The organism is Phenylobacterium sp. LjRoot225 (assembly GCF_964252855.1).
In the GTDB taxonomy this organism is placed as follows: domain Bacteria; phylum Pseudomonadota; class Alphaproteobacteria; order Caulobacterales; family Caulobacteraceae; genus Phenylobacterium.
The window spans coordinates 108,922-221,841 of sequence record NZ_CAXUPL020000003.1 but is presented as its reverse complement, the minus strand read 5'-3'; the positions used below and the strand labels follow the sequence as shown (position 1 = coordinate 221,841).

102 protein-coding genes, 1 tRNA gene and 3 pseudogenes (2 of these 106 cut by a window edge) are annotated in these 112,920 nt (G+C 69.4%); 69 read left to right on the top strand and 37 right to left on the bottom strand.

The features are described from left to right. On the top strand, positions 1-281 hold the 3' end of the coding sequence (locus ACSQ2B_RS16160; RefSeq protein WP_436051399.1) for a methyl-accepting chemotaxis protein. Its footprint begins 1,531 nt before the window's first position; the window shows 281 of its 1,812 coding nt (coding positions 1,532-1,812); its start codon lies beyond the left edge, outside the window; the stop codon is at positions 279-281. Between the two features lie 85 nt (positions 282-366). Here the strand turns inward: ACSQ2B_RS16160 and ACSQ2B_RS16155 are convergent, their stop codons facing one another. Then, positions 367-618: a zinc-finger domain-containing protein gene (locus tag ACSQ2B_RS16155; RefSeq protein WP_436052583.1), complete on the bottom strand. Its 252-nt coding sequence runs from the start codon at positions 616-618 to the stop codon at positions 367-369. Between the two features lie 172 nt (positions 619-790). Here ACSQ2B_RS16155 and ACSQ2B_RS16150 point away from each other — a divergent pair, with 172 nt between their 5' ends. From ACSQ2B_RS16150 to ACSQ2B_RS16130, 5 genes are all read left to right on the top strand, one after another. Next, positions 791-1,738, top strand: coding sequence for an ABC transporter ATP-binding protein (locus tag ACSQ2B_RS16150; RefSeq protein ID WP_436051397.1), 948 nt, complete (start codon positions 791-793; stop codon positions 1,736-1,738). A gap of 67 nt (positions 1,739-1,805) precedes the next feature. Beyond that, on the top strand, positions 1,806-2,582 hold the full coding sequence (locus ACSQ2B_RS16145; RefSeq protein ID WP_436051395.1) for a hypothetical protein: 777 nt from the start codon (positions 1,806-1,808) through the stop codon (positions 2,580-2,582). Positions 2,583-2,813: 231 nt separating this feature from the next. Then, entirely contained in the window at positions 2,814-3,611 is a 798-nt protein-coding gene (locus tag ACSQ2B_RS16140) for a SirB1 family protein (protein ID WP_436051393.1), read from the top strand. A 145-nt stretch (positions 3,612-3,756) separates the two neighbouring features. Next, on the top strand, positions 3,757-4,236 hold the full coding sequence (locus tag ACSQ2B_RS16135) for a hypothetical protein (protein WP_436051391.1): 480 nt from the start codon (positions 3,757-3,759) through the stop codon (positions 4,234-4,236). Positions 4,237-4,288: 52 nt separating this feature from the next. Further along, entirely contained in the window at positions 4,289-4,786 is a 498-nt protein-coding gene (locus ACSQ2B_RS16130; protein WP_436051389.1) for a redoxin family protein, read from the top strand. 39 nt (positions 4,787-4,825) lie between these two features. Here the strand turns inward: ACSQ2B_RS16130 and ACSQ2B_RS16125 are convergent, their stop codons facing one another. Next, complete coding sequence (locus ACSQ2B_RS16125; RefSeq protein WP_436051387.1) at positions 4,826-5,323, bottom strand: (R)-mandelonitrile lyase; 498 nt, start codon at positions 5,321-5,323, stop codon at positions 4,826-4,828. A 171-nt stretch (positions 5,324-5,494) separates the two neighbouring features. Between ACSQ2B_RS16125 and ACSQ2B_RS16120 the strand changes: the two genes are divergently transcribed. The 6 genes from ACSQ2B_RS16120 (at position 5,495) to proB (ending at position 11,907) form a co-directional block, all read left to right on the top strand. Then, positions 5,495-6,463, top strand: a complete 969-nt coding sequence (locus tag ACSQ2B_RS16120; protein WP_436051386.1) for an SDR family NAD(P)-dependent oxidoreductase — start codon at positions 5,495-5,497, stop codon at positions 6,461-6,463. Between the two features lie 1,330 nt (positions 6,464-7,793). Next, a complete protein-coding gene (gene rplU, locus ACSQ2B_RS16115; protein ID WP_436051385.1) occupies positions 7,794-8,378 on the top strand; it encodes a 50S ribosomal protein L21 in 585 nt (194 codons plus the stop codon). 48 nt (positions 8,379-8,426) lie between these two features. Further along, the gene (gene rpmA, locus ACSQ2B_RS16110; protein ID WP_436051383.1) at positions 8,427-8,699 is read left to right on the top strand and encodes a 50S ribosomal protein L27; all 273 of its coding nucleotides are present in this window, start codon (positions 8,427-8,429) and stop codon (positions 8,697-8,699) included. A 135-nt stretch (positions 8,700-8,834) separates the two neighbouring features. After that, positions 8,835-9,371, top strand: coding sequence for a GNAT family N-acetyltransferase (locus tag ACSQ2B_RS16105; RefSeq protein WP_436051381.1), 537 nt, complete (start codon positions 8,835-8,837; stop codon positions 9,369-9,371). A 330-nt stretch (positions 9,372-9,701) separates the two neighbouring features. Then, on the top strand, positions 9,702-10,769 hold the full coding sequence (gene obgE / locus ACSQ2B_RS16100) for a GTPase ObgE (RefSeq protein WP_436051379.1): 1,068 nt from the start codon (positions 9,702-9,704) through the stop codon (positions 10,767-10,769). A 10-nt stretch (positions 10,770-10,779) separates the two neighbouring features. After that, positions 10,780-11,907, top strand: a complete 1,128-nt coding sequence (proB, locus tag ACSQ2B_RS16095; RefSeq protein ID WP_436051378.1) for a glutamate 5-kinase — start codon at positions 10,780-10,782, stop codon at positions 11,905-11,907. A 123-nt stretch (positions 11,908-12,030) separates the two neighbouring features. Here proB and ACSQ2B_RS16090 read toward each other — a convergent pair whose 3' ends face one another. Beyond that, the gene (locus ACSQ2B_RS16090) at positions 12,031-12,399 is read right to left on the bottom strand and encodes an endonuclease domain-containing protein (protein ID WP_436051377.1); all 369 of its coding nucleotides are present in this window, start codon (positions 12,397-12,399) and stop codon (positions 12,031-12,033) included. A 157-nt stretch (positions 12,400-12,556) separates the two neighbouring features. Here ACSQ2B_RS16090 and ACSQ2B_RS16085 point away from each other — a divergent pair, with 157 nt between their 5' ends. The 6 genes from ACSQ2B_RS16085 (at position 12,557) to ACSQ2B_RS16060 (ending at position 18,230) form a co-directional block, all read left to right on the top strand. After that, positions 12,557-14,110, top strand: coding sequence for an aldehyde dehydrogenase family protein (locus tag ACSQ2B_RS16085; RefSeq protein WP_436051375.1), 1,554 nt, complete (start codon positions 12,557-12,559; stop codon positions 14,108-14,110). Between the two features lie 11 nt (positions 14,111-14,121). Continuing rightward, on the top strand, positions 14,122-14,787 hold the full coding sequence (locus tag ACSQ2B_RS16080; RefSeq protein ID WP_436052582.1) for a nicotinate-nucleotide adenylyltransferase: 666 nt from the start codon (positions 14,122-14,124) through the stop codon (positions 14,785-14,787). Between the two features lie 69 nt (positions 14,788-14,856). Next, positions 14,857-15,285: a ribosome silencing factor gene (gene rsfS, locus ACSQ2B_RS16075; RefSeq protein WP_436052580.1), complete on the top strand. Its 429-nt coding sequence runs from the start codon at positions 14,857-14,859 to the stop codon at positions 15,283-15,285. 22 nt (positions 15,286-15,307) lie between these two features. Beyond that, positions 15,308-15,772, top strand: coding sequence for a 23S rRNA (pseudouridine(1915)-N(3))-methyltransferase RlmH (gene rlmH, locus ACSQ2B_RS16070; protein WP_436051373.1), 465 nt, complete (start codon positions 15,308-15,310; stop codon positions 15,770-15,772). Positions 15,773-15,933: 161 nt separating this feature from the next. Continuing rightward, positions 15,934-16,755 (top strand): murein hydrolase activator EnvC family protein, encoded by an 822-nt coding sequence (locus tag ACSQ2B_RS16065; protein ID WP_436051371.1) that lies wholly within the window; start codon positions 15,934-15,936, stop codon positions 16,753-16,755. An 80-nt stretch (positions 16,756-16,835) separates the two neighbouring features. Beyond that, entirely contained in the window at positions 16,836-18,230 is a 1,395-nt protein-coding gene (locus ACSQ2B_RS16060; protein WP_436051369.1) for a S41 family peptidase, read from the top strand. Between the two features lie 3 nt (positions 18,231-18,233). Here ACSQ2B_RS16060 and ACSQ2B_RS16055 read toward each other — a convergent pair whose 3' ends face one another. Next, positions 18,234-18,779: an N-acetyltransferase family protein gene (locus ACSQ2B_RS16055; RefSeq protein WP_436051367.1), complete on the bottom strand. Its 546-nt coding sequence runs from the start codon at positions 18,777-18,779 to the stop codon at positions 18,234-18,236. Positions 18,780-18,857: 78 nt separating this feature from the next. Here ACSQ2B_RS16055 and mutS point away from each other — a divergent pair, with 78 nt between their 5' ends. Beyond that, positions 18,858-21,563, top strand: coding sequence for a DNA mismatch repair protein MutS (mutS, locus tag ACSQ2B_RS16050; RefSeq protein ID WP_436051365.1), 2,706 nt, complete (start codon positions 18,858-18,860; stop codon positions 21,561-21,563). 128 nt (positions 21,564-21,691) lie between these two features. Here mutS and ACSQ2B_RS16045 read toward each other — a convergent pair whose 3' ends face one another. Continuing rightward, entirely contained in the window at positions 21,692-22,078 is a 387-nt protein-coding gene (locus ACSQ2B_RS16045; RefSeq protein ID WP_436051364.1) for a VOC family protein, read from the bottom strand. A gap of 28 nt (positions 22,079-22,106) precedes the next feature. Then, positions 22,107-24,422 (bottom strand): FdhF/YdeP family oxidoreductase, encoded by a 2,316-nt coding sequence (locus ACSQ2B_RS16040; protein ID WP_436051362.1) that lies wholly within the window; start codon positions 24,420-24,422, stop codon positions 22,107-22,109. Between the two features lie 113 nt (positions 24,423-24,535). Here ACSQ2B_RS16040 and fdhD point away from each other — a divergent pair, with 113 nt between their 5' ends. From fdhD to ACSQ2B_RS15960, 16 genes are all read left to right on the top strand, one after another. Further along, positions 24,536-25,372, top strand: coding sequence for a formate dehydrogenase accessory sulfurtransferase FdhD (fdhD, locus tag ACSQ2B_RS16035; protein ID WP_436051360.1), 837 nt, complete (start codon positions 24,536-24,538; stop codon positions 25,370-25,372). A 77-nt stretch (positions 25,373-25,449) separates the two neighbouring features. After that, positions 25,450-28,272, top strand: coding sequence for a [protein-PII] uridylyltransferase (locus ACSQ2B_RS16030; RefSeq protein WP_436051358.1), 2,823 nt, complete (start codon positions 25,450-25,452; stop codon positions 28,270-28,272). A gap of 32 nt (positions 28,273-28,304) precedes the next feature. Continuing rightward, positions 28,305-29,981 carry a murein biosynthesis integral membrane protein MurJ gene (gene murJ / locus ACSQ2B_RS16025; RefSeq protein WP_436051356.1) on the top strand — a complete coding sequence of 559 codons (1,677 nt, stop codon included), beginning with the start codon at positions 28,305-28,307 and terminating at the stop codon, positions 29,979-29,981. A gap of 154 nt (positions 29,982-30,135) precedes the next feature. Next, positions 30,136-31,170, top strand: coding sequence for a tryptophan--tRNA ligase (gene trpS / locus ACSQ2B_RS16020; RefSeq protein ID WP_436051354.1), 1,035 nt, complete (start codon positions 30,136-30,138; stop codon positions 31,168-31,170). Positions 31,171-31,234: 64 nt separating this feature from the next. Continuing rightward, complete coding sequence (locus tag ACSQ2B_RS16015) at positions 31,235-31,816, top strand: NifU family protein (RefSeq protein ID WP_436051352.1); 582 nt, start codon at positions 31,235-31,237, stop codon at positions 31,814-31,816. Between the two features lie 22 nt (positions 31,817-31,838). After that, entirely contained in the window at positions 31,839-32,465 is a 627-nt protein-coding gene (gene tsaB, locus ACSQ2B_RS16010; protein WP_436052578.1) for a tRNA (adenosine(37)-N6)-threonylcarbamoyltransferase complex dimerization subunit type 1 TsaB, read from the top strand. Further along, positions 32,462-32,911, top strand: coding sequence for a GNAT family N-acetyltransferase (locus ACSQ2B_RS16005; protein WP_436051350.1), 450 nt, complete (start codon positions 32,462-32,464; stop codon positions 32,909-32,911). Before tsaB ends, ACSQ2B_RS16005 begins: the two co-directional genes overlap by 4 nt. Positions 32,912-32,987: 76 nt before the next feature. Next, a complete protein-coding gene (locus ACSQ2B_RS16000; RefSeq protein WP_436052576.1) occupies positions 32,988-33,359 on the top strand; it encodes a Fur family transcriptional regulator in 372 nt (123 codons plus the stop codon). 53 nt (positions 33,360-33,412) lie between these two features. Further along, positions 33,413-34,765 carry a tRNA (N6-isopentenyl adenosine(37)-C2)-methylthiotransferase MiaB gene (gene miaB / locus ACSQ2B_RS15995; RefSeq protein ID WP_436051349.1) on the top strand — a complete coding sequence of 451 codons (1,353 nt, stop codon included), beginning with the start codon at positions 33,413-33,415 and terminating at the stop codon, positions 34,763-34,765. Then, entirely contained in the window at positions 34,762-35,712 is a 951-nt protein-coding gene (locus ACSQ2B_RS15990) for a PhoH family protein (RefSeq protein WP_436051347.1), read from the top strand. Before miaB ends, ACSQ2B_RS15990 begins: the two co-directional genes overlap by 4 nt. After that, positions 35,709-36,173 (top strand): rRNA maturation RNase YbeY, encoded by a 465-nt coding sequence (ybeY, locus tag ACSQ2B_RS15985; RefSeq protein WP_436051346.1) that lies wholly within the window; start codon positions 35,709-35,711, stop codon positions 36,171-36,173. Before ACSQ2B_RS15990 ends, ybeY begins: the two co-directional genes overlap by 4 nt. Beyond that, the gene (locus tag ACSQ2B_RS15980; protein WP_436051344.1) at positions 36,166-37,065 is read left to right on the top strand and encodes a hemolysin family protein; all 900 of its coding nucleotides are present in this window, start codon (positions 36,166-36,168) and stop codon (positions 37,063-37,065) included. Before ybeY ends, ACSQ2B_RS15980 begins: the two co-directional genes overlap by 8 nt. 7 nt (positions 37,066-37,072) lie before the next feature. Next, positions 37,073-38,677 carry an apolipoprotein N-acyltransferase gene (gene lnt / locus ACSQ2B_RS15975; RefSeq protein ID WP_436051342.1) on the top strand — a complete coding sequence of 535 codons (1,605 nt, stop codon included), beginning with the start codon at positions 37,073-37,075 and terminating at the stop codon, positions 38,675-38,677. 64 nt (positions 38,678-38,741) lie between these two features. Beyond that, complete coding sequence (locus ACSQ2B_RS15970) at positions 38,742-39,152, top strand: helix-turn-helix domain-containing protein (RefSeq protein ID WP_436051340.1); 411 nt, start codon at positions 38,742-38,744, stop codon at positions 39,150-39,152. Between the two features lie 103 nt (positions 39,153-39,255). Beyond that, on the top strand, positions 39,256-40,476 hold the full coding sequence (gene metK / locus ACSQ2B_RS15965; RefSeq protein ID WP_436051339.1) for a methionine adenosyltransferase: 1,221 nt from the start codon (positions 39,256-39,258) through the stop codon (positions 40,474-40,476). Between the two features lie 52 nt (positions 40,477-40,528). Next, positions 40,529-41,986, top strand: a complete 1,458-nt coding sequence (locus ACSQ2B_RS15960) for a hypothetical protein (RefSeq protein WP_436051337.1) — start codon at positions 40,529-40,531, stop codon at positions 41,984-41,986. Here ACSQ2B_RS15960 and xth read toward each other — a convergent pair. The 11 genes from xth to ACSQ2B_RS15905 form a co-directional block, all read right to left on the bottom strand. Next, entirely contained in the window at positions 41,983-42,768 is a 786-nt protein-coding gene (xth, locus tag ACSQ2B_RS15955) for an exodeoxyribonuclease III (RefSeq protein WP_436051335.1), read from the bottom strand. The two genes, ACSQ2B_RS15960 and xth, sit on opposite strands and share 4 nt — an antisense overlap. Positions 42,769-42,814: 46 nt before the next feature. Next, on the bottom strand, positions 42,815-43,060 hold the full coding sequence (locus ACSQ2B_RS15950) for a hypothetical protein (RefSeq protein ID WP_436051334.1): 246 nt from the start codon (positions 43,058-43,060) through the stop codon (positions 42,815-42,817). Between the two features lie 3 nt (positions 43,061-43,063). Beyond that, on the bottom strand, positions 43,064-45,337 hold the full coding sequence (locus tag ACSQ2B_RS15945; protein WP_436051332.1) for a xanthine dehydrogenase family protein molybdopterin-binding subunit: 2,274 nt from the start codon (positions 45,335-45,337) through the stop codon (positions 43,064-43,066). Next, on the bottom strand, positions 45,334-45,822 hold the full coding sequence (locus ACSQ2B_RS15940) for a (2Fe-2S)-binding protein (protein ID WP_436051330.1): 489 nt from the start codon (positions 45,820-45,822) through the stop codon (positions 45,334-45,336). Before ACSQ2B_RS15940 ends, ACSQ2B_RS15945 begins: the two co-directional genes overlap by 4 nt. A 10-nt stretch (positions 45,823-45,832) precedes the next feature. After that, positions 45,833-46,693, bottom strand: coding sequence for an FAD binding domain-containing protein (locus tag ACSQ2B_RS15935; RefSeq protein ID WP_436051328.1), 861 nt, complete (start codon positions 46,691-46,693; stop codon positions 45,833-45,835). Positions 46,694-46,703: 10 nt separating this feature from the next. Continuing rightward, entirely contained in the window at positions 46,704-46,973 is a 270-nt protein-coding gene (locus ACSQ2B_RS15930; RefSeq protein ID WP_436051326.1) for a hypothetical protein, read from the bottom strand. A gap of 154 nt (positions 46,974-47,127) precedes the next feature. Next, positions 47,128-47,766 (bottom strand): TetR/AcrR family transcriptional regulator, encoded by a 639-nt coding sequence (locus tag ACSQ2B_RS15925; protein ID WP_436051324.1) that lies wholly within the window; start codon positions 47,764-47,766, stop codon positions 47,128-47,130. 40 nt (positions 47,767-47,806) lie between these two features. Next, positions 47,807-48,241, bottom strand: coding sequence for a nuclear transport factor 2 family protein (locus ACSQ2B_RS15920; RefSeq protein ID WP_436051322.1), 435 nt, complete (start codon positions 48,239-48,241; stop codon positions 47,807-47,809). 32 nt (positions 48,242-48,273) lie between these two features. Beyond that, positions 48,274-49,044, bottom strand: a complete 771-nt coding sequence (locus ACSQ2B_RS15915) for an SDR family NAD(P)-dependent oxidoreductase (RefSeq protein WP_436051320.1) — start codon at positions 49,042-49,044, stop codon at positions 48,274-48,276. 74 nt (positions 49,045-49,118) lie between these two features. Continuing rightward, positions 49,119-50,270: a sulfotransferase family protein gene (locus tag ACSQ2B_RS15910; RefSeq protein WP_436051318.1), complete on the bottom strand. Its 1,152-nt coding sequence runs from the start codon at positions 50,268-50,270 to the stop codon at positions 49,119-49,121. Between the two features lie 161 nt (positions 50,271-50,431). Then, positions 50,432-51,295, bottom strand: a complete 864-nt coding sequence (locus ACSQ2B_RS15905) for a helix-turn-helix domain-containing protein (RefSeq protein ID WP_436051316.1) — start codon at positions 51,293-51,295, stop codon at positions 50,432-50,434. 229 nt (positions 51,296-51,524) lie between these two features. On the opposite strand from ACSQ2B_RS15905, the gene ACSQ2B_RS15900 reads away from it, so the two are divergent. The 11 genes from ACSQ2B_RS15900 to ACSQ2B_RS15850 all read left to right on the top strand — a co-directional run bounded on the left by ACSQ2B_RS15900 (position 51,525) and on the right by ACSQ2B_RS15850 (position 63,499). Further along, positions 51,525-52,592: a phosphotransferase family protein gene (locus tag ACSQ2B_RS15900; protein WP_436051314.1), complete on the top strand. Its 1,068-nt coding sequence runs from the start codon at positions 51,525-51,527 to the stop codon at positions 52,590-52,592. 59 nt (positions 52,593-52,651) lie between these two features. Beyond that, positions 52,652-53,956, top strand: a complete 1,305-nt coding sequence (locus ACSQ2B_RS15895) for an acyl-CoA dehydrogenase family protein (protein WP_436051312.1) — start codon at positions 52,652-52,654, stop codon at positions 53,954-53,956. 45 nt (positions 53,957-54,001) lie between these two features. Continuing rightward, complete coding sequence (locus ACSQ2B_RS15890) at positions 54,002-55,006, top strand: alpha/beta hydrolase (RefSeq protein WP_436051310.1); 1,005 nt, start codon at positions 54,002-54,004, stop codon at positions 55,004-55,006. A gap of 196 nt (positions 55,007-55,202) precedes the next feature. Then, positions 55,203-56,003, top strand: coding sequence for an SDR family NAD(P)-dependent oxidoreductase (locus ACSQ2B_RS15885; RefSeq protein ID WP_436051308.1), 801 nt, complete (start codon positions 55,203-55,205; stop codon positions 56,001-56,003). Between the two features lie 32 nt (positions 56,004-56,035). Next, positions 56,036-57,055, top strand: a complete 1,020-nt coding sequence (locus ACSQ2B_RS15880; RefSeq protein ID WP_436051306.1) for a zinc-dependent alcohol dehydrogenase — start codon at positions 56,036-56,038, stop codon at positions 57,053-57,055. Then, the gene (locus ACSQ2B_RS15875; protein ID WP_436051304.1) at positions 57,052-58,317 is read left to right on the top strand and encodes an MBL fold metallo-hydrolase; all 1,266 of its coding nucleotides are present in this window, start codon (positions 57,052-57,054) and stop codon (positions 58,315-58,317) included. Before ACSQ2B_RS15880 ends, ACSQ2B_RS15875 begins: the two co-directional genes overlap by 4 nt. 53 nt (positions 58,318-58,370) lie before the next feature. Next, complete coding sequence (gene cysD / locus ACSQ2B_RS15870) at positions 58,371-59,297, top strand: sulfate adenylyltransferase subunit CysD (RefSeq protein ID WP_436051302.1); 927 nt, start codon at positions 58,371-58,373, stop codon at positions 59,295-59,297. Beyond that, entirely contained in the window at positions 59,297-61,210 is a 1,914-nt protein-coding gene (gene cysN / locus ACSQ2B_RS15865; protein WP_436051301.1) for a sulfate adenylyltransferase subunit CysN, read from the top strand. The genes cysD and cysN overlap by 1 nt, the downstream gene beginning before the upstream one ends. Continuing rightward, complete coding sequence (locus ACSQ2B_RS15860; protein WP_436051299.1) at positions 61,207-61,959, top strand: 3'(2'),5'-bisphosphate nucleotidase CysQ; 753 nt, start codon at positions 61,207-61,209, stop codon at positions 61,957-61,959. The genes cysN and ACSQ2B_RS15860 overlap by 4 nt, the downstream gene beginning before the upstream one ends. Positions 61,960-62,002: 43 nt before the next feature. Next, complete coding sequence (locus ACSQ2B_RS15855) at positions 62,003-62,485, top strand: VOC family protein (protein ID WP_436051297.1); 483 nt, start codon at positions 62,003-62,005, stop codon at positions 62,483-62,485. Positions 62,486-63,085: 600 nt separating this feature from the next. Next, on the top strand, positions 63,086-63,499 hold the full coding sequence (locus tag ACSQ2B_RS15850) for a hypothetical protein (RefSeq protein WP_436051295.1): 414 nt from the start codon (positions 63,086-63,088) through the stop codon (positions 63,497-63,499). Between the two features lie 63 nt (positions 63,500-63,562). On the opposite strand, the gene ACSQ2B_RS15845 is transcribed toward ACSQ2B_RS15850, so the two are convergent. The 3 genes from ACSQ2B_RS15845 to hemC all read right to left on the bottom strand — a co-directional run bounded on the left by ACSQ2B_RS15845 (position 63,563) and on the right by hemC (position 65,533). After that, positions 63,563-63,638 (bottom strand) — tRNA-Thr (locus ACSQ2B_RS15845). Between the two features lie 134 nt (positions 63,639-63,772). Then, positions 63,773-64,477 (bottom strand): uroporphyrinogen-III synthase, encoded by a 705-nt coding sequence (locus tag ACSQ2B_RS15840; protein WP_436051293.1) that lies wholly within the window; start codon positions 64,475-64,477, stop codon positions 63,773-63,775. Positions 64,478-64,579: 102 nt separating this feature from the next. After that, entirely contained in the window at positions 64,580-65,533 is a 954-nt protein-coding gene (hemC, locus tag ACSQ2B_RS15835; protein WP_436051291.1) for a hydroxymethylbilane synthase, read from the bottom strand. Between the two features lie 69 nt (positions 65,534-65,602). On the opposite strand from hemC, the gene tsaD reads away from it, so the two are divergent. The 5 genes from tsaD to ACSQ2B_RS15810 all read left to right on the top strand — a co-directional run bounded on the left by tsaD (position 65,603) and on the right by ACSQ2B_RS15810 (position 69,553). Further along, complete coding sequence (gene tsaD / locus ACSQ2B_RS15830) at positions 65,603-66,703, top strand: tRNA (adenosine(37)-N6)-threonylcarbamoyltransferase complex transferase subunit TsaD (RefSeq protein WP_436051290.1); 1,101 nt, start codon at positions 65,603-65,605, stop codon at positions 66,701-66,703. Beyond that, complete coding sequence (locus ACSQ2B_RS15825) at positions 66,700-67,689, top strand: NAD(P)H-dependent glycerol-3-phosphate dehydrogenase (RefSeq protein WP_436051288.1); 990 nt, start codon at positions 66,700-66,702, stop codon at positions 67,687-67,689. The genes tsaD and ACSQ2B_RS15825 overlap by 4 nt, the downstream gene beginning before the upstream one ends. A gap of 8 nt (positions 67,690-67,697) precedes the next feature. Further along, on the top strand, positions 67,698-67,979 hold the full coding sequence (locus ACSQ2B_RS15820; protein ID WP_436051286.1) for a YciI family protein: 282 nt from the start codon (positions 67,698-67,700) through the stop codon (positions 67,977-67,979). After that, the gene (locus tag ACSQ2B_RS15815) at positions 67,966-68,325 is read left to right on the top strand and encodes a Rieske (2Fe-2S) protein (protein ID WP_436051285.1); all 360 of its coding nucleotides are present in this window, start codon (positions 67,966-67,968) and stop codon (positions 68,323-68,325) included. The genes ACSQ2B_RS15820 and ACSQ2B_RS15815 overlap by 14 nt, the downstream gene beginning before the upstream one ends. Positions 68,326-68,509: 184 nt before the next feature. Next, a complete protein-coding gene (locus ACSQ2B_RS15810; protein WP_436051283.1) occupies positions 68,510-69,553 on the top strand; it encodes a cell wall hydrolase in 1,044 nt (347 codons plus the stop codon). A gap of 75 nt (positions 69,554-69,628) precedes the next feature. On the opposite strand, the gene ACSQ2B_RS15805 is transcribed toward ACSQ2B_RS15810, so the two are convergent. Then, complete coding sequence (locus tag ACSQ2B_RS15805) at positions 69,629-70,387, bottom strand: creatininase family protein (protein WP_436051281.1); 759 nt, start codon at positions 70,385-70,387, stop codon at positions 69,629-69,631. Positions 70,388-70,845: 458 nt separating this feature from the next. On the opposite strand from ACSQ2B_RS15805, the gene ACSQ2B_RS15800 reads away from it, so the two are divergent. Genes ACSQ2B_RS15800 through ACSQ2B_RS15790 form a run of 3 tightly spaced genes read left to right on the top strand, consistent with a single transcriptional unit; the run spans position 70,846 to position 75,420 of the window. Further along, positions 70,846-71,397 carry a hypothetical protein gene (locus tag ACSQ2B_RS15800; RefSeq protein ID WP_436051279.1) on the top strand — a complete coding sequence of 184 codons (552 nt, stop codon included), beginning with the start codon at positions 70,846-70,848 and terminating at the stop codon, positions 71,395-71,397. A gap of 19 nt (positions 71,398-71,416) precedes the next feature. Next, a complete protein-coding gene (locus ACSQ2B_RS15795) occupies positions 71,417-73,408 on the top strand; it encodes a TonB-dependent receptor plug domain-containing protein (protein WP_436051277.1) in 1,992 nt (663 codons plus the stop codon). Positions 73,409-73,461: 53 nt separating this feature from the next. Further along, on the top strand, positions 73,462-75,420 hold the full coding sequence (locus ACSQ2B_RS15790; protein WP_436051276.1) for a methyl-accepting chemotaxis protein: 1,959 nt from the start codon (positions 73,462-73,464) through the stop codon (positions 75,418-75,420). An 85-nt stretch (positions 75,421-75,505) separates the two neighbouring features. On the opposite strand, the gene ACSQ2B_RS15785 is transcribed toward ACSQ2B_RS15790, so the two are convergent. Beyond that, positions 75,506-76,021, bottom strand: coding sequence for a hypothetical protein (locus tag ACSQ2B_RS15785; RefSeq protein WP_436051274.1), 516 nt, complete (start codon positions 76,019-76,021; stop codon positions 75,506-75,508). A 124-nt stretch (positions 76,022-76,145) separates the two neighbouring features. Here ACSQ2B_RS15785 and ACSQ2B_RS15780 point away from each other — a divergent pair, with 124 nt between their 5' ends. The 3 genes from ACSQ2B_RS15780 to ACSQ2B_RS15770 all read left to right on the top strand — a co-directional run bounded on the left by ACSQ2B_RS15780 (position 76,146) and on the right by ACSQ2B_RS15770 (position 79,893). Next, on the top strand, positions 76,146-76,910 hold the full coding sequence (locus ACSQ2B_RS15780; RefSeq protein ID WP_436051273.1) for a sulfotransferase family 2 domain-containing protein: 765 nt from the start codon (positions 76,146-76,148) through the stop codon (positions 76,908-76,910). A 68-nt stretch (positions 76,911-76,978) separates the two neighbouring features. Continuing rightward, positions 76,979-78,916, top strand: coding sequence for an acetate--CoA ligase (gene acs / locus ACSQ2B_RS15775; RefSeq protein ID WP_436051271.1), 1,938 nt, complete (start codon positions 76,979-76,981; stop codon positions 78,914-78,916). A gap of 2 nt (positions 78,917-78,918) precedes the next feature. Then, entirely contained in the window at positions 78,919-79,893 is a 975-nt protein-coding gene (locus ACSQ2B_RS15770; RefSeq protein WP_436051269.1) for a small ribosomal subunit Rsm22 family protein, read from the top strand. Positions 79,894-79,934: 41 nt separating this feature from the next. Here ACSQ2B_RS15770 and ACSQ2B_RS15765 read toward each other — a convergent pair whose 3' ends face one another. The 3 genes from ACSQ2B_RS15765 to ACSQ2B_RS15755 form a co-directional block, all read right to left on the bottom strand. Continuing rightward, a complete protein-coding gene (locus ACSQ2B_RS15765; protein WP_436051267.1) occupies positions 79,935-82,049 on the bottom strand; it encodes a TonB-dependent siderophore receptor in 2,115 nt (704 codons plus the stop codon). A gap of 109 nt (positions 82,050-82,158) precedes the next feature. Next, on the bottom strand, positions 82,159-83,265 hold the full coding sequence (locus ACSQ2B_RS15760; RefSeq protein ID WP_436051265.1) for a PepSY-associated TM helix domain-containing protein: 1,107 nt from the start codon (positions 83,263-83,265) through the stop codon (positions 82,159-82,161). 4 nt (positions 83,266-83,269) lie between these two features. Next, positions 83,270-85,378, bottom strand: a complete 2,109-nt coding sequence (locus tag ACSQ2B_RS15755) for a TonB-dependent receptor (protein WP_436051263.1) — start codon at positions 85,376-85,378, stop codon at positions 83,270-83,272. Positions 85,379-85,614: 236 nt separating this feature from the next. Between ACSQ2B_RS15755 and ACSQ2B_RS15750 the strand changes: the two genes are divergently transcribed. After that, complete coding sequence (locus ACSQ2B_RS15750) at positions 85,615-88,464, top strand: M16 family metallopeptidase (protein ID WP_436051261.1); 2,850 nt, start codon at positions 85,615-85,617, stop codon at positions 88,462-88,464. Between the two features lie 39 nt (positions 88,465-88,503). Next, positions 88,504-88,601: pseudogene (locus tag ACSQ2B_RS15745) on the top strand (hypothetical protein); the annotation flags it as partial. A gap of 43 nt (positions 88,602-88,644) precedes the next feature. Here ACSQ2B_RS15745 and ACSQ2B_RS15740 read toward each other — a convergent pair. Beyond that, entirely contained in the window at positions 88,645-89,943 is a 1,299-nt protein-coding gene (locus ACSQ2B_RS15740) for an Hsp70 family protein (protein WP_436051259.1), read from the bottom strand. 148 nt (positions 89,944-90,091) lie between these two features. Continuing rightward, positions 90,092-92,383 (bottom strand): NADP-dependent malic enzyme, encoded by a 2,292-nt coding sequence (locus ACSQ2B_RS15735; protein ID WP_436051257.1) that lies wholly within the window; start codon positions 92,381-92,383, stop codon positions 90,092-90,094. 283 nt (positions 92,384-92,666) lie between these two features. Here ACSQ2B_RS15735 and dapB point away from each other — a divergent pair, with 283 nt between their 5' ends. Then, positions 92,667-93,437 carry a 4-hydroxy-tetrahydrodipicolinate reductase gene (gene dapB / locus ACSQ2B_RS15730; RefSeq protein WP_436051255.1) on the top strand — a complete coding sequence of 257 codons (771 nt, stop codon included), beginning with the start codon at positions 92,667-92,669 and terminating at the stop codon, positions 93,435-93,437. 135 nt (positions 93,438-93,572) lie between these two features. Here the strand turns inward: dapB and ACSQ2B_RS15725 are convergent. The 5 genes and pseudogenes from ACSQ2B_RS15725 to ACSQ2B_RS15705 form a co-directional block, all read right to left on the bottom strand. Continuing rightward, positions 93,573-93,746, bottom strand: a pseudogene (locus ACSQ2B_RS15725) (dUTP diphosphatase); the annotation flags it as partial. A gap of 177 nt (positions 93,747-93,923) precedes the next feature. After that, positions 93,924-94,391 carry a dUTP diphosphatase gene (dut, locus tag ACSQ2B_RS15720; RefSeq protein ID WP_436051253.1) on the bottom strand — a complete coding sequence of 156 codons (468 nt, stop codon included), beginning with the start codon at positions 94,389-94,391 and terminating at the stop codon, positions 93,924-93,926. Positions 94,392-95,257: 866 nt separating this feature from the next. Beyond that, complete coding sequence (locus ACSQ2B_RS15715) at positions 95,258-96,799, bottom strand: indolepyruvate oxidoreductase subunit beta family protein (protein WP_436051251.1); 1,542 nt, start codon at positions 96,797-96,799, stop codon at positions 95,258-95,260. A gap of 8 nt (positions 96,800-96,807) precedes the next feature. Continuing rightward, positions 96,808-98,940, bottom strand: coding sequence for a thiamine pyrophosphate-dependent enzyme (locus tag ACSQ2B_RS15710; RefSeq protein ID WP_436051250.1), 2,133 nt, complete (start codon positions 98,938-98,940; stop codon positions 96,808-96,810). A 5-nt stretch (positions 98,941-98,945) separates the two neighbouring features. Then, positions 98,946-99,737 (bottom strand): cyclase family protein, encoded by a 792-nt coding sequence (locus ACSQ2B_RS15705; RefSeq protein WP_436051248.1) that lies wholly within the window; start codon positions 99,735-99,737, stop codon positions 98,946-98,948. 139 nt (positions 99,738-99,876) lie between these two features. Here ACSQ2B_RS15705 and ACSQ2B_RS15700 point away from each other — a divergent pair, with 139 nt between their 5' ends. The 4 genes and pseudogenes from ACSQ2B_RS15700 to ACSQ2B_RS15685 form a co-directional block, all read left to right on the top strand. Next, complete coding sequence (locus ACSQ2B_RS15700; protein ID WP_436051246.1) at positions 99,877-100,344, top strand: MarR family winged helix-turn-helix transcriptional regulator; 468 nt, start codon at positions 99,877-99,879, stop codon at positions 100,342-100,344. Positions 100,345-100,413: 69 nt separating this feature from the next. Then, complete coding sequence (locus ACSQ2B_RS15695; RefSeq protein ID WP_436051244.1) at positions 100,414-102,750, top strand: bifunctional salicylyl-CoA 5-hydroxylase/oxidoreductase; 2,337 nt, start codon at positions 100,414-100,416, stop codon at positions 102,748-102,750. Next, the gene (locus tag ACSQ2B_RS15690; RefSeq protein ID WP_436051243.1) at positions 102,747-103,238 is read left to right on the top strand and encodes a MarR family winged helix-turn-helix transcriptional regulator; all 492 of its coding nucleotides are present in this window, start codon (positions 102,747-102,749) and stop codon (positions 103,236-103,238) included. The genes ACSQ2B_RS15695 and ACSQ2B_RS15690 overlap by 4 nt, the downstream gene beginning before the upstream one ends. Before the next feature lie 59 nt (positions 103,239-103,297). Further along, a pseudogene (locus tag ACSQ2B_RS15685) lies at positions 103,298-103,403 on the top strand (hypothetical protein); the annotation flags it as partial. Between the two features lie 46 nt (positions 103,404-103,449). On the opposite strand, the gene ACSQ2B_RS15680 reads toward ACSQ2B_RS15685, so the two are convergent. Continuing rightward, positions 103,450-104,361, bottom strand: a complete 912-nt coding sequence (locus tag ACSQ2B_RS15680) for a fumarylacetoacetate hydrolase family protein (RefSeq protein WP_436051242.1) — start codon at positions 104,359-104,361, stop codon at positions 103,450-103,452. Between the two features lie 36 nt (positions 104,362-104,397). Then, complete coding sequence (locus tag ACSQ2B_RS15675; RefSeq protein ID WP_436051240.1) at positions 104,398-105,519, bottom strand: cupin domain-containing protein; 1,122 nt, start codon at positions 105,517-105,519, stop codon at positions 104,398-104,400. Positions 105,520-105,617: 98 nt separating this feature from the next. On the opposite strand from ACSQ2B_RS15675, the gene ACSQ2B_RS15670 reads away from it, so the two are divergent. The 4 genes from ACSQ2B_RS15670 to ACSQ2B_RS15655 all read left to right on the top strand — a co-directional run bounded on the left by ACSQ2B_RS15670 (position 105,618) and on the right by ACSQ2B_RS15655 (position 109,193). Further along, positions 105,618-106,547: a carbon-nitrogen hydrolase family protein gene (locus ACSQ2B_RS15670; RefSeq protein WP_436051239.1), complete on the top strand. Its 930-nt coding sequence runs from the start codon at positions 105,618-105,620 to the stop codon at positions 106,545-106,547. A gap of 5 nt (positions 106,548-106,552) precedes the next feature. Continuing rightward, positions 106,553-107,203 carry a flavin reductase family protein gene (locus ACSQ2B_RS15665; RefSeq protein ID WP_436051237.1) on the top strand — a complete coding sequence of 217 codons (651 nt, stop codon included), beginning with the start codon at positions 106,553-106,555 and terminating at the stop codon, positions 107,201-107,203. Continuing rightward, on the top strand, positions 107,200-108,534 hold the full coding sequence (locus ACSQ2B_RS15660) for an MFS transporter (RefSeq protein ID WP_436051235.1): 1,335 nt from the start codon (positions 107,200-107,202) through the stop codon (positions 108,532-108,534). The genes ACSQ2B_RS15665 and ACSQ2B_RS15660 overlap by 4 nt, the downstream gene beginning before the upstream one ends. Positions 108,535-108,782: 248 nt before the next feature. After that, positions 108,783-109,193 (top strand): acyl-CoA thioesterase, encoded by a 411-nt coding sequence (locus tag ACSQ2B_RS15655; RefSeq protein ID WP_436051234.1) that lies wholly within the window; start codon positions 108,783-108,785, stop codon positions 109,191-109,193. A gap of 9 nt (positions 109,194-109,202) precedes the next feature. On the opposite strand, the gene ACSQ2B_RS15650 is transcribed toward ACSQ2B_RS15655, so the two are convergent. From ACSQ2B_RS15650 to ACSQ2B_RS15640, 3 genes are read right to left on the bottom strand one after another with little or no spacing between them, the layout of a single operon-like run. Further along, on the bottom strand, positions 109,203-109,526 hold the full coding sequence (locus ACSQ2B_RS15650; RefSeq protein ID WP_436051233.1) for a Zn-ribbon domain-containing OB-fold protein: 324 nt from the start codon (positions 109,524-109,526) through the stop codon (positions 109,203-109,205). Then, the gene (locus ACSQ2B_RS15645; RefSeq protein ID WP_436051231.1) at positions 109,523-110,695 is read right to left on the bottom strand and encodes a thiolase family protein; all 1,173 of its coding nucleotides are present in this window, start codon (positions 110,693-110,695) and stop codon (positions 109,523-109,525) included. The genes ACSQ2B_RS15650 and ACSQ2B_RS15645 overlap by 4 nt, the downstream gene beginning before the upstream one ends. Further along, positions 110,692-112,344 (bottom strand): ATP-dependent acyl-CoA ligase, encoded by a 1,653-nt coding sequence (locus ACSQ2B_RS15640; protein ID WP_436051230.1) that lies wholly within the window; start codon positions 112,342-112,344, stop codon positions 110,692-110,694. Before ACSQ2B_RS15640 ends, ACSQ2B_RS15645 begins: the two co-directional genes overlap by 4 nt. A 296-nt stretch (positions 112,345-112,640) precedes the next feature. On the opposite strand from ACSQ2B_RS15640, the gene ACSQ2B_RS15635 reads away from it, so the two are divergent. Then, positions 112,641-112,920 carry the 5' portion of a TonB-dependent receptor gene (locus tag ACSQ2B_RS15635; protein WP_436051228.1) on the top strand. The gene runs 1,925 nt beyond the window's last position, so the window shows 280 of its 2,205 coding nt (coding positions 1-280); the start codon lies at positions 112,641-112,643; its stop codon lies off the right edge, out of view.

Here is a 112,920-nt window from a genome sequence, read left to right as displayed (position 1 = left end):
CGCTGCAGCGGATCGTCGCCCAGGTCGGCGAGATCGCCAGCGTGATCAGCGAGATCGCCAGCTCGACCCAGGAACAGTCCAACGGGCTTCAGCAGGTCAATGTGGCGGTCACGGAAATGGACCAGATGACCCAGCGCAATGCCGCCATGGTCGAAGAATCCGCCGCCGCCACCCAGCAGCTATCCGGCAAGAGCGAGGAGCTGGTCCGCATGGTCGGCCGCTTCCGCCTCGGCGAGGCCGGCGCGAGCGCTCGGACCGTGGCGGGCGCGCGGGCGGCCTAGGCTCCGGTCCTAGGCCTTAGACACCCAGAAACCCTGGGTCCCCGCTTTCGCGGGGATGACCGTTCGTTGAGGGTGTCGGCGACGCTTAGTGCCCGTGGGAGCCTTCGTAGACGCCCGGGGCCAGGCGCTCGTCCTCCTCGCCTTCGCCGGCGTCCGTGGCGAGGACAAAGCGGCGGTCGCAGTAGGGGCATTCGACGAAGGCGGCCTCGCCCATTTCCAGCCAGACCCGTGGGTGCCCCAGGGCCCCGCCGACGCCGTCGCAGGCGATCCGGCCCGAGCGCACGACGATGGTCTCCGGCGCCGGCAGGTCCGGCGTCAGCGCGGGACGCGCCGGCATGGGCTCAACCTTGACCTGGGCGGAAGCGCCCTTGTTGCGACTTTGGCGAGCCATGACGTGCCCCTCTGGAAATCGCGGCCCGGCTTGGCGTGGGCGCGATGCGCGCCTAGGTATGCGACCGCGCCTTTCCCAGTCAATCGAGACGCGGCGCCAACGAGGTCCCCAGCCTTCGATGACCCTTCCCGACTACGCCATCGAGGCCCGCAACCTCGTCAAGACCTACCCGGCGACCAAGACCACGCCGGAGATGCGCGCCCTTCGCGGCGTCGACCTGGCCATCCCGCGCGGCTCGATCTTCGGCCTGCTGGGTCCCAACGGGGCCGGCAAGTCGACCTTCATCAACATCCTCTCGGGGCTCTGCCGGAAGACCTCCGGCGAGGTGCGGATCTGGGGACGCGACATCGACGAGCGCCCGCGCGACGCGCGCGCCGCCATCGGCGTGGTGCCCCAGGAGATCGCCGTCGATCCCTTCTTCACCCCGCGCGAAGCCCTGGAGGTGGCCGCTGGCATGTACGCCGTTCCGCCCAAGGAGCGGCGGACCATGGAGCTGCTCACCGCCCTGGGTCTCGCCGACAAGGCCAACGCCTATGTCCGCCAGCTGTCGGGCGGGATGAAGCGCCGGGTGATGGTGGCCAAGGCCATGGTGCACAATCCGCCGGTGCTGATCCTCGACGAGCCGACCGCCGGCGTCGACGTCGAGCTGCGCCGCCAGCTCTGGGCCTATGTGCTGGAGCTGAACCGCAAGGGCGTGACCATCGTGCTCACCACCCACTACCTGGAAGAGGCCCAGGAGCTCTGCGATCAGATCGCCATCATCAACCGCGGCCAGGTGGTGGCCTGCGAGCCAACGACCACCCTGCTGCAGCGCATGGACACCCGCCACGTCCTGGTCACGCCGGAAGAGCCGGTGACCACGGTCCCGGTCCTGCCGGGCTTCGAGACCCGGCTGACCAAGGCCGGCGGCTTTTCGGTCAGCTATCGCACTGGCCTCTCCAGCGTCGAGCAGGTGCTGGCCGCCATCCGCGCCGCGGGCCTGCACATCAAGGACATCTCCACCGAGGACCCGGACCTGGAGGACGTCTTCGTCGCCCTGACCTCGGCGCCACCGGAAGCGGCTTGAGGCGCGCGCGATTGCCAAGCCTGCCGGGCTTGGCGATGCTGGTCCCGGACTTCATCGGGTGCGGACCATGGTCGAACGGCTCTTCGAGGAGGTTCCGCTCTGGATCGTCCTCATCCTGATCTTCGTCGGCATGGGGTTGGCGCGCGAGGTCGGGGCCTGGTCGCGCCGCCGGCTGATCCGCGCGTCCGAGGCTGGCGACCCGCCGGCGGACGAAACCGTCGTCCTCACCGCGGTCCTGGGCCTCCTGGCCCTGCTGATGGCCTTCAGCTTCGGCATGGCGCTGAACCGTCATGAGACCCGGCGCGAGCTGGTGGTGACCGAGGCCAACGCCCTGGGCACGGCCTATCTCAGGACCTCGGTGCTCGACGACCCGGGCCGGCTGCGCGCCCTGATGCGCAACTACGCCCAGACCCGGCTCACGTTTGGCCTGAACGGGGGCGAGACCCAGAGGGCGGCCGACCGGGAGACCGCCCGCCAGCAGCCGCCGATCTGGGACGAGGCCGTGCGGCTTGTCGGCCCCAGCCGCACGACGCCGCTGGCGGGCTTCGTGCTGGCGCCGCTCAACGACGCCTTCGACGCAGCCAGTGCGCGCAAGGCCGCGCTGGCCGCGCGCCTGCCGCCCAGCGTGCTGCTCACGCTCAGCCTCTACCTGATCGCCTCGGCCGTCGTGCTCGGCTACGGCATCTGCGGCGCGGGCCTGCGCCATCGCGCGGCCTCGCTCGCCCTCCTGGCCCTCTTCGCCCTCGCCTTCAGCGTCATCCTCGACCTCGACCGGCCGAGGAGCGGTCTGATCCGCGTGCCGCAAGGGACGATGGCCGACACCCTCCAGATGATGGGCGGCTAGTGTCCCGATTCCGAAGTTCGCAGGCGCCTCGTGGCAGGCTCGGACGAACTTCGGAATCGATCAGGACACTAGCAAGTGTAAGTTTCTAGTGCGCTTTTTTGGATCTGAAGCTCGCGCCGAGACATAACCCATGAGCTGGCGAACTTCAGATCCAGCGCACTAGACCCTTGGGGGAAGATCGCCGCCATCCCATCTGTCATGGTGCGCCGATCGCGCGAAAGGTATCGGGTCATGATCGAGCAGATCGCCAGTCTCGGCCTCATCGACGAAGCCGACCTCGAGCTGGACACGGCGGCGCTGGAGATCGCCGCCCTCGACCATCCCGAGGTGGAGCTTGCAGGCTATCTCGAACTGCTGGAGCGGATCACCGAGCGGCTCGCCGTCCGTGCGGCGGCGGCGCGCACGCCGCGGGAGCAGGCCGCCGAACTGGCCGACGTGTTGGCCGCCGAGTTCGGCTTCGAGGGTGACCGCAAGACCTATGACGACCCTGCCAACGCCGACCTGATCCGGGTCATCGACCGGCGGCGCGGACTGCCGGTCGCGCTGGCGATCCTCTATGTCGCGGCGGCCCGCCGGCTGGGCTGGGCGGCCCATGTGCTCAACACGCCCGGGCATGTCCTGGCGGCGATCGGCCAGCCGGCCCTGGTGATCGATCCGTTCAACCGCGGCGGCGTGGTCGGCGGCGCCCAGCTCGCCGCCCTGCTGCAGACGACCGAGGACAGCCTGGACGCCGTCGCCCCCGACCACCTAGCGCCAATGTCGAACCGGGCGGTGCTGGTGCGCCTGCTGATGAACCAGGCGACCCGGGCCGAGCGAGCGGGCGAGCTTCCCCGGGCGCTTGCCGTGCTGCAGCGGATCACCACCGTGGCGCCGGCCTATAGCGCGGGGTGGTGGGAGCGCGCCCGCCTGGAACGCGCGCTCGGAGACGCCGTCGCCGCCCGCGAGAGCCTCGCCGCCATGCTGGAGACCACGCGCGACCCCGGCCTTCGAAGCCATGTGACGAGCGCGCTGGACGCCCTGACCGACTAAGGCTGCTCCGTCCCGGAAAAAAGTGGTCCTGGGTGACGCTAGGGCGCCATTGCCTCGCCAATTCTCCGGCGCGAGACTTTCGTCAGACGCCGGTCGCAGCGCGCTGCGACGCACGAGAGCGTCCCGACATAGGGAGAGCGCCGACATGGACGCGCAGATCGAAACGAGCCGCCTGGACGATCGCAAGCCCCTGACCGATGGGCCGATGACGCGCGTCGTGCTGGAGTACGGCGCCCGCTTCAAACGGCTGGTCAACCAGTCCCGGGAGCCGGGTTTCCGCTTCGAGGACTGGGCCCCGCTGGCGGAGCTGGTGGCGGTGGACGACTTCGTCCGGGTCGGCTGCTTCAAGGAGGTGGTGAACTGGGACCAGTACATCGGCCTGATCCACCAGTGGGCCCCGACCCTGACCAACTGGGACTGCACGACAAAACACGTGACCGAGGTCGACGGCCGCGTCTTCCTCGAGCTCGAGGAGCGCGCCACCACCGGGGCGAACACCGACGTCGTCAACTCGATGTCGGTCTATGAGTTCAACGCGGCGGGCAAGCTGGTCCACCTCGACATCTACCTGCAGCGGGCGATGGACCAGGGCGCAATCAAGGGCTGGGACGTCAGCGAGGTCTAGCCCTGGCGCGGCAGGAAGGCGGTCGTTCACGATTTCCCGCGATCCTGCGCAAATGGGACACTCAGCTATTCCAAGCGGCCGGCTCTCCCGGGGCGATCGGCTGCCGGACACGCCGCTGGCCGCGCTCGACGGGGGCGAGCTGGTGGTGAAGCCCGCCTGGCAGGCGTTCGGCCGCGGGCGGTTCGTCATCATCGGCCTGCCGGGCGCCTTCACCCCGGTCTGCACCCGCGTCCACCTGCCGGGGTTCGTCGCCAAGGCGCCCGCCCTGATTGCCTCGGGCTTCGACGGCGTGGTCTGCATCGCGGCGAACGATCCCTGGACCCTGGCCGAGTGGTCGCAGCGCATCGACCCGGCCAAGACCCTGCGCTTCCTGTCGGACGGCAATCTGGAGTTCGGCCGCGCCGCCGGCCTGGCGACGCGCGCGCCGCAGCTGTTCCTGGGCGAGTGCCTGAGCCGCTTCCTGATCGTCGCCAAGGACGGCTTCGTCGAGAAGATCGCCGTCGAAAGCGTGGTCACCGAGGTGAGCTGTACGGCGGCGGTGCTGATCTGAGCCGCTGTCCTGCGGGTTCGCTGTCCGCAGGAGGCCTCGTTAGCAGCCCGCCTCGCCGGCCGGCGCCCCATACTGCTCGGCGGACACCTGCTCCATCCAGGTCGCGCGCGACCCGTCGACGGCCTCGACGATGGCGACGTGGGTGATCGGGGTCGTCGCGGCGGCGCCATGCCAATGCCGCACGCCGGGAGGGGTCCAGACCACGTCGCCGGGGCGGATCTGCGCCTTTCGACCGCCCTCGGCCTGCACCCAGCCGCAGCCCGACGTGACGATCAGCGTCTGCCCCAGCGGATGGGTGTGCCAGGCGGTGCGCGCGCCCGGCTCGAAGGTGACGATCGACCCGCTGACCCGCGACGGCGCGCGTCCGGCGAACGGGGTGTCGAGCCGCACCGCGCCGGTGAAGTTGGCGGCCGGGCCCTTGGCGGACGGCGGCGATCCGTTGCGCTGGATCTCCAGCTTCCCGATCTGCGGCGGCTCGGCGGCGTGGGCCGGCGCGGCCAAGGCGACGGCGAGAAGCCCGAAGGCGATCGATCTCATGGGTGGTCCTCCAGGCGGCCACCCTACGCATCTCACCGCCGGCGATTAGCGGGCTGGATCCGCATGAACCTATGATCTGACTTCATGGGTTCCGGTCTTTTCGCTCCGCGAAAAACCGGAATGACAGCTTGGGGGTTGGGAGTCTGCGACACAGGATGCGAGGCGCGAAACATGACGGGGTCTGAGGTCCGCTTCGACGGGCGGGCGGTTCTCATCACCGGCGCCGGCCGGGGCCTGGGACGGGCGCACGCCCGGCTGCTCGCCGCGCGCGGGGCCAAGGTGGTCGTCGCCGACAACGGCGCGGCGATGGACGGCGAGGCGCCCAGCGCCGCCCCGGCGCATTCGGTCGTCGATGAGATCACCGCGGCGGGCGGCGAGGCCGTCGCCTGCACAGCCGACATCGCCGCCGAGGCCGGCTCGAGCCTGGCGGTCGAGGCCTGCCTGACCGCGTTCGGCCGCATCGACGGGATCCTGCACAACGCCAGCACGGTCCCGGACAACGCCCCGGTCGAGCGCATGTCGAGCCCGGACCTCGACCTGGTGATGCGGGTCAACTGCTTCGCCGGCCTGTGGATGGCCCGCGCCGCCTGGCCGCACATGGTCCGGCAGGGCTACGGCCGCATCGTCTTCATGTCGTCCGCCGGCGTCTACGGCTCTGCCGGCAACGCCCCCTACGCCGCCGCCAAGGCGGCCGTCATCGGCGTGATGCGCTGCCTGGCGGTGGAGGGCGAAAAGCCGGGGATCCTGGTCAACGTCGTCGCCCCGGCGGCGATGACGCGGATGACCGAACGCCTGCCCGCCTCGGACTATGCGGCCTGGTTTTCGCAGACCATGCGGCCGGAGAAGGTCTCCCCGGGCGTCGCCTACCTGATGAGCGAGGACTCGCAGATCTCCGGCGAGATGTTCCACATCGGCGGCGGCCGCATCGCCCGCTTGCGGGTCGGCGAAGGCGAAGGGGTCCGGCCGGCCGGCGACGCCATCGAGGACGTCCGCGCGGCGATGCCGGCGGTCCTGGCCGACGAGCGCCTCTTCCACCCCAAGGACCTGACCGCCCGCTCGCTCGAGGTCGCCCGTCTGCTGGGCTACCAGGGCGGCATGCCGACCGACGCCTTCACCATCGCGCCGCTCGGCAAGGATTAGGGGGTGGGCAGTTGCTTCTGTCCCCGCATTTCCCCGCCCATAGCCCGTAATCAGCCTGTACGGGTTCTAAGAATCCGGTCTACCTTACGTGTATTGTTGCGGTGACGGTGCACTTTAGATTTAGACCTCCATTTTGCCGGAACAAATTTCATGCACTGTCACCGTAATTTCGGGCCGCTGTGACGGGAGCAAGACAGAGAATGGAACACCCTGGCTGCTATCTTCGCGGATATGGGGCTTGCTCTGAGAAGCTCTCGCGAGAGCATCATACACCGGGATCTATCCTTAAACTGCTGGGCGAGAGGATCCGTACGCGCGGGTATCCCTGGGCTCCGCCAGAGGGAGCTATAGTTGGCGCTGACGACCTTGCCTCCAAGATCTTATGTGAGCGGCACAATAACGGGCTGACAAGTTTGGACAGCGCCGGGCTTAGACTATTTAGTGCTGCAAGGGTATTTAGCCGAGAGGGTGGGCGCTTAGAGGTCAATCTGTCCGGTCATGAGATCGAACGGTACATTCTTAAATGTGCCGCTGCCTATATATACTCAGGAAACAGTACAAGTCGCGGCACGAAGTTGAGGGATGAGCAGCTGAATCGGGAAGTGGTTGGGCAAGCAGTCGTCAACAGTGCTTGGCCGCCAGGTACGGGTTTGTTCGTCGCTTCCCTGCCTGATGATCCCTCGATGTGGCATGGAACCGAGTTTGCGCCTCTCGTTGCGACGCGAGCCGATGGCGAAGAAGAAGTTTTCGGCGCGCGGTTTACGTTTGCGGGTCTGCCGCTGGTATCCACTTGGGGTCTCCAGGATGGCACGACGATATTATTGCCTGGCTTTGCCCAATACAGGCCCTCACAGATCAGATTGGACGATGGCGATAGCTCGCTGACGGTCAATCTGCAGTGGGGTTTGGGGAGCGGCTCCACAGGAGTTGCGGAGCTTGATCGGATCGAGCGTCGGGTCGATCAATGAGTCTCGACCGAACGCCGCGCAAACCTAAGGCTGGTTGGGAGCGGGTGTTTCGTCGCCGAGCAGAGGCAGTCGTCGGAGCGCTCGACTCAGCGCGTGGATCGATCGTCTTCATCGTAGTCTTTGGGATCGTCGAACAGGTCCAAGACGGCGCGCCTCTACCGGGGAGAGGATTTCCCGAACACACCGTGCCGCAGTCGCGACCGCTGTTGGCGCATTCCAGTCGAATCACGCCACGGCCAACCCCCACCTCCACGTTGACTCTCCGCCGTCCGTGCGTATAAGACCGCCCCTCTCGCCCTTGGGGGTTCCCCTCGGGCGTATTCCGTTTTGCACTCTCTATTAAGTACGAAGGCGCGCGAACCATGTACGCGGTGATCAAGACCGGCGGGAAACAGTACCGGGTGCAGCCCGGCGACCTGCTGGTCGTCGAAAAGCTCGACGGCGAGCCCGGCGCGAACGTGGCGTTCGGCGAAGTCCTGATGCTGGGCGAAGGCGACGCCGTGACCATCGGCGCCCCGGTCGTCGAAGGCGCCTCGGTGGCGGCCACCCTGATCGAAACCCGCAAGGGCGAGAAGGTGAAGATCTTCAAGAAGATCCGCCGCCAGGGCTATCGCCGCACCAAGGGCCACCGGCAGATCGAAAGCGTTCTGCGCGTGACCGGCATCACCGGCGCCGGCCAGGACGCCAAGTGGGACGGCGAAGTCAGCCTGACCACCAAGGCCGAGCTCAACGCCCGCGCCCGCAACCTGCCGTACATCCCGGCGGTCGCCGCGGATGCGGTGGAAGCGCCGGTCGCCAAGGCCCCCGCGAAGAAGGCCGCGCCGAAGAAGGCCGCCGCCGCGTCGGAAGCCTCGGCCGAAGCCGCCCCGAAAAAGGCGGCTCCGAAAAAGGCCGCCGCCAAGAAGACCCCCGACCAGAACGTTGGCGACGAGGGCTCGGCCGAGTAGGCCCGAGCTTTCGACTGACGACACGACACTAGGATCCAGGAGAGCGTTATGGCTCACAAGAAATCAGGCGGCTCCTCCCGCAACGGCCGCGACTCCGCAGGCCGCCGTCTCGGCGTGAAGAAGTACGGCGGCGAGAACGTCCTCGCCGGCAACATTCTCGTCCGTCAGCGCGGCACCAAGTTCTTCGCCGGCGACAACGTCGGCATGGGCCGCGACCATACACTCTTCGCCACCGCCCACGGCGCGGTGAAGTACGTCACCAAGCGCGACGACCGCACCTACGTGAACGTGGTCCCGGCTCCGGCGATGGCGGCCGAATAAGGCGAACCGACCTCTCTCCGGTTTCGCCTCCTCAAAAAGGCGAACCGGACAAGACTTCTCAGCGGGGAGTCCGGCACGCCGGGCTCCCCGCTTTGTTTTTGGGCCGGTCGGCGACGACGGGCCGGGAGGTTAGGGATGATGTGCGCGATCGATGTGACGCCGACGCTGTCGACGGAACGGCTCCTGCTGCGCGGCCCGGTGTATTCCGACGCCGAACAGCTGGCGGTGCTGGCCAATGACGCGGGCATCGCCCGGATGACCACCTCCATGCCGCACCCCTACACGGCCGCCGACGCCGAGGCCCATCTCGCCCATTCGGCGACGCGGGACTGGGACCGCGAGCCGGGCTTCCTGATCGAACACCCGAAGTTCGGCCTGGTGGGCGCGATCGGCTTCAAGCCGGGCGCGCGCGGCCGGCCGGAGCTGGGCTACTGGCTGGGACGGGCCTTCTGGAACCGCGGCTACGCCACCGAGGCCTGCCGTGCGGTGCTGGATTGGGCCCGGCGCGACTGGCGGCGCAAGCTGGTCGTCGCCGGCCACTTCGCCGACAACCCGGCGTCCGGCGCCGTGCTCTGCAAGGCGGGCTTCCTCTACACCGGCGACGTCGAGCTGCTCTGGAGCCAGGCGCGCCAGGGGCCGGTCCGTACACGGATGATGGTCTGGCTTGCTTGAGGTTCATCCCCGCCCGCACGGAGCGAGCGGGGATTCCCTGTCTTGTTGTCCACGAAATACACGAAAGAGATTTGGTCCACGAACGACACGAACCACACGAACGGGCGTTGACCTTATTTTCTCCGGCGGGCTGAGCGGGACAGATCGACCGGCCGGAGGCCGGTTCCCTTCAATCCGACAGGTCTGGGGGAGCGTCCGCTCTCAGCGCGGCGCTTTCGTGTATTTCGTGTATTTCGTGGACAAACCAGGCGGCGCCTCCGCTACCGAGACGGTGGGGACCGCCCGCGCTTTTGTGCTAAGCGCCTCTCCTGAAAGGCACTCTTCCTCCCGATGAAATTCCTCGACGAATGCAAGATCTATCTCCGCAGCGGCAATGGCGGCGGCGGCGCGGTGTCGTTCCGGCGTGAGAAGTTCGTCGAATACGGCGGTCCCGACGGCGGCGACGGCGGCAAGGGCGGCGACGTCTGGATCGAGAGCGTCGAGGGGCTGAACACCCTGATCGACTTCCGCTACCACCAGCACTTCAAGGCCGGCACCGGCGAGCACGGCATGGGCCGCAACCGCCACGGCGCCAATGGCGAGGACGCGACGCTGAAGGTGCCCGTCGGCACCCAGGTGCTGGACGAGGACAAGGAGACGGTGCTCCTCGATTTCGACAAGCCCGGAATGCGGGTCCGCATCCTCAAGGGCGGCAACGGCGGCTTCGGCAACACCTATTTCAAGGGCCCGATCAACCAGGCGCCGCACTACGCCAATCCGGGCCTCGACGGCGAGGAGAAGTGGATCTGGCTGCGGCTGAAGCTGATCGCCGACGTCGGCCTGGTCGGCCTGCCGAACGCCGGCAAGTCGACCTTCCTGGCCGCCGCCAGCGCCGCCAAGCCGAAGATCGCCAACTACCCCTTCACGACGCTCACCCCCAACCTCGGCGTGGTCGACCTGTCGACCAACGAGCGCTTCGTCCTGGCCGACATCCCCGGGCTCATCGAAGGGGCCAGCGAGGGCGCTGGGCTGGGGACGCGATTCCTCGGCCACGTGGAGCGCACCGCGGTCCTGATCCACCTGGTGGACGCCACCGAAGAGGATGTGGCGACCGCCTGGCGCACCGTGCGCCATGAGCTGGAGGCCTATGGCGAGGAGCTGGCCGACAAGCCGGAGATCCTGGCGCTGAACAAGATCGACGCCCTCGACGAGGAGACGGTCGCGGAGAAGGCGGCCGAGCTGAAGGCCGCCGCGGGCGTCGAACCCCGCTGCATCTCCGGCGTCTCCGGCAAGGGGGTGACCGAACTGCTGCGCGAGAGCTACGCCCTGGTCCGCCGACGCCGGGCCGAAGCCGCCGGCCATACGGTCGACGAAGACGGCAATATCGACGGCGAGGGCGACGAGGACTGGCATCCATGAAGAGGCTGGCGTGAGCGGACTGGCCAACGCACGACGCATCGTCGTCAAGGTGGGCTCGGCCCTGGTGGTCGGCGAGGAGGGGCCGGACCGGCAGTGGCTGGCGGCCTTCGCCGCCGACCTGGCGCGGGTGCGCGAGCGCGGCCAGCAGGTGCTGGTGGTCTCCTCCGGCGCGGTGGCGCTCGGTCGCCGGCGGCTGTCGTTTCCGCGCAAGCGCCCGCTGACCCTGCCGGAGAAACAGGCCGCCGCCGCCGCCGGCCAGTCGGCCCTGATGCGGGCCTGGGAAGAGGCGCTGGAGCCGCACGGCCTGGCCGCCGCCCAGATCCTGCTGACCCGCGACGACACTGAGGTGCGCCGGCGCTGGCTGAATGCGCGCGCGACCGTCGAGACCCTGTTGCAGCTGGGCCTGGTGCCGGTGATCAACGAGAACGACACGGTCGTCACCGAAGAGATCCGCTACGGCGACAACGACCGGCTGGCCGCCCGCGCCGCGCAGATGATCGGCGCCGACGTGCTGGTCCTGCTGTCGGACGTCGACGGCCTCTACACCGCCGATCCGCGCAGTGATCCCGACGCCCGGCACCTGCCCCGGATCGACCGGCTGACGCCGGAAATCGAGGCCATGGCCGGGGGCGCGAACGCCGCCGCCGGCGTCGGCACTGGCGGCATGGCCACCAAGATCGCCGCCGCCCGCATCGCCTCGGCCGCCGGCTGCGCCACCGTCATCACACTCGGCAATCGCCCCTCGCCGTTGTGGGCGGTGGAGCATGGCGAGCGGGCCACGGTCATAGAGCCCTCGACCACGCCGGCCGCCGCCTACAAGGCCTGGATCGCCGGCAGCCTGGCGCCCGCTGGCGTGCTGAACGTGGACGCCGGCGCCGCGGCGGCGCTTCGGCGCGGCAAGAGCCTGCTGGCCGCCGGGGTCACCGGCGTGGAGGGCGGCTTCGACAAGGGCGACGCCGTGGTGGTGCGCGACGAGGTGGGCCGCGAGATCGGCCGCGGCATCGTCCGCTACGACGCCGCCGACGCCGCCCGCATCTGCGGCCTGAAGAGCGACGAGATCGAAGCTGTTGTCGGCTACACCGAAGGCCCGATGATCCACGCCGACGACCTGGCGCTCGCGGCCCACGCGGCGGCTTAAGGGAGCTGTAGGCCCCCTCCGTCTTGCGCTTCGCGCAATCCACCTCCCCCACTACGTGGTGGAGGACCTTAGATGCTCCACCGCGCGGCGGGGGAGCTGTCAGCGAAGCTGACTGAGGGGGCCTCACGGCCTCTCCGCAATCCGCTCCGCTGCAAGCTCGCGCACCCCGTGGGCCACCGCATGCGGATCTTCCAGGACCGCCTTCGCCCCCAACCGCACAACATGGATTTCCTCGCGCTCCAGGTAGAGGTCGCGACGATCATCCCTTTCCGGTCGATCCTCCGTCCCATGCGCGTAGCCGTCTACCTCAATGCACAGCCGCGCCCGGGCGCAATAGAAGTCGAGTACATAGGGCCCGAACGGATGTTGCTTGCGGAACTGCGGTCCGGGACCGGCGCTGCGTTTCAACTCGCGCCAGAGCAGGACCTCCGGCAGCGACATGGTGCGGCGAAGCGTCTTCGCCAGTTTCTGCGTGCTTTCCGGCGCCTGCATTGAGCCAAGCTAGCGCCGAAGGCCCCCTCCGTCTTGCGCTTCGCGCAATCCACCTCCCCCACTACGTGGTGGAGGATCTATCGGCTGACGGGCCGTTCAGATTTGCGACGTCATCTGAGAAAGCCTAGGTAGGCGCGGCATTCAGGGAAGCAGTTCAGTGGACGAACGGGCGACATCGCAGAAGACCGGGCGGCTGGAGAGCCTTCAGCCGGGCCAGGCGATCGTCTATGGCGGCGACCGGGTGGCCTATGTGACGGCTGAGCTCGCCGCGGCGTTCAAGGCCGGCGACCGGCTGCTGGTCGCGCCCGACACCGGGACCCTGTTGCACATTCCCGCCGCCGAAAAGGCGATCGCCGCCGGCGCCGTCGGGCGGGCGCGCGAGGCCTTCGCGAAGATGGGCGAGGTGACCGACGCGGCCATCAGCGCCTTCTTCGACGCCTTCGCGGCCAACCTCGAAGACGACGGCCGCTGGGGCGAGATCGCCGCCGCCAACGCCGCCGATGTCGAGAAGGCCCGAGCCCGCGGCCGCTCCACCACCAGGCTCGCCGCCAACGAGGCCATGCGCGGCGACATGATCGCCGGCCTGCGCGCCTGGCGCGACGCCCCGCCCTCGCGCGGTCGTCTCGTCGAGCGGGTCCACCATGCGGGCTGGAGCGTCGAACAGCTGACCGCGCCGCTGGGGGTGACCGGCTTCGTCTTCGAGGGCCGGCCCAACGTCTTCGCCGACGCCACCGGCGTGCTGCGGGCCGGCAACACCGTGGTCTTCCGCATCGGCTCGGATGCGCTGGGAACCGCCCAGGCCATCGTCCGCGCCGCCCTGGATCCCGCGATTGACGCCGCAGGTTTGCCGGCGGGCGCCGCGGCCCTGGTGGACTCCGCCGCTCACGCCGCCGGCTGGGCGATGTTCGCCGATCCCCGGCTGGCGCTGGCGGTGGCGCGCGGCTCGGGTCCCGCGGTCGCCCAGCTGGGCGCGATCGCCCGCCAGGCCGGCACGCCCGTCAGCCTGCACGGCACGGGCGGCGCCTGGATGGTGGCCGACGAGAGCGCCGAGGCGGAACGCTTCTTCGCCGCCGCCTACCACTCGCTGGACCGCAAGGTCTGCAACACCCTCAACACCTGCTGCATCGTCGAGGCCCGCGCGGACGAGCTGATCCCGGTCTTCCTCGACGCCCTGGCCAGGGCCGGCGAACGCCGCCGCGGCTGGAAACTGCACGTGGCGCAGGACGACCTCGCCCGCCTGCCCGCGGCGGTTCGCGCCGCCCGCGGCGAGGTGGTCCGCGCCGAGGGTCCGCGCGAGGAGGCGCTGGTCGAGGCCCTCGCCGACGACGAGCTCGGCCGCGAGTGGGAGTGGGAGGAGACCCCCGAGGTTTCGCTGAAGATCGTCGCCAGCGCCGCCGAGGCCGCCGCCCTCTTCAACGCCTACAGCCCCCGCTTCGACGTCAGCCTGATCGCCGAGGATCCGGTCGCCCAGGCGCGGTTCTACGAGGCGGTGGACGCCCCCTTCGTCGGCGACGGCTTCACCCGCTGGGTCGACGGCCAGTACGCCCTGAACCGGCCGGAGCTGGGCCTCTCCAACTGGGAGAACGGCCGCCTCTTCGCCCGCGGCGGAGTGCTGGCCGGCGACGGCGTCTTCACCGTCCGCGCCCGGGTGCGCCAGACCGATCCCCACCTCGATCGCGCCGGCGCGCCGACCCCTGAGCGCAGGACTTGAGTCAGTCGCAGATGTGGGCGGCCGGGCGGGCGCCCCGACGTCCCTCGGGCGGCCGGCCGGACGCCCTGAGGCTCGGCTTCACCCTCCAGCCGGGCATGCGGGTCGGCCTGTTCGGCGGTTCGTTCAATCCGGCGCACGAGGGGCACGCCCACGTCGCCGAGACTGCGCGCGAGCGGCTGGACCTGGATCGGGTGATCTGGCTGGTGTCGCCGCAGAACCCGCTGAAGACCTCCGCCGAGACCGCCAGCCTCGCCGAACGCATAGCCGGGGCCCGCCGACTGGCCCGCGGACGGGACATGATCGTCTCCGACGCCGAGACCCGGCTGGGCTCGCAGTACACCATCGATATCGTCCGGGCGCTGAAGGCGCGGTTTCCGGGCGTCCACTTCGTCTGGATCATGGGCGCCGACAGCCTGGCGAGCTTTCATCGCTGGCGCGGCTGGACCGAGATCCTGCGCGAGGTCCCAGTGGCGGTGGTCTCCAGACCCTGGATCTCGCTGAAAAGCCGCTTCTCTCCGGCGGCCCGGCGCTTCGCCGGTTCGCGCCGACCGGCCGTGCGGGCCGCCAGCCTGCCGGGCTCCACCCCGCCCGCCTGGGTCTTCCTGACCGGCCCCCTGAACTTCCAATCCTCGACTGTGCTCAGAGCGCGTCAACGCGGCCATTTGAACCATTCGTGATGGCGGGCTGACCCGGACCCTCCCGCATGATAAGGTTCGGTAAAGCGAGGAATAAAAGGAGCTACCCCGCTGCAACATGACGCCGCGCCACGTGCGCATGAGGGTCCGACCCCCGTCCCCACTTCGGACGCCGAACCCTCGACCGACGCCCACGGCCGCATAGCGGCCCTGGAAAACCTGATCCTGGCCAAGCTTGATGATGACAAGGCCCAGGATGTCGTCTTCATCGATCTCAAGGGCAAGACAGCCATGGCCGACGGCCTGGTGGTCGCGTCCGGCCGTTCGCACCGGCACGTCGGCGCGATGGCCGATCACCTTCTGCGCAGCCTGAAAGAGGCCGGCTACGGACGCTGCCGCGTCGAGGGGCTGCCCAGTTGCGACTGGGTGCTGATCGACACCGGCGACGTCATCATCCACCTCTTCCGGCCGGAAGTCCGCAGCTTCTACAACATCGAGAAGATCTGGTCGGTCGACTCGGCGCACCGCACCGCGGTCTGATCCTTCTTCCGGGCGCAGCGCCTTGCGCATCTCCCTCGTGGCGGTCGGCCGTCTCGCGCGATCGCCTGAGACCGAACTGGTGAAGCTCTACGTCGAGCGGGCGACCAACGCTGGCCGGCCGCTCAGCCTGGGTCCCGTCGAGGTGATCGAGGTCGAGGCGAAGAAGCCCGGCAAGGCCGCCGAGGCCGATGTGCTGCGGCCGCACCTGGAGGGCTGTCACGTCATCGTCTGCGACGAACACGGGGCCGCACGGCCTTCACGCGCCTTCGCCGCTGAGATCGAGACCCTGCGCGACCGCGGCGTGCGGCGGCTCGCCTTCGTCATCGGCGGGGCGGACGGCCTGGACGCGGCCCTGATCGCCCAGGCGAACGGCAAGCTCGCCTTCGGCCCGCAGACCTGGCCGCACGCGCTCGCCCGCGCCATGCTCGCCGAACAGGTCTATCGCGCGGTCTCCATCCTCGGCGGCTCGCCGTATCATCGCGACTGATGGGCGTTCGTCTTTCCCACAGGCCAAGCGCCCCCTCAGTCGGCTTCGCCGACAGCTCCCCCGCAGGCGGGGGAGCAGCGCGGCCTCGCTCCTCCACCGCGAAGCGGGGGAGGTGGCTCGCGAAGCGAGACGGAGGGGGCGTTCGGCGGTGGGTGGTTGGCGTGGGACTGGCGGGGGTAGCCACCGCCGCGATCGCCGCCGCCGCCCTCGCCCAGAATCCCCCGCCGCTCGCCCGGCTGAACCTGCGGGAGACCGAACTGACCGCGGAGCAGGCCCACAACATGAGCCAGCTGGCGCGTCTGCTTTCGGTCGTCGAGCAGTTGCGGCGCGATCCGCCGCCGGCCCTGCTGGTTTCGCCGCAGGACGCCCGCGACGCGGCGCGCGCCGCCATCCTGGTCAAGGCGTTGACCCCGGAGCTGCAGGCCCGCGCCCGCGTCTATGCCCGCGAGGCGGGCGAGATGGTGCGCCAGCGCCGCCTGGCCGCCGTCGCCAGCGAGGCGGTCTTCACCAGCGAGAGCCGGCGCGCCGACGCCGCGCCCGCGCCGCGGGAGCCTTCGCCGCCCCTGCGCGGAGACCAGCCCGCGCCCTTCCGCGGCCCGATGGCGCCGCCGGAGCGGCTGCTGACGCCGGTCTCGGGCCAGATCGTCCGCCGTTTCGCCGAGCCAGCCCCCGGCGGCGGCCGAGCCAATGGCCTGACCTATGCGGCGGCGCGTGGCGCGCGGGTCGGCAGTCCGTCGGCAGGGGTTGTGCAGTATGCCGGCCCGGTGAAGGGCTGGGGCGTCATCTTGATCTTGAGATTGACCGGTGGATACCATCTGGTGCTGGCTGGGTTGGCCCAAGCCTCGGTCGCCGTCGGACAATCCGTCGCGCCGGGACAGCCTGTCGGATGGATGCCCGATGCTCGACAATCGTCTTCGGAACTCTATCTGGAAGTAAGGGAAGGCGGCGCGCCGGTGGATCCCGGCCGCTGGATGACGAGATAACGGGCAGGGGCGCAGGCATGCGCATCCCAGGCGCCTTAAGTCAGCGGCGGTCTGGCGACCGCAGAGGGAGCCTTCGGGCTATGAAGAAGTATCTGTTGATCGGCGTTTCGGCCTTCGTGCTCGGCGCGGGCTCCATGGCCTACCTCAGCCAGCAGGCGCTGGCCTCGGCGGAGCCCCGGGCCAAGACCTACCGCATGCTGGGCCTGTTCGGCGACGTGCTCGACACGGTCGAGCGCCAGTACGTCACCGAGGTCGACGACACCAAGCTGATCCAGTCGGCGATCGACGGCATGCTGACCTCGCTCGACCCGCACTCCGGCTATCTCGATCCCGACAGCTTCTCCGACATGCGCGACCAGACGCGCGGCGAGTATGGCGGCCTCGGCATCGAGGTCACCAGCGAGGACGGCGTGGTCAAGGTGATCTCGCCGATGGACGGCACGCCCGCGGCCACCGCGGGCCTGAAGGCCGGCGACTACATCACTGCGGTCAACGGCGAGAGCGTGCTCGGCCTGTCGGTCAACGACGCGGTCAAGCAGATGCGCGGCAAGCCCGGCGAGACGGTGACCCTGACCATCGCCCGGGAAAAGTCCGACCCCTTCGACGTGAAGCTGGTCCGCGAAGTGATCAAGCCGAAGTCCGCCACCGCCAAGATGGACGGCGACTACGGCGTGCTGCGGGTCTCCGCCTTCAACGAGAAGACCACCGACGAGGCCCAGGCCGCCTACACCCAGCTGCGGGCGAAGAACCCCAATATGAAGGGGCTGATCCTCGACCTGCGCAACAATCCGGGCGGCCTGCTCGACCAGGCGGTCGGGATCTCCGACCTCTTCCTGGAGGGCGGCGAGATCGTCAGCCAGCGCGGCCGCGATCCGCGCGACGTCGAACGCTACAACGCCCGGCCCGGCGACATCACGGGCGGCATGCCGATGGTGGTGCTGATCAATTCCGGCACCGCTTCGGCGGCCGAGATCGTCTCCGGCGCCCTGCAGGACCGCAAGCGGGCCCAGGTGGTCGGCCTGACCAGCTTCGGCAAGGGCTCGGTGCAGACGGTGATCCCGCTGCGCGGCGGCCTCGACGGGGCCCTGAAGCTGACCACTGCTCGCTACTTCACCCCGTCCGGCCGCTCGATCCAGAAGACCGGCATCACGCCGGATCTCGAGGTCGCCTCGACCCGCGACGAGGCGCAGACGATCGCCAACAAGTCCTACCAGTTCTCCGAAGCCTCGTTCCGCAACGCCTTGAACGCCGACGAGGGCAAGGTGCGCGCCGGCGCCCACGCCCCGGCCGAGGAGCCGCCGGAAAACTTCGACGTGAAGAAGGACTTCCAGCTCGCCCGCGGCGAGGACGTGCTGCGCTACGGCTCGGTTGCGGCCACGCCCAAGATGTCGAAGCCGACCGCCAAGCTGGCCGAAATCCTCGGCGCGTCGAAGGCCAAGGTGGCGGCCGTCAAGCCGCCGCAGACCGAGAAGTAGCCCTTACGCCGCCAGGATTCCGATGTCGGTCCAGCGGTAGGTCACCTCCATGATCGCCGATCCGCCCGGACCGGGTTCCCGGCGGGGCGGATCGGCGCGGCCGCCGAGGTGCTCGTAGAAGCCGCGGGCGTGGGCGTTGTCCGCCAGCACCGAGATCATCAAGGTGCGCGCGCCCTGCGCCGCCAGCACGCGGGCGGCGTCGGTCAGCAGACGCCGGCCGACGCCGTGACCCTGGGCCGCCCGCAGCAGATAGAGGGTGGCGATCTCCGCCTCGCCCTCGGCGTAGGACCGGGACGGGCCGCCGGCCACATAGCCGAAGAGGCCGAAACGGTTCATCGCCGCCAGCGTCAGCTCGTGTTTCCGGGGCCGGGTCAACTCGTGGCGGAAGCGGCGGGTGTGGCTTTCCTCCGACATCCGCGCCAGGAAGGCGTCGGGCAGCAGGCCCTGATAGGTCTCGCGCCAGGCCGTGACATGCACATGGGCCAGCGCCTCGGCGTCGACGGGTCCCGCGGGCAAGACCAAGTAGGAAAGCGACTCGGATTGCGTCATCTATCCACAGCTTGGCGCCGGCGCAGCTTTGTTCAAGGGGCAGACGCGAGTCGCCCTTAACGATAGCTTCACCTTCTCATGAATGCGCCCGTCCCCCCTGCTGACGCCCAATCGCCCGGCGTAACCGCCGCCGCTGGCGCCTCGCCGGTCATGGCGCAGTTCTTCGAGGCCAAGTCCCGCCAGCCGGACGCCCTGGTCTTCTTCCGCATGGGCGACTTCTACGAGCTGTTCTTCGAGGACGCTCAGAAGGCCGCCGCGGCGCTGGGCATCACGCTCACCGCCCGCGGCCAGCACGGCGGCGAGCCGATCCCGATGGCCGGCGTCCCGGCTCACGCCATGGAGGCCTATCTCGCCAAGCTGATCCGCGCCGGATTCAAGGTCGCCGTCTGCGAGCAGATGGAAGACCCGGCCGAGGCCCGCAAGCGCGGCTCCAAGTCGGTGGTGCGGCGCGATGTGGTCCGGGTGGTGACGCCGGGCACCTTGACGGAAGATGGCCTGCTCGACGCCCGCGGCTCGAACCGCCTGGCCGCTATCGCCGTGCGCGCCGGCGCCGCGGCCGTGGCCAGCGTCGAGCTGTCCACCGGCGAGGTCGAATGCCTGGCGACCAGCGTCGGCGGCCTGGCGTCGGCCCTGGCGGCCCTGGGCCCTTCCGAGGTGCTGGTTCCCGACCGGCTGTTCGCCGACGAGGCGATCAGCAACGCCCTGAAGTCCGTCGGCGGCTTCGTCCAGCCCCTGCCCCAGGCGCTTGCCGAGCCGGCGGCGTCCGAAGCCCGGTTGAAGCGGCTCTACGGCGTCGACACCCTCGACGGCTTCGGGGCGCTGAGCGGCGCCGAGATCGCCGCGCTGGGCCTGATCGCCGCCCACCTGGAGACCACCCAGGCCGGCAAGCTGCCGGCGCTCTCGGCCCCGCGCCGGGCCGGCGAGGCCGACGTCATGGCCATCGATCCGGCGACGCGCACCAGCCTTGAGATCGAGAAATCCACCTCCGGCGCGCGCGACGGCTCGCTGCTCGCCGCCATCGACCGCACGGTGACGGCGCCGGGCGCGCGCCTGCTGGCCGCCCGGCTCGCCCGGCCGCTGCTGGATCCCGCGGCGATCGACGCCCGGCTCGACGCGGTGGCCTGGTTCTGCGGACATCGGGCCCAGCGCCAGCGGCTGCGCGAACAGCTGAAGGGCCTGGGCGACATGGCCCGCGCCCTGTCGCGGCTGGCGCTTGGCCGCGGCGGGCCGCGCGACCTGGGGACCCTGCGCGACGGCCTCGTCGCCGCCGACGGCATCCTCGGCCTGTTCGCCTCGACGCAGGATCCGCTGATCGAGCCGCCGGCGGAGATCGCAGCGGCTCTCGGCGCCTTGCATCTCGACCTGCATCCGGAGCTCCTGGCATTCCGCGACCTGCTGGCGCGCGGCCTGGGGACCGAGCTTCCGGCCCTGACCCGCGACGGGGGCTTCGTCGCCGACGGGATGCGGCCCGAACTCGACCAGGCCCGCGCCCTGCGCGACGACAGCCGCCGGGTGATCGCCCAGCTGGAGGCCCGCCTGGTCCAGGAGAGCGGCGTCGCCCTGAAGATCCGGCACAACGCGGTGCTCGGCTATTTCGTCGAGGCCACCGCCAAGGCGGCCGAGCCGCTGATGGGGCCGCCGCTCAATGCGACCTTCATCCACCGCCAGACGCTGGCCAACCAGGTGCGCTTCACCACCGTCGAGCTGGCCGAGCTGGACGCCAAGATCGCCCAGGCCGGCGAGCGGGCCCTGGCCATCGAGGTCGAGACCTTCGAGGCCTGGCGCGGCGCCGCCGTCGAAGTCGCCGCCGCCATCCAGGCCGCCGCCGCGGCCGCCGCCCGGCTCGACGTGGCCGCCGGCCTCGCCGAATGGGCGGACGACGCCGGCGCGGTGCGTCCAGTGGTCGACCGCTCCACCGCCTTCGAAGCCGAACAGGCGCGCCACCCGGTGGTCGAGGCCGCCGTTCGCCGGGCCGGCGACGCCTTCACCCCCAACGACTGTCGGCTGGACGGGGCAGGGGCCGGCGGCGCGCGGCTCGCCATCGTCACCGGTCCGAACATGGCCGGTAAGTCGACCTTCCTGCGCCAGAACGCGCTCCTGGCGGTGCTGGCCCAGGCCGGCTGTTTCGTGCCGGCGAAGAGTTTGCGCCTCGGCGTCGTCGATCGCCTGTTCAGCCGCGTGGGCGCCGGCGACGACCTGGCCCGCGGCCGCTCGACCTTCATGCTGGAGATGGTCGAGACCGCCGCCATCCTGACCCAGGCCACGCCGCGCTCGCTGGTGATCCTCGACGAGATCGGCCGGGGCACCGCCACCTACGACGGCCTGGCGATCGCCTGGGCCTGCGCCGAAGCCCTGCACGAGACGAACCGCTGCCGCGCCCTCTTCGCCACCCACTATCACGAGCTGGCGGTGCTGGAGGGCAGGCTGGCCTTCGCCACCAACCTGAGCCTTAGGGCCAAGGAGTGGAACGGCGACCTGATCTTCCTGCACGAGGCCGGCCCGGGCCCGGCCGACCGCTCCTACGGCGTCCAGGTGGCCAAGCTGGCCGGCGTGCCGCCGGCGGTGGTGGCCCGCGCGAAGTCGGTGCTGGAGCGGCTGGAGCGCGAAGCCGGCGCGCCGGCGCACCTGGAAGACCTGCCGCTGTTCGCCGCCGCGGCGGTGGCCGAGAACGAGACGCACGGCCCCAGCCTCGTCGAAGAGGCGCTCAAGACCCTCGACCTCGACGGCATGAGCCCGCGTGAGGCGATGGATGCGCTTTATCGGTTGAAGGGGCTGGTGGGTTAGCGGCAGGCGCCGAACGCCCCCTCCGTCTCGCTGCGCGAGCCACCTCCCCCGCTGCGCGGTGGAGGATCTGGGCCGACGATGCTCCACCGCGCAGCGGGGGAGCTGTCGCGAAGCGACTGAGGGGGCGTTTAGGGCGGCGCCGACCCATAGGGCCGGGTGATGATCTCCAGGAAATGCCCTGACGGATCGTCGAAATAGACGCCGCGGCCGCCGTAGTGGGTGTTGATCTGGCCGGGCTGTTGCTTGAACGGATCGGCCCACCAGGTGAGCCCCCGCGCCTTCACCCGGCCGAAGATGGTGTCGAACTCGGCGTCCGAGACCAGGAAGGCGTAGTGCTGCGGGGTGATCGGCGGCGGGGCGGCGATGTAGTCGAGGCTGACGCCATTGGCGGTGCGCACCACCAGGAAGGGGCCGAAGCTCTCCGGCTCGGCCAGGCCGAACACCTCGCTCATGAACCTGGCCGAGGCCTCGCGGTCGGCTGCGTGCACGATGGTGTGGTTGAGTTCCACGCTCATGGAAGCCTCCCGAGCCTGGGACGGGACCTTACTCCGCCGCCAGCCGCCGCTCCACGACGATCCGCACCGGCAGGGACTTCACCGCCGGCGTCATGCTCTCCTCGGCGTAGTGAGAGACCGGGGCCAGGACGTTGCATTCCGGGTAGTAGCCGCCGAGGCAGCCGTCCGGCAGGTTGAACGGGGTGACCGTCAGTCCGTCCTTGCGGCGGGGCACATTGTCCACCGCGGCGCTCTCCAGCGCCACCACGTCGCCCGCCGCAAGACCCAGCTTCGCCATCTCCGCTTCGTTGATCAGCAGGATCTCGCGCGAGCCGCTCAGGCCGCGCAGGCGGTCGTTGTAGCCGTAGACGGTGGTGTTGAACTGGTCGTTCGAGCGCAGGGTCATCAGCCGGTAGACGCCGGGGTCGTCGTCGAAGCCGGTCGCGGAAAGGGCGGTGGGCGTGACGAAGCCGGCCTTGCCGCCCGGCGCGTCGCTGAAGTCGCGCTCGCGGGCCTTGTTGCCGCGATGGAAGCCGCCGGCGTCGTGGAAGCGAGCGTTGAAGCCCCTGAACCACTGCGGATAGGTGGCCTCGATGGCGTCGCGAACCTTGGCGTAGTCCGCTGTCCAGGCCGTCCAGTCCACGTTCGGATTGGGCTCGAGCGTGGCCTGGGCGATCCCTGCGACGATGGCGGGCTCCGAGCGCAGGTTTACGCTCGCCGGCGCGCGGTCGCCGAAGGAGGCGTGGATGAAGCTGGTCGCGTCTTCGGTCGACACGGACTGCGGCCCGCTGGCCTGTTCGTCGCGTTCGATGCGGCTCAGGCAGGGCAGCAGATAGGCCGTCTTGCCGTTGATCAGGTGGCTGCGGTTCAGCTTGGTGGCGATCTGGACGGTCAGCTCCAGGTCGCGCCAGGCGGCTTCCACCCGCGGGATGTCCGGAATGGCGCGCAGGAAGTTGCCGCCCAGGCCGATGAAGGCCTTTACGGTCCCGCCGAGCACGCCCTCGCAGGTCTCGACGGTGTTGAGCCCCTTCTCGCGCGGCGGCTCGAAGCCGTAGAGCTGCTTCAGCAGGTCCAGCGGGGCCAGTTCCGGCTTCTCGGTGACGCCCACCGTGCGCTGGCCCTGGACGTTGGAGTGGCCGCGGACCGGGCAGACGCCCGCGCCGCGCCGGCCGATGTTGCCCTTCAGCAGCAGGAGGTTGGTGATCAGGCGCACGTTCTGGACGCCGAGCCGGTGCTGGGTCAGGCCCATGCCGTAGATGCCGATCGCCGCCGTGCTTCTGGCGTAGGTGGCGGCCGCATGGGCGATGTCGGCCTTCGGCAGGCCGGCGTGGCGTTCGATCTCGTCCCAGGTCGCTGCGCGGCAGTAGGCGGCGAAGGCCTCGAAGCCCGAGGTGTGTTCGGCGATGAAGGCGTGGTCGAGGACGGCCGGCGCGCCTGCGGCGCGGGCCGCATCGTCGGCCTCGATCAGCCATTTGCAGAGGCCGACCAGCACCGCCGGATCGCCGCCGGTTTTCACCTGGTGATATTCCGAGCTGATCCGGGTGGCCGCGCCGGTGAGCATCTGGAAGGGCGACTGCGGATTGACGAACCGCTCCAGGCCCCGCTCGCGCAACGGATTGAAGGTGATGATCGGCGCGTCGCGCTTCGCCGCGGCCTCCAGGAGGTGCAGCATGCGCGGGCTGTTCGAGCCGGGGTTCTGGCCGAAGAACAGGATGCAGTCCGCGTGCGGGAAGTCGTCCAGGGTGACGGTGCCGACCGGCACGCCCAGGCTCTCCCTCAGCCCGACCGAGCTCGACTCGTGGCACATGTTAGAGCTGTCGGGCAGGTTCTGGCTCCCGTACATGCGCGCCAGCAGGGCGTACATGTAGCTGGTCTCCAGCGCCGCGCGGCCCGAGGCGTAGAAGACCACCGACTTGGGATCCAGCCGCTTCAGGGCGGCGCCGATCGCGGCGTACGCCTCGTCCCAGCCGCAGGGCACGTAGCGGTCGAGCTGGGGGTCGTACCGCAGGGGGTCGGTCAGCCGTCCGGCATGTTCCAGGTCGTAGTCGCTCCACGCCTGGAGCTCGGTGACCGTGTGTTCGGCGAAGAAGGCCGGGGTGCACCGCCGGCGGGTCAGGTCCCACAGGGTCGCCTTGGCGCCGTTCTCGCAGAACTCCGCCAAGTGCGGCTCGGCGGGCTTGGCCCAGGCGCAGCTGGTGCAGGTGAAGCCGTCCGGCTTGTTCTGGCGCAGCAGTTCGCCGACCGGCAGGTCGCCCTCCGCCAGCGTCACCTTGCTGACGCCCTCCAGCGATCCCCAGCCGCCGACGGGGCCGCGGTAGGCGCGCTTCCTGGCCGGATGCGGGGCGCTCTTTTCCGACCGATCCATCTGCAGGCTCCGGAGCGAGTGGCTGTCGGTCAACGGCTCGCGACACGGGGAGTTCGCCGGGCGCCCAGGACCGTTCTAGAACGTTAGGCTGCTGCTGCGTCGAGGGGAAGATCATGGCCGACGGACCCGCCCAGGCCGGAGTCGCAACGCCGTCAGGCCCCGCGACCAGCCGTGCGTTCGAGGTGATCCGCTACGGCGGCGCTGGCGCGGTGCGCGCCAGCCGCCTCGCGCCGGAGGAGGCGCCCGTGGCTCTCGTGCATGACGCGGCGACCACGGCGGTGATGCTGGCCACGCCGGCGGACCTGGAAGACTTCGCGGTCGGCTTTTCCCTGACCGAAGGCCTCGTCGAGCACGCCAGCCAGATCGACGCGCTGGAGGTGGTCGAGACCGAGCTCGGCTTCGAGGCGCGTGTCTGGCTGGCGGCGGCGAGCGGCGCCGTCCACGCCGCGCGCCGCCGGCGGCTGGCCGGGCCGACGGGCTGCGGCCTGTGCGGAATCGACAGCCTGGAGGCGGCGCTGCGGCCCGCTCGCCGCGTGGGCGACGGCCTGCGAGTCTCGGCGGACCAGGTCTACGCCGCGGTCGAAGCCCTGGCGGCGGCGCAGTCGTTGGGGGCGGCGACCCGCGCGGTCCATGCGGCTGGCCGGTGGCGACCCGACAGCGGCCTCGTCGCCGTCCGTGAGGATGTCGGCCGGCACAATGCGCTCGACAAGCTGGCGGGCGCGCTGGCGCGATCCGGGGAGCCGGCCGGCGACGGGATCCTCGTGCTGACCAGCCGGGTGTCGGTGGAGATGGTGCAGAAGGCCGCCGCCATCGGCGCCCAGGTGGTGGTCGCCGTCTCGGCCCCCACGGCGCTGGCCGTGCGCACGGCCGAGGCCTGCGGCCTGACCCTCGTCGCCGTGGCCCGGGCCGACGGCTTCGAGGTCTTCACCCATTCCGAACGGATCTCGTGAGAGGTTCGTCGCGACCTTGTGTCGGAGCCCGATATCAAGCTCCTGCGTTCGTCCGCCAATAGGCCTATATCCATACCATGCCGCCCCGCCTGCGCCCCACCCGCCTGGAATACGTCGTCGACGGCGTGAAGCTGCGTAGCCAGCTGACCGCCGCCGCGCTCGAGAACCTGCGCAGCGAGCAGGAACAGCGCAAAGCTGCGCTCGAGGTGCTGAAGCAGGCCCTGTTCCGCGGGCGGATGATCGCCAAGGAGCGGCTGGAGAACGGCGCCAGCGGGATCGAGACGGCCCGGCTGATCTCGGGCGTCACCGACGAGGTGATCACCGCCCTCTACGACTTCGTCACCATCCACATCTATCGCGCCCGCAATCCGAGCGAGGGCGAGCGGCTGGCGCTGATGGCGGTCGGCGGCTACGGGCGCGAAACCCTGGCGCCCTTCTCCGACATCGATCTGCTGTTCGTGCGGCCCTACAAGCAGACCGCCCACGCCGAGAGCGTGATCGAATACATGCTCTACGCCCTGTGGGACCTGGGCTTCAAAGTCGGCCACGCCTCGCGCACGATCGAGGAATGCGTGCGGCTCGCGCGTGAGGACTTCACCATCCGCACCTCGATCCTCGAGGCCCGGCGCCTGACCGGCGACCAGGCGCTGGCGGACGAGTTGATGCGTCGGTTCCAGAACGATGTGGTCAAGGGCACCGGCCCGGAGTTCGTCACCGCCAAGCTCAAGGAGCGCGACGAGCGCCACGCCCGCGCCGGCTTCAGCCGCTACATGGTGGAGCCCAATGTGAAGGAAGGCAAAGGCGGCCTTCGGGACCTCAACACCCTCTTCTGGATCGCCCAGTACCTGCATCCGGGCCAGGCGATCGAGAAGGTGATGCAGCTCGAGATGTTCGAGCGGCGCGAGGTGCGCGCCTTCATCCGCGCCTTCGACTTCCTCTGGGCTGTCCGCAGTCACCTGCACTTCACCACCGGACGGCCCGAGGAGCGGCTGACCTTCGACCTGCAGCCGGAGATCGCCCGCCGCATGGGCTATGGCGACCGCGGCGACGCGCCGGCCGTCGAACGCTTCATGCGTCGCTACTTCCTGGTGGCCAAGGAGGTGGGCACCCTCACCCGGGTCTTCGCCGCCAAGCTCGAGGCCGAGCAGGTGAAGAGCGCGCCGAAGGGCATTTCGCGCCTGCTGCCGCATCGCAAGCCGCCCAAGGTGAAGCCGCTCGACGAGCCGGGCTTCCACGAGATCGGCGGCCGGCTCAACGTCGACGGGCCGCAGACCTTCGAGAGCGATCCGGTCAACCTCCTGCGGCTGTTCCGCATCGCCGACCGGCGCAACCTCGACCTGCACCCGGACGCCTTCACCCTGGCGACCCGGGCCGCGCCGCTGATCACCTCGGCGGTCCGGCGCGACCGGCACGCGGCCAAGGTCTTCCTCGACATCCTGGCGCGCGGGCGCGACCCGCAGCGGACGCTCGGCCTGATGAACGAGACCGACGTGCTCGGCCGTTTCATCCCCGAGTGGGGCCGCATCGTCGCCCAGATGCAGTTCAACATGTACCACTCCTACACGGTGGACGAGCACACGCTGCGGGCCGTGGGCGTGATCGCCGACATCGCCGGCGGACGCTTAGGCCAGGACCACCCGCTGTCGACCCAGATCATGCCGCTGATCGACGATCGCGAGGCCCTGTTCCTGGCCATGCTGCTGCACGACACCGGCAAGGGCGGCGCGGGCGGGCAGGAGAAGGCCGGCGCGCGCGCGGCCCGCCAGGCCTGTGAGCGGCTGGGGCTGGAGCGCTCGAAGATCGAGCTGGTCGCCTGGCTGGTCGAGCACCACCTGGTGATGAGCGACACCGCCCAGAAGCGCGACATCGCCGACCCGCGCACCGTAGCCGACTTCGCCAACATCGTTCAGACGCCCGAGCGCCTGCGTCTCCTGCTGGTCCTGACCACCGCCGACATCCGCGCCGTGGGGCCCGGCGTCTGGAACGGCTGGAAGGGCCAGCTGATGCGCGAGCTCTACATGGCCACCGAGGCGATCTTCCGCGGCGGCCGCGGTTCCGATGCGGCGGCGGCGCTCAAGCGCTACTACGAGAACGCCGCCTACGACGCCCGCGTCCACGTGGCCAAGGCCGATCCCGCCGCGGAGCCCTGGGCGGACTCCATGGAAGACGCCTATCTGAGCGCCTTCCCGACCCAGGAGGTCGTGGCTCACGCCCGGCTCGCCAAGCGCGCCGACGAGGCGCGCGGGGCGGCCGCCGAAGGCCGGATCCTGACCGAACGCAACGCCGCCGAACTGGTGGTCGCCGCCGCCGACCGGCCGCGCCTCTTCGCCGACCTCGCCGCCGCGGTGACCGCGGCCGGCGCCAACGTGCTGGGGGCGCGGGTCTTCACCTCCCGTAGCGGCCAGGCGCTGGACGTCTTCTATGTTCAGGACGTGACCGGCCAGCCGTTTGGCGGCGACAACCCCAAGACGCTGGAGCGGCTCGCCCGCGCCCTGGAGGCCGCCGCCCGCGGCGAGCCCAGCACGCGCGAAGCGCGCCGCACCCCGGATCTCGGCCGGGCCGCCGCCTTCTCCATCACCCCCACCGTCATGCTCGACAATGACGCCTCGGAGACCTCGACGGTGGTGGAGGCTTCGGGCCGCGACCGGCCGGGCCTGCTGGCCGACCTCGCCCGCACCATCTCCGACGCGGACCTCTCGATCCTCTCGGCGCACATCGAAAGCTATGGCGAGCGCGCCGTCGACGCCTTCTACGTGGTCGATCCCGAGGGCCGGAAGCTGACCGACACGCGCCGCAAGAGCAGCCTGAAGACGGCGCTCGAGGCCGCGGTCGTGGACGAGGGCGAGAACCAGGGCCGCCGCGCCAATTTGCAGCGCGCGCGAGCCAGTGTCGCACGCTAGTTTGCGCGGCCGCTTCTTCAGGATCCTGTTCCGTGACCGAGACGACGCCGCTTCCGGCCAGCGAAACACGTGCGCCCGTGGCTGACGCCGCGCCGCCGGCGAAGGGCGGGGGCCTGCTGCGCTCCTCGATGATCTATTCCGCCCTGACCCTGGTCAGCCGGTTCATGGGCCTGGCGCGCGACCTGGTGATCACCGCCCGCCTCGGCGCCAGCCAGACCATCGCGGCGGACGCCTACTATACCGCCCTGGCCTTCCCCAACCTGTTCCGCCGGATCTTCGCCGAGGGCGCCTTCGCGGCCGCCTTCGTGCCCGACTACTCCAAGAAACTGGCCGCGGACGGCAAGGAGGCGGCCGACCGCTTCGCCGCCGACGCCCTGGCCACCGTGGCCGCCGCGACCGTGGCGCTCACCCTGCTGTGCCAGCTGGTGATGCCCTGGCTGATGATGGCCTACAGCTACGGCTACGTGGACGAGCCGGAGAAGTTCAAGCTGGCGGTGGTGCTGACCCAGATCACCATGCCGTACCTGCCGTGCATGGCGATCGCCGCCCTGCTGGCGGGCGTGCTGACAGCGCGGGGCCGGTTCATCATCTACGGCTTCTATCCGACCGTGCTGAACGTGGTGATGCTGGCGGCGGTCCTGCCGCAGCACGACCCCACCCGCGCGGCCTATGCCGCCTCGGTCGGCGTCGTCGCAGCCGGCGTCGCCCAGGCGGCGCTCTGCTGGTGGGGCGTGCACAAGGCCGGCGCCCGGATCCACCCGCGCCACCTGAGGCTGACGCCTGAGGTGAAGCTGCTGGTCCGCCGCATGGTGCCGGGCGCGATCGCCTCCAGCGCCACCCAGATCAACCTCTTCATCTCCGCCGTCCTGGCCTCGAAGGTGGCCGGGATGCGGGTCTGGCTGAACGTCGCCGAGCGCTTCTACCAGTTGCCGCTCAGCCTGGTGGGGGTGGCGATCGGCGTCGCCCTGCTGCCCAGGCTCGCGACCGCCATGCAGAACCGCGAGCACGACGGGGCGCAGGCTTCCATGGACCAGGCGATCGTCTTCGGCCTCGCCCTCAGCCTGCCGGCCGCCGCGGCGCTGATGGCCATGCCCGGCTATTTGGTCGACGCCCTGTTCGCGCGCGGGAACTTCACCTCGGCCGACGCCGCCAACTCGGCCAAGCTGCTGTTTCACTATGGCTGGGGCGTGCCGGCCTTCGTGCTGATCAAGATCCTGCAACCGGCCTTCTTCGCCCGGGGCGACACCAAGACGCCGATGCGCTTTTCGCTCATCTCGGTGGGCGTCAACATCGTGCTCGGCGTGGCGTTGTTCTACACCCTGGGCTTCGAGGGCATCGCGCTATCGACCACCATCGCCTCGTGGATCACCGTCCTGCAGATGGCGCTGAGGCTGCACCGGGACGGCATCTACCGTCCGAGCGCCCGGGCCTGGGGCAAGGTCGTCCGCGTGACCGCCGCCTCCCTCGGCATGGGGACGGTGCTCGCCCTGGCCTCGCACTTCCGCCACCTCCTCGAGGGTCTGCTCTCGAGTTCGCACCTGCTGAAGCTCGGGGCGAAGGAGATCACCGTCCTGGCGGCCTGCCTGGCAGGCGCCGCCATCTATACGGGCCTGCTGTTCGCCTTCGGCGGCGTCACCCCGGCGGAAGCCAAGATGGCGCTGCGTCGGCGCAAGGGCGACAAGGCGGCGCCTCAGATGGACCTGTCCTGACGGACTTGCCCTGCAACCGCTCAGGGCCTATTCGCTCGGACCATGGCTTTTCCCGGACGCAACAGCTGGCGATGGCGCTGAGGCGCCCCCATTCCGCCCGACGCGTCCGCGCGCTCTTGCCTGGTCCCTTCCTTCGAGCCCTGAAGCCAGATCCATGACCGACCAGCCTCCGGCTCCCTACGCGGGCCCCCAGCGCGTGCTCTCCGGCGTGCAGCCCACCGGCGACCTGCACCTGGGCAACTACCTCGGCGCCCTGGTGAAGTTCGCCAGGATGCAGCACGAGATCGAGACCTTCATCTTCGTCGCCGACCTGCACGCCATCACCGTCTGGCAGGATCCCGCCAAGTTGAAGACCCAGGTCCGCGAGATCGCCGCGGCCTATCTGGCGACCGGCCTCGACCCCAAGGTGGCGACCATCTTCGCCCAGTCCGCCGTGCCGGCGCACGCCGAGCTCGCCTGGGTGTTCAACTGCGTCGCCCGCCTCGGCTGGCTCGACCGCATGACCCAGTTCAAGGACAAGGCCGGCAAGCACAAGGAGCGCGAAAGCGTCGGGCTCTACACCTACCCGGTGCTGCAGGCCGCCGACATCCTGGCCTACAAGGCCACCCACGTGCCGGTCGGCGAGGACCAGAAGCAGCACCTGGAGTTGACGCGCGACATCGCCCAGAAGTTCAACAACGACTTCGCGGCCCCGGGCTTCTTCCCGCTGCCGGAGCCGGTCATCCAAGGCGCCGGCGCCCGCATCATGAGCCTGCGGGACGGTACGGCGAAGATGAGCAAGTCGGACCCGTCCGACTATTCGCGCATCAACCTGACCGACGACGCCGACGCCATCGCCCAGAAGGTGCGCAAAGCGCGCACCGACGCCGAGCCGCTGCCGGAGACCGCCGAAGGCCTGGAAGGCCGGGCGGAGGCCCGCAACCTCGTCGGCATCTATGCGGCCTTGGCCGGAGTGAGCGAACAGCAGGTGCTGGCCGAGTTCGTCGGCCAGGGCTTCGGCTCCTTCAAGCCGAAGCTCGCCGATCTCGCCGTCGAGAAGCTCGGCCCGATCGGCGCGGAAATGCGCCGCCTGCTCGCCGACCCGGGCGAGATCGACCGCATCCTCGCCGCCGGCGCCGAGCGGGCCAATGCGGTCGCCGCCCCCACCATGGCCGAGGTGCGCAAGCTCGTCGGCTACTGGGCGGGATAGCGGTCGCACGTCGCGGCGCGGCCCCCGGCTTGCGCCAGCGCCCTCGACGGGCCACATCTGGCGCATGTTTATCCAGACCGAAGCCACGCCCAATCCCGAGGTGCTGAAGTTCCTGCCCGGCCGCGAGGTCATGGGCGAAGGTGCGCGCGACATCCGCGATGCGGACGAAGCCAAGGCTGCGCCGCTGGCCGCGGAGATCTTCGGGCTCGACGGCGTCCGCCGGCTCTACTTCGGCCCTGACTTCCTCACCGTTGAAAAGGCCGCCGACGCCGACTGGGCCCACCTGAAGGCGCCGATCCTGGCGGCCATCATGGACCACTACAGCTCGGGCGCCCGGCTGTTCCCGGGCGAGGCCCAGGGCGAATCGGCCGCCGGCCATTCGGAAGACGGCGTCTACGAGGGCGAGACCGCGCAGATCGTCGCCGAGATCAAAGACCTGCTGGACACCCGCATCCGCCCGGCCGTGGCCCAGGACGGCGGCGACATCCTGTTCGACCGCTTCGACGCCGACACCGGGGTCGTCTGGCTGAACATGCGCGGCGCCTGCTCGGGCTGCCCGTCCTCGACCGCGACGCTGAAGTCCGGCGTCGAGAACATGCTCAAACACTATGTGCCCGAGGTGACGGCCGTCGAGCAGACGCTCTAGGCCGCCCAGACGACGACGGATGATCGTTCTCGGACTCGACACCTGCCTGACGGCCTGCTCCGTCGCCGTCAGCGACGGCGAGCGGGTGCTGGCGCACGAGTCCGAGGTGATGGCGCGCGGTCATCAGGAACGGCTCGCCCCCATGGCCGAGCGGGTGATGGCTGACGCCGGCCTGTCGTTTTCGGACCTGCAGCGGATCGGGGTCACCATCGGACCCGGTTCCTTCACCGGCCTTCGGGTGGGCCTGGCCTTCGCCAAGGGCCTGGCCTCGGCGCTCGACATTCCGCTGGTCGGCGTGGGGACGCTGGAAGCGCTCGCCGCCGAAGCCGCGGGGCTGGTGTTCGCCGCCGTCGACGCCCGCCGCGACCAGGTCTATCTGCAGGGCTTCGAGGATGGCCGGCCGCTGATGGCGCCCGACGCCCTGGAGCTGGGGACCGCCGCGGCGCGTCTCGCCGAGATCGCCGCCGGCCGGCCGCTGACCCTGGTGGGGTCCGGCGCGCCGCTCTTGGCGGATTTCGCCCCGGCTGCACGGGTGCTGACGCCGCAGGGCGCCGACGCCCGGCACGTCGCGAGGCTGGCCGTCCTCCGCGCCCCGGGCGCCGCCCGGCCGCTCTATCTGCGGGCGCCGGATGCCCGGTTACCGGCGTGAATCTGGTCTGGACGACGCCGGCCGATGCGCCGGCCATGGCCGAAGTGCACGCCCAGGCCTTCCCCGGGGCCTGGGACGCCGAGGCCTTCTGCGACCTGATGGAGGCCGCAGGCGTATTCGGCCTGCTGGCCGGGACCGCGCCGGCCCAGGGCGTCATCCTCTGCCGGGTGGCGGCGGGCGAGATGGAGGTGCTGACCGTCGGGGTCGCGCCAGCTGCCCGACAACAGGGCGTCGGCAAGGCGTTGATGACCGCGGCGCTCGGCGCCGCGCGGCAGGCGGGCGCCGAAGCGGCCTTCCTGGAAGTCGCGGTGGACAACGCCGCGGCAGTCGCACTCTATGCCCGACTGGGCTTCCGCCGCGCCGGCCTGCGGCGCGGCTATTACGACCGGGGCGAGGAGGGGCGGGCCGACGCGCTGGTGATGCGGCTCGACCTATCCGACGCTTAGACCTATTTTGATTCACATGAATATGGAGCCCAGGCCTGTGTCGGACCGCATTGAGAAGCTCTGCATTGAGAAGGGCATGCGCATGACTGAACAGCGCCGGGTGATCGCCCGCGTGCTGTCGGAAGCCGAGGATCATCCCGACGTGGAGGAGCTGCACCGCCGCTCCCACGCGGTGGACCCGCACATTTCAATCGCCACCGTCTACCGAACCGTTCGCCTGCTCGAAGAGAGCGGCATCATCACGCGACATGACTTCCGCGACGGCCGCTCGCGCTACGAGGAGATGCGGGAGTCGCACCACGACCACCTGATCGATCTGAAGAGCGGCAAGGTGATCGAGTTCATCGACAAGGAGATCGAGGATCTCCAGGAGAAGATCGCCAAGCGGCTCGGCTACAAGCTGGTGGAGCACCGGCTCGAGCTCTACGCTGTCCCGTTGGACGATTGAGGCGCGCACGGGTGGAGTTGCACGCGGCCCCCCGCGCCCCCATAACCCCTGCCATGTCCGAGCTCGCGCCCGTCAAGCGCCTCTATATCAAGACCTACGGCTGTCAGATGAACGTCTATGACAGCGAGCGGATGGCCGACATGCTGGCGCCGCTGGGCTATGGCGTGGCGCTGCGTCCCGAGGACGCGGACCTGGTGGTGCTCAACACCTGCCACATCCGCGAGAAGGCGACCGAGAAGGTCTATTCCGAGCTCGGCCAAATCAGGCTGATGAAGCTGGCGCGACAGGCCGAGGGCGGGACGATGACGATCGCCGTCGCCGGCTGCGTCGCCCAGGCCGAGGGCGAAGAGATCCTGCGCCGCCAGCCCGCCGTCGACCTGGTGGTCGGGCCGCAGTCCTATCACCAGCTGCCGGAGCTGATCGCCCGCGCCCACCGCGCCCGCGGCGAGCGGCTGGCCGCCGACTTCGCTCCGGAAGAGAAGTTCGACGCCCTCATCGCCGAGCGCCGGCCGACCGGGGTGTCAGCCTTCCTGACGGTGCAGGAGGGTTGCGACAAGTTCTGCACCTTCTGCGTCGTGCCCTACACCCGCGGCGGCGAGTGGTCGCGCCCGGCCGGCGACATCGAGGCCGAAGCCCGGACGCTGGCGGAAAAGGGCGTTCGCGAGGTCACCCTGCTCGGCCAGAACGTCAACGCCTACGACGGGGCCAATGACACAGGCTCTGGCCTGGCCGGCCTGGTCCGGCGACTGGCCAGAATCCCCGGCCTCGACCGCATCCGCTACACCACCAGCCACCCGCGCGACATGGACGAGGCGCTGATCGCCGCCCACGCCGAAGTGGAGGCGCTCATGCCTTATCTGCACCTGCCGGTGCAGTCGGGGTCCGACCGGGTGCTCAAGGCGATGAACCGCGCCCACACCGCCGAAAGCTATGTCAGGCTGATCGAGACGATCCGCGCGGCCCGTCCGGACATGGCCATCTCGGGCGACTTCATCGTCGGCTTCCCGGGCGAGACCGAGGCCGATTTCGAGGCCACCCTGCAGCTGGTGCGTGAGGTCGGCTACGCCGGCGCCTTCTCGTTCAAATACTCCCGGCGGCCTGGCACGCCGGCCTCGGCCCTGCCGGGCCAGCTGGCCGACGAGGTCAAGGACGAGCGACTCGCGCGTCTCAACGCCCTGCTCGAAATCCAGCGGATCGCGTTCAACTCCGCCCAGGTCGGCCGCACGCTGCCGGTTCTTTTTGAGAAGCCGGGCCGTCATCCCGGTCAAATCATCGGCCGCAGCCCCTATCTTCAGTCGGTGCATGTGGCGGCGCCGGATCGGCTGATCGGCGAGATCGTGCCCGTGCGGATCGAAAGCGCGGCCAGCAACAGCCTGGCCGGAACCCTGACCCTGGAGACGGTTTGAGCCGAGCGCCTGAATTCCTGCCGTTGTCCGACGCCGCGGTTCGCGCGGTGGCCGGCGCCAACAGCCGCCACGCGGCGCTGATCGAAGACGCCTTCGGCGTCCTGGTCGAGACTCCTGGGGGCGGCGTGTCGCTGAACGGCGACACCCGCGCCCGCAACCAGGCGAAGAAGGCGGTCCAGGCGATCGCCGAGCGCGCCGACCAGGGGCTGGAGATCGGTGAGGCCGATGTCCGCGTCGCCATCGGCAACGCCCGCTCCGGGCATTCCGGGGCCGGCTTTCTGCCGGTCGGCCGGCGCGGCCAGGTGGCGCCAAAGACCGCCACTCAGGCGGAATATCTGCAGGCCCTGGCCGCCAACGACCTGGTGCTCGGGCTCGGCCCCGCCGGCACCGGCAAGACCTTCCTGGCGGTGGCGCACGGCGCGGGCCTGCTGCTGCGCGGCGAGGTCGACCGGCTGATCGTCTCGCGGCCGGCGGTCGAGGCCGGCGAGCGGCTCGGCTTCCTGCCCGGCGACCTGACCGAAAAGGTCGATCCATACATGGCCCCGGTCTGGGAGGCGCTGACCGACATCCTGGGCGCCGAGCAGTTGCGCCGCCGTCGCGAGAAGGGCGAGATCGAGGTCGCCCCGATCGCCTTCCTGCGCGGCCGCACCCTGGCCCACGCCTTCGTCATCGTCGACGAGGCGCAGAATGCGTCGCGCGCGCAGATGAAGATGGTGCTGACGCGGATCGGCGAGGGGTCTCGCATGGCGGTGACCGGCGATCCCACCCAGATCGACCTGCCGAACCCGTCGGACTCCGGCCTCGCCCACGCCGTCGGCCTGCTGGAAGGGTTGAAGAGCATCGGCGTAATCCGCTTCACCGCCGAGGACGTGGTGCGCCACCCGCTCGTGGAGCGCATCGTCCGCGCCTACGACGCCGACGCGGCCAAGCGCGGGCGCACGGTTTGATCGACGTCGAGATCGAGGTCGCCGACTGGACGGCCGCCCTGCCGGACGCCGAGGCGCGGGTCCGCCAGGCTGCGGAGGCCGCGCTGATGCAGGAGGGCGCCGACGGCGAGGGCGTGGTGCTGCTGCTGACCGACGACGCTACGGTGCAGGACCTCAACGCCCGTTTCCGCGGCAAGGACTCGCCCACCAACGTCCTGTCCTTCCCCGCACCGCCGAATCCGGAGCGGCTGTTGGGCGACGTGGCGTTGGCGTTTGGCGTTTGCGCGCGCGAAGCCGTCGACCAGGGCAAGCCGCTTGCACATCATTTGCAGCATCTGGTCGTGCATGGCGTGCTGCACCTTTTAGGATACGACCATATGAGCGATGATGAGGCCGAAGCGATGGAAGGCCTCGAACGCGTCGTCCTGGCCGGGATAGGGGTGCCGGACCCCTACCAGGCGGGCGAAAGGGACCATGACTGACCCCGAACCCTCAAGTAGCGCCGACCCCCGGCCCAAGGGCCGTGGGGTCTTGGCTATCTTCAACATCTTCCGCAAACGGCAGGGGGAGAGCGAATCTCACCCCGAGGAGCACGAGACGCTGGCCACCGGCGAGCTCGTCAGCCATGCGCGGGAGTTCCAGGAGCTTCGCGTCTATGACGTGATGACTCCGCGCGCCGACATCGTCGCCATCGAGCAGGACCTCGGCTTCGCCGATGTCGTCGCCCGTTTCGTCGAGGCCGAGCATTCGCGGATGCCGGTCTACAAGGACACGCTCGACGAGCCGGTGGGCCTGGTCCACGTCAAGGACGTCTTCAAGCTGCTCGCCCGCAAGACCGGCGGGCCGGCGGCCAATGACCAGATCCTGCAGGACGGCCGGCGCATCCTGCGCAAGCTGCTATTCGTGCCGGGATCAATGCGCGCCTCCGAGCTCCTCGGCCTGATGCGCGCCCGGCGCACCCACATGGCCCTGGTGATCGACGAGTTCGGCGGCACCGACGGCCTGGTCACGCTCGAGGACCTGCTGGAATGCCTGGTCGGCGACATCGCCGACGAACACGACGAAGAGGACGACCAGGGCTTCGCCCCGATCGCCGAGGACGCCATGGGCTGGATCGCCGACGGGCGCGTGCCGCTCGAGGATCTGGAGGCGGCGATGGGCGCCGGCGTCGATCTCGCGCCGCCCGACCTCGACGAGGAGATCGACACCGTCGCGGGCCTGGTCAACGCGCTCGCCGGCCGGGTGCCGCAGCGGGGCGAGGAGATCGACCATCCCGGCGGTTTCGCGATCGAGGTGCTGGCCGCCGATCCCCGCCGGGTCCGGCGGGTGCGAGTCCGCCGCCCGGTCGAACGCGCTGCAGCGTCTTCGGTCTGAGACGCGCGTGGCGGCTGAAGCGCGGCGGATGAAGATCGACACGGCGTGGGCGCAGCGCGGCTGGGCGCTGGCGGCCGGCCTCGCCGCCGGCTTGGCCCATCCGCCGTTCGGCGTCCTTGTCGGTCTGCTCGGCTACGCCCTGATGTTGCGGATGGTGGAGGCGCCGGCGGCCCGCCCCCTGCGCCAGGCCTTCTTCCGCGGCTGGCTCGCAGGCCTGGGCTATTTCGCCGTCAGCGTCTGGTGGGTCGTCGAGCCCTTCATGGTCGACGCCAAGACCCAGGGCTGGATGGCGCCGTTCGGCCTGACCTTCCTGGCCGGCGGGCTGGCGCTGTTCTGGGGCGCCGCCGCCCTGGCCTATCGGGCGTTGAAACCCCGCGGCTTCGGCCGGGTGCTGGTCTTCGCCGGCTGCCTGGCCGGCGCCGAGTGGCTGCGCGGCCACGTCCTGACCGGCTTTCCCTGGGACCTGCCGGGCGAGAGCTGGCGCGCGGGCTCGGCGCCCTCGCAGCTGGCCTCGGTGGTGGGCGTCTATGGCCTGAGCTGGATCACGCTCGCCCTCGCCAGCGCCCCGGCCCTGCTGTTCGACGTCCGGCCCCGGCGCGACCGCGCCGTGGCGCTGGCCGCAGCCCTGGCCGCGCTGGCGGGCCTCTACGGCTTCGGCGCGGCGCGCCTGACCGGCGCCCGTCCGGTCGCGGCGAGCGCGCCGCACGTTCGCGTCGTCCAGGCCGATATCGACCAGAAGGACAAATGGCGGCCGGAGAACCTCAACCAGATCTTCGCCACCTATCTCGAACTCTCCCGGCGCCCCTCCTCTGGCGTCTCTGCCGCGACGCGGCCGGACATCGTCGTCTGGCCGGAGGGCGCGCTTCCGGCGGTGATCGACGACCTGTTGGCGCCGGAGCTGCCCTATGCGCCGGCGCTCTCGGCGGCTCTGGCGCCCGGCCAGACCCTGTTGATGGGCGCCAACCGCGCCGAAACCGGACCGCTCGGCCAGCCGCGCTACTTCAACAGCCTGATCGCCTTCCACCGCGAGGCCGCAGGCCTGCGCGTCAGCGGGGTCTACGACAAGCACCGGCTGGTGCCGTTCGGCGAATTCATGCCGCTCGCCGACTTCGCCACCAAGGTGGGCTTCCGCAGCCTGGTGCACATGCCGGAGGACTTCACCGCCGGCCCGCCGCCGCGGCCGCTGGTCGCCGCCGGAATGCCGCCGGTGCAGCCGTTGATCTGCTACGAGGCGTTGTTCCCGGGCCTGGCGCGGGAAGGCGACGGGCGTGCCGACGTGCGTGCGGCCTGGATCCTGAATGTCTCGAACGACGCCTGGTTCGGCGCGACCAGCGGACCTTTGCAACACCTGAACCTGGCCAGCTACCGGGCGATCGAGGAGGGCCTGCCGATCGTGCGCGCGACGCCGACCGGGGTCTCCGCGGTGATCGACGCCTATGGCCGGGTCCTGCCTGGGGCGCGGCTGGGACTGGGCGAATTCGGAGTCATCGACGCGCGCCTGCCGCCCGCGCTCGCCCCCACGCCCTACGTACGGTGGAATGACAGCGCCTTTGCCCTCATGATGCTCGTGTCATTAGGCGCCTTGTTCACAGATCGCGTTCGGCGAGCATGAATTCTTGACGCCGCCCGCGTCAGCTGGCTCAAGGGTTAACGAAGCCTAACGATCTCGAGGTCGCATGAATAAGCTCGCAGACTTCGACACCGGTCCCAATCCGGTCGACCGGCACGTCGGCTTGCGCATCCGTCTGCGGCGCAAGGAGCTTGGCATCAGCCAGGAGAAGCTGGCCGATTCCATCGGACTGACCTTCCAGCAGGTCCAGAAATACGAGCGGGCCGCCAATCGGGTGAGCGCCTCGAAGCTCTGGGAGGTCGCCCGGGCCCTGAACACGAACATCGCCTACTTCTATGAAGGTCTCGCGTCGGAAGGCGCCGCCCAGCCGCGCCTTAACGCGGGCCTCGACGAATTCCTGATGACCTCCGAGGGCGTCGAGCTCGTTCGCTACTTTCCCCAGATCCCCCGGTCCGGCGTCCGCCGCCAGATCCTGGAGCTGGTCCGCAGCATGGCGGTGGAGTCAGAAGATAGCTGAGGGGAGCCCGCCCGCTTGGCGGGACATAAAGATTTCTTTATAGGATTGCCGACCTATTCGTCGGCGACCGTTTGAGCGGCGCCTCTAGTCCCGGAGCCTGAGCGTGAGCCGTTCCAGCTACATCTTCACCAGCGAGAGCGTGTCCGAGGGTCACCCCGACAAGGTGGCCGACCGCATCTCCGACACCGTCGTCGACGCCTTCCTGAGCGCCGAGCCCGAAGCGCGCGTCGCCTGCGAGACCTTGGTGACCACCAACCGCATCGTGCTGGCCGGCGAGGTCCGCGCCGGACGCCCCGGCGCGTCCAAGGCCGAGAACAAGGCGATGACGAAGGAGATCGTCAAAGGCCTCGAGCCCAAGGTCCGTCAGGCGATCAAGGAGATCGGCTACGAGCAGAAGGGCTTCCACTGGTCCAAGGCCAAGTTCGCCTGCTACCTGCACGAACAGTCCGCCCACATCGCCCAGGGCGTCGACGCCGGCGACAACAAGGACGAAGGCGCCGGCGACCAGGGCATCATGTTCGGCTACGCCTGCAACGAGACCCCGGAGCTGATGCCGGCGACCCTGCAGTACAGCCACAACATCCTGAAGAAGCTCGCCGACGTCCGCCATTCGGGCGAGTGCGCGGCCCTGGAGCCCGACGCCAAGAGCCAGGTCACCCTGCGCTACGAGAACGGCCAACCGGTGGAGGTGATGCAGATCGTCGTCTCGACCCAGCACAAGAAGCGGATCGGCCTGCACATCGCCACGCCCAAGCGCGTCGAGGCGATGATCCGCCCCTATGTCGAGAGCGTCTTCCCCGCCGGCCTGATCACCAAGAACACCAAGTGGCACGTCAACCCGACCGGTCGTTTCGAGATCGGCGGGCCGGACGGCGACGCGGGCCTGACCGGCCGCAAGATCATCGTCGACACCTACGGCGGCGCGTCGCCGCACGGCGGCGGGGCCTTCTCCGGCAAGGACCCGACCAAGGTCGACCGCTCGGCGGCCTACGCCTGCCGCTACCTGGCCAAGAACGTGGTCGCCGCGGGCCTGGCCAAGAAGTGCACCATCCAGATCAGCTATGCGATCGGCGTGGCCAAGCCGCTGAGCTTCTACGTCGACCTGCACGACACCGGCGAGGTCGACCCGGCCAAGCTGGAACAGGCCCTGCCGGAGATGATCGGCGGCGCGACGCCCCGGGCGATCCGCGAGCACCTCGGCCTGAACCGGCCGATCTACGCGCGCACCTCGGCCTACGGCCACTTCGGTCGCCAGCCCGACAACGAGGGCGGCTTCTCCTGGGAGCGCACCGACCTCACCGACAAGCTGCGCGCCCTGGCCTGACGCGCTCGCGCTGAAGGCTTGTTAAGCCCAGCGGGGTAAGGCTGGCGGGACCATGGTCTCGCTCGCGCCCCCGCTGGACGCCCGCCCCGCCGCTGCGGCCCGCAGCCTGGGAGGCTTCGCCGCCCCGGCGCTGGCCGGCCTCCTGGCCTTCGCCTTCGTGCTGGCGGCGCCTCAGGTGCTGAACGACGGCGACAGCTGGTGGCATGTGGCGGCCGGCGGCTGGATGCTCGACCACCGGCGCATCCTGCACACGGACGTCTTCTCCTACACCTTCGCAGGCAGACCCTGGCACACCCACGAGTGGCTGGCGGAGCTGCTGATGGCGGCGGCCTTCCGCGCCGCCGGCTGGAGCGGGGTGGTCCTGCTCTATGGCGCAGCCATGGGCGCTGCGATGGCGATCCTGGCGCGCCGGATCGGCCGCGCCCTGCCGCCGCTCAGCCTCGCCCTGGCGCTGCTGCTGGCCTTCGGCTGCATCTCCCCCAGCCTGCTGGCGCGGCCGCATCTGCTGGCCCTGCCGCTGCTGGCCGCCTGGACTGCGGGCCTGCTCGGCGCGCGGGACAAAGGCCGTGCGCCCCCGCTGGCGCTGGCGGCCCTGATGGTCCCGTGGGCCAATGTGCACGGCGGCTACGTCATGGGTCTCGCGCTGATCGGTCCCTTCGCCCTTGAAGCCCTGACCGCGGCCAAGCCCGACGCGCGGGTCGCGACCTTCAGGGCCTGGGCCCTGTTCGGGATCGCCAGCCTCGCGGCCAGCCTGATCACGCCGTTCGGCTTCTCCGGACTGCTCTTCCCGTTCCAGCTGCTGGGCATGACCAGCCTCGCCGGCGTCGGCGAATGGCGGCCGATGGACTTCAGCCGGATCGGCCCGCTGGAGATCGCCCTGGTCGCCAGCCTCTATGTGATGCTTCAGCGCGGCGTGCGGGTTCCGGCGCTGCGGCTCGTGCTCCTGCTCGTGCTGCTGCACATGGCCTTGCAGCACAATCGCCACCAGATCCTGCTGGCGATGATCGGCGCCATGCTGCTCGCCGAGCCCCTGGGCCAGGCGCTCGCGCCGGACCGCAAGGCTGCGCCGGCCGGACCCGTCCGCCGCGGCTGGGTCGCGGCCTGCGCGGCGGCGGCCCTGGCGCTGGCCGGCCTGCGCCTCGCCGTCCCCATCGTCCGCGTGGACGGCCCGAGCGCGCCGATCGCCGCCCTGGCCCATGTGCCGGCCGCCCTTCGTATCCAGCCGGTGTTCAACGACTACGGCTTTGGCGGCTATCTGATCGCCCAGGGCGTCCGACCCTTCATCGACGGACGCACCGACATGTACGGCGACGCCTTCACCAACGCCTATTTCCGCGCCGGCCGGCCGGATCCCGCGAAGCTGGACGCGCTGCTGGCGCGCTGGAAGGTGAGCTGGACCCTGCTGGCCGCGGGTGATCCGACGGTGGGCGTGATGGACCGGCGGCCCGGATGGCGACGGCTCTACGCCGACCGCTACGCTGTGGTGCACGCGCGCGACGGCTCCCTCTAGGCGAGCTCAATCCACACGGGCGCATGGTCGCTGGCCTTCTCCCAGCCGCGGACGTCGCGATCCACCTGGGCCGCCTTCAGCCTCCGGGCGAGTTGGGGGCTGAGCAGCAGGTGGTCGATCCGCAGGCCGGCGTCGCGACCGTAGGCGTTCCGGAAATAGTCCCAGAAGGTGTAGATCCGCTCGCCCGGGTGCAGGGCGCGCAGGGCGTCGGTCCAGCCCTGGGCGATCAGCTCGGCGTAGGCCTGGCGCACTTCCGGCCGGAAGAGGGCGTCGTCGACCCAGCGTTCCGGCTTGTAGACGTCGAGATCGGTCGGCATGACGTTGAAGTCGCCGGCCAGGACCGCCGGCAGGTCCTGGGCCAGCAGGCTCGCGGCATGGACCTTCAGCCGCTCGAACCAGGTCAGCTTGTAGTCGAACTTCGGCCCCGGCGCGGGATTGCCGTTGGGCAGATAGAGGCAGGCGACCAGGATCCCGTTCACCGCGGCCTCGATGTAGCGGCTCTGCACGTCCTCCGGGTCGCCGGCCGCAAGGACCGCAGGCAGGCCGCGACGGGTCTCGTGAGGTTGGGCGCCACGGGCCAGGATGGCGACGCCGTTCCAGCTCTTCTGACCATGCCAGATCGCGCCATAGCCGGCGGCCTCGATCGCCGCGACGGGGAAGTTGTCCGGCTGGGCCTTCAGCTCCTGCAGGCAGACCACGTCGGGGCTGGCCGTCTCCAGCCAGCGCAGCAGCACGGGCAGGCGGCCGTTGACCCCGTTCACGTTGAAGGTGGCGATCTTCATCCGGACCCTCGCTCCAGACGCCAACGCCTGAAGGCCGGGGCCGGGCTCACCCCCCGCCGATGCGGGGAACCAGACAGACTTCGCTGTCCGGGCGCAGGGGTCCGGCCCAGGTCGGCCGGATCTCGCCGTCGATGGCCAGGGAAACGCCGCGCTCCATCAGCCTGCCGAGGCCTGGAAACCGGTCGTCGAGCTTGCGGACCAGGGTGCGCACGTCGGCCGCTTCGATCTCGAAGTCGCGCAGGCCGCCGGTGAACTCGTCGCAGTCGGACGCCGTGACGAGCACCCGCGCCATGGCTCAATCGCCCGCGTGCAGCGCCGCATAGACGCGCGAAGGCGACATGGGCAGGTCGTAGAAGCGCTTGCCGACAGCGCTGCGCACGGCGTTGGCCACCGCCGCCAGCGGCGGCACGATCGGGGTCTCGCCGACGCCCTTCACGCCGAACGGATGGTGCGGATTGGGAACGGACTCGACCATGATGGTGTCGATCATCGGCAGGTCCGAGGCGACCGGCATCCGGTAGTCGAGGAAGCCCGGGTTCTCCACCCGGCCGGCGGCGTCGAAGACGTATTCCTCGTTCAGCGCCCAGCCGATGCCCTGGGCCGCCCCGCCCTGGATCTGGCCTTCGACATAGGCCGGGTGGATCGCCCGCCCGACGTCCTGAGCGGCGGTGTAGCGCAGCACGGTCACCCGCCCGGTCTCCGGGTCGACCTCAACGTCGCAGGCGTGGACGCCGAAGGTCGGGGCGGCGCCGTGGGCGTCGACCACGGACTCGGCCGAGAGCGGGCCGCCGGTGCGGCTGGCGGCGGCGGCGATCTCGGCGATCGACAGCGGCGGTTCGTCGCGGTCCGGCGCGAGGCAAACCGCCTGGCCGTCGCGCCATCCGACCTGGTCGGCGTCCACGCCCCAGGTCAGGGCCGCGCGCGCCTTCATCTGGATCACCAGGTCGTTGGCGGCGTTGGCGATCGCCATGCCGACGCGGTAGGTGGTGCTGCTCCCGCCGGTCAGCATCGAGAAGCCGATCGAGGCGGTGTCGGCGACGACGGCCCGCACCTGCTCGATCGGCAGGCCCAGCACCTCGGCCGCCATCATCGCCATGGACGCGCGGGAGCCGCCGATGTCGGGGCTGCCATAGGCGACGACGGCGCCGCCGTCCTCGCTGATGGAAATCATGACGGTCGCTTCGCCGCCATGGTTGACCCAGAAGCCGGCCGCCACCCCGCGGCCCTGGTTGGGGCCGAGCGGCTGGGCGAGGTGCGGATGCGCCTTCAGGGCCGCCAGCGTCTCCTCGAAGCCGATGTTCTGGTAGAGCAGGCCGTAGGGCGAATACAGGCCGTCGCGCACGGCGTTCTTCTCCCGGATCTCGATGGGATCCATGCCGAGCATGCGCGCCAGGTCGTCGATCGCACTCTCTACCGCGAATTGCGCGGGATTGGCCGCCGGCGCCCGGTAGGCGGCGACGTTGGGCATGTTGCAGACCACGTCCCAGCCCTTGATGTCGTAGTTGGCGATGTCGTAGCAGGCCAGCGCGGTGATCGCTCCGGCCTGCACCGACGAGCCCGGGAAGGCGCCGGCCTGGTATTTCAGCTCGACCTCGGCGCCGACGATGCGGCCGTCGCGGGTGGCGCCCAGCCGGACGTTGACCACACCGCCCGGAGCGGGCCCGCTGCCGCGGAACACCTCGTCGCGGCTCATCACCATCTTCACCGGCCGGCCGCTCTTGCGCGAGAGCACCACGGCGACGGGTTCGAGATAGACGGTGGTCTTGCCGCCGAAGCCGCCGCCGATCTCCGCCGGGGTGACGCGGATGTCGGCCAGCTTCATGCCGGTGATGGCGGCGGTCAGGCTGCGGACCATGAACTGGCCCTGGCTGGAGGCCCAGATCTGCGCCTGGCCGTCGGCGCCGACGGAGACCACGCAGGCGTGCGGCTCGATATAGCCCTGGTGCACCGGCGGCGCGGTGAAGCGGCCCTCGACCACCACCTCGGCGGCTTCGATCGCGGCCCGGGCGTCGCCCTTCGGCAGACGCAGGAACTTGGCGATGTTCGACGGCCGGTCCGGCCGGGTCTCCAGACCCTTGGTGAACATGGCCTCATGCAGCAGCGGCGCGTCCGGCGCCATGGCCGCCTCGACGTCGATGACGTGGGGCAGGGGCTCGTAGACCACCTCGATCAGCCGAACCGCCTCCTCGGCGATCGCCTTCGACATGGCGGCGACGGCGGCGACGGCGTGGCCCTCGTAGAGGGCCTTGCCCCGCGCCATGCAGTTCTTGCCGATGTCGGCGATGCTGAGCGAAGCCTCGCCCGATCCCAGCTGCGCCTCGTCGAGGTCGGGGAAGTCCGCGCCGGTCGCCACCGCCTTGACGCCCGGCAGGGCCCGGGCCTTGCGGGTGTCGATCGAGACGATGCGGGCGTGGGCGTGCGGACTGCGCAGGATCGCCCCGAACAACATGCCCGGCATGACGAGATCCGCGCCGTAGGCGGCCTTGCCGGTGACCTTGTCGACGCCGTCCGGCCGCACGGGCCGGGTGCCGATGATCTTGAAGGCGGGCTTGGCCGTGACCTGGTTCATGCGGGCGTCCTCTCCTGGCGCAGCTCAGCGGCCGCATCGAGCACGGCGCGGATCACCTTGTCGTAGCCGGTGCAGCGACAGAGGTTCCCCGCCAGCCAGTAACGCGCCTCGGTCTCCGTCGGGTCCGGATGGACGTCGAGCAGGGCCTTGGCGGCGATCAGCAGGCCGGGCGTGCAGAAGCCGCATTGCAGGGCGGCGTGCTCGAGGAACTTGCGCTGCAGGGGATGCAGCTCGCCGTCGGTCGCCATGCCCTCGATGGTCTCGATCCGGCGGCCCTCGGCCTCCGGGGCGAGCACCAGGCAGGAGCAGATCAGCTCGCCGTCGAGGGTGATGCTGCAAGCCCCGCAGTCGCCGGAGCCGCAGCCCTCCTTGGCGCCGGTCAGCCCAAGCGTGTCGCGCAGGGCGTCGAGCAGGCTCTCGCCTGGATCGCAGAGGAATTCGACGGCGTCGCCGTTCACCGTGGCCGAGACGTGATGCTTGCTCATTTCGGCCCCCTCATGTCGACGCAGCGGCGCGGGCGTAAGCGATCTTCGCAGCGCGCCTGGACAGCACGGCGGCGGCGGCGATGCGGTAGTCGGCGGTTCCGCGCTTGTCGCTGATCGGCCGGCAGGCGGCGCGGACGGCGGCCTCCATGGCGATCAGGGCGGTGTCGTCGAGCCGGCTGCCGACCAGGGCCGCGCCGGCCTCGGCGACCAGCAGGGCGGTCGGGGCGACGGCGCCGAGGGCGACCCGGGCCGCGGTGCAGACGCCGGCCTCGTCGAGGGTCAGGCTGACGCCGGCGCCGGCGACGGCGATGTCCATCTCGGTCCGCGGCGTGGCGCGCAGATAGGCGTCGGCGGTCCGCGCCGGCTGGGCGGGCAGCACGAACTCCAGCACGAACTCGCCGGGCTCGAGCGCATGGCGGCCAGGCGAGAGGGGCACGTCCTCCACCGCCAGCTCGCGCTCGCCGTCGGGGCCGAGGATCACGCAGCGCGCGCTTGCGGCGATCAGCGCCGGCACGCTGTCGGCGGCCGGCGAGGCGTTGCAGAGGTTGCCGCCGAGGGTGGCGCGATTGCGCACCTGGACCGAGCCGATCAGGTCCGCGGCCTCGACCACGCCCGGCCAGGCGTCGACGAGGTCGTCGTTCGCCGCGAGCACCCGGCATGGCGTCGCCGCCCCGATCACGAAGCCGCCGTCCTGGCGGCGGATCCCGATCGCCCGCGGGATGCGCTTGAGATCGACGACCGCGTCCGGCGCGATGCGGCCCGCGCGGACCTGGACCAGCAGGTCGGTGCCGCCGGCCAGCGGCCGGGCGCCCGCCGCGAGCGCCAGGGCCGCCTCCTGCCCGGTCGCCGGCTGAAGATAGCTGCGGATCAAGGCTCGCCTCCTAGAGATGCGCGGGCGGAAGCGGAGCGCCCGTCGCGGGGGCCGCCGGGCCCGGCGGCTTGCCGGTCCCCAGCGCCTCGCGCGCGCCGGCCCGGATGTAGGCGTAGAGCTGCATCACCTGGTCTCGCGTCAGGTTGTCGAACCCCGGCATGCCCCGCTTGATCAGGGCGCCGTCGTCGACCGCTGTCCAGAGGCTTTCCGGGTCGAGAGCGATCTGCGACTCGCGCAGGTCCGGGGCGGGCGAGCCGGCGGAGACCCGCTTCAGCCTCATGTGCGTCCTCCCTTCGGCGACCTGGCGTCGCCGGATTGAGCCCGAGTCTTGATACGCGCCTTGGCGTCCGGCTCGTTGCTGGGCACTTGCTTAGGGGCGCGGCGGAGACGGCGTCAAGGACGCAGGCGCGGGCGGCGCGCTCCGGCGAACGTGATCAGACCGTCGCAGGCGGCGGCTGGGCGGCGGGGCTTTCGAGTTGATTGAGCCACCGCTCCACCAGGGCTTCGGTCTCGGCGTGGCCGGCCGACATGCCGATTCTGTCCTCCATGCGCAGGAAGAGCGAGACGCTGGAGATCAGCACCGCGACCGCGATGGGGGGATAGGCGTCCGGGTCGACCCCGCGCGTCGCCAGCAGCCGCGAGAGGGCCGCGACCTGCATTTCGCGCAGGCGATCGCCATAGTGGGCGATCTCGGCGGAGATGACCTTGCGGTGGTTCGCCAGGGCGGAGAACTCCATGATCATCGCCGTGCCTGAGGGGTCCCGGCTCATCTCCCACATCGCCCGTAGCGGACGGTCCGAGGCCAGCGCCTCGGCGTAGTGCTCGAGCCCCTTTTCCGACCGCCGACGGAACAGGGCGAGGAACAGGTCGTCCATGGTGCGGAAGTAGTAGTGCACGAGCTGCGGCTTGAGGCCCGCCCGGCTCGCCACCCGGCGCGAGCTGACGCCGGCATAGCCTTCCTCGCGCATGACGGCGTCGGCCGCATCGAGCAGCAGGGCGCGGGTCTTGGACTGCTCCAGACCGATCCGCCGGTTCGACGCCTGCTTGGCTCCCTCGGCTGTGGGCGCGGTCATTCGGGTCACGGTCGCGTTGCGCTCCTGTCGCAGGTCGAGCCTAGGCGGCCGGCGCAGGAAACTGAAAGTCCATATGCAGGCGGGTGAGCTTGAGCGCGGCGATCTTCCACTCGCCGTTCTGGCGCACCCAGCGCTCATGGTAGTGGCCGTAGCCGGTGAGCGACTTGTCCGGGCCCCAGACCACCCGGTCCTGCATCGCCCAGATCGCATGGGCCTCGTCGCCGTTGAGGGTGATCTCTGGCGTATGGACCTGGTGCGCGGTCTTGGCCGTCAGGATCGAGGATTGCACCGACGCCATCGCCGCGTCGCGGCCCTTGATCACCGGCTTGCCGGTCCCGTCGCTGACGTCCAGCTCATAGTCCTCGGTGAACAGGTCGCGGAAGCCGTCCCAGTCCTTGGTGTCGAGGGTCCGGCAGTAGCGCGCCTTGGCGTTGCAGAGCGCGATCCAGTCCTTGATCTCGTCGAGATTGTTCAACGTCTCACTCCCCTCAGTCATGGTCCGCCCGGTCAGGTGAGCGACCAGCCGCCGTCGACCGCCAGCGCCTGGTTGGTGACGCGGGCCGCGGCCGGCGATGCGAAGAACAGCACCGCCGCGCCGATGTCGCGCGGCTCGCACATGCCCAGCGGCGGCGGCCGGCGCGCCGGGCCGTCCGGCGACGGGCCCTGGGCCCCGATGGCGCCCGGGGTGGCGACTCCGCCGGGCATCACGATGTTGACGGTGATGCGGTGCTCGACCAGTTCGAGCGCGCTGGCGTGGGCCAGGCCGAGAAGCGCGGCCTTGGAGCTGGCGTAGGCGGCGTGGCCCTTGACCAGGGACCCGATGAGGGACGCCGACGCAATGTGGACGATCCGGCCGCCATCGCCCTTTTCGACCATGGAACGGGCGACTTCGCGGCTGAGCAGATAGGGGCCGCGGGCGTTGACGTCGAGCGTCCGGTCCCAGAAGTCCACCGTGGCGTCGAGCAGCATTTCGCGATGCTGCAGGCCGGCGTTGTTCACCAGGATCCAGGGCGACCCGTAGTCGGCGACGACCTTGGCGCAGCCGTCGATGATCGAGCCTTCACCGGCGACGTCGATCTGCACCGCGCCGGCGCGATGACCGGCGGCGGTCAGGGTCGCCGCCTCCGCCCGCGCCCGGCCTTCGTCGATGTCGGCGATGACGACGGTGGCGCCGGCTTCCGCCAGGACGGCGGCGATGCCGCTCCCGATTCCGCTGGCGCCGCCGGTCACCAGCGCGACCTTGCCGGAAAGGTCGAAGATTCCGCTCGTCGCCGCCATGCGTCTCTCCCGGTCTTGTTTATGACGGTTGAGATCGCACGGCGGCGGCGGCCTGCGCCAGTCCCCTTAAGTCCCTAGCCTTCCGCCTCGACGTCGTAGCGGGACAGGTACCGCTCGAACATGCCGCGCACCCCGTCCGGCGTCAGGCCGTATTCGCCGAGCTTGTAGTCGTGGCTGCCGAACTTGCCCTGGGGGTTGTCGTCCAGCCAGGTCTGCATGCCGCCTTCCGCCGCCCCGTTGAAGTCGTCGCCCAGCGCGCCGTAGAGCTTGCGCATGGTGGCGATCGGCTGGCGCATCAGGTCGGCGTAGTGCACGTCGATGACGCGGTCCTCGCCGAACTTGTCGCGGAAATCCATGATCCGGTTGGCGTGCTCGACGGCCTGCCAGGGGTAGTCCTGGGCGACCCATTCCTTGTCGACATGGCCCACGGCCGAGCGGTTGCTGAGGCTCATCAGGCTGCAGAAGGAGCCGGTGGCGGTCAGCGGATCGCGATGGGTCCAGACCAGCCGCGCATCCGGATAGATCTTCAGCAGGGTCTCGAGCCACAGGGCGTGGGAAGGCATCTTCAGGTTCCAGACGCCCGGAGCGTCCGCCTGGAGGAGTTGCAGGAACCGCTTGTGGTATTCGTACGTCGACGTCATGTCGGTCGAGAATATCCAGTCGCGATAATTCGGCAGCTTGCCCTTGCCTTCCCAGAGCAGGCCCTTGAAATCGCTGATCATGAAGAACATGCACTCGTTCGGATAGATCGCCGAGTTGCGGTAGTACTTGCCCATTTCCGGGTTGGCCGCGAGCATCGCCTTCTCCTGCTCCAGCCGGGCGATCGCGCGCGGGTCGGTGAGCAGCGTCTCCGTGGTCGCCGGCGGAACCGGATCGTCGATCTCCCAGGTCAGCGGCGAGCGGCGCGCCGGGTCGGCCGCCAGCAGATTGCTGAGCAGGGTGGTGCCGGTGCGTGGAACGCCGAAGACGAAGACCGGACGCTCGATCGGACGCTTCAGCAGCTCGGGGCGGCTTTCGAGATAGGCGGTCGTCTTCAGGCGGTTGGCGATCGCGCCGACGACGGTGTTCGCCATACGCTCGACCAGCGGTTCGGGAGCGTTCTGCTTGTTGTAGTCGGCCAGAAGGATGTCGAGGCCTTCGCGATAGGAGTCGGAGTCGAAGCGCTCCAATCCGGTGGCGCGTTGGGCTTGTTCAATCAACTGGTCGGCGACCAAGGGCTGGGCCATGTCCCGCGTTTCCTCTCAGGATGCCCGGTCGCGTTCATCGCCCAGGCTCAGATGTGGAATTTCTTCTGCGGCGCAGGGCGTCTTGGCAACGACCTTGACGCGCGAGGTTCGGCCACAATGTCAGTTTCGGGCCGCGTAGCGGCCGTCGCAGCGTCCGGAGGCTAGCGGCTGTTGCGCAGCACGCGGGTGCGGAACTGGCGCGGGGTCACCCCGGCGCCGCGCCGGAAGGCGTAGCTGAAGCTCGAGGCGGAGGCGAAACCCATCGATCCGGCGATGGCCTTGATGCTTTCGTCGTTCGCCAGCAGCCGTTTGGCGGTGTCGATCCGGCTCTGGGTGATGTAGTCGCCGATCGAGCAGCCGCGGCTGGCGCGGAAGCCGCGCGTCAGCTGCCGCACCGACATGTTGCAGAGCGCCGCCAGCTCGGACAGCGTCGGCGCCTCGCGGATCTCGGTCAGCCGCTCCTCGATCATCCGCAGCCGCCAGGAGGCGAGTCCCCCGGTGGCCGGCGCGTCGTCGATCGCCGAACAATAGCGGCCGAGTTCGATGGCGATCTGGCCGGCGATCAGCTCGGTCATCATCTTGCTGGCGAAGCCTGGGTAGCGCAGCTCCTGGCCCAGTCGGCGCAGCAGGCCGCGGATGTTGGCGCTGGAGATGTCCAGGCTGGCCTGCAGCCGGCGGTCCGTCCACTCCAGCCTGTGCTCGATCAGGTCGCTGATCGGTTCCGGCCGCAGCTGGCAAATGATCGACATCTGGCTGCCGCCTTCGTCGCTCTTGAACTGCAGCGACTCGCCGCGCGGCAGCATGAACACCGGGCCGACCCGCTCGAAGCGGTGCGGCCCCCACCGGTCGCGATAGCGCGCGCGGCAGTTGTCCGGCCGGGGCGTCAGGCACAGGTCGAGCCAGTAGGCGTCCTTGTCGTGGAAGATGTTGTCCGACGGCCCGGGCATGTCGAACCGGACGAGCTGCGCCGTCGCGATCGGGACGCTGAGTTCAGCTTCGATGGTCGCTAGCGCTGGTGTGCTCATCTCGCCAATCTGGCCGCCCCACCGTCGGTCATCCGCCGACTTTCGCGGTGTATACGCCCTTTGCGTCGCCAGACAAAATTCCTTTGCGTCCCGGCTTCCACCCTGCGTCCCGATCTCGACATTTTCGTGCGTTGCGGCTGGGCGCGGCGAGGGATCAGATCGCGCCAAATCACGCTCCCTGGACGCCGCCGGCGGCCGCAAACCCGGGAGCCGGAGCAGGGAGGAAGAGATGTCCGTGGACACCGCGCAGGCCGGGCTCGACGACTTCGGCGGACTGATCGACTGGCCGCATCTGAACGAATGGATCGCCGGCCAGGACCTTCCGGGGACCGGACCGGTCACCGGCGTCCGCAAGCTGAAGGGCGGCCTGCAGAACAACGTCTTCCTGCTCGAGCGCGGGGCCGACGCCCTGGTGCTGCGCCGGCCGTCGAAACATCTGCGCCCGAACAGCAACGACACCATGCTGCGCGAGGCCCGGGTGCTGAGAGCCCTGGCCGGCAGCGCCGTGCCGCATCCGGACTTCTACGCGGTCTGCGAAGACCCGGCGGTGATCGGCGCCTGCTTCTACCTGATGGAGCCGCTGGAAGGCTTCGCCCCGATGGGCAAGCTGCAGGGCGACTACGAGACCGACGTCAGTTGGCGCGCGGCGATGGGCGACGAGCTGGTGCGCGCGGCCGCGGCGCTGGCCGCCGTCGATCCCCAGGCGGCGGGCCTCTCGGACCTCGGCAAGCCTGACGACTGGCATGCCCGCCAGGTTTCGCGTTGGCGCTCGCAGCTGGAAGGCTACGCCGCCACGCCCGGCTATGACCCCAAGGCCCTGCCGCATGTCGACGAGGTCGGTCGCTGGCTCTCGGACAACCTGCCCGGCGACCGGCGCATCGGCCTGATCCACGGCGACCTGCAGTTCGCCAATGTGATGTTCTCGCTGAAGGCCCCGCGCATTTCCGGCGTCATCGACTGGGAGCTGACGACGCTGGGCGACCCGATGCTCGACCTGGGCTGGATCCTCACCAGCTGGTGGGAGGAGGGCGACCCGCCCGGCAAGAAGCCGCTGGTCACGCCGTGGGACGGCTTCCGCTCGCGCGCCGAGCTCGTGGACCTCTACGCCGAGGCCGCCGGTCGGAGCATGGCCGACCTGCCGTGGTTCTTCGCGCTCGCCTGCTACAAGCTGGCCTGTCTGCTGGAAGGCACCTACGCCGCCTCCAAGGCGGGCAAGGTCCCGGCCGAGGTCGGCGAGAGCGTCCACGGCTACGCCTCGTGGCTGATGACCAAGGGCCGGCAGATCATCGCCGGCTGAGCCGGACCGCCACAGGGCGTTCAATTCCGAATTTCCCCTCGAACACAGGGATCAGGGCCATGGACTTTACCGTCGACGCCGAGTTTCAGGAGAAGCTCGACTGGATGAACCGCTTCGTCCGCGAGGAGGTCGAGGACCTCGATCTGCTGTTCCCGGACGGCGGCGCGCCCTACGACAAGAAGAACCCCCGGTCGCAGGCGATCTTGAAGCCGCTGCAGGAGCAGGTGAAGGCCAAGGGCCTGTGGGCCTGCCACCTCGACCCCAGCCTCGGCGGCAAGGGCTATGGCCAGATGAAGCTGGCGCTGATGAACGAGATCATCGGCCGCTGCTCCTGGGCGCCGACCGTGTTCGGCACCGCTGCGCCGGACACCGGCAACGCCGAGATCCTGGCCCTCTACGGCACGCCCGAACAGAAGGAGCGCTATCTGCGGCCGCTGCTCGACGGCGAGATCGTCTCCACCTTCGCCATGACCGAGCCGCAGGCCGGCGCCGATCCCAAGGAGTTCGTCTGCAAGGCCTGGCGCGAGGGCGACGAGTGGGTGATCGACGGCGAGAAATGGTACGCCTCGAACGCCAAATACTGCGCCTTCTACATCGTCATGGCGGTGACCAATCCGGAGAACCCGCCGCACGAACGGATGTCGATGTTCGTCGTGCCGGCCGAGACGCCCGGCATCGTCATCAAGCGCAACGTCGCCGGGATGAACGAGCCTGAGGACCAGGGCATTCACGGCTATATCCGCTACGACCACGTGCGCGTGCCGCTCGACGCCATGCTGGGCGAGCCGGGGGGCGGCTTCAAGGTCGCCCAGTCGCGGCTCGGCGGCGGACGCATCCACCACGCCATGCGCACCGTCGGCCAATGCAACCGCGCGCTGGAGATGATGCTCGAGCGGGCCGTCTCGCGCCGCACCCAGGGCCGGCTGCTGGGCGACCACCAGTTCGTGAAGGGCTACATCGCCGACTCCGCGATCGAGATCGAGATGTTCCGGCTGTTGGTGCTGAAGACCGCCTGGATGATCGACAACCTGCCGCACGGGGCGGCGCGGACCCACATCGGAATGTGCAAGGTGGCGATGGCGCGGGTCTATCACGACGTCGCCCAGCGGGCGATACAGCTGCACGGCGCGCTCGGCACCACCCACGAGACCCCGATCGCCAAGATGTGGATGGGCGTGCCGATGCTGTCGGTCGCCGACGGTCCGACCGAGGTGCACAAGGTCCAGGTCGCCGGCGCCCTGCTGCGCAAGGCCACGCCCGCCCCGGGGCTCTTTCCGACCGAGCACATCCCGACGAAGCGCGAGGCGTCGCGGGCGAAATACGCCCACATCCTTGACGGGACCTCGTTCGAACCGGCGGAATGAGGCGGACGCCGGCCTGAGCCCGGCGCAGACTTATGGGGAAGCGCCATGGCTGACAGCTTGCCGAACGATCGGCCGTCCGGACCTGCGGGCACGCGCGGCCTGGTGGCGCCGGAGCTGCTGGCGGGACTGGACCTGCTGCCGAAGTTCGAGTTCACGCCGGAGCTGCTCGCCTATATCCGCAGCGGCGCCGCGCTTACGGGCCTCGCGCCGCCGCCCCTGTCGCCGGCGCAGCAGGCGGTGGCCTGCGCCGAGCGGTTCGCGCCCGGCCCCTCGGGCGCCCCGGACGTGCGCGTGCTGGTCTACACCCCGCCCAGCGCGGCCACGGCCCGGCCCGTCTACATGCACGTGCACGGCGGCGGCTTCATCCTGGGCGGACCGGAGCAGAACGACGGTTTGAACCGGACGACGGCGGCCGACCTCGACTGCGTCGTCGTCTCGGTGGCCTATCGGCTGGCCCCGGAGACCACCTGGCCGGGCCCGGTCGAGGACTGCTACGCAGCCCTCAAATGGCTGCACGCCAACGCCGGAGAGCTGGGCGTGGATCGGACGCGGATCGCGATCGGCGGCGAGAGCGCCGGCGGGGGCCACGCCGCGGCCCTGGCGATCGTCGCGCGCGATCGCGGCGAGGTCCCGATCTGCCTGCAGCTGCTGGATTCGCCGATGCTCGACGACCGCACCGCCAGCGCCTCCGACCCGCACCCCTATTGCGGCGAGTTCGTCTGGACGCCGGCGAGCAACCGTTTCGGCTGGCAGGCGCTGCTTGGCGTCGAGCCCGGCGGCCCCGAGGTTCCGGCGGGGGCGGCGCCGGCGCGGCTGGAGGATTTCGCGGGCCTGCCGCCCGCCTTCGTCGTGGTGGGGGCGCTCGACCTCTTCCTGGAAGAGGACATGGAATACGCCCGGCGACTGATGCGCGCCGGCGTCCCCACCGAGCTGCACGTCATCCCCGGCGCCTTCCATGGTTTCGGCGTCGCGGGGGAGGATGCGCCTCAGGTCCAGGCCATGCTGCGCCTGCGCCGCGACGCGCTCGCCCGGGCCTTTAAGCTGAGCTGACCCCCGGGGCGGCAGGATCGCGACCCGGCGCTGGCGCCCCGTTGTGTCGGCGAGGCCCGTCTCCCGACACGTCTATGGCCGGGTGACATCATTCCGGCCGGGCCTCGACACTGTCGGACGTTGCGAGGAATGTTCCCCCTGGCGCAAACCAATGCGCTGACGAGCCGAAGGATTTCGGCGCGCTTGGGAGGATTCCATGGCCAACGGCCTTTTTGATCTGAGCGGCAAGGTGACGGTGGTCACGGGCGGCAATGGCGGCCTCGGCCTGGGCTTTGCGCGCGGCATCGCCAAACAGGGCGGCGACCTGGAGATCTGGGCCCGTTCGGAAGAGAAGAACGCCAAGGCCAAGGCCGAGCTCGAAGCCTTCGGCGTCCGCGTCATCACCCGTCAGGTGGACGTTTCCAACGAAGATGCAGTGGGCGTCGCGTTCGAGAGCACGGTCAAGGACTTCGGCCGCGTGGACTGCGTGATCGCCAACTCCGGCGTCCCGCCGACGACCAACTCCAGCTTCGAACTGACCGCCGAAAAGTGGCGCGCCCTGCTCGACATCAATCTGGACGGCGCCTTCTACACCCTGCGCGAGGGCGCGCGGCAGATGGTCAAGCGGGCCGAGGCCGGCGACCCGGGCGGCTCGCTGATCTTCTGCGGCAGCCTGTCGATGCTCCATGGTCTGCCCGGCAAGGGCAATTACGCCGCGGCCAAGGGCGCCATGGGCGCGGTGATCCGCGGCATGGCGGTGGAGTTCGGCAAGCATGGCATCCGCGCCAACACCATCGCGCCGGGCTACATCAAGACCGAGATGACCGGCTCCGGCGACGAGTGGAGCGGCATGGACAAGTTCTTCGCCTCCAAGACGCCGATTCAGCGCCCGGGCTACATGAAGGACTTCGAGGGGATCGCCGCCTACCTGGCCAGCGACGCCTCGGCCTTCCACACCGGCGACACCATCGTGATCGACGGCGGCAGCGTCATCCTGCCCGCCTACATCAACCTCTGACGCGGCCACCGGCAAAAGAAGGAAGCTGTCCGATGCGGGTTCTGAACATTCACGGGGTGGGCGACGTCCGTCTGGACCCGCGCGATCCGCCGAAGGCCGGCGACAATGACGTCGTGGTGAAGGTGAAGGCCTGCGGCATCTGCGGCAGCGACCTCTCCTACATCAAGTTCGGCGGCATCAACCGCAAGGAAGGCGGGGTCACGCCGATCGGTCATGAGGCCGCCGGCGAGGTGGTCCAGGTCGGCAAGGCGGTCGAGGGCGTCACCGTCGGCCAGCGGGTGGTCATCAATCCGATGCAGACCTCGACCTTCATCGGCAGCGGCGGCCCGGACGGCGCCTTCACCGACGAGGTCCTGGTGGGCGACGCCAAGGTCGGCGACAGCCTGCTGCCGATCCCGGACGACCTGCCGTTCGAGGTGGCCGCCCTGTGCGAGCCGCTGGCGGTCGCCCTGCACGGCGTCAACCGCATGCAGGTGAAGCCTGGCGACAAGGTGGTGGTCTTCGGCTGCGGCCCGATCGGCCTGGGCATGGTGCTCTGGCTGGTCGATCGCGGGATCAAGGATGTGGTCGCCGTCGACCTCGCGCCGGAGCGGCTCGCCCGCGCCACGGCGCTGGGCGCCAAGGCGGTGATCAACGCTGGGACGGAAGATCTCCGCGCCCGCCTGCTGGAGATCCAGGGCCGCACCACGGTGTTCGGCCGTGAAGCGGTCGACGTCGACGCCTACATCGACGCCGCCGGCGCGCCGAGCGTCGTCAACGACGTGATCGGGATGGCGAAGAAGCACGCCAAACTGGTCATCACCGCCGCCTATCTGAAGCCGGTGGAAGTGCTGCTCGGCAAGATGCTGACCACCGAGATGAACATCACCACGGCGGTCGGCTATCCGGACGAAATGCCCGAGGTGCTCGCGGCCCTGCCGCGCCTCAAGGACAAGGCGCAGTCGCTGATCAGCCATCGCTATCAGTTCGATGACGTTCTCGAGGCCTTCGGCGTCGCGGCGACCCCGCAGTCGGCGAAGGTGATGATCGAATTCGGAGACGCCTCGTCATGAGCGACGCCAAGACCGACGCCAAGCCGCCGCTGGCGAGCCTCGTCCTCGCCGGCGAACAGCAGGCCGAAGCGGTCGCCATCAACGACTTCATCTTCATGGCGAAGGACATTTCCAACGCCTACCTGGTGACGACCGCCGACGGCGACCTGCTGGTCAACACCGGCTTCCCGACCAGCGCCGAGCGCAACAAGGCGGTGTTCGCGCCGGTGCGCACCGGGCCCCTGCGCTACATCGTGCTGACCCAGAGCCATCCGGACCATTTCGGCGGCGTGCCGGCCCTCAAGGAGCCGGAGACGAAGATCATCGTCGAGCGCCGCTTCGTCGAGACCGCCGAATGGTACGAGAAGCTCCGGTCCCACGGCGAGCCGCGGTCGCGGAAGCTGTGGGGGGGCACCGTCAGCGTCGGCGGCCCTCGCCTCGAGGTGCCGACCATCACGCCCGACATCGAGGTGGATCGCGAATACGCCTTCGAGCTCGGCGGCCGTCGGTTCGAGGTGCTGTCGACGCCCGGCGGCGAGACGCTGGACTCTCTCTCCGTCTGGATGCCGAACGAAAAGGTCGCCTTCACCGGCAATCTGTTCGGGCCGGTCTTCCTGTCGATGCCGTTCCTCAACACCATCCGGGGCGACAAGCCGCGGCTGGTGGTCCGCTATCTGAAGTCGCTGGACAAGGTGCGCCAGCTCGGCGCGGAGCTCCTGATCACCGGCCACGGCGAGCCGATCCGCGGGGCGGAGAAGATCCGCGCCGATCTCGACAAGATGTACGCCGCCGTTTCCTACGTGAACGAGGCGGTCATCGAGGGCATGAACGCGCATAAGGATGTCTACACCCTGATGCGCGAGATCCGCTTGCCGGATCACCTGAAGATCGGCGAGTTCCACGGCAACGTGCGTTGGGCCGTGCGGGCCATCTGGCACGAGTATTCGGGCTGGTTCCTCTACGACTCCACGACCTCGCTCTATGGCGTTCCCCGCTCGAGCGTGGACAAGGACTTGGTTGAACTCGCCGGGGGCGCCCAGATTCTCGCGGGGCGCGCCCGAGAAAAGCTGGATGGCGGCCACCCCCTGGAGGCCCTACATCTCCTGGACGTGGCGCTGGGCGCCGCGCCTTCGAACTCTGACGCCCTCGCCGTCAAGAAGGACGCGCTCCAGCGGCTTCTGATGGAATCAGGCGGCTCGAACCTTAGCGAAACCATGTGGTTGAAATCTGAAATCGCCGCGGCGGACGCCGCCTTGAACCCGAGGGGAGCCGGCGGCGCCTAGCTTGCGCCGCCTCCCCGAAGTTCGGATGTCGTCCTCAGATCGTAAGTAACCCTATGTCGAAAACGGAAAAACCTGTGGGCCAAAGGCTGACCCATCTCCAGCGCCTCGAAGCCGAGAGCATCCACATCCTGCGGGAAGTGGTGGCCGAAGCTGAGCGCCCGGTGATGCTCTATTCGGTGGGCAAGGATTCCGCCGTCATGCTGCACCTGGCGCGCAAGGCCTTCTATCCCTCGCCGCCGCCCTTCCCGCTGCTGCACGTCGACACGACGTGGAAGTTCAAGGCGATGTACGAGCTGCGCGACCGCATGGCCCGCGAGAGCGGCATGGAGCTGCTCGTCTATCACAACCCGGAAGCGATGGAGCGGAAGATCAATCCGTTCGATCACGGCCCGCTGCACACCGACATGTGGAAGACCGAGGGCCTGAAGCAGGCGCTCGACAAATACCAGTTCGACGTGGCCTTCGGCGGCGCGCGCCGCGATGAAGAAAAGAGCCGCGCCAAGGAGCGGGTGTTCTCGTTCCGCTCGTCCAGCCACCGCTGGGACCCGAAGAACCAGCGCCCGGAACTCTGGCACCTCTACAACGCCAAGAAGTCCAAGGGCGAGTCGATCCGGGTGTTCCCGATCTCCAACTGGACCGAGCTGGATATCTGGCAATACATCCACCTGGAGAACATCCCGATCGTGCCGCTCTACTTCGCGTCCAAGCGGCCGACCGTCGAGCGCGACGGCATGCTGCTGATGGTCGACGACGACCGCTTCCCGCTGAAGCCCGGCGAGGTCCCGGTCGAACGTTCGATCCGCTTCCGGACGCTCGGCTGCTACCCCCTCACCGGGGCGGTGGAGAGCGCGGCGGCGACCCTGCCCGAGGTCATTCAGGAGATGCTTCTGACCACCACCTCGGAGCGCCAGGGCCGGGCGATCGACCGCGATGCGGGCGACGCCAGCATGGAGAAGAAGAAGCAGGAAGGATATTTCTGATGACCGACACCCTTCCTGAGACGATCTACAAGACCGACGCCCTCATCGCCGAGGACATCGACGCCTATCTGGTGCGCCACCAGCACAAGACGCTGCTGCGCTTCATCACCTGCGGCTCGGTGGATGACGGCAAGTCGACCCTGATCGGGCGTCTGCTCTACGACTCGAAGATGATCTTCGAGGATCAGCTGGCGACGCTCGAGGCCGACTCCAAGCGGGTCGGCACCCAGGGCCAGGAGATCGATTTCGCCCTACTGGTCGACGGGCTGGCCGCCGAGCGCGAACAGGGCATCACCATCGACGTGGCCTACCGCTTCTTCGCCACCGAGAAGCGCAAGTTCATCGTCGCCGACACCCCCGGCCACGAGCAGTACACCCGCAACATGGTGACCGGCGCCTCGACCGCCGACCTCGCCGTGATCCTGATCGACGCCCGCAAGGGCGTGCTGACCCAGACGCGCCGCCACTCCTATCTGGCGCACCTGATCGGCATCCGGAACATCGTACTGGCCATCAACAAGATGGACCTGATCGACTACGACCAGGCCAAGTACGACGCGATCCTCGAAGACTACCGGGCGTTTGCGACCAGCATCGGCATCACCGAATTCACGCCGATGCCAATCTCGGGCTTCAAGGGCGACAACATCACCACCAGGTCGCCGAACACCCCGTGGTACACGGGCCCGGCGCTGATGGAGCACCTGGAGACGGTCGAGCTCGACCAGGTCTCCGACCAGGCCAAGCCGTTCCGCATGCCGGTGCAGTGGGTCAACCGGCCGAACCTCGACTTCCGGGGCTTCTCGGGCCTGATCGCCACGGGCGTGGTCCGCAAGGGCGACGCGATGCGGGTCCTGCCCTCGGGCAAGACCTCGACGGTCAGCCGGCTGGTCACGCTCGACGGCGACCTCGACGAGGCCGTCGCCGGCCAGTCGATCACCATCTGCCTGGCCGACGAGGTCGACTGCTCGCGCGGCGACGTGCTGGCGCTGGCCGACAGTCCGCCGGAGGTCGCCGACCAGTTCGAGGCGACCGTGGTCTGGATGGCCGACGAGGCCCTCATCCCCGGCCGGCCCTACTGGCTGAAGCTGGCGACCCAGACGGTCACCGCCACGGTCCAGGCGCCGAAGTACCAGGTCAACGTCAATACGATGGACCACCTGGCGGCCAAGACGCTGGAGCTCAACGCCATCGGCGTGGCCAACCTGTCGACCGACAAGCCGATCGTCTTCGAGGCCTATTCCGCGAGCCGCGATCTCGGCGGCTTCATCCTGATCGACAAGCTGACCAATGCGACGGTCGCCGCCGGCATGCTGCACTTCTCGCTGCGGCGCGCCCAGAACGTCCACTGGCAGGCGCTCGACGTCACCCGCGAGAAGCACGCCGACCTGAAGAACCAGAGGCCGGCCGTGCTGTGGTTCACCGGCTTCTCCGGCGCCGGCAAGTCGACGATCGCCAACCTGGTCGAGAAGAAGCTGGTGCGGATGAACCGCCACACCTTCCTGCTCGACGGCGACAACGTCCGCCACGGCCTCAACAAGGACCTCGGTTTCACCGAAGCGGATCGGATCGAAAACATCCGCCGCGTCGGCGAGGTGGCCAAGCTGATGACCGACGGGGGCCTGATCGTGCTCACCGCCTTCATCTCGCCCTTCCGGGCCGAGCGGACGATGGTGCGCGAGATGATGGCGCCCGGCGAGTTCATCGAGGTGTTCATCGACACCCCGCTGGCCGAGGCGGAGAGCCGTGACGTGAAGGGCCTCTACAAGAAGGCGCGCGCGGGCCAGCTCGCCAACTTCACCGGCATCGACAGCCCGTACGAGCCGCCGCAGGATCCGGAGATCCGGATCGACACGACCAAGCTGACGCCGGAGCAGGCGGCCGACCTGATCGTCGAAAGGCTGCTCGGATGAGCGCGATGAACGACGTCGAGCTCGCCCGGCACATCGCCGAGACCGCTGGTCGGATCCTGGTCGAGCTGCAGGGCTCGGGCCTCTTCGAGGGCAAGACGCTGGGCAAGGCGGGCGACCGCACCGCCAACGCCTTCATCATGGAGGCGCTGGCGACCAACCGGCCGGACGACGGCATCCTCTCCGAGGAGGAGAAGGACAATCCCGAACGGCTGAAGGCCAGCCGGGTGTGGATCGTCGACCCGCTGGACGGCACCCGCGAGTACGGCGAAGGCCGCACGGACTGGGCGGTGCATGTGGCGCTCAGCATCGACGGCCAGCCTGCCATCGGCGCGGTGGCCCTGCCGGGCTTCCCGCTGACGCTCTGCACCGGTGAACCGCCGGTCGTGCCGGCCAATCCCGGCAAGCTGCGCATGCTGGTCAGCCGTACGCGGCCGGCGGCGGAAGCCGTGGCGGTGGCCGAGGCCCTTGACGCCGAACTGGTGCCCATGGGCTCGGCCGGCGCCAAGGCGATGGCGGTGGTGCGCGGCGAGGCCGACATCTACCTGCACACCGGCGGCCAGTACGAATGGGACAACTGCGCTCCGGCGGCGGTGGCCCAGGCGGCCGGCCTGCACGTCAGCCGCGTCGACGGATCGCCGCTGGTCTACAACAACGCCGATCCCTATCTGCCGGACCTGCTCATCGCGCCCAAGGCGATCGCCGAACGCGTTTTGAGCCTGCTGAAGACCATGGAGCCCGTCGCCGGCTAGGCGGCGGGTCACAACAAACAATAAGAAAAAGTCGGAGGATCGCATGTTTCTCGAGCGTCACTACCAGAACGCCTATGTGACCCCCGACATCGACCGGGCCATCGAGACCATGCGCCGGCTGCACGGCGTCACCGACGTCCTCCAGACCGAGGCCACCACCGAAGTCTGGACGCCGAACGGGTCCGGTCCGAATGTCACCAAGCTAGCCTTCATCTGGGTCGGCAACCTGCAGTATGAGCTGATTCAACCTATCTCCGGCCCGTCGGACCTCTACAGCGCCGCGGTCGATCCCGATAAGCTGCTGGTGTTCCACCACATCGCCATGCGGGTGGCCGGCGACTACGACGAGTTCCGCGCCAGCCTCGATAAGCAGGGGCGCTCGGTGGTCATCGAGGGCCACACCCCCAGCGGCCTGAAGTTCTGCTACGTCGACGCCCGCGACACCCTCGGCCATTACCTCGAATACGTCTGGGCGCCCGACGCGATGTGGGCCCACCTCGATCCGAAGGGCGTGACGAACGCTTGACGCCGCACAACGGCGGCAGCTCCGGACAACGGAGCCGGCTTTCGAAGCAGTCGCCCTACCGGCTCGCCCAGGCCTCCAGGATGCAGTTTAGCAGACCATCTTGAGGGCGGACGGGAAGCTGGCCGCGAGCCACGGGTCGACGGCTCGTTTCGAGGTGCGCGGCACGGCGCTCTGACCGCGCTCTATGCACTGACCACTCTCGAGGCATTACCTCACTCCAAAGGCCGTGCGTGCGGGATCAACCCCTCGGCGAGCCTAGCCGCTGTCGCCCCTGGCTCGCGCGGCGGGATCGTCATGTAAGCTCATGCGAACGACGGCCCCGGTTCAGCTCGGCCTTCCATCGGGGGCGGGCACTCAAGGCGCACCTTTCCAAATGACCTACCATGCCTGCTAATTGACGCTTGGCCGTGAGGGTCTCGGGTCGATGCCGCGGCAGAATCGTGTGGATCCCTTCGGCAAGCTTCACGCTGTGAGCGCCTACGGAGACTGGATGGGAAATCGTGGGTGTCTGCACAACGAGCGCCAGGAGATCGTCTCTGAGAGCTGGACGACAAGTGGGTGACGTGCGTGCCCAGAACAGACGGCCCGCCGCGGCGACTCATGCGGCCGGGCTGGTACACCGAGCTCTTCTTCCTAGATGAGGCGACGGCGTTTGCCGCTGGGCACCGCCCTTGCGCCCAGTGCCGGCGCGCCGACTACAACCGATTTCAGCAGGCGTTTTCCGACGGCAACGGCTTGTCTGGTCGGCTTCTGAGCGGCGAGCTCGATCGCCGACTGCAGGCGGACCGCACCGGCCCAAGACGCACCTGCGACGCACACCACCTTCCTGATGGGACGATGTTCGCGGTGGGAGATCGTCCCTGCCTGAAGGCCGGAGATGGCGGGCGCGGCTGGAGCTTTCAGGGGTACGGTGTGCTGGAGGCTCTGCCGCGCGCGCCGGTCGTGGTGCTCACGCCAGCCTCGATCGTGGCGGCGCTTGGCGCCGGATATGCTTGCCAAGTCCGCGGCGGTTGACCTCTCGCGTGGCGACATCCGTGTCGCTACGCTCAACGCGATCCGCTTAAATGCTTGAAAAGATGGTGCCGCTTACAGGACTCGAACCTGTGACCCCCTCATTACGAATGAGGTGCTCTACCAGCTGAGCTAAAGCGGCGTTCCGTCCGGGTGGACGCTGGTATCCTATCTCGTCCCCCAGGCGCCAGGCCGAATCTGAACCCGGCCAGGGCGAAGGAGGCCGCTATTTAGCGGGTCTTCCCGCGCTCGCCAAGCGCCCGCGACATCGCGCCTTCAAGCCTCCTTGTCGATCAGCTGCAGGAGGGCGGCTTCGAGCGGATAGGGCGGGGCGGTCCTGGACGCCAGCTTGACCCGGGCGAGCGGCTTCAGCACCGCCTGGGAGAGGCCGAGCGCGCGCATCTGCGGAGTGGGGTGGGCCCGCAGGATCGCCGCCAGCGCACGTGCGGCGCGCGGCGAATGCAGCAGGACGGTGTCGGCGCGCAGGAGCGGCTTCAACTCGGCCTCGCCGAGCTTCACCGGCCGGGTCTCGTAGAGGGTCAGGCGGCGGGACTCCACGCCGTGGGTCTCCAGGGCGCCGGCCAGGTCGCCGGCGAGCTCCGCCGCGCCGGCATGCAGAACCGCCCCCTTCAGCTCGCCGCGGCGCGCGGCGATGCCGTGGGCCAGGGCCGCGACGTCGCCGTCGGTGGAGAGGACGGAGCGGAATCCGGCCTGGCGCGCCGCAAGCGCCGTGGCGGCGCCGACGGCGAACACCGTCAGGCCGCGGGCGCCGCTGCGCTCGGAGAAGGCCCGCACGCCGTTGGCCGAGGTGAAGGCCAGGGCGGAGACGCCGTCGAGGTCGACCTCCACCTCGTCGAGGTTGTGTACGGCGAGCAGCGGCGCGACCAGGACGTCATGTCCCATCCCCCGCACGCGCTCTGCGGTGGCGCCCGCCCCGGGTTGGGCCCGGGTGATCCAGATCTTCTTCCTGCGGCCGGCCATCGAGGGTGAGTAGGGGGTTGAACCTTAAGCTTTGAACACTAATTGCGCGCTCGGGTCCTTAACTCAGATCCGGCGCGGCCGGATGGCGCAGGGTTGGGGGCCTCAATGGCCGATCGCGTCGCCGGCCGCGGCCTTCACCGCGGCGCCCAGCGACAGACCTAGATCGTGCGCGGACGCTTCGGGCTCAGCAAGCTGGGCGACGTCTGTCTCAGCGCTGTGGCGGAACCGCTGGCGACCGTCGGACGAGAGCGCCTCGACGACCAGTTTCAGCACGCCGTCCTCCAGCCAGGCGTGGGCGCCGATCGCCGTCTTGCAGGAGGCTTCCAGCGCGGTCAGGGCCCCGCGCTCGGCGGCGACGGTGACGATGGTCGCCTCGTGGCGCAGGGCGCGCACCCAGGGCAGGTCGCGGTTCTTGTCGAGGGTTTCGATGGCGAGCGCGCCCTGTCCCGGCGCCGGCGGACATTCGATCGGGTCGATCAGGCTGGTGGGCAGGTGACCCAGCCCCAGCCGCCGCAGGCCGGCGTAGGCCAAGAGGATGGCGTCCACCTCGTCCGCCTGCAGCTTGGCGATGCGGGTGTCGACATTGCCGCGCAGCATCTCGACGGCGAGGTCCGGCCGCCGGTGCAGCGACTGAGCCTGCCGCCGCAGGCTGGCGGTGCCGAGGCGGGCGCCTTGCGCCAAGTCCTCCAGCCGCGCGGGCCCGCGGCTGAGGAAGGCGTCGCGCGGATCCTCGCGCTCGGGAACCGCGGCGATGCACAGGCCGGGCGGCAGGGCCGCGGGCATGTCCTTCATCGAGTGCACGGCGCAGTCGATCCGGCCGTCGAGCAGCGCTTCCTCGATTTCCTTGGTGAAGAGGCCCTTGCCGCCGATGTCCATCAGGCGACGGTCCTGCACCCGGTCGCCGGTCGTGGAGATGATCACCAGCGGGCAGGCGGTCTCCGCCTGCTCGAGCGGGACGCCGAGGGCCGCGGCGATACGGCGTTGCATCTGGCCGGACTGGGCGCGGGACAGCTTGGAGCCGCGGGCGCCGATCCGGACGAGCGGTTGCGTGGGCACGGCGGGCGGTCTACCTCGAACGCGAACGACAGAAGGCCTGCTACAGGAGCGGGCCGTCCCCGGCAACCAATGAGCCCCGCGACTCCCTATCAGACTGTACTGGGCCTCGAGACCAGCTGCGACGAGACCGCTGCGGCGGTCGTGCGCCTGGGCCCCGAGGGCGAGACCGAGGTGCTGTCGTCGGTGGTGGCCAGCCAGATCGCGGCGCACGCCCCCTACGGCGGCGTGGTGCCGGAGATCGCCGCCCGCGCCCACGTTGAGATGATCGACCAGATCGCCGCCGAAGCCCTGGCCCAGGCCGGCCTCGGCTACGGCCAGCTGACCGGCGTGGCGGCGACGGCGGGCCCGGGCCTGGTCGGCGGTGTGATGGTGGGCCTGTCCTTCGGCAAGGCGGTGGCTCTGGCTCGCGGCCTTCCGCTGATCGCGGTCAACCACCTGGAGGGCCACGCGGTCTCCGCCAGGCTGGCGGCGCACATCCCATATCCCTTCCTGTTGCTGCTGGTCTCCGGCGGGCACTGTCAGCTGTTGTCGGTGGAGGGCGTCGGGGCCTGCCGCCGCCTGGGCTCGACCATCGACGACGCGGCCGGCGAGGCCTTCGACAAGATCGCCAAGACGCTGGGCCTGCCCTATCCCGGGGGACCCGCCCTGGAAAAGCTGGCGGAAGGCGGCGATGCGGCGCGCTACGCCCTGCCGCGCATGCTGCTTGGCCGCAAGGACTGCGACTTCTCCTTCTCGGGCTTGAAGACCGCCGCCGCGCGACTGGCTGAGGGCCTGACCGAGGACATCGAGCGGCGGGACCTCGCCGCCGCCGTTCAGACCGCCATCGCGGCTCAGCTGGCCGAGCGCAGCGACCGCGCCATGGCCGCTTACGCCCAGGCTCGCGGCGGCCAGGACCTGAGTTTCGTGGTGGCCGGCGGGGTGGCGGCGAACAAGACGGTGCGCCGCGTCCTGGAGGCGGCCGCCGCCAAGCGCGGCTTCAGCTTCACCGCCCCGCCGCTCGCCTACTGCACCGACAACGCGGCGATGATCGCGCTCGCCGGCGCCGAACGGCTGGCGCTCGGCCAGTCGGACCCGCTGGACGCCGCCGCCCGGCCGCGCTGGCCGCTCGACGAGGCCGCGTCGCTCGCCAACCCTACACATCAGCCGGGACGCAAGGGAGCCAAGGCATGAAGCGCGCAGGGGTGATCGGCGGCGGCGCCTGGGGCACGGCCTTGGCCCAGGTTTGCGCCCGCGCAGGCCTGGAGACCGTGCTCTGGGCGCGCGAGCGCGACGTCGTGGACGGCGTCAACGGCGCGCATGAGAATGCGATCTTCCTGCCGGGCGTGGCGCTGGATCCGACGATCCGCGCGACCAGCGATTTCGCCGACCTCGCGCGCAGCGACCTGATCCTGGCGGTGGCGCCGGCCCAGCACCTGCGGTCCGCCCTGCAGGGTATGGCCGCGCAGATCACCCCGGGACTACCGGTCGTACTCTGCGCCAAGGGGATCGAGCAGGGCACGCTGAAGCTGATGACCGAGGTGCTGGCCGAGACCGCGCCCCAGGCTGCGCCGGCGGTGCTCTCCGGCCCCAGCTTCGCCGGCGAGGTGGCGCGCGGCCTGCCGACCGCGGTGACGCTCGCCTGTCCCGACGAGGCGCTCGGCTGGAGCCTGGCGGAGGCCATCGCCACCCCGACCTTTCGGCCCTACGTCGCCCAGGACATGATCGGCGCCGAGGCGGGCGGGGCGGTGAAGAACGTACTGGCCATCGCCTGTGGCGTCGTCGAGGGCCGCGGCCTGGGCCGTAGCGCCCACGCCGCCCTGATCACCCGCGGCTTCGCCGAGATGACCCGCCTCGCCGTCGCGCTCGGCGCCCAGGCGGAGACGCTCGCTGGCCTCTGCGGCCTGGGCGACCTCGTGCTGACCTGCTCCAGCCCGCAGTCGCGCAACATGAGCGTCGGCCTGGCGCTGGGCGCCGGCCAAAGCCTGGAGCAGGCGCTGGCCGGCAAGCTCTCGGTGGCCGAGGGCGTGGCCTCGGCGCCGGCGGTGCGCGAGCTCGCCGCGCGCCAGGGCGTCGACATGCCGATCTGCGAGGCCGTGGCCGCCATCCTGGCGGGCGAGGCCGGGGTCGACGAGGCGATCGGCGGTCTGCTGTCGCGGCCGCTGCGCGACGAACGTTAGGAGTTTCCATGCCGCTCTTTGTGCTGAACTGCATCGACAAGCCCGACGCCCTGGACGTGCGCATGGGCGCGCGCGAGGCGCACCTCGCCTACGTGCGGCAGTCTCCGGTGGTGAAGATCGGCGGCCCCTTCCTGGACGCCAAGGGCGAGATGGCGGGCTCGATGCTGATCATCGAGGTCGCCGATCTGGCCGCCGCCCAGGCGTTCAGCGCCGAAGATCCCTACACCAAGGCCGGCCTCTTCCAGAGCGTCGACGTGCGGCCGTTCAAACTGACCCTTGGCAGTCTCTAATCCGGCGCGGCCGGCGCCGGGGGAAAGGCTCTGCGCCCTGGCGGAGATCGCCGATCCAGGCGCCAGGGGCTTCCGCTTCCGGCAGGACAGCGCCCTCTTCGCCGGCGTCGTCGTGCGGCGCGGGGCGCTGCTCGCCGGATATGTGGACGTCTGTCCGCACGCCGGCTGGCCGCTCGCGGCCCTCGACGACCGGTTCCTGACGCGCAACGGCGACCACATCCTGTGTTCCGGCCACGGCGCGCTGTTCGACCTGGCGGACGGCGCCTGCGTCGTCGGACCCTGCCTCGGCGAGCGCCTGGCGCCGTGGCCGATCACGCTTCGGGGCGGGGACGTGTTCACCGCCTGAGCAGGGTCCGCCCGCCTCGGGGCGCCGGGTCGCGGTTAAGGATGTCTTAAAATTAAGACTCGCTTATCGATGCTCTGATCAACTATTGGGGCGCTTCCTGGAACGAAGATTGGGCCAGCGAGTGCTTCTGAAATTGCGAAATCATCTGGCGCGCCATCACGCCGTACACGTGGCTGGGATGCAGGTGAGCCTGGTTGCTGTGCTTTGCGTCGCTTTCGCCGTTGCGTCTGGCGGCGCCCTTCCCGCCTACGCCCATCTCGAGGACGCGCGCACCGCAAAGCCGGTCCTGGTTCAGCCCGTCTCGGCGCCCCCCATGATCGTCGAAGCGGCGCCTGAGGCGGAGCCGGCCGACGCCGCGGTGATCCGCCTGCAGGACATGTCGCCAGAGGCGGCGCGCCTGTGGAACGCCTCGAACCCGCTCTCCACCTCGCCGAATCCGCCCGCCAAGCCGTTCAAACTGGCCGCCGAAGGCATGCTGGACGAGGCGCGCGCCACCGACTGCATGACCGCCGCCATCTACTATGAAGCCGGCTACGAGAGCGCCGACGGCCAGCGCGCCGTGGCCCAGGTGGTCCTGAACCGGCTGCGCAACCCGCTCTTCCCGAAGACCGTCTGCGGCGTTGTCTTCCAAGGCTCGGATCGTTCGACCGGGTGCCAGTTCACCTTCACCTGCGACGGCGCCCTGGCCCGCAAGCCGGCCGAGGATGCCTGGGAACGGGCGCGCAAGGTCGCCGTGGCGGCCCTGAACGGCTACGTCATGAAGAAGGTCGGCAACGCCACCCACTACCACGCCAACTATGTGGCGCCGTACTGGAGCCCGAGCCTGGTCAAGGTCGGCGTGGTCGGCCAGCACATCTTCTACCGCTGGACCGGCGGCCTGGGCCGCCCGCCCGCCTTCGGCGGTCGGTATGCCGGCGGCGAGATGACCGGCCTGCAGATCGCCACCCTCGACAACCTGTCGCGCGGCTCCGCCAAGCTGGCGGCGACCGCCCAGGCTACGGTCGACGCCGCCGCCGCAACCCCGCCGCAGCAGGTCGTGGCCCTGGTCGAGGTCGCGCCGGCGCCGAAGTCCCAGGCTAGCGCCGTCAACAGCACGGACCAGATGGTCAACGCCAGCGCCGTGGCGCAGGACGCCGAAGCGCTCTTGAAGCAGAGCAAGGCCGGCTGGCAGCGCGCTGGCAGTCCAGAAGGGCCGCCGCGCATCGCCCGCCCCACCGCCGACTTCTAACGCCCTTCCCGATCGCATTGGATCAATGCGATCGGGCAAGACGGGCCGCCTGCCTCGAGCCGGGCGGTACGTGCTCTAGGCGGGCGCGCCGGGCGCGGGCTCGGCCGAGAAGCGCGCGACGTCTTCGATCAAGGCCGCGGCGGCCGCAGCCACCAGCTCTGCGCCCTTCTCGGGCGAAGCCTGGGCCGGATCTGACCCCATCCGCCCGTCCGGATAGCGCGCACGGAAATCCAGGGCTTCGCGGATCGGTCCGGTCGGGGCGATCTGCGGGGCGTAGTTCGCCGCCTTGATGGAGTCCGGATAGGCCCACTGGGTGATGGCGATCTCCGAGGGGGTGGCGTGACTGCCGTGGCCGGTCGGGAATTGGCGGCTGGCGATCCGCATCACCCCCTTGAGGTCCCACCAGTTCTGCAGCTTGCAGGCGAAGCCGCGCGGACGGCCGGCGTAGCTGGCCTCGGCGTAGAGTTCGGAGAAGGCGGCCTCGATGGTGGCGACGTTACCGCCGTGGCCGTTGAGGAAATAGAGCTTCTCGAAGCCATGGCCCGCCAGGCTGCGGCACCAGTCGCCGATCGCGGCCATGAAGGTCGACGGCCGAAGCGCGATGGTTCCCGGAAATCCCAGATGGTGCTGGGCCATGCCGATGTTGAAGGTCGGCGCGACGAGGATGTCCGCCGACGTCTGCGCCTCGTGGGCGACGATCTCGGGGCACATCCAATCGGTGCCGAGTAGGCCGGTCGGACCATGCTGTTCGTTCGAGCCGATCGGAATGACGACGGTCTTCGACCGCGTCAGATAGGTTTCGATCTCCATCCAGGTGGATTTGTGCAGCAGCATCGCCAAGTCCCATCGTTCAGCATCTCCGCATAGTCCCTCCGACCGGCCGCGATAAGGGCTTAAACGACATAGTTTTCACCGCGGCTTATGGGAAAAATCGGCTGCGACGAACTGTCCGTTCGCGCCTGCGCCGGGCTCGCGATGACTGCTGAAGGCGGCGGTAGGACCGCGGTATGGCCCGGCGTTTGCTCGTTGTTGAACTGTGGTCGTCACCCCCGGCGCGAAGCAGCTTGACCGTAGACTTATGGAGTGCTGGCGAATCGCGAGAAATACATTCGCTCATCATAAGGTTTGACCAGGTAACAACCTACATACAATTCATAGTAATACCCGAACTTCTGGTATATGTGTGAGTTATATTGCATAAGGTTGCCGATAACACCTCGGCCATTAAGCAACAATTTATACCTTTAACGGCCTTATCCTCGACATAAACCCCAAAATGGGGCGAGGGGGCTATGATTACACCACAAAGCAAAACGCTTAACTCGCGCACCAACCTGATCCGCGCCGCGATTGCGGCCGTGGTCGCCTTTGGGCCCAGCCTCGCGCATGCGGATCCCGCCAAGGATCTGCAGGTCGCCGGCCGCGCGCTGACCTTCTTGGAAAACGGGCCGACGGGACGTGTTGTCCTCGGCGTCGTCTTCGATCCCGCCAAGCCGGCCTCAGTGGCCGAGAAGAACGCGGTCATGGCTGCGATCGGCGGCGGCTACGCCGCAGGCGCCGTGACCCTGGTGGGCAAGCCGGTGGAGGCCGACGACGTCGCCGGCGTGGCGGGCGTGAACGCCCTCTTCGTCACCGGCGGCGTCAACTACGGCGCGGTCGGCTCGGCCGCCAAGGCCCGCAAGATCGTCACCATCGGCTCGGCGCCGGCGTGCGTGAACAGCGGCGCCTGCGTCATGGGGGTCACGACGGATCCCAAGGTCGAGATCGTCGTCAATCGGTCCGCGGCAGCCGCCGTCGGAGTCGCCTTCAAGGCGGCCTTCCGAATGATGATCAAAGAAATCTAAGCGGCAGAAAGCTGAAATCATGAAGAATAGAAATCTTCTCGCAGCCGGCGTCGCTGGCCTCGCGCTCGCCGCCGCCTTGCCGGCGGCCGCGCAATCGATCGACTACGGCTCGCTCGAACAGATGTTCAACGAGCCGGTCACCACCAGTGCGACGGGCTCGCCGCAGCGCTCAAGCCAGGCGCCGGTGGATATGGACATCATCACCGCCCAGGACATCCAGCGCTCGGGCGCCACGGACCTGCCGACCATCCTGTCGCGTGTCCCGGGCCTTGACGTCCTGCCCTGGAGCGCCGCTGCGACCGACATCGGCGTGCGGGGCTACGACAACGCCATGTCGCCGCGCCTGCTGGTGCTGGTGAACGGCCGCCAGGTCTATCTCGACTTCTACGGCTACACCGCCTGGTCGGCCGTGCCGGTCCGGCTGGAAGAGATCCGGCAGATCGAGGTGGTCAAGGGCCCGAACGCGGCGCTGTTCGGCTTCAACGCCGTCTCCGGCGTGATCAACATCATCACCTACAATCCGAAGTACGACGACAAGAGCTTCGTCACCGGCCGCGTCGGCGCCCACGACTACAAGGAAGCCTCCGCCGGCGGCACCTTCAAATTCGGCGACCGCTTCGCCGGCCGCCTGAGCGGCGGCGTCTCAAAGCAGGACGAGTTCAAGAACAGCCTCACCAGCACCTTCGACGCGGACAGCCGCGCGACGGTCAACCTCGACACCGTCACCGAGCTCGCCGACAAGCTCGAGCTGCGCGTCGAAGGCGGTTGGGCCCACAGCCTCGAGAATATGGTCCCGGGCGGCTCCGGCTACCTCGGCACGAAATATGTGGTTTCCGACGTCAAGGGCACGCTGAACTGGGACACCAAGGTCGGGGCCCTGCAGGCGCAGGCCTACCAGAACCGCGTGACCGCGAAGTTCGGGACCGGCAGCAAGGCGATCAACAAGATCGCCGTCGCCAACGTCCAGAACCTCTTCAAGATCGGCGCCGACCACACCTTCCGCGTCTCGGCCGAGTACCGCAAGACCGACATGCCGGTCAGCGGCGACGGCCTGATCAAGTACGACGTCAAGTCGGCGGCGGGCATGTGGAACTGGCAGGCGCTGCCCAAGCTCAGCCTGACCACGGCGGCGCGCTACGACGACCTCGAGCTGCAGCGCGTCGGCGGCTTCCCGACCGGCCTGACCGGCATCGTCACAAACGCCGCCTTTGATCGCCGGATCACCCTGCCGAGCTACAATCTCGGCGCCGTCTGGCAGGCGACCGACATGGACACGGTGCGGGCGACCTACGCCCGCGGCGCGCAGATCCCGTCGCTCTCCGCCCTGGGGTCGCTCATCGCGCTTGGCGCCAACAGGATCTACGGCGGCAGCCCGACCCTGCAGCCGACCATCGTCACCAACTACGGCGTGTCCTATGATCGGGCTCTTCCGCAGATCGGCGGCAGCGCGAGCGTCCGGGCCTTCTACCAGAAGTCCAGGGACATCATCGGGCTGCCCGACCTCGCCCAGCCTGACGTTGTGACGCCGGCGCTCACCGTCTTCAGCTACGCCAACGTCTCCGACTCCAAGATGAAGGGCGTCGAGGTCGTCGTGAAGGGCGCCTACAAGAACGGCGTCCGGTGGAATGCGAACTACGCCTACACCGACGTCGAGGACAGCCCGAAGACCGGCTACACGGCCGCCAATCTCATCGGCAAGTCGGCGGCCTACGCCCTGACCACGCCCAAGAGCCGCGCCAACCTCAACATCGGCTGGGACAACGCCCAATGGAGCGTGGACGGCTTCGTCCGCTACCAGAGCAAGTATGAGATGAAGGCCGTCACCCAAACCCGCGGTGCGATGGAAACGGTCGGCAGCTACGGCACGCTCGCCGCCAACGTCGCCCGCAAGTTCGAGCAGGGTTTCACGGTGGCGGTGAGCGGTCAGGGCCTGACCAAGAGCCGTCAGCGCCAGACCTCCGGCATCGAAGTCGACCGTCGCGTCTTCCTGACGCTCAGCAAGACCTGGTGATCTGACAGCGGCCCCGCCTCGCGGCGGGGCCGCTCCTTACTTGGGAGACCGAGATGAAATCGCTCCGCTTCGCCGACCTCTCGCTCGTGGTGAAGATGGCGCTCGCGCCGGCTTTCGCCATCGTCGTCCTCGCCGCGGTCTCCGCCGGCGGGTTCTATACCCAGCAGCTGCAGGGCAAGGCGCTCGACCACGTCGTGCAGCACGACATGAGCACGAGCCTCAAGCTCGCGACCGTGTCGAAGCGCATCACCGCCGCTCACTTGCAGATCTATCAGCTGCTCACCGCCCAGGCCCAGAACCCGGCCGGCGGCGCGGAGGGCTCGGCCGAGAAGGTCCAGGCCCTGCTCGGCGAAGTCGACGCGATCAAGACCGACCTCACCAAGCTGAAGGCCGACATTCCGGCCGAGCAGCAGGCGAACTTCGCCAAGGTCATCAAGGACCTGGTGGACTACCGCGGCGGCATCGAGGTCGTGGGCTCCATGCTGGGCGTCGACTTCAACACCGCCGCCTCGTTCGTCGCGCCCTTCGAACAGCAATACACCCGCATGACCACCAACCTGGAGGGTGCGGTCATGGCCGTGCAGGCCGGTTCGGCGGCGCGCGCCACCAAGAGCGCGGCCGACGCCAAGCTGGTCGGCGAAGTTGTCCTGGGCGGATCGCTGCTCACCCTGCTGGCCGTGGTGGGCCTGTCGCTAGCGACCATCCTCGGCGTCAAGCGCGGCATCAACGACATCGCCGGCGCGACCGAAACCCTTGCCGGGGGCGACCACAGCGTCGACACTGACAAGCTCGCGCGTAAGGACGAGCTTGGCGCCATCGTCCGCGGCCTGGTCGTCTTCAAGGAGAACCAGCTGCGGCTGGCGACCATGCGCAAGGAGCAGGAAGAGGCGCAGGTGCGCGAGACGGCCATGCGCGAGCAGGTCGAACGCGACCGCGCCAAGGCCGAGGAAGAGCAGGCCTCGGTGGTCCGCGCCCTGGCCGACGGCCTCTCGCGCCTGAGCCAAGGCGACCTGACGCATCGTGTGCACGAGGCCTTCAGCCCCGAGTACGAGCAGCTGCGTGCGGACTTCAACGCCGCGGTCGAGAAGCTGCAGCAGGCCATGCAGGTGATCTCTCAGAACACCTCGCAGATCGGCTCCAGCGCCGACGAGATCGCCGGGGCTTCCGACGACCTGTCGCGCCGGACCGAGCAACAGGCGGCCAGCCTGGAGCAGACCGCTGCGGCCCTCGACCAGATCACCGCCACCGTCAAGAAGTCGGCGGAAGGCGCCCAGAACGCCCGCTCCGCCGTCCAGACGACCAAGACCAGCGCGGCGACGGGCGGCGAGGTCGTCCGTCAGGCCGTCCAGGCCATGGGCGAGATCGAGAAGTCGGCCGGCCAGATCACCCAGATCATCGGCGTCATCGATGAGATCGCCTTCCAGACCAACCTGCTGGCCCTGAACGCCGGGGTCGAAGCGGCCCGCGCCGGTGAAGCCGGCAAGGGCTTCGCGGTCGTCGCCTCCGAAGTGCGGGCGCTCGCCCAACGTTCGGCGGACGCCGCCAAGGAGATCAAGGCGCTGATCTCGGCCTCGAGCCAACAGGTCGGCCAGGGCGTCGACCTGGTCGGCAAGACCGGCGAGGCGCTGCAGCAGATGGTGTCCCAGGTCGAGCAGATCGATCTGCTCGTCTCGGAGATCGCCTCTTCGGCCCAGGAACAGGCGACCGGCCTCAACGAGGTCAACAGCGCCGTCAACCAGATGGACCAGGTCACCCAGCAGAACGCCGCCATGGTCGAGCAATCGACCGCGGCGACGCACGCCCTGCGCGGGGAAGCCAACGAGCTGCGCCGCCTGATCAACGAGTTCAAGGTCGGCGATGCGCCGGCGGCGGGCTCGCGGATCGCCCCGGCGACGCACGCTTCGCGACCGGCGGCTTCGGAGCCCCGGCGCATGACCGAGCGGTTGCACAAGGCCTACAGCGGCGGCGCCGCGACGGCGACCGCGGTCCAGTCGGACTGGGAAGAGTTCTAAGGGCTCGTCTCAGACCAAGGCGAGCGATCTGACTTGCGCGCGTCTGGCCCCTGGCCAGGCGCGCGCTATCCTGTCCGCCCATGGCTCAGGCGCCGGGTTTCTCGGGTTCCGGCGCGACCGGGATGGTGAAGCCCGCCGGCGCCATGCCGACCAGCCGCCAGCCGGCGCTGAGCTTGGCGAAGGTGAGCAGGCAGGCCTGGGCGGGCGTCTGGTCGTGAACGCAGACGGTGTTCCGGCCCACCGCCTTGAGCAGGGCGGCGGCCTGCGCCCGCGACGGCGCGGCGCTCAGCGGCCCGCCGGAGGCGGCCTCGACCAGCCGAAAGGCGTGCGGGGAGATCATCCGGTCCAGGGCTGCGTCCGACGCGCCGCCTTCCACCGACAGGGTGTTGGCCTGGGCCACCCGCAGCAGCTGCTGGCGCAGGTCAGAGCGCACCGCCGCGCGATCGACCACCGCCTCGAAGCCGTTGGAGTCGTCCGACCAGGCGGAGGTCAGCAAGGCCTGGACCACGCCGGCCTCGGGCCGCTCCGCCGGCTTGCGCGCGCACGCCTGCGCGATGACCATCAAGACGGCGAACGCCGCGACCCAATGCTTACGAACCATCGGCGGGACCATGGCGAGGCGAGTCCGCGTCGGCAAGCGCAGCTGTAGGCCGCAGTTGCGCGTAATGCCGCAGGACCGCTATTCGTCCCCAGCTTTTCAGCGGCTGGGCGAAGGAAGGGCGTGGATGTCCGACGGCGAGGCCGAAAAAGTGAGCGGATCGGCCGCGTCTGCGCGGGGGTACGATCCCGCCCGTCCGCTGTTCTCGCTGCACGTCCCGAAGACCGCCGGCACCAGCTTCCGGAACGACCTCGAGGGCTGGTTCGGCCGCGAGCAGATGGCCTTCCACTATCGTGGCGACCAGGGCGAGCCGCCGGCGCGGGCGCCGCTTCGGCCCGGCCTCTGCGTGCATGGCCATTTCAACCGGCTGCGCGGCATCGGCGTGCGCCAGTACTATCCCGAGGCCGACCAGCTGATCGTCCTGCTGCGCGACCCCTTCGACCGATTCGTCTCCACCTGGCGCTATCTGCATTTCCAGATCCGCAGCGGCGTGTCCGCGCCGGACTTCGCCGACGCCCCGGACCTGGAGACCTGGCTGGACCGGCGCCGGGCGGTGGACCCGACGGAAGACCCATTTTCCTTCCTGGCCCAGCTCGCCGATCCGACCGATCCGGCCGATCCCGCGGCGGTGTTCGGCCCGCAGTACCTGGCGGTCGGGGTGACCGAGCGCTACGTCCAATCGGTCGAGCTCATCGCCGCCGTCCTTGGGCGTCCGCCGCCGGCCGAGGTCACGCGCTTGAACCGGGCCGGCGAACCGCACCGGCTTGGCGATCCGGCCGAGGCGCGGCCTGATCTGCGGCAGGTCTACGAACGCGCCTTTCCACTGGAATATGCCGTCTACGCCGCCGCCCTCGCACGTCTTGAGGCCGGGCGGCGCACGTTCGGGCTCTAGACGTCAGCCAAGCGATTGCGCCGGGCGGTCGCATCCGCATAGTGGCGCCAGATTATGCGGAGGCGACGATGAGCGACGAGGTGTTCCCGGTTCCGGCCGAGTGGGCGAAGCGGGCCCTGGTCAACGCCGAGGGCTATGAGGCGGCGGTGCGGCGGGTCGAGACCGACCCGGAGGGCTACTGGGGCGACCTCGGCCGCCGGCTCGACTGGAGCAAGCCCTTCAGCCAGGTGAAGGACGTCTCCTTCCATCGCGACGATTTCCGCATCCGTTGGTTCGCCGACGGCGAGCTGAATGTCTCGGTCAACTGCATCGACCGCCATCTGCCCGCGCGGAAGGACGACATCGCCTTCATCTGGGAGAGCGACGATCCGGAGATTTCCTCCACCGTCACCTATGGCCGGTTGAAGTCCGAAGTCTGCCGGATGGCCAATGTTCTGAAGGCCAAGGGCGTCAAGAAGGGCGACCGGGTCACCATCTACCTGCCGATGATCCCCCAGGCGGCCTTCGCCATGCTGGCCTGCGCGCGGATCGGCGCAGTCCACTCGGTGGTGTTCGGCGGCTTTTCGCCGGACAGCATCGCCGGACGTATTCAAGATTGCGCCTCCACCGTCGTCATCACCGCCGACGAAGGCCTGCGCGGCGGCAAGATCGTGCCGCTGAAGCGCAATGTCGACGAGGCGCTGAAGGAGTGCCCGGGCGTCACCGACGTCATCGTCGTGCGCCGCACCCGCGCCGACGTGCCGATGACCGCCGGCCGCGACGCCTTCTATTCGGACCTGAAGACCACCGTCAGCGACGAGTGCGACCCCGAGCCGATGAACGCCGAGGACCCGCTCTTCATCCTCTACACCTCCGGGTCGACGGGGAAGCCCAAGGGGGTGCTGCACACCACCGGCGGCTATCTGGCCTGGGCCGCCTACACTCACGAGGCGGTGTTCGACTATCGGCCGGGCGAGGTCTTCTGGTGCACCGCCGACGTGGGCTGGGTCACCGGCCACTCCTATGTGGTCTACGGCCCGCTGGCCAACGGGGCCACCAGCCTGATCTTCGAAGGCGTCCCCAACTATCCGACCTCGTCGCGCTTCTGGGAGGTCTGCGACAAGCACAAGGTCGAGATCTTCTACACCGCCCCCACCGCCATCCGCTCGCTGATGCGCGAGGGCGAGGAGCCGGTGAAGCGGACCTCGCGCAAGTCGATCCGCCTGCTGGGATCGGTCGGCGAGCCCATCAATCCCGAAGCCTGGCTGTGGTTTCACCGCGTCGTCGGCGAGGAGCGCTGCCCGATCGTCGACACCTGGTGGCAGACCGAGACGGGCGCCTGCCTGATGAGCCCGCTGCCGGGGGCGACGCCGATGAAGCCCGGCTCCTGCGCCAAGCCGCTGCCGGGCGTGAAGCCGCAGCTGGTCGACGCCGAGGGCAAGGTGCTGGAGGGCGCCGTCAGCGGCAACCTCTGCATCACCGACAGCTGGCCCGGCCAGATGCGCACGGTCTATGGCGACCACGAGCGCTTCATCACCACCTATTTCACCACCTATCCCGGCAAGTACTTCACCAGCGACGGCGCCCGCCGGGACGAGGACGGCTACTACTGGATCACCGGCCGGGTGGACGACGTGATCAACGTCTCCGGCCACCGGCTGGGCACCGCCGAGATCGAGAGCGCCCTGGTCGCCCACGAGTCGGTCGCCGAGGCTGCGGTCGTCGGCTATCCGCACCCCGTGAAGGGGCAGGGGATCTACTGCTACGTGACGCTCAACGCCGACGTGACGGCGAGCGACATCCTCGAGGCCGAGCTGAAGGGCTGGGTGCGCCGCGAGATCGGCCCCTTCGCCGCCCCCGACGTGGTGCAGTTCGCGCCCGGCCTGCCGAAGACCCGCTCGGGCAAGATCATGCGCCGCATCCTGCGCAAGATCGCCGAGGATGATCTCTCCAACCTCGGCGACATCTCCACCCTCGCCGATCCGTCGGTGGTGGACGATCTCGTCAAGCACCGCGCCAAAGCCTGAGCGTGTCCGTCGAGCTTCCCGCAACCCTGCGCGCGGCCATCGCGCGGGAGCTCGAAGGGGTGTCGCGCAAGGGCCTGGCCGAGCGGACGGCGCGAACCTCGGCGGCCTATCGGGCGGGCAAGGGATCGGCCGGCGTGATCCGCGAGGCCGACGACGCGCTCGCCTATGCGCTCGCACGCCTGCCGGCCACCTACGCCGCCTGCGCCAGCGTCTTCGAGGAGGCCGCGGCGCGTGCGCCCGGCTTTGCGCCGCGCAGGCTGCTGGACGCCGGCGCGGGACCTGCGGCGGCCAGTTGGGCGGCGCTGGAGACCTGGCCGCAGCTGGCCGAGCTAAGCTGGCTCGACGCCAGCCCGCAGTTCCTGGAGATCGCTGCGCGCCTGGCGGCGGAAGCGGCGGAGCCGCTGCGCGCCGCCGACCGCCGGCGCGGCGACCTGACCGCCGGCGGCGCGGATTGGCCCCGGGCCGACCTGGTGGCCTGCAGCTATGCGCTCGCCGAGATCGCGCCGGAACGGCAGGCGGCGGTGGTCGCCGATCTCTGGGCCGCGTGCGAGGGGCTGCTGGCCCTGGTCGAGCCCGGCACGCCCGCTGGGTTCGCTCGGCTCCGGAAGGCCCGCGAGGGTCTGATCGCCGCCGGCGCGCAAATTCTTGCGCCCTGTCCTCACGAGATGGTCTGCCCGATGGTCGGCGAGGACTGGTGCCACTTCGCCGTGCGCCTGCCGCGCAGCCGCGACCACCGCCTGGCCAAGGGCGCCGAGGTTCCCTACGAGGACGAGCCCTACGCCTATCTGCTGGCCGCCCGGCCGGGTCTGGGCGCCGCGGCGCCCGCCCGCGTGCTCGCCCCGCCCCGGGCCGGCAAACCGGGGATCGACCTCAAGCTCTGCACGCCCGAGGGCGTCGAGGCGCGGTTTGTCGGGCGTCGCGACAAGGCCGGCCATGCGGCAGCGCGCCGGCTGGGCTGGGGCGACGCCCTGGATTGACCCGGGCGGGCGGGGCGCTCAGCCTGCCGGGATCGCCGCCTCTACCATTGGCGTGAGAGCTGCAGGAAGGCGGATCGCGGCTCGCCGGGGAAGTGACCGGTGCGGTCGATGAAGCCGGAAGCGGCGTAGGTCTCGTCCAGCAGGTTGTTGATCCTCAGCAGCGCCTCCCATGGGCCGCGCGTGTAGATCAGCGAGGCGTCGAAGATGGTGTAGGGACGGACCTTCTGACCGCTCATGGAGACCCGCGTGTCCACGTAGTCGCCGCCGAAGGCGACGGCGAGGCCGAGCTCGGGGAACTGGTAGCGGGTCCAGAAGCCCAAGGTGTGTTTCGGCGCATTGGCGAAGCGGTCGCCGACGGCGTTGGTCAGCACCGTCCTGCCGTTGTCCTTGGTGATCCGGGTGTCGTTGTAGGCGTAGGCGGCGGTCAGCACCCAGTTGGGCGTCAGGTCCGCCGCCACGTCCAGTTCCACGCCCTTGCTGACGATCTCGCCGAACGCGATCTGATCGTTGACGCCGTCGCCGTCCACGTCGCCGCGGGGATCGGCCTGCAGGATGTTGGTGCGCGTGATGTGATAGGCGACCGCGGTCGTCTGCAGCCGCCCGCCCATCAATTCCGTCTTCACCCCGCCCTCGAACATCTCGCCCTCGGTCGGCGCGAAGGGGCCGCCGGCGAGCGGGGTTTGGCTGGTCGCGGCCTGGGGCTCGAAGCTCTGGGCCCACTGTCCGTAGAACGAGACGTCCGGCCGGATCCGGTAGACCAGCCCCGTCCGCCAGGTCAGGGCGCTGTCGGAGAAGGTGGTGGCGCCGGAGCGGTCCTCGAAGTCGTCGTAGCGCGCGCCGACCGTGCCGATCAGCGGCCCGACGGTCGCCTCGTAGAGCAGGTAGCCGCCCGCCCGCTTCTGGTCCGTGTAGGTGCGGACGAACGGTCCCAGGGCATAGGTGGAGGTCGAGACGAGACCATAGGCCGGGTCGAACAGGCTGAGCGGAGGAGGACTGCCGGCTTGCGCCGTCCGCAGACCCGTCTTGCTCCGATTGTCCAGCGAGGCCTCCTGCTTGAACCAGTCGCCGCCGAACAGCACCCGGCTGTCGACGCCGGCCAGCGCGCCGGACCAGACGCCGTTCACGCCGACGGACCAGTTCTGCTGCTTGCGGATCTGATCGCGGAACTGACGCGTCGTGGCGTCCACCAGGCCGTCGCCGTCGGAATCGAAGAGGCCCTGGGGCTCGTGGTACTGTTGGGTCTCGAGCGCTTCGGTGTGGCGGACCCCGCCGCTGAGGGTCAGGCTGTCCGTTGGGCGCAAGGTCGCCAGCGCCTGCAGGACGTTGGCTTCGAAGTTGAGGAAGTCGGTCGGCTCATTGTGATTCCAACGGCGGCTGGTGAGGAAGCGGCCGCTGGCGTCGACCGGCACGCCCCGCAGCCGATTGGCGTCGAGATCCTGTTCGTAGCGCGTGGCCTGCAGGGTCACCTCGCCCAGGTCGAAGGCGTACTTCAGCCCGGTGTCGAGGATCAGCGCCTTGTCCCCGGCGTTGCGTCGCGGCGTGTCGCGATCTTCGTAGAAGACGCCGGCGCGGGCCGAGAGACCCTCGACGGGCAAGGCGCCGGTCGCCTCGACGGAGCCGCCGTAGCGCGATCCCGTGCCGACGACCGTGGAGGCCTTCGCCGCGAAGACCTCGGTGGGCTTCTTGGTGACATAGTTGAACAGGCCGCCGGGCGCGCCGGGCCCATAGAGCATGCCGGCCGGGCCCTTGAGGAATTCCAGCCGCTCGATGTTGAAAAGCTGCGGCACGGAGAAGCCGGCGTAGGGATCGCCGCGCAGGCCGTCGAAGAAGATCTCCTCCTGGCGAAAGCCGCGCGCCGTCACCCCGGCGTAGGAGAAGAAGCTGACGCCCGAGATGTTGCGATAGAGATCCTGGGCGTTGCGCGCGCCCAGGTCATGGATGAGCTCGGCGTTGATGACCTGGACCGTCTGGCTGGCCGCCAGCGGCTCCGTCGGCAGCTTGCCGACGCTCACCTCTTCGGTCCGATAAAGCTTTTGGGCGCGGGCCGTGACGACGACCTCCTCCACGTCCCTCGGCGCGTCCTCCTCGGCGAGAGCCGGCGCCGCGACGCATTGCATCCCGAGCGCTGCGGCCATCAGCCCGCGACGAAACATCATTCCTTGACCCCACCCTCACTGCGAATGAGTGTGCGAGTCACTCGCATCTACGCAATTGTCAAGTTCCAAGGGTCCAACGCGACGCTGGCCAGGTGCGTGGATGCCGGCCTCAGCCCTCGGCGGCCGTGATCGCCTCATCGGCCTGCTTGCGGACCCGCTTTGGCGACTTGACTCTGGGGCGCTTGAACCAGAAGGTCCAGACGGTGAGAGATCCCAGAAGGCCCAGGGCGAGACCCGACAGGGTCATCAGCACGCGGAACGGCAGGCCCCCCACCTCGGCGGCGTGGAGCGGATAGAGAAGATTGTAGGCCTGGGTCGTGGGCGGCAGCGCGGCGGCGTCGCGAGCGGCGACCAGATGTCCGTCGTCGGCCGCGAACCAGACGGTCGTCCGGCCATTCGGCAGCCATTCCCAGGACTGTTTCATGCGCAGGGTGATGAGGCCGTTTCCCTTGCGCGGCAGCGACAGGCTGCGGATCTCGGCGTCGGGGAAGCGGGTGCGGGCGACGCGGATCATGCCGGGCCAATCGAGGGTCTCGGCAAGCCGGCCCGGGCGGGACGGCGGTGCTTCCAGGCTGGCGGCGATGGTCCGCGGCGCGTCGGGGCCGAGCAGCACGGCCGAAAGCGGGCGGAACACCAGCACCGCTCCGGTGATCAGCGACAGCAGGAGCAGCGGGGCCGCGACGATGCCGAAGTCGCGATGCTGCCAGAGTACCGCCGGGCGGCTCATCCGCTTCGGCCAGAGCCGGAAGGTGAACATCCGCCGTGTTCGCCACCACAGGATCAGGCCGGTGACGACGAAGACGAGGCCCGCCAGCGCGGCGACGCCGACCACCGTCTCTCCGGTCTCGCCGGCGAACAGATGCTGGTGAAGGTCGAGCAGCCAGAGCTCCGGCCGTTCCCACTGGCTCGACCAGCGCGCAACCAGGGTCCCCGCCTGATCCGCATAGGCCCCGGCGCCCCCGCGATAGGCCAGCCGATCCAGCCCGAAGTCACGGTCGGCGAAGGTGATCATCTGCGGCCGGGTCGCCGGATCGGCCATCAGCTGTCCGACCCTCGCTGCGACGGCTTCGGTCGTCTGCCGGGGGGCGTCGCCGGCATGCGGAGCCATGATCCAGGCTCGCCGGTGGACCAGGATGGCGCCCGACAGGCCGAGCGTCGCGAGCAGGAGGCCGATCAGTCCTCCGAGCCAGCGGTGCAGGGCGTCGATCAGGCGCATGGCGTCAGAACCTGTAGTCCCAGCCCAGCGTGACGTTGCGCCCGCGGCCGGCGAAGAAGTGGGCGTTGTCGGTGGGGCGCACGGTGTCGCTATAATAGTCGATGTAGAAGGTGTCGAAGAGGTTCTGGGCGCTCAGCGTGATCCCGCCGAATTTCGTCTGGTAGCGGACCGTCACGTCGGTGACGGCGTAGCCCTCGAAGTCGTTGGCCGCAGGCTGGCCGTCGAACTTGCGCGACAGGAAGACCTGGGTCTGGAAGCGGGCGGTGATCGGGCCGCGATCATAGCTCGCAGACAGATTCACGCGATCGGGCGAGATGTTGGCCCCGTCCAGGTCGGCGTCGAGCCGGCCGTCGCCATCGGTGTCGGTGCGTCCCTTCAGGTGGGCGTAGCCGGCCGACAGGGTGAGGCCCGGCACGGACGTGGCGACGCTGGCGTTGATCTCCAGCCCCTCGATCGCGATCTTCTGGCGCTGCGCCTCATAGGCGCCCCCGATGAACACCAGAACCTGGCCCTTGGCGCTCTTCGACCAGAAATAGGCCGTGCTCAAGTTGAACGGCCCGCGCTTGAACTCCAGGCCCAGCTCCTGGTTGTTGGACACGATCGGGTTGATGTTGACGTAGGTGTCGATGTCGACGCCGTCGGCGTTCACTGCCCGCGCGATCCGCCCGACGTCGGGAACGGTGTAGCCCTGCGCATAGCTGGCATAGGCGCGGACGCCGGGGGTCGGCTCCACGATCACGCCGCCGTTGAACAGGGTGTCGCTGAACTTCGGCGCGCCGCCGCGCACGAAGTGGCCGCCGCCGTAGGACGCCAGCGTCGTATAGTCGTCGATCTTGATGCGGACGTTCTCGTTGCGCACCCCGCCGGCCAGCCGCAGCTTCTTGTCGAACAGGGCGAGGTTGACCTGGCCGAACGGCGCGAGGCTGCGGAAGTCCGTCGGCGGCACCCACACGCGGTCGGTGGCGATCAACACCTGCTCGGTGCGGTCGAACAAGGTGTCGAAGCCGACGGTGGCGGTGAGCGCCTCGAAGCCCGGAACCGCGCGCTCATAGCTGAGCTTGGTTCCGTATTTGCGCGAGCGGTTCTGGGACTGGTCGAACAGGGTCCCGATCGGCGCGAGCCTCACGTCCTGGAAGGTGGCGATCGGCGCCACCTCGCCGCCGAAGGTGTCGCGCGAGCGGTTCCAGAAGACCTGGCTGACGAAGTTGCCGCCGAACAGCGACTTGTCGGTCAGGGACAGGCCGATGCTCTCGGTGCGGTTGGCGGCGGCCTGCCCGGGCGGATCTCCGCGAACCGAGGTGGTCGGCAGGTTGATGAGGTAGTTTCCGTTCTGGGCGATGTAGCGGCCGTCGCCCTTCAGATCGAAGCGGCTGGCGATCAGGTCGAGCCGGGCGGTGTCGCTCAGCGCATAGCCGAACCGGCCGAAGAACGACCAGCTGTCCGAGTTCTGCGTCTCGCCCTGGGTGCTGTCGGTGCCGATCCGCCGGCCATGGCCGTCGTAGTAGGCGCCCCGCTGCTGGTAGGCGGCCCCGGCGGTGGCGTCGAACCGCCCGGCGCGGTAGCCGACCAGGCCGGCGCCCTTCCAGCCGAGGCCGTCGCCCTTGAAGTCCGTCCCGGCGTTTCGCTGGAGCAGGGCGCGGCCGGAGACGCCGTCCTGCGCCGGCGGGCCGACCGTCACCTGGTTGACGATGCCGCCGGCGCCGCCGATCCCCTGCAGCGCGTTCGATCCGTAGATCAGCTCGACCCGGTCGACGAAGAAGGGATCGATGGTGAAGCCGTCGCGGGAGCCGTCGCGCAAGGGCGTCGACTGCGGAATGCCGTTGATCGCATAGAGCGGCGAGCGGCCGCGCAGCGTCTCGCCGGCGCCTGACAGCTTGCCCCGCGTCGGGGAGAAGGACGGGGTGAGGTTCGACACCGCGTCGACCACCGATCCGGCGATCGCCGACTGCTGATCCAGCGCGCGGCGATCGATGATGTCGACCGTCAGCGGCAGGGCGTTCGGCGGCAGCACGGAGCGCGCGGCGGTGACGACGATGACGTCGCTGTTATCGGCGCCGTTCGGCGCCTGGGCCAAGGCGGGCGTCGCCCACAAGGCGGCTGACGCCAGCAGCACGCATTTCGCCGTCGATCGCACTTAACACTCCCCGCGTGGAAATCCGCTCGCGGGGATAGACGCAATTGCGAGGCGTTATCAATGACATTTGTCTTCCGTGCAGGCCTCGCAAGGCGAGGATCGACGCCGAGGGCTGGATGTCCGCTCAGGCCGTCGCCCAAGATGACAACCCCTTAAGCTTTCCCGGCGGCTCTGGGGTGTTAAGCCTTGGCACGCTCGCTTTTTCGGGACGACCCATGATCCGCACCCTTCGCGCCGCCGGCCTGGCGCTGCTGTTCGCCACCGCCGCCGGAGCGCCCCTGGCCTTGGCCGAGACGCCGCTAGAGCGATCGCCAGGGACCAGCGTCGTGCCGCCGATCGCCTTCAAGCAACGCACTCTGGCCAACGGCCTGCAGGTCTACACCTCGCTCGACCGCACCACGCCGAACGTCACCGTGCAGGTTTGGTACGGCGTCGGCTCGAAGAACGACCCGCGCGGCCGCTCCGGCTTCGCCCACCTCTTCGAGCACATGATGTTCAAGGCCACCAAGGACCTGCCGGCGGAGAGCTTCGACCGGATGACCGAGGATGTCGGCGGGTTCAACAACGCCTCCACCGCTGACGATTTCACCAACTACTTCGAGGTGGTGCCGGCCAATCACCTGCAGCGGCTGATCTGGGCGGAGTCCCAGCGGATGGGCTCGCTGGTCGTCGACGAGGCCAACTTCAAGTCCGAACGCGACGTCGTGAAGGAGGAGCTGCGCCAGCGCGTGCTGGCCTCGCCCTATGGGCGGCTCTTCGCCCTCTACCTGCCGGAAGCGACCTACAAGACCCATCCCTATCACCGGCCGGGGATCGGCTCGATCGCCGACCTGGACGCCGCCACGATCGACGACGTGCGCGCCTTCCACCAGGAATACTACCGGCCCGACAACGCCGCCCTGATCGTCGTCGGCAATTTCGACGAGGCCGAGCTCAACGCCTGGATCGACAAATACCTGGCGCCCCTGAAGCCGCCGAAGGCGCCGATCCAGAAGGTGACCGCGGTGGAGCCTGCGCGCACCGGGCCGGGCGTCTTCGAGGGCTATGGTCCCAACGTGCCGCTGCCGGCGCTGGCCATCACCTGGCTGGGTCCCAAGGCGTCCGACCCCGACGCCCCGGCGCTCAAGGTGCTCGACGCCATCCTCTCCGGCGGCAAGTCGTCGAGGCTCTATGACAGCCTCGTCTACCAGAAGCAGGTCGCCGTCGAGATCTTCTCCAACGCCGACCTGCCGCAGCAGCCGGGCAGCTTCATGGTCGGGGCGGTGATGGCTTCGGGCCACACCCTGGCCGAGGGCGAGGCGGATCTGCTGGCCGAGGTCGCGCGGCTGCGGGTCGCCCCGCCCAGCGACGCCGAGCTGGCGGAGGCCAAGAACGAGCTGGTCGCCGGCAAGCTGCGCGAGCGCGAGACCATCGACGGCCGCGGCTATGCGCTCGGCTATGCGCTGCGCATCCAGGGCGACGCGGCCAAGGCCAACACCGAGCTCGCCGACCTGCAGGCGGTGTCCGCCGCCGACGTCCAGCGGGTGGCGCAGAAATACCTCGCGCCCGACCGGCGGATGACGATCCGCTACCGCTCCGAGAGCGAGCGGCCGAAGGGCCAGACGCCGCCGGCCGAGCCCGCGCCGCCGAAGACCGTCGCCAAATATACCGGCCCCGCCTTCAGCCTGGCCCCGCCGGACAAGCGCCAGCCGCCGCCGCCGCTCGGCGCGCCCGTCCAGCCGGTCCTGCCGACGCCGGCCGAACGGACCCTGGCCAACGGCCTGCGGGTGATCGTCGCCCGCTCGTCGGACCTGCCGCTGGTCACCGTCGATCTCACCGTCAAGACCGGCGCCTGGGCCGATCCGCCGGGCCTGGCCGGCGCCGCCGGCATGACCGCCGGCATGCTGACCGAGGGCACCATGACCCGCTCGGCCCAGGAGATCGCCCGCCAGGTCGAGGCGCTGGGCGCCAATCTCGGCGCCGGCGCCAGCCTGGAGGCCTCGTCGGTCACCCTCAACGTCATGCCGGACAAGCTGGACGCGGCGCTGCCGATCATGGCCGACGTCGCGCGCAATCCGGCCTTCAAACCCGAAGAGCTGGAGCGCCAGCGCCAGCTCGCGCTCGACAGCCTGCAGGTCGCCTACCAGGAGCCCGGCGAGATCGCCTCCTACGCTTCCGGCCCGGTGGTGTTCGCCGGCACTCCGTTCGGCCATGTCGCCGTCGGCACGCCGGACTCGATCGCCAGGCTGAAGCCGGCCGATCTGGCGGCGATCCACAACACCTGGTTCCGCCCCGACAACGCCGTCCTGGTGCTGACCGGCGACATCACCGCCGACCAGGGTTTCGCCCTGGCGGAGCAGACCTTCGGCGACTGGGCGAAACCGGCGACGCCGCTGCCGCCCGCGCCCGTCATCACGCCCAGGCTCGCGCCGCGGACCATCGCCATCGACCTGCCAGGGACCGGCCAGGCGTCGGTCAACGTCGTCAAGCCCGGCATCGCCCGCGCCGACCCGGCCTATTACACCGGCCTGGTCGCCAACACCGTGCTGGGCGGCGGCTATTCGGCGCGGCTGAACGGGGAGATCCGGGTCAAGCGGGGCCTGAGCTACGGCGCCTCGTCCAGGCTGTCGGCCAACCGCACCACCGGCCTCTTCCGGGCCAGCGCCCAGACCAAGAACGAGTCCGCGCCCCAGGTGCTGTCGCTGATCGACGAACAGATGAAGAGCCTGGCGGCCGCCCCGCCGACCGCCGCCGAGCTCGCCGCCCGCAAGTCGGTGCTGGTGGGCAGCTTCGGCCGCGAGCTCGCCACCACCGGCGGCCTGGCCGACATCCTCGGCAACTTCGCCCTCTACGGCGTCCCCCTCGACGAGGTGACGCGCTACACGGCCAAGGTCGAGGCGGTCGGCGCGACGGATGTCCAGGGCTTCGCCGGCAAGATGTTCGATCCGGCGAACGCCAGCGTGGTGGTGGTCGGCGATGCCAAGAGCTTTGTGGGGCCGTTGAAGGCGGCGCGACCGAACCTGGAGGTCATCCCGGCGAGCGAGCTGGACCTGGACAGCCCGACGCTGCGGAAGGCGCCGAAGTAGGCTCCGGACGCCCCCTCCTCGCGGCATTCCTCCTACCGTCATCCCGGCCGGAGCGCAGCGGAGAGCCGGGACCCGGGGCCGCCGCACTGCAGAACCCCCTGGGTCCCGGCTCGGCCTTGCAGGCCGTCCGGGATGACGGAAATAATGGGACGGGGACAGCTCCGTACACGGAGGAGCGCTTCACGCCGTCGCCGTCCACCGCTCCAGGTTCTCTTCCCGCCCGATCAGAGCCAGGCCGGAGGCGATCGATTCCAGCTCCGCCCCGGTCTCGATCCGCTCGGCAGGGAAGCGGCGGTGGAAGACCCGCCGGACTGCCGGCGTCAGCGACGAGCCGCCGGTGAGGAAGACGCGGTCGACGCCGTCGGCTGTCAGCCCGGCGTCGGCCAGGGCCGCATCGACCGCCTGTTCGATCAGCGCGAGCTCCGGGGAGATCCAGCCCTCGAACTCGGTCCGCGCCACCTGGCGGCCGATCGAGATGTCGCCGGCTTCGAAGCGGAAGTCGTGGGTCTCCTCGGACGACAGGGCGATCTTCAGCTCCGAGACGGCGCGGTAGAGCTGGTAGCCCAGGTTCTCGTCGAGGATCTCGATCAACCGGCCGATCTTTTCGGGCTCGACGGCCTCGCGCTCCAGGGCGCGGATCTCGCGCATGTCCCGGCTGCCGCGCATCAGGGCCAGCTGGTCCCAGCGGGCGAAGGCGGCGTAGTAGCGGTTGGGGATCGGCAGGATCTTGCCGAAGCTCTCGTAGGAGGAGCCCTTGCCGAGCGAGGGCGAGACCAGGTTGTCGATGATCCGGTAGTCGAAGGCGTCGCCGGCCACCCCGACGCCCGACCGGCCGAGCGGCTGGGCGCGGATCGAGCCCCCCTCCCGCTCAAATCTTATGATCGAGAAGTCCGAGGTGCCGCCGCCAAAGTCGCCGACCAGGACGGTGGCGTCCTCCTGAAGCTCGCGAGCGAAGAAGAAGGCCGCGCCCACCGGCTCGAAGGCGTAGCGGATGTCGGTGAAGCCCAGCCGGCGGAAGGCGGTCTCGTAGCGCTCGAGCGCCAGGTCCTCGCTCGCCGAGGCGCCGGCGAAGACCACGGGGCGGCCGACGATGATCCGCTTCGGCTCCGGCAGCTGGCCGCCGGCATGTTCGCGCGCCTTGAGCAGAAAGGCCGACAGCAGGTCCTCGAAGCGATAGCGCCGGCCCAGGATCTGGGTCTCGCTGAAGCTCTGGGAGGCGGCGAAGGTCTTGAACGACTGGATGAAACGGACTTCGCCGGGGTCCTCGGCATAGGCTTCGATGGCCCAGGGTCCGGCGGTGATGGTCCGCTCGCTGGGCCGCTCCGGCGGCGCCTGGAAGCCCAGGGCCGAGCGGAAGGCGGCGACCTCGCCGTTCGGCGCCGCCAGGCGCACCAGCTCGGCCGGACCGTCGGCGGCGGCCAGCGCCAGCACGGTGTTGGTCGTGCCGAAGTCGATGCCAAGGCTGAGTTCGGCGGACATCTGGTGTTCCCTGACGGCGCAGCCGAACGCCCCCTCAGTCGCTTCGCGACAGCTCCCCCGCTACGCGGTGGAGCATCTTGGGCCCAGATCCTCCACCGCGTAGCGGGGGAGGTGGCTCGCGCAGCGAGACGGAGGGGGCGTTCGGCGCCTACCCTTCCACCACCGCCAGGTCGCCGTCGTGGGCGCAGACGGTGGCCATCTGCAGGATCTTGGAGACCGAGGCCGACAGCGGGCAGATCTGCACCGGCTTGGCGAGGCCGAGCAGGATCGGGCCGATCACGGTCGCCCCGCCCAGCGCCTGGATCAGCTGGGTGGAGATGGCGGCGGAGTGGATCGCCGGCATGATCAGCACGTTGGCCGGGCCCGACAGGCGCATGAAGGGATAGTTGACCCGCGCTTCGGGCAGCAGCGCCAGGTCCGGCGGCATCTCGCCCTCGTACTCGAAGTCGATCCCTTCCATCTCGTCGAGGGTGGCGACGGCCTCGCGCACCCGCTCGGAGCGCTCGCCCATCGGGTTGCCGAAGGACGAATAGCTCATGAAGGCCACCCGGGGCGTGTAGCCCAGGTTGCGCACCGCGCGGGCCGCCTCCAGGGCGATTTCCACCAGCTCCTCGGCGTCGGGCAGTTCGGTGACGTTGGCGTCGGCGATGAACAGGGTGCGCCCCTTGGCCAGCACCACGCTCATGCCCATGACCCGGCCGTCGGGCGCGGGGTCGATGACCTGTAGCACCTCGGTCAGCACCTGGTCGAAGGCGCGCGTGACCCCGGTCACCATGCCGTCGGCGTGGCCGGCCGCCACCATGGAGGCGGCGAAGACATTGCGGTCCTGGTTGATCAGCCGCTGCACGTCGCGCCGCAGATAGCCCTCGCGCTGCAGCCGCTCGTAGAGGGATTCGACGAAGGCCTCGTTCCAGTGCGACACGCGGGCGTTGATGATCTCGAGCGTCACCTCGGTCGGGTCGAGGCCGACCAGCCGCATGTTGCTGTGGACCAGCTCTTCGCGCCCGACGAGCACCGCGTCGCCCAGGCCGCTGGACTGGAAGGCGTAGGCCGCGCGGATGACGCTCGGCTCCTCGCCCTCGGCGAAGACGATCTTCTTCTTGGGCCCGGCCTGCACCGCGCCCTGCAGCTTCTGCAGGAAGGCCGCGCTCGGATCGAGCCGCTGGGCCAGCGACGCGCGATAGGCGTCCATGTCCTCGATCGGCTTGCGCGCCACGCCGGTGTCCATGGCCGCCTGGGCCACGAACGGCGGGATGTAGGAGATCAGCCGCGGGTCGAACGGGCTGGGGATGATGTACTCGGGGCCGAACTTCAGCTGGGCGCCGTGGTAGGCGGCGGCCACCTCGTCGGGCACGTCCTCGCGGGCCAGCTGCGCCAGGGCGTTGGCGCAGGCGATCTTCATCTCCATGTTCACCCGCCGCGCCCGCACGTCTAGCGCGCCGCGGAAGATGTAGGGGAAGCCCAGGACGTTGTTGACCTGGTTCGGATAGTCGCTGCGGCCGGTGGCGACGATGGCGTCGGGACGGACGGCGTAGACCTCTTCCGGGGTGATCTCCGGATCCGGGTTGGCCATGGCGAAGATGATCGGCTTGGCCGCCATCGACTTGACCATGTCCTGGGTCAGCGCGCCCTTGACCGACAGGCCGATGAAGACGTCCGCGCCCTGCATGGCCTCGGCCAGGGTGCGCGTGTCGGTCTCGATCGCGTGGGCGCTCTTCCACTGGTTCATGTCGTTGGGGCGACCGCGCCAGATCACGCCCTTGGAGTCGCAGGCGATGACGTTGCTCGGGGTCACGCCCATCGCCTTGATCAGGTCGAGGGTGGCGATGCCCGCGGCGCCCGCGCCGTTCAGCACCACCTTGATCTGGGCGATGTCGCGGCCGGTGATCTCGCAGGCGTTGATCAGGCCGGCGGCGGAGATGATCGCCGTGCCGTGCTGGTCGTCATGGAACACCGGGATGTCGAGCAGCTCCTGCAGCTCGGTCTCGATGCGGAAGCATTCGGGGCTCTTGATGTCCTCGAGGTTGATGCCGCCGTAGGTGACGCCGATGTTCTTGACGACGGTGATGATCTCGTCGGGATCGGTGGCCGAAACCTCGACGTCGATCGAATCGACGTCGGCGAAGCGTTTGAAGAGGACGCTCTTGCCCTCCATCACCGGCTTGGAGGCCAGAGCCCCCAGATTGCCCAGGCCCAGGATCGCGGTGCCGTTGGAGATCACGGCCACCAGGTTGCCCTTGGACGTGTAGTCGTAGGCGGCTTCCGGATCCTCGGCGATTTTCAGCACCGGTACGGCCACGCCCGGCGAATAGGCGAGGCTCAGGTCCCGTTGGGTGGCCATCGGTTTGGTGGCGGCGATGGCGATCTTCCCAGGCGTGGGATACCGGTGGAAGCTGAGAGCTTCCTCGTCGGTGAAAGTGCGCTTTTCGGCGTCGCTCATGAGCGGCGTTCCTTGAGACGAGGCGGCGATGAGAGGGCGGAACCTACAGAGCCGGACCCGCCCGAACAACCTTCACTTATTATGAGGGCGCAATCAGCGCCCGCAGGACATCGCGCGCTTCCCGTCGGGCCGCGTCAAGCGGCTCTGTCGATCAAGTCGGTCGGGGGCTTTGCGCGGTGCGGCCTGGGCCGCAATCCTTGACCGCAGGCCGCCCTCGCGAGACTAACGGCGCTGTTTCGCCGTCCTGGAGCGCGCCAGGGTTGGAATCTTGGGGAGGCCCGCCTTGACTGAGCCGCTGAAGATCGCCGTCGCCGGCGCCCTGGGCCGGATGGGCCGGGCGGTCGCCGCCGTCGTCCAGGCCGACCCGCGCCTGCAGCTCGCCGCCCGCTTCGACCGGCCAGGCGCGAGCGATCCGGACCTCGTCGACCAGGACGCGGCGCTGGCCGCCGCCGAGGTGGTGATCGACTTCACCACGGCGTCCGCCTCCACGGCCCTGGCCGAGGCTTGCGCCGCGCGCGGCGGACCGGCCCTGATCATCGGCTCGACCGGCTTCGCCGAAAGCGAGATCGCGCGGCTCGCGGCGGCGGCCGGGAAGATCCCCATCGTTCGCGCCGGCAACTTCTCGCTGGGCGTCAACATGCTGATGGGGCTGGTCGAACAGGCGGCGCGCGCCCTGCCGGACGACTACGACATCGAGGTCTTCGAGGCGCACCACCGCCGCAAGATCGATGCGCCGTCGGGCACGGCGCTGATGCTGGGTGAGGCGGCGGCCCGCGGCCGCGGCGTGGAGCTGTCGTCGGTCGCTCGCCACGGACGCGAGGGGATCACCGGGGCGAGGCCCGCGGGGGAGATCGGCTTCTCGGTGGTGCGCGCCGGCGGCATCATCGGCGAGCACAGCGTCATCTTCGGCTCGGACGAGGAGATCCTGACGCTCACTCACTCGGCCATCGACCGCGGCCTGTTCGCCAAGGGCGCCGTCGCCGCCGCCCGCTGGGTCGCCGGCCGACCGCCGGCCGCCTACGACATGCAGGACGTGTTGGGGTTCCGGGGGTAGCCGGAGCGCCGAAACGCCCCCTCAGTCAGCTTCGCTGACAGCTCCCCCGCAAGCGGTGGAGCATCTTCGGCCCAGATCCTCCACCGCGCAGCGGGGGAGGTGGCTCGCGTAGCGAGACGGAGGGGGCGTTCGGCTTCAACCGTGCCCCGTCGACCCGAACCCGCCCGCCCCGCGGGCGGTCTCCTCGAGGCTCTCGACCTCGCTCCAGCTGGCCTGGATCACCGGGGCGACCACCAGCTGGGCGATGCGGTCGCCGCGGCGGATGGTGAAGTCCTCTTCGCCGAGGTTGATCAGGATCACCTTCACCTCGTTTGGGTCATGTGGAACCCACAAGGGGTTTGATGGCAGTCGCCTTCGGCGTACCCGTCAAGTCCCGCTGAATAGGTGGACTTGAAAGCCCGCAACGACAGCCCATCGGCTGGCTCGCGTCGCGGGCTTTGGAAAAGGATGGGGGGCGGCGGGGGGAAGGGAAAACCTTTGCGCCGCTCAGCGGGTGCCCGTGGAGCCGAAACCCCCATCGCCGCGGCTGGTTTCGTCGAGCTCAGCAACTTCTACAAGCCGGAACTGCGGAGCTGGCGCGACAATGCCCTGCGCGATCCGGTCGCCACGCCTGATGGTGAAATCCTCCTCGCCAAGGTTGATCAAGCAAACCGAGATTAGACCTCTGTAGTCCGCGTCGACTGTGCCGGGCGTATTCACAATCGAAATGCCGTGCTTGGCCGCTAAGCCAGAGCGAGGGCGGACTTGCAGCTCGTACCCTGGCGGAACGGCCGCACTGAACCCGGTCGAGATAAGACGACGATCGCCGGGTTTGAGCACAACTGTCTCGTCCACGGCCGCTGCAAAGTCGAAGCCTGCGGAGCCCGGCGTGGCGTAGGCCGGCAGCGCCAGGTCAGTATTTCCTGCCCAGCGTTTGAAGAAAACTTTGCTTGCCTCGTCGGAATGCCCGGTCATGTCTCACCTCTCTGACGGCCGGGTGTGTACGCCCTGGAGAGCTTCGAGGCTAGGAAGGCAAGCCCCCGGCGATTGCTGACTCTGAGCTGACCTTCGCAAGGTCCGCTTTCGGCGCCCCGCCAGCTTCTCCATCGCACGGGCTCGCAAATCTCACATGTCGCGCTGCGGAGGTCGCGGGCTGGCCTAATTGGATCAGAAGACTGGGGTGGCCGTGATGGTGGCTCAAATCCATCGTCCAGCCAGCGATCCGCCTCCCTCCATGAAGGCGGGCTCAGAGAGATGCCAACTTGCTTTAGGCCAAGAAAGGTCGCTCCGCCTACGGCCGCAAGGCCCGTCGCGAGCGTAGCGAAGGCCTCCCAGGTGAACTCACTCCAATAGATGGGCATGGTGCGGTGCGTCCATTGTGGCGATGCAACCTTGAGTATAGCCTGAGCCGCTACGCCCGTCAGGTGCCGGGTCCAGCCATCCATGAGCCCATGCGAACACGTTACGATGCCAACGCTCGATCAATAGGTCCGCAAGGGGGTCGCTTTGAGCGGTTCGGCCACGTCCGGGAATGTCGCGTTCCTGGAGCGGTGGGAATGTCCGGTGTCGGCGCATCGGATCACTCGCGGCGGGCCGGGGCTAGAGTGAGTTAGGGCTGGGGCCACGGGGAGGTGAGCCATGGCTCAACTTGACCTCTCCGCTTCCCGCGGCCGGGATCCCTATCTTGCCGCGCAGAATCGACGCGATCCGCTCCCATCGCCGGACGAACTCACAGCACCTTGCTGACAACCCGGGCTTGCCAAAGCGGAGTCCTATGACTCAGTCGTCAAGCTGCCTGAGAATCCTGAATGTCGACCCGACCTACAGGGGTGCGGCAAGGGTCAGGCGGCGGGGCCCCAGCGCACGGACGCCTGATCGCTGAAACGAGATCTCTCGATGGTCAGAGGCGAAGACGTGGAGCTGGGAGCGTCGCTGTCGTCGGCCAGGGCGGCTTCCCGCAGGGCGCGGATCTTGGCCGCCGCCAGGGGATCGCCGCGCAAGGCTTCGGCGGCCTGCATGATCGACCGGAACCGCGCCAGGCCGCGATCGAAGGTGTCGCTGTAGCCCTTGATCAAGCGCGGGGCGGCGGCCAGTTCCAGGGCCAGGGGCGGATCGGTCTGGGCGGCGGCGTCCACCGCGGTGAGCCAGGCGTCGATGCGAGCCTGCTCTTCGGCGAAACGCAGGCTGGCGCGCCGGATCGGCCGCAGGGCGGCCACGGCGGCGAGGGCCAGGAACCAGGTAAGGCTTGTGCTTCGCACGTATCGGCCCTTGGCGAACAGCGGCGCCGTCGCTCGTCGCCAAGCCTTGGAGCGCAGGATCGCTGCGCCCAGCCGCGCCGGCAGAACGTCGCAAACTTCCTGCAGACGTGGGTGCATGTATTCGGTGACGGTCATCACCTGGCCGGGCTTCACGCGCACGTCGTTCGCCACGCGTGCGCTGCGGGTCGCCCGGATCTTCAGGTCGGCGACGCGAATGGTGTCCTCGTAGGCCATCCAAAGCGCCAGCCACCGCGCCGTCGCTTCGCTAAGAGCAGCGTCCGGCGTGGCGTCGAGGGCCGCGATCGGCGCCAGGCGCTTGAGATAGAGATCGGCGTACGCCGCGTCCTGGTAGTCCATCAGCCGGCGCACTCCCTCGATGGCGACGGCATGGGCCGGCTCGCGCAGGGCCGAGCGAACGGACGCCAACAACCGCTGTCCGACCAGGGTGGTCGGTTCGGAGGGCCCGCTTGGATCACTGGCCGGTTCGGCGGCGTCCTGTGCTTGCGCCAGGCCGGAGGCGAAGCCATTGAGATTGGCCTCAACCGCCTTGCCGCCTTGGCGGATGGCGGCTTCGAACGCCTCGGGCGCGAAGGGGAGGGCGCGGCTCCCGGCCAAGGCCCCCAGCATCACCGAACTGATGACGCTGCCGGCGCGGTTGGCGGCCTGTTCCATGTCGAAGCCGACAAAGCGCCGTGCGCGCCGGCGGGCGGTTTCGATGATCCGCGCGCTGGAGCCGACGCCGTCGCCGGCGGCGGATTTTTCCGAGATGGCGTAGATGCGGTGGGTTGAACTGATCAGCGTCGTCCGATCGGCGGTCACGAAGCCCCGCAGCATCGCTCGGCCGCCTTCCATCAATTCCGAGGCGACGACGATGTCGACGTCGCCGGGGACGGGCGTCAGGGCCAGGACCGGGTCGGGATGGTTGGCGCCCGAACCCGGCCGCCGGATCATCTCGATATAGTAGACGGTGGACCCGGTGCGCTGGGCGACGCCGGGTACGGACGTCGCCTGAGCGATGTAGCCATTGTCAGCTGCGACCTCGCGGATCCACTCGGCGAGCACGCCGCCGCCTTGGCCGCCGAGAGCGAGGATGGCGACGGTGATGCGATCGCGATCGAGGGGCATGGGCGGGTTCACCAGGCGGCTCGTGCGGCCAGGCTGCGCGCCTGCCAGGCTTGCAGGGCGGTGATCACGGCGCCGCGCAGCCTGGAGAGGATCTGTTCCCACCTGGTCGGGTTGGTGACGACGCTGGCCTTGTAGAAGGACGGACAGAGTACGGCGGCGTGGGCGACCTCGCCGCAATTGCCGCAGCCCACGCAGCTGTTGTCGATATAGGTCACCGGATCGACCCGAAGGGGATCTGGATTCGGCTTGATGGTCAGCGACGGGCAGCCGGAGAGCCGGATACAGGCGTGGTCGCCTGTGCAGGTGTCAGAATCCACTCCAAACCGCTCCTGAACGACCCGGCGCCCCTCCTTAGCCGCCTTGGCCATCAGCGGCTTGATGCGGCGCTGCTTGTTCAGCATGCACTCGGATTCCGCGATGATGACCTTTGGACCTGTCGTCGGGGTCGTCAGAGCCTCGCGCAGAATGTCGCGCATCCGGGCGACGTCGTAGGTTCGGGTCAGGCGCCGCGTCCAGGTCACGCCCATGCCGCGCACGGCGGTCTCGATCGAGTTCTTGGTCTTGCGCGTGGCGTTCTCAGCCTGCGAGGACAGGATGTCCTGTCCGCCGGTGGCGGCCGAGTAGCCGTTGTCGACAATGATGGTGACGCCATCATCCTGGTTGAAGACGGCGTTGCCGATGCCGGACGTCAGGCCATTGTGCCAGAAGCCGCCGTCGCCCATCACCGCCACGGTGCGCTTGCCGTCCGGCTTGAACGCCGAGCCGCTGGCGGCGCCCAGGCCGTACCCCATGGTCGTGTTGCCGATGTGGAACGGCGCCAGGGTCGAGAAGATGTGGCAGCCGATGTCGCCGGCGACGTGCAGCGGGCCGCCTTCGTTCTGGACCAGCTTCATCGCTGCGAAGATCGGCCGCTCGGGGCAGCCAGTGCAGAAGCCTGCCGGGCGCTGCGGGACGGCGGTTTGCAACTCCGGCTCGGGCGGAACAGGGGCCAAGGGGTGCTGCGGTGCGAGCTCCGGCGCCCACTGCTGCAGGAAGGCGACGACGCCGTCGTGCAGCACCTGGCCGGTATACTCCCCGGCGCGCGGCAGGATGTCCTTGCCGACGATGCGGGTCTGCAGATCGGCGCGCCGCATCAGGGTGTTGAGCTCGTGCTCGAGGAACTCCGGCTGGCCTTCTTCGATGATCAGCACCGCGCGCTTGCCGGCGCAGAAGGCGGTCACCTCGTCGGGGATCAGCGGATAGGCGACATTGAGGCAGTAGACCGGGATCTGGGCTGCGCCATAGGAGTCCGACAGTCCGGCGAGTTCGAGCGCGCGATTGAGCGTGTTGTAGAGCCCGCCCTGGACGATGAATCCGACGTCATGGGTATCGGGACCGAACCACTCGTTCAGACGATGCTCGGCGATGAAACGCTGCGCCGCGGGCCAGCGTTTTTCGACCTTTTCGTGCTCATGCAGGAAGTTGGCCGGCGGCAGGACGATCCGGCTCAGATCGCGCTGGGGAGTGGACGCGGCCTGGCCGACCGTGAGCGGCGGGCGCCGATTGTCCTTGGCGGTGAAGGCGCCGGTGACGTGGCAGGCGCGCACGCGCAGCTCGACCATCACCGGCGTGTTGGAGGCTTCGGAGAGCTCGAAGCCCTTCTCGACCAGATTGACGATGCTGGTGAGGTTGGGCCGCGGATCGAGCAACCACATCTGCGATTTCATCGCAAAGGCGTGGGTGCGCTCCTGCATGATCGAGGAGCCTTCGCCATAGTCCTCGCCGATGATGACGAGGGCGCCGCCCGTCACCCCGCCCGAGGCGAGATTGGACAGGGCGTCGGATGCGACGTTGGTGCCGACGACCGACTTCCAGGCGACGGCGCCGCGCAGCGGATAGTTCACCGAGGCGGCCAGCATGGCCGCGGCGCTGGCTTCGCTCGCGTTGGACTCGAAGTGGACGCCCAACTCGCGCAGCAGGGGGTCGGCGTCGGCGAACACGTCCATCAGGTGACTGATCGGCGAGCCCTGGTAGCCACCGACATAGGCGACGCCGGCCTGCAGCAGCGCCTTGGTGACCGCCAATATGCCTTCGCCCTCGAACACCTCGCCATCGCCGAGGCGCAGCTTCTCGACTTCCTTCTTGAAGGACCGCTCGGCCATGTCGCTCAGTCCTCGACGGGGGCCGCGACGAGGGCCAGGACGCGGAGCGGGCTGCCCGATCCGCCGGCGATCTTGAGCGGGGCGGCGAGGATCACCGCCCCGGTCGCCGGGAGCTGGTCGAGGTTGGCGAGGCACTGCAGGCCATAGCGGCCGGCGCCATGGAAGAGGTGGTGGGCGGGGTAGACCGGGTCCAGCAGGTGCGCCTGGCCGGCGTCCGTGCCGATGGTCTCGGTTCCGAACCCGTGCGCGTCGCGCGTCTCGACCAGGAAGCGCACCGCCTCGACCGAGGGGCCCGGCGTATGCGCACCGTCCTCCCGCCGGTTGACATAGGCCTCGCCCGACCGCTTCGACCAGTCGGTGCGCAGTAGCACCCAGGCGCGCGGCGGAATTCGCCCGTGCGCCGCTTCCCAGGCTTCGATGTCGGCGACGGTCAGCAGGTAGTCGGGATCAGCGGCGGCCTTGGCCGAGACGTCGATCACCACAGCGGGCGCGATGAAGTCCTTGGGCGGGATAGCGTCGACGGTGTTGTCGGCGAGATCCTTGCCGGTGACCCAGTGGATGGGCGCGTCGAAGTGGGTGCCGGTGTGTTCGCCGACGGTGAAATTGTTCCAGTACCAGGCGACGCCGCGTTCATCGTAGCGGGAGATCTCCTCCACCTTAAAGGCCGCTGTCTGGCCGAACGGCGGCGGCAGCACCAGGGTGGGCGTCTCCGGCGACAGCGGCATGGTGAGGTCCACGGTGCGGATCGCACCGGACGCCACGGCGAGCGCGAGATGGGAGAGGGTGGCGGTCGACATGGGCGGTGTTGTCCCTCATGGGGCGGCGTGCCAGATGAGTATGAGGCTGCATGCAAAAACGTGTATGTGCAACCTTTTTGGCGGCGGCCGCGACGGTTATCGTGCGGGCGCCTCCGCAACAACTTCGAGGGGCTGATTTTTGGACAATCGCGTTCTGGCCGACCCCGGGACCCCGGCCTTCCAGGTCAAGAAGTACCCGTTCTACCTGCTCAATCGGCTGGTCGGGCGCTACAACATCGTCATCGAGGCGCGGCTGCGGGCGATCGGGATCGACATTCCCTATTGGCGGGTCCTGATGATCCTCGGCGAGGCGTCGCCGCGCGGCGTGCGCGACATCGCCGACGCCGCCGTCATCCCCTTGTCCACCATGACCCGGATCATCCAGCGCATGACCTCGGCGGGGCTGGTGAGCGTGGCGCCCAGCGCCGAGGACGCCCGCGTGACCGAGGTGTCGCTGACGCCGGCCGGGGAGGCGAAGCTGGCCGAAGCCCGACAGGCGACGGCGCCGGTCTACGCCCGGGTTGTCAGCGGCCTCAGCGCGCGCGAATTCGACACGCTCATCACCTTGCTCGACCGTCTCCACGCAAACCTGGAAGACGGGGACTGAAGGCCGCGCCACGGGTTGCGCGCGCCGCCTATATATTTTAAGCATAAACTAAATCAGCGCGAGGTGACCATGCAGATTGCGTGTCTCGGAGGCGGTCCTGCGGGGCTCTATTTCGCCATTTCGATGAAGCTGCGCGACCCCGGCTGCGAGGTCGAGGTCATCGAGCGCAACAAGGCAGGAGACACCTTCGGCTGGGGGGTCGTCTTCTCCGACCAGACGCTGGAGAATTTGAGCCGGAACGATCCGGTGAGCGCCGAGCGGATCGCGGCCAGCTTCGCGCACTGGGACGACATCGAGGTCGTGGTGGGCGACCACGTCGAGCGATCCGGCGGCCACGGCTTCATCGGCATCGGCCGCAAGCGGCTCTTGAACATCCTGCAGGACCGGGCGCGGGAGCTGGATGTCCGGCTCACCTTCGAGACCGAGTTCGACGCCGATCTTTCGGCCTATGCCGACCGCGACCTGATCGTCGCCGCCGACGGCGTCAACAGCCGCATCCGCACCGCCTATGAGGACCGGTTCGACGTCGACATTCAGACCCGGGCGAACAAGTTCATGTGGCTTGGGACCCCGCGCCTGTTCGACGCCTTCGCCTTCCTGTTCGAGCCCACGCCGCACGGCTGGATCTGGGCCCACGCCTACCGGTTCGACGATTCCACCTCCACCTTCATCGTCGAGTGCTCCGAGGCGACCTGGACGGGGCTGGGCTTCGACGAGATGGACCAGGCGGAGACGATCGCCGCCTGCGAGCGCATCTTCGCGCGCCACCTGGAGGGCCAGCCGCTGCTGACCAATGCGGCGCACCTGCGCGGATCGGCCGCCTGGATCAACTTCCGCCGGGTGCTGTGCGGGACATGGTCGTTCGACAAGGTGGTGCTGCTGGGCGACGCGGCGCACACGGCGCATTTCTCGATCGGCTCCGGGACCAAGCTGGCGCTGGAGGATGCGATCAAGCTGGCCGAAGTGATCACACGGACGGGATCGTCAGAGCCGGACGTCCTGCCGCAGGCGCTGGCGGACTACGAGCAGGAGCGCCGCGTCGAGGTGCTCAAGATCCAGAACTCCGCGCGCAATTCGACCGAGTGGTTCGAGACCGTCGACCGCTACATCGGTTTCGAGCCTGAGCAGTTCGCCTATTCCCTGCTGACCCGCTCGCAGCGTGTCAGCCACGAGAACCTTCGCCTGCGCGATCCTGACTGGGTGGCGCGGATCGAGGGATGGTTCGCAAACCGCTCCGGCGTGGCGGACGACGCGGCGCCGACGCCGCCGATGTTCACGCCCTATGAAATCCGCAGGCTCGAACTCGCCAACCGGATCGTGGTGTCGCCGGTGCTGACCTACGCCTGCGCGCAGGATGCGACGCCGACGGACTTCCACCTCGTCCACTACGGCGCCCGCGCCCTCGGCGGGGCCGGGCTGATCATCACCGAGATGACGGCGGTGGCTCCGGACGGGCGCATCACCCCCGCCTGTCCGGGGCTTTACAACGATGCGCAGGTCGTGGCCTGGCGGCGGCTGGCCGACTTCGTCCACGCCAACAGCGCAGCCAAGCTCTGCGTCCAACTCGGGCATGCCGGACCGCGCGGCGCGACCCTGGCGGACCCGGCCCGTCCCGACCAGCCCCTCCCGACGGAAGGCTGGCCGCTGATCGCCGCCTCGGCCAAGCCCTACGCCGCCGGCGGCCAGACGCCGGCGGCGATGACCGAAGCCGATATGGAGCAGGTGACGGCCGCCTTCGTACAGGCGACCCATCGGGCCCGTGACGCTGGCTTCGACATGATCGAGATCCAGGCGGGCCACGGTTTCCTGCTGTCCAGCTTCCTGACGCCGCTGCTGAACGCGCGGGCCGACGATTACGGCGGACCGATCGAGAACCGGCTGCGCTTTCCGCTCGCCGTGGTGCGTGCGGTGCGCCAGGCCTGGGGCGAGGGCCGGCCGCTTTCGGTGCGCATCTCGGCGACCGACTGGATGGGGGAGGCCGGGGTCACGCCCGCCGAGGCCGTGCTGTTCGCGATGGCGTTTCGACAGGCGGGCGCGGACCTGATCGACGTCTCGGCCGGCGAGACGGTTCCCGAAGCGCGCCCGGTCTATGGTCGCATGTTCCAGACGCCTTTCTCCGACCGGATCCGCAACGAGGCCGGGCGCCCGACCATCGCCGTCGGCAACATCTACGAGGCGGACCAGGTGAACTCGATCCTCGCGGCAGGTCGGGCCGATCTCGTTGCGCTCGGACGGCCGCACCTCGTCGATCCTGCCTGGACCTTGCGCGCCGCCGCGGAAGCAGGCTACCGCGGAGCGGGGGCGCCCGCCGCCTACAGGCTGGGGCAGATGCAGCTCGAACGGAACCTCCGGCTGAAGCTGTCGGCTCCGCCGGAGGGCGCCGGTGTGAAGGAGGCCAGCCAATGACCGCCCGCATTCGCGAGAAGCACGACGGAGCGCTGGCGAACCGGATGGAGGTCCGCGCCTGGCTGCGCCTGCTGAGCTGTTCCACCGTGGTGGAGAAGCGGCTTCGCCGACGGTTCATCGAACAGTTCGACACCACGCTTCCGCGGTTTGACGTGCTCGCCACCCTGGAGCGTCACCCGGACGGGGTCACCATGGGCGAGCTCTCCCGCGCGCTGCTGGTGTCCAACGGCAATGTCACCACCATGGTTCGGCAGCTCGAGAGCGCGGGACTGATTTCGAGCCGGCCGGCGGCCGAAGACCGTCGGTCCTCCATCGTCGCCCTGACCGAGCAGGGACGGACGCACTTCGCGGAGCTCGCCGAGGCGCACCACGCGTGGATCCACGGCATGTTCGCCGGCATGACGCGGGCGGATCTCGATGCGCTCTACGGCCTGCTCGCGAAGCTGAAGAGCTCGATCGCGGCCGAGGCGGCCGACGAGGAAGGGTGACGGAGCGGAGCCTAGCCTCTCAGGCAGGGTTATCGCGATATGGGCTCAAACCGGATCGTCATCCCGGCCGTAGCGAAGCGGAGAGCCGGGACCCAGGGGGTTCTGCAGTGCGGCGGCCCCTGGATCCCGGCTCGGCCTTCGGCCGTCCGGGATGACGGACATTTTTCATATGCGATCGTCCTCCGCCTCGCGGGGAGGGCGCCGCTTCATCTCAGCCCGCCACCACGGGATGCCGCAGGCGGCCGATGCCGGCGACTTCGCACGCGATGACGTCGCCCGGCCAGACCCACTCCTGGGGGGTGCGGCCGGCGCCGACGCCTTCGGGCGTGCCGGTGGCGATGATGTCGCCGGGTTCGAGGGTGATCCCCTGGCTGATGTCGGACACCAGCTCGTCCACCTTGAACAGCATGTGGCTGGTGTTCGACCGCTGCTTCTCGACCCCGTTGACGGTGAGCCAGAGGTCTAGAGTCTGCGGGTCGGGGATCTCGTCGGCGGTGACGATGCAGGGGCCCATAGGCGCGTAGCTGTCCTGGCCCTTGGAATAGATCCACTGGCCGGCGCGGCGATTGTCGCGCGCGCTCATGTCGATCAGCACCGTATAGCCGAAGACGTGCTTGAGCGCCGCCTGACGAGGGACGCGCCGGGCGGTCACGCCGATGATCGCCCCGAGCTCCACCTCCCAGTCGAGCTGCTGGGTGATGTCGGCCTTGTGCAGGATGGGCTCGTCGGGTCCGATCACCGTGGTCGGCGGCTTGGAGAAGATCACCGGCTGCTTCGGCAGCTCCGGCGAGGTGTCCAGCGCCGCTGCGGACTCGGCCACGTGGTCGATGTAGTTCAGCCCGATGCCGAAGATGTTCTTGCGCGGGCGAGGGATCGGGGCGAGCAGCTTGACGTTCGGCAGGGGCAGGGCGCCGCCCACCGGCCAGCGAGCCTTGCTCTCCTCCAACAGCGCCCTGAGCTCGGCCAGAGCCACCGGCCCGAGATCGATGAAGTCGAGCATGCGGTCGGGCAGGGCGACGCCGGCGCGCGCGCCCAGCCGCTCGACGTCGATCACGAGGTCGTCGGCCAGCACGCCCAGTCGGCTCGCAGCCTCGACGGTCGCGCGGTAGGTCACAAGGCGCATGGAGATCCTTTCATGGGGGAAGGGCCGCGGGCGCGATCAGGCGGGCGTCGGCTGATGGCCGTCGCCTTCGGCGAGGCCTTCGACCCGGTAGAGGCCGAGCGCGCGCATCATCGGCAGGTCGTGGAACGAGAACAGGCAGGCGTCATCGCGGTCCGAGCCGTTGGCGTGCTCGTGCCACATCCAGGAGGGCACGACGAAGATGTCGCGCTCCTTCCAGTCGAGTCGCTGGCCGCCGACGATCGAATAGCCGCAGCCCTTGGCGCACTGGTAGACGAAGTTGCCGACCTCGCGATGCGCCTTGGTGTGCTCGCCCGGCCGCAGCAACTGGATCGAGGCGCCGAGTGTCAGCATCGGCGGGCCGCCGGTGTAGGGGTTGACGTAGTCCATGTGGATCCCGTCGAACGGCGAGCCGTCTGAGGCCTTCGCCAGCCGGGTCAGGGCCTCGTAGGTCGGCGCCCATTCATACTTCAGCAGCGGCGAATAGCGCTTCGACCAGGTCTCGCCGGCGGGCTTCAGGGCCGGGTTGCCCCAGGTCGCCGTGGAGTCGTCGACGGGATAGCCGACCGCCTGCTGCAGGTCGGGATGCACCTCGTAGAAGTTGGCCTCCAGCGCATTCATCAGCGGAATGTCGAGACCGTCCTGCCAGGTGCAGATGGAGCCGCCGGCGTCGACGCCGTGCTCGTGCCAGGTCCCGTTCGGCGTCAGCACGAAGTCGTTGCGGCCCAACGTCATCTTGTGGCCGTCGACGTTGGTGAAGGCTCCGGAGCCTTCCATGATGAAGCGCAGGGCCGAGGCCGAGTGGCGGTGGCTGGAGGCGCATTCCCCCGGCGCCATCACCTGGATGCCGGAATAGAGCCAGCCCACCGCGGCGGTGACGTCGGCGCGGCCTGGGTTGGCCAGATAGACCACCCGCCGCCCGGCCTGCTCAGGCGTCACCAGGTCGAGGGCGCGCAGGACGTGCGGCCGCAGCCGCTGGTAGCTCCAGAGCATGGGCGAGGAGGTCGACTGCGGCTCCCAGGGCTCGATCTTGTTGGCCACGGTCCAGAGCGCGCCGGCGTGCTGCTGCTCGAGGTCGCGATAGAAGTTCACCAATTCGGCGGTGTCGCGCACATTGGCCCGGCCCGGCGCCTCTTCGCGATGCTGATCGTAGGTGTTCATGGGCGCCCGGGCCTTCGGAATATATTATAAGCTTAAAACATCTTGCGCTCCGATGGCAATGCCGGGCAGAACGGAATCCACGTTTCAGGAGCAGCGTGATGGCGAGCTACAAGGCGGCGGTCGTGCAGGCCGCGTCGGTCCCCTTCGATCCGGCGGCGGCGGCGGAAAAGGCGGCGGGGCTGGTGCGCCAGGCGGCTGCGGCCGGGGCGCGTCTGGCGGTGTTTCCCGAGGTCTTCCTGGGCGGCTATCCCAAGGGCGCCTCGTTCGGCGCGCCGGTCGGCCTGCGCAAGCCCGAGGGGCGCGACGCCTATCGACGCTATTTCGAAGGGGCGATCGATCTGGACGGTCCCGAGGTCGAGCTGATCGCCGAGGCGGTGCGCGAGACTGGGCTGTTCGTCGTCATGGGCGCCCTGGAGCGCAGCGGCGGCACCCTCTACTGCACGGCCCTCTTCTTCGACGGGCCGCAGGGCCTGGTCGGCAAGCACCGCAAGCTGATGCCGACCGGCTCGGAGCGGCTGATCTGGGGGTTCGGCGACGGCTCGACGCTGCCGGTGTTCGAAACCTCGCTCGGGCGGATCGGCGCGGTGATCTGCTGGGAGAACTATATGCCGGCGCTCAGGCTGGCGATGTACGACAAGGGCGTCAGCATCTACTGCGCGCCGACCGCCGACGATCGCGACACCTGGGCGTCCTCGATGCAGCACATCGCGCTCGAAGGCCGCTGCTACGTCCTCTCCGCCTGCCAGCACATCACCCGCGGGGCCTATCCGGACGACTACGACTGCGTCCTGGGCGACGATCCCGAGACCGTGCTGATGCGCGGCGGGAGCCTGGTGGTCAGCCCGGCCGGGCAGATCCTCGCCGGGCCGGACTTCGGCGGAGAGACCATCCTCTATGCCGACATCGACCTCGGCGAGATCGCCCGCGGCAAGTACGACTTCGACGTGGTGGGCCACTACGCCCGGCCGGATGTCTTCCGGCTCCTGGTGGACGAGACCCCGAAGTCGGCCGTGGCATGGCAGGGCTGAGCCGCATGGAGTTCGATCTCCGCACCCTGCCCAAGGACGGCCGCTACAAGATCCTCAGCTCGTGCGTGACGCCGCGGCCGATCGCCTGGGTGACCTCGTGCGCTCCGGACGGAGCGGCGAACGCCGCCCCCTACAGCTTCTTCAACGTTTTGGGCGACGACCCGCCGACCGTGGCGCTGGGCCTGCTCCCGAACGGCGAGGGGGGGCTGAAGGACACTGCGGCGAACATCCGCGCCACCGGCGAATTCGTCGTCAACCTGGTGGACGAGGCGCACGGCGAGGCCATGAACCTCACCTGCATCGACGCGCCCCCGGAGGTCGACGAGCTGCAGCTGGCAGGGCTCCAGGCCGCGCCGAGCGTGACGGTCGCGCCGCCGCGCATCCGCACGGCGCCGGTGAGCTTCGAGTGCCGCGCGCTGCATGTCCTGGAGACCGGTCCCAGCCAATGCGCGGTCATCGGCGAAGTGCTCTACGCCCATGTCCGCGACGAGTTCATCCTCGACGCCGGGCGGCTGCACATCGATGCGCCCGCCATGCGGCTGATCGCCCGGCTGCACGGCTCGGGCTGGTACAGCCGCCAGACCGACACCTTCCAGATGGTGCGGCCGAGGTGGAGCGAGCTCACGGACGGCGAGCGATCGGGGACGAGCAGATGACGGTGCAGGCCAGATCGATCACGGGACGGTTGCGGGCGCCGTCGGCTGCGGCCACGTCGCGGCTGGTCACCGGCCTCTGCTGGTTCGCCCTGTTCTCCGAGGGCTACGACATGGGGGCGCTGGGCGCGGTCCTGCCGTCGATGATGGCCGATCCGGCCTGGCGGCTTGCCCCGGCGCTGGCGGGGATGATCGCCAGCGCCGCGCTGGTCGGCATGTTCTTCGGCGGATACCTGTTCGGCGTGGTCGGCGACCGCTATGGGCGCAAGCCGGCCTTCATCACCTGCCTGACGCTCTTCTCGCTGGCGAGCGGCTGCGCGGCGCTGGCGCCCACGCCGGCGATCTTCGCGCTCTGGCGTTGTCTGGCCGGGGTGGGCATCGGCGGGATCGTGCCGCTCGCCGCGGCGCTCACCTGCGAATATGCGCCGCCGGGCCGGGAGAACCGGCAATTCGCCCTGATGTACACCGGCTATTCGATCGGCATCTTCGCCTCGGCGGCAGCCTCGTTCCTGCTGGTGGCCGATCACGGCTGGCGGCTGGTCATCGGTCTGGGCGCCGCGCCGCTCGCCTTCGTTCCGCTCGTGGCCTGGCGGCTTCCGGAGTCGATCGCCTTTCTCCGCTACAAGAGCCGGACCCGCGAAGCCGAGCTGCTCGCCGCGAGGCTCGGCGTCCCGCCGCCGACCGCCTCGACGGTCCAGCTCGAAGCGCCGGCGATTTCGCCGGGCCTGGGCGAGCTGCTGTCCCACGGCCGTGCGCGGGCGACGCTCGGCTTCTGGTTCGCGACCTTCTTCGGCATGATCCTGGTCTACGGCCTCAACACCTGGCTGCCGCAGATCATGCGCAGCTCCGGCTACGAGCTCGGGCCGAGCATCATGTTCCTCGGGGTGTTCGCCCTGGCGTCGTCTGGCGGCGGCGTCCTGCTAGGCGCCCTGGCGGACAGGCTCGGGCGCGCGCGGACGATCACGGCGGCTTTCGCCTTCGGCGCTGCGGCCATCATGCTGCTGGCCCACGTCTGGCCGCTTCCGGTCACCTACGCCATCGTGGCGGCGGCCGGGGTTGGTTCGGTCGCGGCGGCGGTCATCGTCACCAGCTTCCTGGCCAGCTATTTCCCGCCCGAGCTCCGCGCCACGGCGGTGGGCTGCTGCCTCAGCGTTTCGCGGTTCGGCGCCGTCTGTGGGCCGCTGATCGGGGGCTTCATCGCCCAGTCCCGGCTGGACATCGCCTGCAACTTCGCCGCCTTCGCCCTGGCCGCGCTCGCCGCAGCGGCCTCCATCCGCCTGGTCCCTCGGGAGGCGCCTGGGCGGCCGATCCACGCGACCGTCGGAGCTCATTGAGCCCACCGGCGCCGGGCCAAGCTAGGCTTGCGCCCCGCATGAAATTATTTTAGGCATAAACCAATGGCGGTCTCGAAGACGGGCCGTCCAGAAGCGGCGGGCGGGGCGCGAATTGGCGTCAATCGAGATGGCGCAGGACGTTGGGCCAAGGTCGGGCCCGGCGCGCGCCAGCCCAAATCCGGTCTGCAGCAATCGTTTTGGTCAAGGTCGCGTCGACTTGAGGGCGGCCAGGTCGAGGAATTGAGTTCGTGACGTACACCACCCAGGTCAAGGTCCGGTTCGGCGACGTCGATGCAGCGGGGATCGTCTTCTATCCACGCTACTTCGAGATGCTGAACACCGCCGTCGAAGACTGGTTCTCCGACGGACTTGGTGTGAGCTTCGCCGACCTGCACCTGGTCGCAGGCGTGGGCGTGCCGGCGGTCAGGGTGACCAGTGAGTTCGCCGCATCCTCAGTTCTCGGCGAGACGCTCGATGTCGAGCTCGAGGTGCGGGAGCTCGGCCGGAGCAGCTGCACGATCGCCTATCAGATGACCTGCGGCGGGGCCAAGCGGCTGGCGGGCGAACTGGTCATTGTCTGCACGGATCTCAAGAAGCGAAAGGCGATCGCCTGGCCCGAGGCGATCCGGGATCGGATCGACGGCAAGACGGCGGTCTGAGCCGAAGCTTCAGGCTCTGCGTGCGACCCAGAGGGCTTCGTCCATAGCGCTGGAGGCGGGGGCCAGGCGCACGCGGTCCCCCGCCCTCAAATCCGACGCCACGAAGCTCACCACATGCGGGCCGCTGGCGAGCCGTACGGCTCCGATCCGCAGCGGCAGATGGGGCGCGTTGGCCGGCTCCAGCGACCGGTGGACGAGGCTCGTCGCCAGCAGCACGCCGTCGCCGGCGTCCTCGTGATCCGTGAGCCTGTCCGACAGGCAGACGCGGCAGACCGCCCGGGCGGGGTAGTTGGGGGAGCCGCAGTCGTCGCAGCGCTGGATCAGGATCGTCACGTCACGCCCTCCAGGATGACCGCGCCCGACGCGAGGCAGCGATCGTAGGTGACCATCCCGTAGCCGCTGGCGAGCGCCAGGCGGGCGTCGGGGACGGCGGCGCCCAGCGGCTGGCCGGTGACTTGGCGCAGCGCCTCGACGACCGGCAGGAAGCCTCCCGCCGCGCCGGCCTGGCCGCAGGAGAGCTGGCCGCCGCAGGTGTTCAGCGGGAAGTCGCCGTCGACGGTGAGGCTGCGGCTGCGGACAAACTCCGGCGCCTGGCCCTTGGCGCAGAAGCCCAGGTCCTCGATCTGCATGAGGGTGATCACCGGATAGTCGTCGTAGGTCTCGAGACAATCGATCTCGGAGGGCCCGACGCCGGCCTGGCGGTAGAGGTGGCCGCGATCCATCGCCCAGCCGCCGCGCTCGGCGACCGGCTCGTCGAAGAAGGCGTTGTGGCGTTCGATCGACCCGCGGATCGCGGCGTGCGGCAGGCCCAGCGCGCGGGCGCGATAGGCGTCCATCACCAGGAAGGCCTCGGCGCCGGCGCAGGGCATGACGCAGTCGAGCAGATGGATCGGCTCGGCGACCGGCGGAGCGGCCAGATAGTCGGCCATGGTCAGCGGCTTGCGCCCCAGCAGGGCGTTGGGATTGGCCGCGGCGTTGTCGCGCTGGGCGAGCGCGACGCGGCCGAAGTCTTCGCGCACGGCGCCGAAGCGGCGCATGTAGTTGTCGGTGATCAGGGCGAAACTGCCGTTCGGACCGGCGGCCCCGTAGGGATAGACGGCTGTTCGAGAGAAGTCGCTGAAGTTGCGGACCAGGTCGGCGAAGCTCGTCGTCCCGGCGGTGTCTGCGCCGATGCAGGCCACGATGCTGGCGTCGCCGTCCTGCACCGCCCGGGCGGCCCGGCGCAGCGCCATCACCCCGCTGGCACCGCCGTTCGGCAGCCATTCGATCCACCGCGGCGACATGTCGAAGTGTTCGGTGAGCGCGATGGTGGTGTCGGGCGCGAGCGTAAAGGACGAAACCGCCAGGCCATCCACCTCCGACTTCTCCAGGCCGGCGCTGTCCAGCAGGCCGCGCAAGGCCCGACCCACGAACCAGTGCGCCGGGCGCTCGCTGCGCCGCTGGTAGGGGACGGTCACCGGGCAGGCCACGGCGACGCCAGCGTAGTCGCGCGCCCGGGTCATCCCGCCGGCCGATCGGGCCTGCGGACCGTGTAGCCGGCCCGGTCGCGGTCCCAGGTCTCGGCGGTGACGCCCTGTTCGCGCAGGCGGAACTTCTGGACCTTCCCGTTGTCGGTCATCGGCAAGACGTCCGTGAACAGCAGGTAGCGGGGAACCGAGAAATAGGTCATCCGCGGCTGGCAGAAGTCGAGCAACGCCTCGGGGCTGACCGCGGCGGCCTCTCGCAGGACGATCGCCGCCATCACCTCGTCTTCCGCGAGGTCGGAGCCCACCGGGAAGACGGCGGCGTTGGCGACCGCCGGATGGCTCAGCAGCACCTGCTCGACCTCATAGGCCGAGATGTTCTCGCCGCGACGGCGGATGGCGTCCTTCAGCCGGTCCATGAAATAGAAGCGGCCGTCTTCGTCCTGATAGACGCGATCGCCGGTGTGGAGCCAGAGATTGCGACGACTATCCAGGGTCGCTTGCGGCATGCCGAAGTATCCGCTCGCCATGGAGTGCGGGATGTCGCTGCGCACCACCAGTTCGCCGGGCGTCCCGGGCGGCAGCGGGTTGTCGTCCGTATCCACCACGCAGGCGGAATAGCCGGGGCGTACGCGGCCCATGGCGCCCGGCGCCTGGTCGGCCAAGCTGTCGCCGATCACGAAGTTGGTCTCGGTGGAGCCATAGCCGTCGATCAGGCCGACGCTGAACCGACGCGCGAAGGCCTCGCCAAAACCGGCCGGCACGCCCGGCGCCAGCGCCCGGCGCACGCCGTGCGCGCGGTCCTCCTCGCCTTCCGGGGTCGACAGCAGGATCGGAACCATGGCGCCCAGGAGATAGGTGAGGGTGGCGCCGTGCCGGCGTAGCGAGGCTGTAAAGCCGCTCGCGGAGAAGCGGTCGAGCACCACCAGAGTGGCCCCGCCCAGCAGGGCTTGGAAGAAGGCGCCCAGCGCATTGACGTGGAACAGCGGCAGGGTCGTGAGCAGAACGTCGTCCGCCGCGATCTCGAGGATGTCGATCGCATTGACGCCCCACCAGAAGAACTGCGCATGCGGACAGCAAACGCCTTTCGAGGGGCCGGTCGTCCCCGAGGTGTAGATGATGGCGCAGGTGTCCGCGGGCGAACTGTCCACCGGCGCGACATAGGGACCGCGCAGGGGCGCCGGACGGCACGGCCATCCCGCGGGCGGCGCGTCCGCTGGCGGCGCGCCCTGGGCCGGCAGCAGCCACACGTCGCTCAGCAGCAGGTCGTCGGGTTCGAGGTGGCGCAGCACCTCGGCCGCGGCGGGCTCGATCGCCAACAGGCGTGCGCCGCTGCTTTTCAGGATGTGCTGCAGCTGCGGCCCGCGGGAGGATCGGTTGATAGGCACCGCGACGGCGCCAAGCCAGCTGCAGGCCAGGAACAGGTCGATGAACTCGATGCGGGCGCCGCACAGGATGGCGACGCGGTCGCCGGCGCCGACGCCTGCAGCCTGCAGCGCGCCGGCCGTCTCGCCGGCCCGCCGGCGGATTTCGTCGCAGCTGTAGCCCTGTTCGTCGATCACCAGCAGCGGCTTGTCGCCGAACGTCTGGGCCTGGCGTTCGAGCAGGACCGCGACCTTGCGGCTCTGCGGCGGGAACCGGTCGCCGAGGCCGAAGGCGGATCCGGTGGGGTCGACGATCTGGCTCATACGGACGATTCCCTCATGCCGGCGGCTCTTGCGGCAAGAGATATCCTCTGGCATATAATGCTTCAAGCTTAAACTAAGTTGCGGCCTCAGGGCGGCTGTCAGGCGGCGGAGCATGGCTCGGACAGGACGCGACGTCGCCTGCCCGACCTGCCGGCGCCGGACAGCGGCAAGGGAGACCTGGCGCAGGCGTCTCGTCGACACGGCGCGCTCGGTCGCGGGGGCTTTGCGGGCCGCAGCCTTGGGGAAATCAAGACTGCGAAAACGGCCATGTTGGATGGCGAACGGGGGACAAGACTATGAAGTTCATTGATGCTCTTCTGTGTGGAAGCGTGCTGGCGTCGTCTGTCGCCGTCTCCACCTCGGCGCTGGCGCAGACAACTCCGTCCGCAGACCCGTCGATGGTGGATGAGATCGTGGTGACCGCCCAGAAGCGGCCGGAGCCGCTCTCGAAGACGGCGCTGGCGGTCAGCGCCATGACGGGAGAGACGCTGAAGGCCGCGGGCGTCGTCAATCCGCTCTCGATCAGCAATCTCGTGCCTTCTGCACAGATCACCCAGGCCGCCGGCGTTCAGATCA

Excerpts from the sequence above, each read along its gene's own strand:
- ACSQ2B_RS16155 (WP_436052583.1), bottom strand. The coding sequence starts at position 618 with ATGCCGGCGCGTCCCGCGCTGACGCCGGACCTGCCGGCGCCGGAGACC.
- ACSQ2B_RS16150 (WP_436051397.1), top strand. The coding sequence starts at position 791 with ATGACCCTTCCCGACTACGCCATCGAGGCCCGCAACCTCGTCAAGACC.
- ACSQ2B_RS16145 (WP_436051395.1), top strand. The coding sequence starts at position 1,806 with ATGGTCGAACGGCTCTTCGAGGAGGTTCCGCTCTGGATCGTCCTCATC.
- ACSQ2B_RS16140 (WP_436051393.1), top strand. The coding sequence starts at position 2,814 with ATGATCGAGCAGATCGCCAGTCTCGGCCTCATCGACGAAGCCGACCTC.
- ACSQ2B_RS16135 (WP_436051391.1), top strand. The coding sequence starts at position 3,757 with ATGGACGCGCAGATCGAAACGAGCCGCCTGGACGATCGCAAGCCCCTG.
- ACSQ2B_RS16130 (WP_436051389.1), top strand. The coding sequence starts at position 4,289 with ATGGGACACTCAGCTATTCCAAGCGGCCGGCTCTCCCGGGGCGATCGG.
- ACSQ2B_RS16125 (WP_436051387.1), bottom strand. The coding sequence starts at position 5,323 with ATGAGATCGATCGCCTTCGGGCTTCTCGCCGTCGCCTTGGCCGCGCCG.
- ACSQ2B_RS16120 (WP_436051386.1), top strand. The coding sequence starts at position 5,495 with ATGACGGGGTCTGAGGTCCGCTTCGACGGGCGGGCGGTTCTCATCACC.
- rplU (WP_436051385.1), top strand. The coding sequence starts at position 7,794 with ATGTACGCGGTGATCAAGACCGGCGGGAAACAGTACCGGGTGCAGCCC.
- rpmA (WP_436051383.1), top strand. The coding sequence starts at position 8,427 with ATGGCTCACAAGAAATCAGGCGGCTCCTCCCGCAACGGCCGCGACTCC.
- ACSQ2B_RS16105 (WP_436051381.1), top strand. The coding sequence starts at position 8,835 with ATGATGTGCGCGATCGATGTGACGCCGACGCTGTCGACGGAACGGCTC.
- obgE (WP_436051379.1), top strand. The coding sequence starts at position 9,702 with ATGAAATTCCTCGACGAATGCAAGATCTATCTCCGCAGCGGCAATGGC.
- ACSQ2B_RS16090 (WP_436051377.1), bottom strand. The coding sequence starts at position 12,399 with ATGCAGGCGCCGGAAAGCACGCAGAAACTGGCGAAGACGCTTCGCCGC.
- ACSQ2B_RS16080 (WP_436052582.1), top strand. The coding sequence starts at position 14,122 with ATGTGGGCGGCCGGGCGGGCGCCCCGACGTCCCTCGGGCGGCCGGCCG.
- ACSQ2B_RS16060 (WP_436051369.1), top strand. The coding sequence starts at position 16,836 with ATGAAGAAGTATCTGTTGATCGGCGTTTCGGCCTTCGTGCTCGGCGCG.
- ACSQ2B_RS16055 (WP_436051367.1), bottom strand. The coding sequence starts at position 18,779 with ATGACGCAATCCGAGTCGCTTTCCTACTTGGTCTTGCCCGCGGGACCC.
- mutS (WP_436051365.1), top strand. The coding sequence starts at position 18,858 with ATGAATGCGCCCGTCCCCCCTGCTGACGCCCAATCGCCCGGCGTAACC.
- ACSQ2B_RS16045 (WP_436051364.1), bottom strand. The coding sequence starts at position 22,078 with ATGAGCGTGGAACTCAACCACACCATCGTGCACGCAGCCGACCGCGAG.
- ACSQ2B_RS16040 (WP_436051362.1), bottom strand. The coding sequence starts at position 24,422 with ATGGATCGGTCGGAAAAGAGCGCCCCGCATCCGGCCAGGAAGCGCGCC.
- fdhD (WP_436051360.1), top strand. The coding sequence starts at position 24,536 with ATGGCCGACGGACCCGCCCAGGCCGGAGTCGCAACGCCGTCAGGCCCC.
- ACSQ2B_RS16030 (WP_436051358.1), top strand. The coding sequence starts at position 25,450 with ATGCCGCCCCGCCTGCGCCCCACCCGCCTGGAATACGTCGTCGACGGC.
- trpS (WP_436051354.1), top strand. The coding sequence starts at position 30,136 with ATGACCGACCAGCCTCCGGCTCCCTACGCGGGCCCCCAGCGCGTGCTC.
- ACSQ2B_RS16015 (WP_436051352.1), top strand. The coding sequence starts at position 31,235 with ATGTTTATCCAGACCGAAGCCACGCCCAATCCCGAGGTGCTGAAGTTC.
- ACSQ2B_RS16000 (WP_436052576.1), top strand. The coding sequence starts at position 32,988 with ATGCGCATGACTGAACAGCGCCGGGTGATCGCCCGCGTGCTGTCGGAA.
- miaB (WP_436051349.1), top strand. The coding sequence starts at position 33,413 with ATGTCCGAGCTCGCGCCCGTCAAGCGCCTCTATATCAAGACCTACGGC.
- ACSQ2B_RS15980 (WP_436051344.1), top strand. The coding sequence starts at position 36,166 with ATGACTGACCCCGAACCCTCAAGTAGCGCCGACCCCCGGCCCAAGGGC.
- ACSQ2B_RS15970 (WP_436051340.1), top strand. The coding sequence starts at position 38,742 with ATGAATAAGCTCGCAGACTTCGACACCGGTCCCAATCCGGTCGACCGG.
- ACSQ2B_RS15960 (WP_436051337.1), top strand. The coding sequence starts at position 40,529 with ATGGTCTCGCTCGCGCCCCCGCTGGACGCCCGCCCCGCCGCTGCGGCC.
- xth (WP_436051335.1), bottom strand. The coding sequence starts at position 42,768 with ATGAAGATCGCCACCTTCAACGTGAACGGGGTCAACGGCCGCCTGCCC.
- ACSQ2B_RS15950 (WP_436051334.1), bottom strand. The coding sequence starts at position 43,060 with ATGGCGCGGGTGCTCGTCACGGCGTCCGACTGCGACGAGTTCACCGGC.
- ACSQ2B_RS15945 (WP_436051332.1), bottom strand. The coding sequence starts at position 45,337 with ATGAACCAGGTCACGGCCAAGCCCGCCTTCAAGATCATCGGCACCCGG.
- ACSQ2B_RS15940 (WP_436051330.1), bottom strand. The coding sequence starts at position 45,822 with ATGAGCAAGCATCACGTCTCGGCCACGGTGAACGGCGACGCCGTCGAA.
- ACSQ2B_RS15930 (WP_436051326.1), bottom strand. The coding sequence starts at position 46,973 with ATGAGGCTGAAGCGGGTCTCCGCCGGCTCGCCCGCCCCGGACCTGCGC.
- ACSQ2B_RS15925 (WP_436051324.1), bottom strand. The coding sequence starts at position 47,766 with ATGACCGCGCCCACAGCCGAGGGAGCCAAGCAGGCGTCGAACCGGCGG.
- ACSQ2B_RS15915 (WP_436051320.1), bottom strand. The coding sequence starts at position 49,044 with ATGGCGGCGACGAGCGGAATCTTCGACCTTTCCGGCAAGGTCGCGCTG.
- ACSQ2B_RS15910 (WP_436051318.1), bottom strand. The coding sequence starts at position 50,270 with ATGGCCCAGCCCTTGGTCGCCGACCAGTTGATTGAACAAGCCCAACGC.
- ACSQ2B_RS15905 (WP_436051316.1), bottom strand. The coding sequence starts at position 51,295 with ATGAGCACACCAGCGCTAGCGACCATCGAAGCTGAACTCAGCGTCCCG.
- ACSQ2B_RS15900 (WP_436051314.1), top strand. The coding sequence starts at position 51,525 with ATGTCCGTGGACACCGCGCAGGCCGGGCTCGACGACTTCGGCGGACTG.
- ACSQ2B_RS15895 (WP_436051312.1), top strand. The coding sequence starts at position 52,652 with ATGGACTTTACCGTCGACGCCGAGTTTCAGGAGAAGCTCGACTGGATG.
- ACSQ2B_RS15890 (WP_436051310.1), top strand. The coding sequence starts at position 54,002 with ATGGCTGACAGCTTGCCGAACGATCGGCCGTCCGGACCTGCGGGCACG.
- ACSQ2B_RS15885 (WP_436051308.1), top strand. The coding sequence starts at position 55,203 with ATGGCCAACGGCCTTTTTGATCTGAGCGGCAAGGTGACGGTGGTCACG.
- ACSQ2B_RS15880 (WP_436051306.1), top strand. The coding sequence starts at position 56,036 with ATGCGGGTTCTGAACATTCACGGGGTGGGCGACGTCCGTCTGGACCCG.
- ACSQ2B_RS15875 (WP_436051304.1), top strand. The coding sequence starts at position 57,052 with ATGAGCGACGCCAAGACCGACGCCAAGCCGCCGCTGGCGAGCCTCGTC.
- cysD (WP_436051302.1), top strand. The coding sequence starts at position 58,371 with ATGTCGAAAACGGAAAAACCTGTGGGCCAAAGGCTGACCCATCTCCAG.
- cysN (WP_436051301.1), top strand. The coding sequence starts at position 59,297 with ATGACCGACACCCTTCCTGAGACGATCTACAAGACCGACGCCCTCATC.
- ACSQ2B_RS15860 (WP_436051299.1), top strand. The coding sequence starts at position 61,207 with ATGAGCGCGATGAACGACGTCGAGCTCGCCCGGCACATCGCCGAGACC.
- ACSQ2B_RS15855 (WP_436051297.1), top strand. The coding sequence starts at position 62,003 with ATGTTTCTCGAGCGTCACTACCAGAACGCCTATGTGACCCCCGACATC.
- ACSQ2B_RS15850 (WP_436051295.1), top strand. The coding sequence starts at position 63,086 with ATGCGGCCGGGCTGGTACACCGAGCTCTTCTTCCTAGATGAGGCGACG.
- ACSQ2B_RS15840 (WP_436051293.1), bottom strand. The coding sequence starts at position 64,477 with ATGGCCGGCCGCAGGAAGAAGATCTGGATCACCCGGGCCCAACCCGGG.
- tsaD (WP_436051290.1), top strand. The coding sequence starts at position 65,603 with ATGAGCCCCGCGACTCCCTATCAGACTGTACTGGGCCTCGAGACCAGC.
- ACSQ2B_RS15825 (WP_436051288.1), top strand. The coding sequence starts at position 66,700 with ATGAAGCGCGCAGGGGTGATCGGCGGCGGCGCCTGGGGCACGGCCTTG.
- ACSQ2B_RS15820 (WP_436051286.1), top strand. The coding sequence starts at position 67,698 with ATGCCGCTCTTTGTGCTGAACTGCATCGACAAGCCCGACGCCCTGGAC.
- ACSQ2B_RS15805 (WP_436051281.1), bottom strand. The coding sequence starts at position 70,387 with ATGCTGCTGCACAAATCCACCTGGATGGAGATCGAAACCTATCTGACG.
- ACSQ2B_RS15800 (WP_436051279.1), top strand. The coding sequence starts at position 70,846 with ATGATTACACCACAAAGCAAAACGCTTAACTCGCGCACCAACCTGATC.
- ACSQ2B_RS15795 (WP_436051277.1), top strand. The coding sequence starts at position 71,417 with ATGAAGAATAGAAATCTTCTCGCAGCCGGCGTCGCTGGCCTCGCGCTC.
- ACSQ2B_RS15790 (WP_436051276.1), top strand. The coding sequence starts at position 73,462 with ATGAAATCGCTCCGCTTCGCCGACCTCTCGCTCGTGGTGAAGATGGCG.
- ACSQ2B_RS15785 (WP_436051274.1), bottom strand. The coding sequence starts at position 76,021 with ATGGTTCGTAAGCATTGGGTCGCGGCGTTCGCCGTCTTGATGGTCATC.
- ACSQ2B_RS15780 (WP_436051273.1), top strand. The coding sequence starts at position 76,146 with ATGTCCGACGGCGAGGCCGAAAAAGTGAGCGGATCGGCCGCGTCTGCG.
- acs (WP_436051271.1), top strand. The coding sequence starts at position 76,979 with ATGAGCGACGAGGTGTTCCCGGTTCCGGCCGAGTGGGCGAAGCGGGCC.
- ACSQ2B_RS15765 (WP_436051267.1), bottom strand. The coding sequence starts at position 82,049 with ATGATGTTTCGTCGCGGGCTGATGGCCGCAGCGCTCGGGATGCAATGC.
- ACSQ2B_RS15760 (WP_436051265.1), bottom strand. The coding sequence starts at position 83,265 with ATGCGCCTGATCGACGCCCTGCACCGCTGGCTCGGAGGACTGATCGGC.
- ACSQ2B_RS15750 (WP_436051261.1), top strand. The coding sequence starts at position 85,615 with ATGATCCGCACCCTTCGCGCCGCCGGCCTGGCGCTGCTGTTCGCCACC.
- ACSQ2B_RS15740 (WP_436051259.1), bottom strand. The coding sequence starts at position 89,943 with ATGTCCGCCGAACTCAGCCTTGGCATCGACTTCGGCACGACCAACACC.
- ACSQ2B_RS15735 (WP_436051257.1), bottom strand. The coding sequence starts at position 92,383 with ATGAGCGACGCCGAAAAGCGCACTTTCACCGACGAGGAAGCTCTCAGC.
- dut (WP_436051253.1), bottom strand. The coding sequence starts at position 94,391 with ATGACCGGGCATTCCGACGAGGCAAGCAAAGTTTTCTTCAAACGCTGG.
- ACSQ2B_RS15715 (WP_436051251.1), bottom strand. The coding sequence starts at position 96,799 with ATGCCCCTCGATCGCGATCGCATCACCGTCGCCATCCTCGCTCTCGGC.
- ACSQ2B_RS15710 (WP_436051250.1), bottom strand. The coding sequence starts at position 98,940 with ATGGCCGAGCGGTCCTTCAAGAAGGAAGTCGAGAAGCTGCGCCTCGGC.
- ACSQ2B_RS15705 (WP_436051248.1), bottom strand. The coding sequence starts at position 99,737 with ATGTCGACCGCCACCCTCTCCCATCTCGCGCTCGCCGTGGCGTCCGGT.
- ACSQ2B_RS15695 (WP_436051244.1), top strand. The coding sequence starts at position 100,414 with ATGCAGATTGCGTGTCTCGGAGGCGGTCCTGCGGGGCTCTATTTCGCC.
- ACSQ2B_RS15690 (WP_436051243.1), top strand. The coding sequence starts at position 102,747 with ATGACCGCCCGCATTCGCGAGAAGCACGACGGAGCGCTGGCGAACCGG.
- ACSQ2B_RS15680 (WP_436051242.1), bottom strand. The coding sequence starts at position 104,361 with ATGCGCCTTGTGACCTACCGCGCGACCGTCGAGGCTGCGAGCCGACTG.
- ACSQ2B_RS15675 (WP_436051240.1), bottom strand. The coding sequence starts at position 105,519 with ATGAACACCTACGATCAGCATCGCGAAGAGGCGCCGGGCCGGGCCAAT.
- ACSQ2B_RS15670 (WP_436051239.1), top strand. The coding sequence starts at position 105,618 with ATGGCGAGCTACAAGGCGGCGGTCGTGCAGGCCGCGTCGGTCCCCTTC.
- ACSQ2B_RS15665 (WP_436051237.1), top strand. The coding sequence starts at position 106,553 with ATGGAGTTCGATCTCCGCACCCTGCCCAAGGACGGCCGCTACAAGATC.
- ACSQ2B_RS15660 (WP_436051235.1), top strand. The coding sequence starts at position 107,200 with ATGACGGTGCAGGCCAGATCGATCACGGGACGGTTGCGGGCGCCGTCG.
- ACSQ2B_RS15645 (WP_436051231.1), bottom strand. The coding sequence starts at position 110,695 with ATGACCCGGGCGCGCGACTACGCTGGCGTCGCCGTGGCCTGCCCGGTG.
- ACSQ2B_RS15640 (WP_436051230.1), bottom strand. The coding sequence starts at position 112,344 with ATGAGCCAGATCGTCGACCCCACCGGATCCGCCTTCGGCCTCGGCGAC.